127 protein-coding genes (2 of these 127 cut by a window edge) are annotated in these 107,172 nt (G+C 69.7%); 49 read left to right on the top strand and 78 right to left on the bottom strand.

Annotated features, from left to right (window positions below; genetic code table 11):
- A protein-coding gene (locus DAETH_RS02400) for an SDR family NAD(P)-dependent oxidoreductase (RefSeq protein ID WP_264776348.1) crosses the window boundary here: on the top strand, positions 1-78 show its final stretch. The gene continues 348 nt to the left of window position 1, outside the view; 78 of the gene's 426 nt are visible here — the last part of the coding sequence; its start codon lies beyond the left edge, outside the window; it ends in the stop codon at positions 76-78.
- A gap of 148 nt (positions 79-226) precedes the next feature.
- Here DAETH_RS02400 and DAETH_RS02395 read toward each other — a convergent pair whose 3' ends face one another.
- The 5 genes from DAETH_RS02395 to DAETH_RS02375 are packed head-to-tail and all read right to left on the bottom strand — an operon-like array spanning position 227 to position 4,780.
- Complete coding sequence (locus tag DAETH_RS02395) at positions 227-1,198, bottom strand: VWA domain-containing protein (RefSeq protein WP_264776347.1); 972 nt, start codon at positions 1,196-1,198, stop codon at positions 227-229.
- A 46-nt stretch (positions 1,199-1,244) separates the two neighbouring features.
- Positions 1,245-2,267: a VWA domain-containing protein gene (locus DAETH_RS02390; protein WP_264776346.1), complete on the bottom strand. Its 1,023-nt coding sequence runs from the start codon at positions 2,265-2,267 to the stop codon at positions 1,245-1,247.
- Positions 2,264-3,244, bottom strand: a complete 981-nt coding sequence (locus DAETH_RS02385) for a DUF58 domain-containing protein (protein ID WP_264776345.1) — start codon at positions 3,242-3,244, stop codon at positions 2,264-2,266. The genes DAETH_RS02390 and DAETH_RS02385 overlap by 4 nt, the downstream gene beginning before the upstream one ends.
- Complete coding sequence (locus tag DAETH_RS02380; RefSeq protein ID WP_264776344.1) at positions 3,231-4,289, bottom strand: AAA family ATPase; 1,059 nt, start codon at positions 4,287-4,289, stop codon at positions 3,231-3,233. The genes DAETH_RS02385 and DAETH_RS02380 overlap by 14 nt, the downstream gene beginning before the upstream one ends.
- Positions 4,289-4,780, bottom strand: coding sequence for a hypothetical protein (locus DAETH_RS02375; RefSeq protein WP_264776343.1), 492 nt, complete (start codon positions 4,778-4,780; stop codon positions 4,289-4,291). The genes DAETH_RS02380 and DAETH_RS02375 overlap by 1 nt, the downstream gene beginning before the upstream one ends.
- Positions 4,781-4,973: 193 nt before the next feature.
- Between DAETH_RS02375 and DAETH_RS02370 the strand changes: the two genes are divergently transcribed.
- Positions 4,974-5,933, top strand: a complete 960-nt coding sequence (locus tag DAETH_RS02370; protein WP_264776342.1) for a Kelch repeat-containing protein — start codon at positions 4,974-4,976, stop codon at positions 5,931-5,933.
- 6 nt (positions 5,934-5,939) lie between these two features.
- Here the strand turns inward: DAETH_RS02370 and DAETH_RS02365 are convergent, their stop codons facing one another.
- Positions 5,940-7,016 carry a Gfo/Idh/MocA family protein gene (locus tag DAETH_RS02365; protein ID WP_264776341.1) on the bottom strand — a complete coding sequence of 359 codons (1,077 nt, stop codon included), beginning with the start codon at positions 7,014-7,016 and terminating at the stop codon, positions 5,940-5,942.
- 14 nt (positions 7,017-7,030) lie between these two features.
- On the bottom strand, positions 7,031-8,047 hold the full coding sequence (locus DAETH_RS02360) for a zinc-dependent alcohol dehydrogenase (RefSeq protein WP_264776340.1): 1,017 nt from the start codon (positions 8,045-8,047) through the stop codon (positions 7,031-7,033).
- A 275-nt stretch (positions 8,048-8,322) separates the two neighbouring features.
- Here DAETH_RS02360 and DAETH_RS02355 point away from each other — a divergent pair, with 275 nt between their 5' ends.
- From DAETH_RS02355 to DAETH_RS02315, 9 genes are all read left to right on the top strand, one after another.
- Complete coding sequence (locus tag DAETH_RS02355) at positions 8,323-8,535, top strand: hypothetical protein (protein ID WP_264776339.1); 213 nt, start codon at positions 8,323-8,325, stop codon at positions 8,533-8,535.
- Between the two features lie 231 nt (positions 8,536-8,766).
- The gene (locus DAETH_RS02350) at positions 8,767-9,006 is read left to right on the top strand and encodes a hypothetical protein (protein ID WP_264776338.1); all 240 of its coding nucleotides are present in this window, start codon (positions 8,767-8,769) and stop codon (positions 9,004-9,006) included.
- Positions 9,003-9,455, top strand: a complete 453-nt coding sequence (locus tag DAETH_RS02345) for a hypothetical protein (protein WP_264776337.1) — start codon at positions 9,003-9,005, stop codon at positions 9,453-9,455. The genes DAETH_RS02350 and DAETH_RS02345 overlap by 4 nt, the downstream gene beginning before the upstream one ends.
- A gap of 250 nt (positions 9,456-9,705) precedes the next feature.
- A complete protein-coding gene (locus tag DAETH_RS02340; RefSeq protein ID WP_264776336.1) occupies positions 9,706-10,686 on the top strand; it encodes an ABC transporter substrate-binding protein in 981 nt (326 codons plus the stop codon).
- Between the two features lie 92 nt (positions 10,687-10,778).
- Complete coding sequence (locus tag DAETH_RS02335) at positions 10,779-12,332, top strand: sugar ABC transporter ATP-binding protein (protein WP_264776335.1); 1,554 nt, start codon at positions 10,779-10,781, stop codon at positions 12,330-12,332.
- Positions 12,329-13,324 carry an ABC transporter permease gene (locus DAETH_RS02330; RefSeq protein WP_264776334.1) on the top strand — a complete coding sequence of 332 codons (996 nt, stop codon included), beginning with the start codon at positions 12,329-12,331 and terminating at the stop codon, positions 13,322-13,324. The genes DAETH_RS02335 and DAETH_RS02330 overlap by 4 nt, the downstream gene beginning before the upstream one ends.
- 191 nt (positions 13,325-13,515) lie before the next feature.
- Positions 13,516-14,478 (top strand): ABC transporter permease, encoded by a 963-nt coding sequence (locus DAETH_RS02325; protein ID WP_264776333.1) that lies wholly within the window; start codon positions 13,516-13,518, stop codon positions 14,476-14,478.
- 118 nt (positions 14,479-14,596) lie between these two features.
- Positions 14,597-15,520, top strand: coding sequence for a phytanoyl-CoA dioxygenase family protein (locus DAETH_RS02320; RefSeq protein WP_264776332.1), 924 nt, complete (start codon positions 14,597-14,599; stop codon positions 15,518-15,520).
- 1 nt (position 15,521) lies between these two features.
- The gene (locus tag DAETH_RS02315; protein ID WP_264776331.1) at positions 15,522-15,767 is read left to right on the top strand and encodes a hypothetical protein; all 246 of its coding nucleotides are present in this window, start codon (positions 15,522-15,524) and stop codon (positions 15,765-15,767) included.
- Positions 15,768-15,844: 77 nt separating this feature from the next.
- Here the strand turns inward: DAETH_RS02315 and DAETH_RS02310 are convergent, their stop codons facing one another.
- On the bottom strand, positions 15,845-16,702 hold the full coding sequence (locus DAETH_RS02310) for a DUF721 domain-containing protein (protein ID WP_264776330.1): 858 nt from the start codon (positions 16,700-16,702) through the stop codon (positions 15,845-15,847).
- On the bottom strand, positions 16,699-17,799 hold the full coding sequence (gene recF, locus DAETH_RS02305; RefSeq protein WP_264776329.1) for a DNA replication/repair protein RecF: 1,101 nt from the start codon (positions 17,797-17,799) through the stop codon (positions 16,699-16,701). Before recF ends, DAETH_RS02310 begins: the two co-directional genes overlap by 4 nt.
- Before the next feature lie 81 nt (positions 17,800-17,880).
- Here recF and DAETH_RS02300 point away from each other — a divergent pair, with 81 nt between their 5' ends.
- Positions 17,881-18,675: an N-formylglutamate amidohydrolase gene (locus DAETH_RS02300; RefSeq protein ID WP_264776328.1), complete on the top strand. Its 795-nt coding sequence runs from the start codon at positions 17,881-17,883 to the stop codon at positions 18,673-18,675.
- A gap of 10 nt (positions 18,676-18,685) precedes the next feature.
- Here DAETH_RS02300 and DAETH_RS02295 read toward each other — a convergent pair whose 3' ends face one another.
- Together DAETH_RS02295 and DAETH_RS02290 are read right to left on the bottom strand one after the other, a co-directional pair.
- The gene (locus DAETH_RS02295; RefSeq protein WP_264776327.1) at positions 18,686-19,192 is read right to left on the bottom strand and encodes an endonuclease V; all 507 of its coding nucleotides are present in this window, start codon (positions 19,190-19,192) and stop codon (positions 18,686-18,688) included.
- A gap of 24 nt (positions 19,193-19,216) precedes the next feature.
- Complete coding sequence (locus DAETH_RS02290; RefSeq protein WP_264776326.1) at positions 19,217-20,206, bottom strand: polyprenyl synthetase family protein; 990 nt, start codon at positions 20,204-20,206, stop codon at positions 19,217-19,219.
- A gap of 86 nt (positions 20,207-20,292) precedes the next feature.
- On the opposite strand from DAETH_RS02290, the gene DAETH_RS02285 reads away from it, so the two are divergent.
- From DAETH_RS02285 to DAETH_RS02270, 4 genes are all read left to right on the top strand, one after another.
- Positions 20,293-21,027, top strand: coding sequence for a TVP38/TMEM64 family protein (locus DAETH_RS02285; RefSeq protein ID WP_264776325.1), 735 nt, complete (start codon positions 20,293-20,295; stop codon positions 21,025-21,027).
- Positions 21,028-21,115: 88 nt separating this feature from the next.
- The gene (locus tag DAETH_RS02280) at positions 21,116-22,393 is read left to right on the top strand and encodes a PQQ-dependent sugar dehydrogenase (RefSeq protein ID WP_264776324.1); all 1,278 of its coding nucleotides are present in this window, start codon (positions 21,116-21,118) and stop codon (positions 22,391-22,393) included.
- Positions 22,393-23,799, top strand: coding sequence for a superoxide dismutase family protein (locus DAETH_RS02275; RefSeq protein ID WP_264776323.1), 1,407 nt, complete (start codon positions 22,393-22,395; stop codon positions 23,797-23,799). The genes DAETH_RS02280 and DAETH_RS02275 overlap by 1 nt, the downstream gene beginning before the upstream one ends.
- Positions 23,800-23,897: 98 nt before the next feature.
- Complete coding sequence (locus tag DAETH_RS02270) at positions 23,898-24,740, top strand: YwqG family protein (RefSeq protein WP_264776322.1); 843 nt, start codon at positions 23,898-23,900, stop codon at positions 24,738-24,740.
- Between the two features lie 88 nt (positions 24,741-24,828).
- Here DAETH_RS02270 and mglA read toward each other — a convergent pair whose 3' ends face one another.
- Both mglA and mglB read right to left on the bottom strand, forming a co-directional pair.
- A complete protein-coding gene (gene mglA, locus DAETH_RS02265) occupies positions 24,829-25,419 on the bottom strand; it encodes a GTPase MglA (protein WP_264776321.1) in 591 nt (196 codons plus the stop codon).
- A gap of 27 nt (positions 25,420-25,446) precedes the next feature.
- Positions 25,447-25,932, bottom strand: a complete 486-nt coding sequence (gene mglB / locus DAETH_RS02260; RefSeq protein ID WP_264776320.1) for a GTPase-activating protein MglB — start codon at positions 25,930-25,932, stop codon at positions 25,447-25,449.
- 187 nt (positions 25,933-26,119) lie between these two features.
- On the opposite strand from mglB, the gene DAETH_RS02255 reads away from it, so the two are divergent.
- On the top strand, positions 26,120-28,213 hold the full coding sequence (locus tag DAETH_RS02255; RefSeq protein ID WP_406585093.1) for a phosphodiester glycosidase family protein: 2,094 nt from the start codon (positions 26,120-26,122) through the stop codon (positions 28,211-28,213).
- 57 nt (positions 28,214-28,270) lie between these two features.
- On the opposite strand, the gene DAETH_RS02250 is transcribed toward DAETH_RS02255, so the two are convergent.
- Genes DAETH_RS02250 through DAETH_RS02235 form a run of 4 tightly spaced genes read right to left on the bottom strand, consistent with a single transcriptional unit; the run spans position 28,271 to position 30,478 of the window.
- Positions 28,271-28,813 (bottom strand): 3'-5' exonuclease, encoded by a 543-nt coding sequence (locus DAETH_RS02250; protein ID WP_264776319.1) that lies wholly within the window; start codon positions 28,811-28,813, stop codon positions 28,271-28,273.
- A 36-nt stretch (positions 28,814-28,849) separates the two neighbouring features.
- Positions 28,850-29,818: a UV DNA damage repair endonuclease UvsE gene (gene uvsE, locus DAETH_RS02245; RefSeq protein ID WP_264776318.1), complete on the bottom strand. Its 969-nt coding sequence runs from the start codon at positions 29,816-29,818 to the stop codon at positions 28,850-28,852.
- Entirely contained in the window at positions 29,815-29,991 is a 177-nt protein-coding gene (locus DAETH_RS02240; RefSeq protein ID WP_264776317.1) for a DUF2256 domain-containing protein, read from the bottom strand. Before DAETH_RS02240 ends, uvsE begins: the two co-directional genes overlap by 4 nt.
- A complete protein-coding gene (locus DAETH_RS02235) occupies positions 29,984-30,478 on the bottom strand; it encodes a gluconokinase (RefSeq protein WP_264776316.1) in 495 nt (164 codons plus the stop codon). Before DAETH_RS02235 ends, DAETH_RS02240 begins: the two co-directional genes overlap by 8 nt.
- A gap of 331 nt (positions 30,479-30,809) precedes the next feature.
- Here DAETH_RS02235 and DAETH_RS02230 point away from each other — a divergent pair, with 331 nt between their 5' ends.
- Complete coding sequence (locus tag DAETH_RS02230) at positions 30,810-31,121, top strand: hypothetical protein (protein WP_264776315.1); 312 nt, start codon at positions 30,810-30,812, stop codon at positions 31,119-31,121.
- 11 nt (positions 31,122-31,132) lie between these two features.
- Positions 31,133-31,582 (top strand): helix-turn-helix domain-containing protein, encoded by a 450-nt coding sequence (locus tag DAETH_RS02225; RefSeq protein WP_264776314.1) that lies wholly within the window; start codon positions 31,133-31,135, stop codon positions 31,580-31,582.
- A gap of 27 nt (positions 31,583-31,609) precedes the next feature.
- On the opposite strand, the gene DAETH_RS02220 is transcribed toward DAETH_RS02225, so the two are convergent.
- Positions 31,610-32,698 carry a 3-deoxy-7-phosphoheptulonate synthase gene (locus tag DAETH_RS02220; protein ID WP_264776313.1) on the bottom strand — a complete coding sequence of 363 codons (1,089 nt, stop codon included), beginning with the start codon at positions 32,696-32,698 and terminating at the stop codon, positions 31,610-31,612.
- A 275-nt stretch (positions 32,699-32,973) separates the two neighbouring features.
- Here DAETH_RS02220 and DAETH_RS02215 point away from each other — a divergent pair, with 275 nt between their 5' ends.
- From DAETH_RS02215 to mnhG, 8 genes are all read left to right on the top strand, one after another.
- Positions 32,974-33,642 carry a hypothetical protein gene (locus tag DAETH_RS02215; RefSeq protein WP_264776312.1) on the top strand — a complete coding sequence of 223 codons (669 nt, stop codon included), beginning with the start codon at positions 32,974-32,976 and terminating at the stop codon, positions 33,640-33,642.
- Positions 33,643-33,942: 300 nt separating this feature from the next.
- Positions 33,943-36,264 (top strand): hydrogen gas-evolving membrane-bound hydrogenase subunit E, encoded by a 2,322-nt coding sequence (gene mbhE, locus DAETH_RS02210; protein WP_264776311.1) that lies wholly within the window; start codon positions 33,943-33,945, stop codon positions 36,262-36,264.
- Entirely contained in the window at positions 36,261-36,731 is a 471-nt protein-coding gene (locus tag DAETH_RS02205; RefSeq protein WP_264776310.1) for a Na(+)/H(+) antiporter subunit B, read from the top strand. The genes mbhE and DAETH_RS02205 overlap by 4 nt, the downstream gene beginning before the upstream one ends.
- Positions 36,732-36,846: 115 nt before the next feature.
- Positions 36,847-37,302 carry a sodium:proton antiporter gene (locus tag DAETH_RS02200; RefSeq protein ID WP_264776309.1) on the top strand — a complete coding sequence of 152 codons (456 nt, stop codon included), beginning with the start codon at positions 36,847-36,849 and terminating at the stop codon, positions 37,300-37,302.
- Positions 37,299-38,837 carry a proton-conducting transporter transmembrane domain-containing protein gene (locus DAETH_RS02195; protein WP_264776308.1) on the top strand — a complete coding sequence of 513 codons (1,539 nt, stop codon included), beginning with the start codon at positions 37,299-37,301 and terminating at the stop codon, positions 38,835-38,837. The genes DAETH_RS02200 and DAETH_RS02195 overlap by 4 nt, the downstream gene beginning before the upstream one ends.
- Positions 38,834-39,337 (top strand): Na+/H+ antiporter subunit E, encoded by a 504-nt coding sequence (locus DAETH_RS02190; RefSeq protein ID WP_264776307.1) that lies wholly within the window; start codon positions 38,834-38,836, stop codon positions 39,335-39,337. The genes DAETH_RS02195 and DAETH_RS02190 overlap by 4 nt, the downstream gene beginning before the upstream one ends.
- On the top strand, positions 39,334-39,594 hold the full coding sequence (locus DAETH_RS02185) for a monovalent cation/H+ antiporter complex subunit F (protein WP_264776306.1): 261 nt from the start codon (positions 39,334-39,336) through the stop codon (positions 39,592-39,594). The genes DAETH_RS02190 and DAETH_RS02185 overlap by 4 nt, the downstream gene beginning before the upstream one ends.
- 57 nt (positions 39,595-39,651) lie before the next feature.
- Entirely contained in the window at positions 39,652-40,044 is a 393-nt protein-coding gene (gene mnhG, locus DAETH_RS02180; RefSeq protein ID WP_264776305.1) for a monovalent cation/H(+) antiporter subunit G, read from the top strand.
- A 58-nt stretch (positions 40,045-40,102) separates the two neighbouring features.
- On the opposite strand, the gene DAETH_RS02175 is transcribed toward mnhG, so the two are convergent.
- The gene (locus tag DAETH_RS02175; RefSeq protein ID WP_264776304.1) at positions 40,103-41,092 is read right to left on the bottom strand and encodes a TerC/Alx family metal homeostasis membrane protein; all 990 of its coding nucleotides are present in this window, start codon (positions 41,090-41,092) and stop codon (positions 40,103-40,105) included.
- A 293-nt stretch (positions 41,093-41,385) separates the two neighbouring features.
- A complete protein-coding gene (locus DAETH_RS02170; protein ID WP_264776303.1) occupies positions 41,386-41,709 on the bottom strand; it encodes a hypothetical protein in 324 nt (107 codons plus the stop codon).
- Between the two features lie 121 nt (positions 41,710-41,830).
- On the opposite strand from DAETH_RS02170, the gene DAETH_RS02165 reads away from it, so the two are divergent.
- The 3 genes from DAETH_RS02165 (at position 41,831) to DAETH_RS02155 (ending at position 45,450) form a co-directional block, all read left to right on the top strand.
- Positions 41,831-43,570 carry a circularly permuted type 2 ATP-grasp protein gene (locus tag DAETH_RS02165; RefSeq protein ID WP_264776302.1) on the top strand — a complete coding sequence of 580 codons (1,740 nt, stop codon included), beginning with the start codon at positions 41,831-41,833 and terminating at the stop codon, positions 43,568-43,570.
- The gene (locus DAETH_RS02160; RefSeq protein ID WP_264776301.1) at positions 43,571-44,524 is read left to right on the top strand and encodes an alpha-E domain-containing protein; all 954 of its coding nucleotides are present in this window, start codon (positions 43,571-43,573) and stop codon (positions 44,522-44,524) included.
- A gap of 101 nt (positions 44,525-44,625) precedes the next feature.
- On the top strand, positions 44,626-45,450 hold the full coding sequence (locus DAETH_RS02155) for a transglutaminase family protein (protein WP_264776300.1): 825 nt from the start codon (positions 44,626-44,628) through the stop codon (positions 45,448-45,450).
- Between the two features lie 62 nt (positions 45,451-45,512).
- Here the strand turns inward: DAETH_RS02155 and DAETH_RS02150 are convergent, their stop codons facing one another.
- Positions 45,513-46,094: a YIP1 family protein gene (locus tag DAETH_RS02150; RefSeq protein WP_264776299.1), complete on the bottom strand. Its 582-nt coding sequence runs from the start codon at positions 46,092-46,094 to the stop codon at positions 45,513-45,515.
- A gap of 163 nt (positions 46,095-46,257) precedes the next feature.
- On the opposite strand from DAETH_RS02150, the gene era reads away from it, so the two are divergent.
- On the top strand, positions 46,258-47,199 hold the full coding sequence (gene era, locus DAETH_RS02145) for a GTPase Era (protein ID WP_264776298.1): 942 nt from the start codon (positions 46,258-46,260) through the stop codon (positions 47,197-47,199).
- Positions 47,200-47,250: 51 nt separating this feature from the next.
- On the opposite strand, the gene DAETH_RS02140 is transcribed toward era, so the two are convergent.
- The 6 genes from DAETH_RS02140 to DAETH_RS02115 all read right to left on the bottom strand — a co-directional run bounded on the left by DAETH_RS02140 (position 47,251) and on the right by DAETH_RS02115 (position 50,418).
- A complete protein-coding gene (locus tag DAETH_RS02140; protein WP_264776297.1) occupies positions 47,251-47,649 on the bottom strand; it encodes an NUDIX hydrolase in 399 nt (132 codons plus the stop codon).
- A gap of 91 nt (positions 47,650-47,740) precedes the next feature.
- The gene (locus DAETH_RS02135) at positions 47,741-48,220 is read right to left on the bottom strand and encodes a Nudix hydrolase (protein ID WP_264776296.1); all 480 of its coding nucleotides are present in this window, start codon (positions 48,218-48,220) and stop codon (positions 47,741-47,743) included.
- Positions 48,221-48,223: 3 nt separating this feature from the next.
- Positions 48,224-48,769 carry a YfiT family bacillithiol transferase gene (locus DAETH_RS02130; protein ID WP_264776295.1) on the bottom strand — a complete coding sequence of 182 codons (546 nt, stop codon included), beginning with the start codon at positions 48,767-48,769 and terminating at the stop codon, positions 48,224-48,226.
- Complete coding sequence (locus tag DAETH_RS02125) at positions 48,769-49,500, bottom strand: hypothetical protein (RefSeq protein WP_264776294.1); 732 nt, start codon at positions 49,498-49,500, stop codon at positions 48,769-48,771. Before DAETH_RS02125 ends, DAETH_RS02130 begins: the two co-directional genes overlap by 1 nt.
- Before the next feature lie 22 nt (positions 49,501-49,522).
- On the bottom strand, positions 49,523-49,852 hold the full coding sequence (locus DAETH_RS02120; RefSeq protein WP_264776293.1) for a nucleotide pyrophosphohydrolase: 330 nt from the start codon (positions 49,850-49,852) through the stop codon (positions 49,523-49,525).
- An 80-nt stretch (positions 49,853-49,932) separates the two neighbouring features.
- Entirely contained in the window at positions 49,933-50,418 is a 486-nt protein-coding gene (locus DAETH_RS02115) for a DUF4384 domain-containing protein (protein ID WP_264776292.1), read from the bottom strand.
- Positions 50,419-50,558: 140 nt separating this feature from the next.
- On the opposite strand from DAETH_RS02115, the gene ftsH reads away from it, so the two are divergent.
- The gene (ftsH, locus tag DAETH_RS02110; protein ID WP_264776291.1) at positions 50,559-52,418 is read left to right on the top strand and encodes an ATP-dependent zinc metalloprotease FtsH; all 1,860 of its coding nucleotides are present in this window, start codon (positions 50,559-50,561) and stop codon (positions 52,416-52,418) included.
- A gap of 61 nt (positions 52,419-52,479) precedes the next feature.
- Here the strand turns inward: ftsH and DAETH_RS02105 are convergent, their stop codons facing one another.
- The 4 genes from DAETH_RS02105 to DAETH_RS02090 all read right to left on the bottom strand — a co-directional run bounded on the left by DAETH_RS02105 (position 52,480) and on the right by DAETH_RS02090 (position 55,771).
- Positions 52,480-53,661: a mechanosensitive ion channel family protein gene (locus tag DAETH_RS02105; protein ID WP_264776290.1), complete on the bottom strand. Its 1,182-nt coding sequence runs from the start codon at positions 53,659-53,661 to the stop codon at positions 52,480-52,482.
- Between the two features lie 40 nt (positions 53,662-53,701).
- The gene (plsX, locus tag DAETH_RS02100) at positions 53,702-54,730 is read right to left on the bottom strand and encodes a phosphate acyltransferase PlsX (protein ID WP_264776289.1); all 1,029 of its coding nucleotides are present in this window, start codon (positions 54,728-54,730) and stop codon (positions 53,702-53,704) included.
- Between the two features lie 19 nt (positions 54,731-54,749).
- Positions 54,750-55,343: a LabA-like NYN domain-containing protein gene (locus DAETH_RS02095; RefSeq protein WP_264777369.1), complete on the bottom strand. Its 594-nt coding sequence runs from the start codon at positions 55,341-55,343 to the stop codon at positions 54,750-54,752.
- 77 nt (positions 55,344-55,420) lie between these two features.
- Positions 55,421-55,771: a DUF309 domain-containing protein gene (locus DAETH_RS02090; RefSeq protein WP_264776288.1), complete on the bottom strand. Its 351-nt coding sequence runs from the start codon at positions 55,769-55,771 to the stop codon at positions 55,421-55,423.
- Between the two features lie 95 nt (positions 55,772-55,866).
- Between DAETH_RS02090 and trxA the strand changes: the two genes are divergently transcribed.
- Positions 55,867-56,205 carry a thioredoxin gene (gene trxA / locus DAETH_RS02085; RefSeq protein WP_216327112.1) on the top strand — a complete coding sequence of 113 codons (339 nt, stop codon included), beginning with the start codon at positions 55,867-55,869 and terminating at the stop codon, positions 56,203-56,205.
- A 47-nt stretch (positions 56,206-56,252) separates the two neighbouring features.
- Here the strand turns inward: trxA and DAETH_RS02080 are convergent, their stop codons facing one another.
- Complete coding sequence (locus DAETH_RS02080) at positions 56,253-56,831, bottom strand: RBBP9/YdeN family alpha/beta hydrolase (protein ID WP_264776287.1); 579 nt, start codon at positions 56,829-56,831, stop codon at positions 56,253-56,255.
- A 72-nt stretch (positions 56,832-56,903) separates the two neighbouring features.
- On the opposite strand from DAETH_RS02080, the gene DAETH_RS02075 reads away from it, so the two are divergent.
- A complete protein-coding gene (locus tag DAETH_RS02075; protein WP_264776286.1) occupies positions 56,904-57,644 on the top strand; it encodes a class I SAM-dependent methyltransferase in 741 nt (246 codons plus the stop codon).
- 40 nt (positions 57,645-57,684) lie between these two features.
- On the opposite strand, the gene rplQ is transcribed toward DAETH_RS02075, so the two are convergent.
- The 38 genes from rplQ to pgm form a co-directional block, all read right to left on the bottom strand.
- A complete protein-coding gene (gene rplQ, locus DAETH_RS02070; RefSeq protein WP_102127896.1) occupies positions 57,685-58,035 on the bottom strand; it encodes a 50S ribosomal protein L17 in 351 nt (116 codons plus the stop codon).
- A 53-nt stretch (positions 58,036-58,088) separates the two neighbouring features.
- Positions 58,089-59,093, bottom strand: a complete 1,005-nt coding sequence (locus tag DAETH_RS02065; protein ID WP_264776285.1) for a DNA-directed RNA polymerase subunit alpha — start codon at positions 59,091-59,093, stop codon at positions 58,089-58,091.
- Between the two features lie 11 nt (positions 59,094-59,104).
- Positions 59,105-59,725 carry a 30S ribosomal protein S4 gene (rpsD, locus tag DAETH_RS02060; protein WP_102127894.1) on the bottom strand — a complete coding sequence of 207 codons (621 nt, stop codon included), beginning with the start codon at positions 59,723-59,725 and terminating at the stop codon, positions 59,105-59,107.
- A gap of 138 nt (positions 59,726-59,863) precedes the next feature.
- Positions 59,864-60,259 (bottom strand): 30S ribosomal protein S11, encoded by a 396-nt coding sequence (gene rpsK, locus DAETH_RS02055; protein ID WP_102127893.1) that lies wholly within the window; start codon positions 60,257-60,259, stop codon positions 59,864-59,866.
- A 3-nt stretch (positions 60,260-60,262) separates the two neighbouring features.
- Positions 60,263-60,643 carry a 30S ribosomal protein S13 gene (gene rpsM / locus DAETH_RS02050; RefSeq protein ID WP_264776284.1) on the bottom strand — a complete coding sequence of 127 codons (381 nt, stop codon included), beginning with the start codon at positions 60,641-60,643 and terminating at the stop codon, positions 60,263-60,265.
- Between the two features lies 1 nt (position 60,644).
- Entirely contained in the window at positions 60,645-60,758 is a 114-nt protein-coding gene (gene rpmJ, locus DAETH_RS02045; protein WP_102127891.1) for a 50S ribosomal protein L36, read from the bottom strand.
- A 123-nt stretch (positions 60,759-60,881) separates the two neighbouring features.
- Complete coding sequence (gene infA / locus DAETH_RS02040; RefSeq protein ID WP_019588656.1) at positions 60,882-61,124, bottom strand: translation initiation factor IF-1; 243 nt, start codon at positions 61,122-61,124, stop codon at positions 60,882-60,884.
- Positions 61,125-61,286: 162 nt separating this feature from the next.
- Complete coding sequence (locus tag DAETH_RS02035; RefSeq protein ID WP_264776283.1) at positions 61,287-61,880, bottom strand: adenylate kinase; 594 nt, start codon at positions 61,878-61,880, stop codon at positions 61,287-61,289.
- Between the two features lie 130 nt (positions 61,881-62,010).
- Positions 62,011-63,336: a preprotein translocase subunit SecY gene (gene secY / locus DAETH_RS02030; RefSeq protein WP_264776282.1), complete on the bottom strand. Its 1,326-nt coding sequence runs from the start codon at positions 63,334-63,336 to the stop codon at positions 62,011-62,013.
- A 1-nt stretch (position 63,337) separates the two neighbouring features.
- The gene (rplO, locus tag DAETH_RS02025; RefSeq protein WP_264776281.1) at positions 63,338-63,814 is read right to left on the bottom strand and encodes a 50S ribosomal protein L15; all 477 of its coding nucleotides are present in this window, start codon (positions 63,812-63,814) and stop codon (positions 63,338-63,340) included.
- Entirely contained in the window at positions 63,811-63,978 is a 168-nt protein-coding gene (gene rpmD, locus DAETH_RS02020; RefSeq protein WP_264777368.1) for a 50S ribosomal protein L30, read from the bottom strand. Before rpmD ends, rplO begins: the two co-directional genes overlap by 4 nt.
- An 11-nt stretch (positions 63,979-63,989) precedes the next feature.
- The gene (rpsE, locus tag DAETH_RS02015; protein ID WP_264776280.1) at positions 63,990-64,529 is read right to left on the bottom strand and encodes a 30S ribosomal protein S5; all 540 of its coding nucleotides are present in this window, start codon (positions 64,527-64,529) and stop codon (positions 63,990-63,992) included.
- The gene (gene rplR, locus DAETH_RS02010) at positions 64,519-64,857 is read right to left on the bottom strand and encodes a 50S ribosomal protein L18 (RefSeq protein ID WP_264776279.1); all 339 of its coding nucleotides are present in this window, start codon (positions 64,855-64,857) and stop codon (positions 64,519-64,521) included. Before rplR ends, rpsE begins: the two co-directional genes overlap by 11 nt.
- Positions 64,857-65,414 (bottom strand): 50S ribosomal protein L6, encoded by a 558-nt coding sequence (gene rplF, locus DAETH_RS02005; protein ID WP_264776278.1) that lies wholly within the window; start codon positions 65,412-65,414, stop codon positions 64,857-64,859. The genes rplR and rplF overlap by 1 nt, the downstream gene beginning before the upstream one ends.
- 53 nt (positions 65,415-65,467) lie before the next feature.
- Positions 65,468-65,869, bottom strand: a complete 402-nt coding sequence (gene rpsH / locus DAETH_RS02000; protein ID WP_264776277.1) for a 30S ribosomal protein S8 — start codon at positions 65,867-65,869, stop codon at positions 65,468-65,470.
- A 206-nt stretch (positions 65,870-66,075) separates the two neighbouring features.
- Positions 66,076-66,261: a type Z 30S ribosomal protein S14 gene (locus tag DAETH_RS01995; RefSeq protein ID WP_264776276.1), complete on the bottom strand. Its 186-nt coding sequence runs from the start codon at positions 66,259-66,261 to the stop codon at positions 66,076-66,078.
- Between the two features lie 9 nt (positions 66,262-66,270).
- Positions 66,271-66,810 carry a 50S ribosomal protein L5 gene (gene rplE / locus DAETH_RS01990; protein ID WP_264776275.1) on the bottom strand — a complete coding sequence of 180 codons (540 nt, stop codon included), beginning with the start codon at positions 66,808-66,810 and terminating at the stop codon, positions 66,271-66,273.
- Positions 66,811-66,874: 64 nt separating this feature from the next.
- Positions 66,875-67,222, bottom strand: a complete 348-nt coding sequence (gene rplX, locus DAETH_RS01985; RefSeq protein ID WP_264776274.1) for a 50S ribosomal protein L24 — start codon at positions 67,220-67,222, stop codon at positions 66,875-66,877.
- Positions 67,222-67,626 carry a 50S ribosomal protein L14 gene (gene rplN, locus DAETH_RS01980; RefSeq protein WP_102127880.1) on the bottom strand — a complete coding sequence of 135 codons (405 nt, stop codon included), beginning with the start codon at positions 67,624-67,626 and terminating at the stop codon, positions 67,222-67,224. The genes rplX and rplN overlap by 1 nt, the downstream gene beginning before the upstream one ends.
- On the bottom strand, positions 67,623-67,907 hold the full coding sequence (rpsQ, locus tag DAETH_RS01975; RefSeq protein WP_264776273.1) for a 30S ribosomal protein S17: 285 nt from the start codon (positions 67,905-67,907) through the stop codon (positions 67,623-67,625). The genes rplN and rpsQ overlap by 4 nt, the downstream gene beginning before the upstream one ends.
- On the bottom strand, positions 67,904-68,116 hold the full coding sequence (gene rpmC, locus DAETH_RS01970; protein WP_264776272.1) for a 50S ribosomal protein L29: 213 nt from the start codon (positions 68,114-68,116) through the stop codon (positions 67,904-67,906). The genes rpsQ and rpmC overlap by 4 nt, the downstream gene beginning before the upstream one ends.
- Positions 68,103-68,528 (bottom strand): 50S ribosomal protein L16, encoded by a 426-nt coding sequence (gene rplP / locus DAETH_RS01965; protein ID WP_216327075.1) that lies wholly within the window; start codon positions 68,526-68,528, stop codon positions 68,103-68,105. The genes rpmC and rplP overlap by 14 nt, the downstream gene beginning before the upstream one ends.
- Entirely contained in the window at positions 68,528-69,271 is a 744-nt protein-coding gene (rpsC, locus tag DAETH_RS01960; protein ID WP_264776271.1) for a 30S ribosomal protein S3, read from the bottom strand. Before rpsC ends, rplP begins: the two co-directional genes overlap by 1 nt.
- The gene (rplV, locus tag DAETH_RS01955; RefSeq protein WP_264776270.1) at positions 69,271-69,699 is read right to left on the bottom strand and encodes a 50S ribosomal protein L22; all 429 of its coding nucleotides are present in this window, start codon (positions 69,697-69,699) and stop codon (positions 69,271-69,273) included. Before rplV ends, rpsC begins: the two co-directional genes overlap by 1 nt.
- Positions 69,696-69,983 (bottom strand): 30S ribosomal protein S19, encoded by a 288-nt coding sequence (gene rpsS / locus DAETH_RS01950; RefSeq protein WP_264776269.1) that lies wholly within the window; start codon positions 69,981-69,983, stop codon positions 69,696-69,698. Before rpsS ends, rplV begins: the two co-directional genes overlap by 4 nt.
- A 12-nt stretch (positions 69,984-69,995) precedes the next feature.
- The gene (rplB, locus tag DAETH_RS01945) at positions 69,996-70,829 is read right to left on the bottom strand and encodes a 50S ribosomal protein L2 (protein ID WP_264776268.1); all 834 of its coding nucleotides are present in this window, start codon (positions 70,827-70,829) and stop codon (positions 69,996-69,998) included.
- A 13-nt stretch (positions 70,830-70,842) separates the two neighbouring features.
- On the bottom strand, positions 70,843-71,130 hold the full coding sequence (locus DAETH_RS01940) for a 50S ribosomal protein L23 (RefSeq protein WP_264776267.1): 288 nt from the start codon (positions 71,128-71,130) through the stop codon (positions 70,843-70,845).
- Complete coding sequence (gene rplD / locus DAETH_RS01935) at positions 71,127-71,759, bottom strand: 50S ribosomal protein L4 (RefSeq protein WP_264776266.1); 633 nt, start codon at positions 71,757-71,759, stop codon at positions 71,127-71,129. Before rplD ends, DAETH_RS01940 begins: the two co-directional genes overlap by 4 nt.
- Position 71,760: 1 nt before the next feature.
- A complete protein-coding gene (gene rplC, locus DAETH_RS01930) occupies positions 71,761-72,384 on the bottom strand; it encodes a 50S ribosomal protein L3 (protein ID WP_264776265.1) in 624 nt (207 codons plus the stop codon).
- Complete coding sequence (gene rpsJ / locus DAETH_RS01925; protein WP_102127870.1) at positions 72,381-72,704, bottom strand: 30S ribosomal protein S10; 324 nt, start codon at positions 72,702-72,704, stop codon at positions 72,381-72,383. The genes rplC and rpsJ overlap by 4 nt, the downstream gene beginning before the upstream one ends.
- A 4-nt stretch (positions 72,705-72,708) precedes the next feature.
- Entirely contained in the window at positions 72,709-73,926 is a 1,218-nt protein-coding gene (gene tuf / locus DAETH_RS01920) for an elongation factor Tu (RefSeq protein WP_264774903.1), read from the bottom strand.
- Positions 73,927-74,195: 269 nt separating this feature from the next.
- On the bottom strand, positions 74,196-75,950 hold the full coding sequence (gene ggt, locus DAETH_RS01915) for a gamma-glutamyltransferase (protein WP_264776264.1): 1,755 nt from the start codon (positions 75,948-75,950) through the stop codon (positions 74,196-74,198).
- 89 nt (positions 75,951-76,039) lie between these two features.
- Positions 76,040-76,444: a hypothetical protein gene (locus tag DAETH_RS01910; protein WP_264776263.1), complete on the bottom strand. Its 405-nt coding sequence runs from the start codon at positions 76,442-76,444 to the stop codon at positions 76,040-76,042.
- 83 nt (positions 76,445-76,527) lie between these two features.
- Positions 76,528-78,621 (bottom strand): elongation factor G, encoded by a 2,094-nt coding sequence (fusA, locus tag DAETH_RS01905; protein ID WP_264776262.1) that lies wholly within the window; start codon positions 78,619-78,621, stop codon positions 76,528-76,530.
- Between the two features lie 128 nt (positions 78,622-78,749).
- Complete coding sequence (gene rpsG, locus DAETH_RS01900) at positions 78,750-79,220, bottom strand: 30S ribosomal protein S7 (RefSeq protein WP_264776261.1); 471 nt, start codon at positions 79,218-79,220, stop codon at positions 78,750-78,752.
- A gap of 109 nt (positions 79,221-79,329) precedes the next feature.
- Entirely contained in the window at positions 79,330-79,734 is a 405-nt protein-coding gene (rpsL, locus tag DAETH_RS01895; RefSeq protein WP_264777367.1) for a 30S ribosomal protein S12, read from the bottom strand.
- 283 nt (positions 79,735-80,017) lie between these two features.
- Positions 80,018-80,467, bottom strand: coding sequence for a hypothetical protein (locus DAETH_RS01890; RefSeq protein WP_264776260.1), 450 nt, complete (start codon positions 80,465-80,467; stop codon positions 80,018-80,020).
- Positions 80,464-82,107 carry a phosphoglucomutase (alpha-D-glucose-1,6-bisphosphate-dependent) gene (pgm, locus tag DAETH_RS01885; RefSeq protein ID WP_264776259.1) on the bottom strand — a complete coding sequence of 548 codons (1,644 nt, stop codon included), beginning with the start codon at positions 82,105-82,107 and terminating at the stop codon, positions 80,464-80,466. Before pgm ends, DAETH_RS01890 begins: the two co-directional genes overlap by 4 nt.
- Positions 82,108-82,645: 538 nt before the next feature.
- On the opposite strand from pgm, the gene glpX reads away from it, so the two are divergent.
- Complete coding sequence (gene glpX / locus DAETH_RS01880; protein WP_264776258.1) at positions 82,646-83,656, top strand: class II fructose-bisphosphatase; 1,011 nt, start codon at positions 82,646-82,648, stop codon at positions 83,654-83,656.
- 85 nt (positions 83,657-83,741) lie between these two features.
- Complete coding sequence (gene wrbA, locus DAETH_RS01875; RefSeq protein WP_264776257.1) at positions 83,742-84,350, top strand: NAD(P)H:quinone oxidoreductase; 609 nt, start codon at positions 83,742-83,744, stop codon at positions 84,348-84,350.
- Between the two features lie 58 nt (positions 84,351-84,408).
- Here wrbA and DAETH_RS01870 read toward each other — a convergent pair whose 3' ends face one another.
- Together DAETH_RS01870 and DAETH_RS01865 are read right to left on the bottom strand one after the other, a co-directional pair.
- Positions 84,409-85,488 carry a hypothetical protein gene (locus tag DAETH_RS01870; protein WP_264776256.1) on the bottom strand — a complete coding sequence of 360 codons (1,080 nt, stop codon included), beginning with the start codon at positions 85,486-85,488 and terminating at the stop codon, positions 84,409-84,411.
- Positions 85,489-85,521: 33 nt separating this feature from the next.
- Positions 85,522-86,271 carry a metallophosphoesterase family protein gene (locus DAETH_RS01865; RefSeq protein WP_264776255.1) on the bottom strand — a complete coding sequence of 250 codons (750 nt, stop codon included), beginning with the start codon at positions 86,269-86,271 and terminating at the stop codon, positions 85,522-85,524.
- Positions 86,272-86,325: 54 nt separating this feature from the next.
- Between DAETH_RS01865 and dcd the strand changes: the two genes are divergently transcribed.
- The 3 genes from dcd (at position 86,326) to DAETH_RS01850 (ending at position 87,594) form a co-directional block, all read left to right on the top strand.
- Positions 86,326-86,889 carry a dCTP deaminase gene (gene dcd / locus DAETH_RS01860; RefSeq protein WP_264776254.1) on the top strand — a complete coding sequence of 188 codons (564 nt, stop codon included), beginning with the start codon at positions 86,326-86,328 and terminating at the stop codon, positions 86,887-86,889.
- Between the two features lie 89 nt (positions 86,890-86,978).
- Complete coding sequence (locus DAETH_RS01855) at positions 86,979-87,158, top strand: hypothetical protein (RefSeq protein WP_264776253.1); 180 nt, start codon at positions 86,979-86,981, stop codon at positions 87,156-87,158.
- Positions 87,159-87,204: 46 nt separating this feature from the next.
- Entirely contained in the window at positions 87,205-87,594 is a 390-nt protein-coding gene (locus DAETH_RS01850) for a DoxX family protein (protein WP_406585099.1), read from the top strand.
- Here DAETH_RS01850 and DAETH_RS01845 read toward each other — a convergent pair.
- Together DAETH_RS01845 and DAETH_RS01840 are read right to left on the bottom strand one after the other, a co-directional pair.
- A complete protein-coding gene (locus tag DAETH_RS01845; RefSeq protein ID WP_264776252.1) occupies positions 87,591-88,028 on the bottom strand; it encodes an acyl-CoA thioesterase in 438 nt (145 codons plus the stop codon). The genes DAETH_RS01850 and DAETH_RS01845 overlap by 4 nt on opposite strands.
- A 22-nt stretch (positions 88,029-88,050) precedes the next feature.
- Positions 88,051-88,632: a DoxX family membrane protein gene (locus tag DAETH_RS01840; RefSeq protein WP_264776251.1), complete on the bottom strand. Its 582-nt coding sequence runs from the start codon at positions 88,630-88,632 to the stop codon at positions 88,051-88,053.
- Between the two features lie 110 nt (positions 88,633-88,742).
- Here DAETH_RS01840 and DAETH_RS01835 point away from each other — a divergent pair, with 110 nt between their 5' ends.
- Both DAETH_RS01835 and DAETH_RS01830 read left to right on the top strand, forming a co-directional pair.
- The gene (locus DAETH_RS01835) at positions 88,743-89,912 is read left to right on the top strand and encodes an acetyl-CoA C-acetyltransferase (RefSeq protein WP_264776250.1); all 1,170 of its coding nucleotides are present in this window, start codon (positions 88,743-88,745) and stop codon (positions 89,910-89,912) included.
- 34 nt (positions 89,913-89,946) lie between these two features.
- Positions 89,947-91,239, top strand: a complete 1,293-nt coding sequence (locus tag DAETH_RS01830; protein WP_264776249.1) for an ankyrin repeat domain-containing protein — start codon at positions 89,947-89,949, stop codon at positions 91,237-91,239.
- An 83-nt stretch (positions 91,240-91,322) separates the two neighbouring features.
- On the opposite strand, the gene DAETH_RS01825 is transcribed toward DAETH_RS01830, so the two are convergent.
- Both DAETH_RS01825 and aceE read right to left on the bottom strand, forming a co-directional pair.
- The gene (locus DAETH_RS01825; protein ID WP_264776248.1) at positions 91,323-93,167 is read right to left on the bottom strand and encodes a 2-oxo acid dehydrogenase subunit E2; all 1,845 of its coding nucleotides are present in this window, start codon (positions 93,165-93,167) and stop codon (positions 91,323-91,325) included.
- Between the two features lie 121 nt (positions 93,168-93,288).
- Complete coding sequence (gene aceE / locus DAETH_RS01820) at positions 93,289-96,006, bottom strand: pyruvate dehydrogenase (acetyl-transferring), homodimeric type (protein WP_264776247.1); 2,718 nt, start codon at positions 96,004-96,006, stop codon at positions 93,289-93,291.
- A gap of 148 nt (positions 96,007-96,154) precedes the next feature.
- Here aceE and DAETH_RS01815 point away from each other — a divergent pair, with 148 nt between their 5' ends.
- The 6 genes from DAETH_RS01815 (at position 96,155) to DAETH_RS01790 (ending at position 101,752) form a co-directional block, all read left to right on the top strand.
- The gene (locus DAETH_RS01815) at positions 96,155-97,051 is read left to right on the top strand and encodes a LysR family transcriptional regulator (RefSeq protein ID WP_264776246.1); all 897 of its coding nucleotides are present in this window, start codon (positions 96,155-96,157) and stop codon (positions 97,049-97,051) included.
- Between the two features lie 514 nt (positions 97,052-97,565).
- Complete coding sequence (gene uvrB, locus DAETH_RS01810; RefSeq protein WP_264776245.1) at positions 97,566-99,581, top strand: excinuclease ABC subunit UvrB; 2,016 nt, start codon at positions 97,566-97,568, stop codon at positions 99,579-99,581.
- A gap of 24 nt (positions 99,582-99,605) precedes the next feature.
- Positions 99,606-100,295 carry a Uma2 family endonuclease gene (locus DAETH_RS01805; protein ID WP_264776244.1) on the top strand — a complete coding sequence of 230 codons (690 nt, stop codon included), beginning with the start codon at positions 99,606-99,608 and terminating at the stop codon, positions 100,293-100,295.
- Between the two features lie 40 nt (positions 100,296-100,335).
- Complete coding sequence (locus DAETH_RS01800; protein WP_264776243.1) at positions 100,336-100,746, top strand: putative dsRNA-binding protein; 411 nt, start codon at positions 100,336-100,338, stop codon at positions 100,744-100,746.
- Positions 100,743-101,411, top strand: coding sequence for an HAD family hydrolase (locus tag DAETH_RS01795; RefSeq protein WP_264776242.1), 669 nt, complete (start codon positions 100,743-100,745; stop codon positions 101,409-101,411). The genes DAETH_RS01800 and DAETH_RS01795 overlap by 4 nt, the downstream gene beginning before the upstream one ends.
- Positions 101,408-101,752, top strand: a complete 345-nt coding sequence (locus DAETH_RS01790) for a YraN family protein (RefSeq protein WP_264776241.1) — start codon at positions 101,408-101,410, stop codon at positions 101,750-101,752. The genes DAETH_RS01795 and DAETH_RS01790 overlap by 4 nt, the downstream gene beginning before the upstream one ends.
- 6 nt (positions 101,753-101,758) lie before the next feature.
- On the opposite strand, the gene DAETH_RS01785 is transcribed toward DAETH_RS01790, so the two are convergent.
- Entirely contained in the window at positions 101,759-103,030 is a 1,272-nt protein-coding gene (locus DAETH_RS01785; RefSeq protein WP_264776240.1) for a hydroxyacid-oxoacid transhydrogenase, read from the bottom strand.
- A gap of 193 nt (positions 103,031-103,223) precedes the next feature.
- Between DAETH_RS01785 and DAETH_RS01780 the strand changes: the two genes are divergently transcribed.
- On the top strand, positions 103,224-104,195 hold the full coding sequence (locus tag DAETH_RS01780) for a phosphotriesterase family protein (RefSeq protein WP_264776239.1): 972 nt from the start codon (positions 103,224-103,226) through the stop codon (positions 104,193-104,195).
- A 62-nt stretch (positions 104,196-104,257) separates the two neighbouring features.
- On the opposite strand, the gene DAETH_RS01775 is transcribed toward DAETH_RS01780, so the two are convergent.
- Positions 104,258-106,708: a transglycosylase domain-containing protein gene (locus DAETH_RS01775; protein WP_264776238.1), complete on the bottom strand. Its 2,451-nt coding sequence runs from the start codon at positions 106,706-106,708 to the stop codon at positions 104,258-104,260.
- Between the two features lie 221 nt (positions 106,709-106,929).
- Between DAETH_RS01775 and DAETH_RS01770 the strand changes: the two genes are divergently transcribed.
- A protein-coding gene (locus DAETH_RS01770; protein ID WP_264776237.1) for a hypothetical protein crosses the window boundary here: on the top strand, positions 106,930-107,172 show its 5' portion. 114 nt of this gene lie beyond the right edge of the window; 243 of the gene's 357 nt are visible here — the first part of the coding sequence; it begins with the start codon at positions 106,930-106,932; its stop codon lies beyond the right edge, outside the window.

Raw genomic sequence — 107,172 nt, 5'->3', positions numbered from 1 at the left:
CTCCACCCGCGCGACGAGGTGGCGGTCGGCTGGCCGTCCACCGCCGGGCGGCTGCGGGGCTCAAGGGGGGACGGGTAAAGGTTGCCCGGCGCGGCCTGTCTCTGAGCACAAGAGGTTCTGTCACCCCCACTTTCAAAGCCGCACGGCGAAACGAAGGGTCCCCGGAGTGAGGAAACCCTTCGCTGGGCGGGACCCGGCCGCTGTGGTGGACAGAACCGACGAACCCTCACAGGATACGGCGGGTGAACAGTTCCGACACCGCGAGGCTGCCCAGGAGCATCAGCCCGGCGAGGGCCGCGACGAAACCCGAGACCTCGCGCGGCTTGAGGGTCCAGCCCAGGGAGCGGCCCAGGTCGCGGTAGATCGAATTGAGCTCGCCCGCCGATCTTGCCTCGAAGTAACGCCCGCCGGTGGTGGAGGCGATCTGCTTGAGGGTCTCGGCGTCGAAGCCGCCCCAGAAGCCGCCCCAGCCGCCCATGCCGGGATCGCCGTTCTCGGTGCCCAGGCCCACGGTGTAGACCTTCACCCCGAGCCTCTTCGCCTCGGCCGCCGCCTCCAGGGGGTCGGAGCCGCTGTTGTTGCGCCCGTCGGAGAGGAGCACGATGGCCGCTGCGGGCAGGTTCTGGGTGGCCTGGTTCTGGGCGGACTGGGCCTGCGCGCCGCGTTCCGGCAGGGCGCGCAGCGACTCCAGCAGCCCGTCGCCGATGGCGGTGCGGCGGGCCAGACCCAGCCCGTCGATGGCGACGAGCACCTGCTCGTGGCGCGCGGTGGGCGGCGTATGCAGCACCGCGTACCCGGCGAACGAGGCCAGCCCCACCCGCGCCCCCTGGGGCAGCGACCGCACGAAGTTGCGCGCCGCCTCCTGCGCGGCGAAGAAGCGGCTGGGCTTGATGTCCTCGGCCTCCATCGAGCGCGAGACGTCGACCGTCAGCATGATCGCCGTGCGGTCGTCGGGCAGCGGCACCGGCGCGGTCGGGCGGGCCAGCGCGACCAGGGCCAGGGCGAGCGCCCCCAGGTACAGCCCCGCCGGGAGGTGGCGCCGCAGCGACCGGGGCCGCCCCCGCGCCTGGGCGAGCAGCCGCAGGTCGGGGTGCAGCGCCGCCGCCTGGGCGGGCCGGGCGAGCCCGCGCACATACAGCCACGCGAGCAGCGGAAGTAGCGCCAGCGCGGCCAGGGCCCAGGGCCAGATGAAGCTCATGGACAGACCTCCTCAGACTCGGACCGGACAGGGCGGGGAACGGCTCTCACGGCACCCTCCTCTGCCACGCCAGCGCCAGCCCGCCACCGACCACCAGGAGCAGGGCGGCCAGCCCCGCGAGCGGCCCTCCGAGCCCCAGTTCGCTCGGCTCCCAGCGGATCGCCGAGCCGAGGTCGCGGAAGAGCCCGCGCAGCCGCTCGGGGTCGGCTGGGTAGAGGAACTGCCCCCCCGTGAGCTGCGTTAGGCGGCTCAGCTCCTTGGTGTCGAACGGCACGAACACGAGCTGCCCCTCCACCCGGCTCACCGCCCCCCCCTCGGTGCCCAGCGCGACCGCGTACAGCTTGACCCGGTGGTCCGAGGCGAAGCGCGCGGCGACGAGGGGACTGGCCCCCCGGTTCGAGATGCCGTCCGAGAGGAGCAGGATCGCCCCGGGGGGCAGCGTCTGGGGGTCAATCGGGGTCGGCGCCGCGTTCGGGTTGGCCTGGGCCTGGCCCGGCACCTCCAGCAGCTCGCGTGGGGGGACCGCCTTCTCACGTCCGGGTAGAGCACGCACGCCACTCACCAGAGCCCCCGCGAAGGAGGTCGCCTGGGCGGGCTTGACCCGGTCCAGGGCGCCCAGCACCTCCTGGCGGTCGGTGGTGGGCGGCACGAGGACCGAGGCGTTGTCGGAGAAGGTCATCAGGCCGATCTGGGTGGAGGCGGGGGCGAGTTCGAGAAACTGCCGCGCGAGCGTTCGGCCCGCCTCCAGCCGCGAGGGCTGCACGTCATCGGCGAGCATCGAGCGCGAGGCGTCGAGCGCGATCATCACCGACGCCTTATTCACCGGCAGGGTGGGCTTGGCGACGGGCTGCGCGGCCCCGAAGAGCAGCAGGGTGAGCGCCCCGAGTTGCAGCCCCAGCGGGATCAGGGATCGGCGCCGGTTGCCCCCCCGCAGCACCGTGCCCAGCAGGTGCGGGTCGGCGTAGGCCTGGGCCCGGCCCTGACGCCGCCGCGCCGCCGCCGAGAGCAGCCAGACCGCCAGCGGCACGAGCAGCAGCAGCCACAGCAGAGCGGGAAAGCCGAAGGTCATCTGCGCCGCCCCCTTCTCACGGCCGCGAAGCGCAGCAGCGGCCCCACCGGGTCCCGCTCGGTGCCCAGGTCGAGGAGGTCCACCTGCGCGGATTGCAGCGCCCGCTTCAAGGCCATGTCACGCTCCCCCACCAGCCGGGCGTGGGCGGCGCGCACCCCCGGGTCCGAGGTGTCGAGCCACAGTTCCTCCCCCGTCTCCGGGTCGCGCATCCGCACTCCCCCCACGTCGGGCAACGCCCGCTCGGCGGGGTCCGAGACGCGCACCGCCACCACGTCGTGCCGCTGGGCGAGCCGCCCCAAGGCCCCAGTCCAGCCCCCCGCGCCGGGGGGCGCCGTCTCCAGGAAGTCCGACACCACGAACACGAGGGACCGCCGCCGCAGCGTCCGTTCGACCGCCGTGAGGGCCGAGGCGAGGTCGGTGGGCTGGGTGGAGGCATCCGGCCCGCCCCTCGCGCCCCTCGACAGCAGGTTCATCACCGCGAGCGCCTGGGCCCGCCCCCCGCGCGGCGGCGCCATCCCGGAACCGGGGCCGAAGGTGATCGCCCCGATCTTGTCCCCGTGGCGGGTGATCACGAGCGAGGCCACGCCCGCGAACTCGCGCGCCAGCTCGCGCTTGAGGACCCGGCGGGTGCCGAAGTTCATCGACGGCGAGGTGTCGATGACCAGCCACGCGGTCAGCTCGCGCTCCTCGCGGTACTGGCGGACGTGGAGCCTGCCACTGCGCGCGGTGACGTTCCAGTCGATGCGCCGCACCTCGTCCCCGGGCTGGTACTCGCGCACCTCGGCGAGGTCCAGGCTGGGGCCGTAGAACAGGCCCCGGTAGTCCCCGAAGAGGAAGCCGTCGAGCCGCCGCACCACCCGGAACTCCAGCCGCCGCAGCAATTGGGCGGGCGGTTCGAGGGGCGGGCGGGCCGGAACGTGGAGGGCAGGCGGCGGGCTCGCCACGACCCGGCGGCGCCGCAGGCTAAGCAGGGCCATTGCCCGTCACGACCGGCGGAGAGGCGCCCGTCGGGTCGCCGAGGTGGACGCGCGGCAGCGGCACGGCGGCGATGAGTCTGCCGACCATCTCTTCGATCCTGATCTCCTCCGCCAGCCCCTCGTACGAGAGCATGACGCGGTGCCGCAAGACCTCCGGCGCGAGGTCGCGCACGTCCTCGGGCAGGGCGTACTCGCGCCCGCGCACGACGGCGAGGGCCTTGGCGCCCAGGATCAGGTTGACGCTCGCGCGCGGACTCGCCCCGTAGGCCACCGCCCGCGCGAGGTCGGGAAGGCGCACCGCCGCCGGGTCACGGGTGGCGCGGGCGAGCGTCACCGCGTACTCGGTCACCGCCGGGTGGACGTACACGAGGTCGGCCATGCGCTGCAACTCGCGCAGCTCCTCGCCGGAGAGCTGCACCCCCACGGGCGGGAAGGAACTCGACACCCGCTCCACGACCGTCATCTCCTCGTGGAAGCCGGGGTAGCCCACGACCACCTTGAACATGAAGCGGTCCACCTGCGCTTCGGGCAGGAAGTAGGTGCCCTCCGACTCAATGGGGTTCTGGGTCGCCAGGACCAGGAAGGGGTCGGGCAGCGGAAAGGTCTGGCTGCCGATGGTGACCTGCCGCTCCTGCATGGCTTCCAGCAGGGCCGACTGGATCTTGGCGGGCGCGCGGTTGATCTCGTCGGCCAGAATCAGGTTGGCGACGACCGGGCCGAGTTCGACCTCGAACGCGCCCGTCTTCTGGTTGTAGATGCGGGTGCCGATCAGGTCGGCGGGCACGAGGTCGGGCGTGAACTGGATGCGCCGGAACGACGCCCCGATAGCGTCGGCGGTCGTCTTGATCGCCAGCGTCTTGGCGAGGCCGGGCACCCCCTCCACGAGGACGTGCCCGCGCGCGAGCAGCGCGACGAGCAGCCGTTCGAGCAGGAGGTCTTGCCCCACGATGACCTTTTTGACCTCGAAGAGCAGCGTCCTGAGGCGGGCGGCGGCGTTCGTCACCGCCTGGGGCGACAGGGGGGTGAGGGGGGAGGGTGCGGTCATCAGATCCTCCGGTTCAGGTCGGGCAGGGCGGGCTCGCCGGGTTGGGATGGACCCGGGAGCGAGGGGGGCGTGTCGAAGGGCTCCAGCGGGAAGAGTTCGTTGTCGCCGCCGGGCTGGCCGTTCCTGCCGTCACCGCCGGGTTGAGGCTGCCCGGGCTGCTGGCCCTGCCCCGGCTGGGGCTGGCCCGGTTGCAGGCGATACATCTGGCCGTCCTTGAAGAGGAGCACGCACTGCTCCTGGCCCTGGCCCTGCCCGGGCTGCTGAGGTCCCTGCCCCGGCCGAGGCTGCCCCTGCCCGGGTTCGTCGCCGGGGCCGGGCACGAGCGGGATGACCTCACGGGGGTCGTTCGGCAACTGCGCCTGCACGGGAAGGGGCCGCAGGGTCACGCCCGCCCCGGCGTGCACGTGAGAGGACGTGGGGGCCGTCAGCCGCCCGGCCACGAAGCCGCCCCCGAGCGCCCCCACGACGAGGCCCACCATCAGTCCCTTCATGTTCGTCCCGCCCTGGGACGACGAGGAGGAAAAAACGCCCGAACCCGGCCTTTTGAAACGGTCACGCCAGCCTCCTGGGGGAGTGGAACGAGAGAGCGTCTTTTTACTGTAGGCCCCGAGTCTGGGAAAAGACTGAAGTGGCGACACCCTTTACCCTGGGATATCCCCACCTTGCCCCACGAGGAGAACCGTGATGCCCGACCTCGCCCGCCGCCCGCCCCGAGTCCTGCTCGCCGCCGCCCTCTCCCTCGGCCTGTCGCTCGCGGCCCCCTCGCCCTCGTGGTCGTCCCTCGCCCCGCTTCCCCAGGCCCGCCAGGAGGTCGGCGCGGCGGCCGTGAACGGACGGGTGTACGTCGTCGGCGGCTTCCTCGCGGACGGCCGCACCACGGCCCGCGCCGAGGCCTACGACCCGGTCACGAATACCTGGGCGAGCCTCCCGCCCCTCCCGGTCCCCGTGAACCACCCGGCGGCGGTGTGGCTGGGCGGCAGGCTCTACGTCCTGGGCGGGCACGTCGGCCCCGGGCTGGAGGGGGCGACGGACGCCGTGCAGATTTACGAGCCCGGGAAGGGCTGGCGTTCCGGCACCCCCCTGCCGAGCAAACGCGGCGGGCTCGCGGCGGCCGTTATAGGGGGCCGGATCTACGCCGTCGGCGGCCAGCGCGGGCCGAGCGTAGGGGACCTCGCGGTGTACGACCCGGGGCGGGACAGGTGGACGGTCCTCCCCCCCATGCCCACCCGCCGCGATCACCTCGGCGTGGCGGTGCTGGAGGGGCGGCTGCACGCCGTCGGCGGAAGAACGGACGGGCGCGACTTCCGGCTCACGGCCCACGAGGTCTACGACCCGGCCTCCGGGCGCTGGTCGCGCGCCGCTCCCCTGCCCACCGGGCGCAGCGGACACGCGGTGGCGGCCACGGGAAGGTGCCTGTACGCCCTCGGCGGGGAGGGCAGCACCCGCCAGGGCGGCATGTTCGGTGAGGTCGAGCGGTACGACGCGCGGGCCGGAACCTGGACCACCCTCTCCCCGATGCCGCAGGCGAGGCACGGCATGGGAGCGGTCACGCTCGGGGCTCGCCTCCTCCTCTCGGGCGGGGGCGTGGTCGCGGGACTCGGCCCGACGGCGGCGAACGAGGCATTCACCCCGCCCCCCTGCTGAGGCACCTCAGCCCTCCAGCGGCAGCCTCACCACGCTTCGCGTCCGGCCCGCCCGGTAGATCGCCTCGATCAGCTCTACGGTCTTGCGGCCCTCCTCGCCGGGCACGAGCGGCTCGCGGCCCTCCCGCACGGCCCCCACGAAGTCCCCGATCTGAAGGCGGTGGTAGTGCGTCATCACGTCGAGGCGGGCGGCGCGTTCCCGGTCCTCGGCCTGCCAGAGAGGCAGCAGGCCCTCCTCGCCCGGCACGGTCCACACGTCGTTGACGGGGGGCTCGACCGCCGTCGTCACCCCCGCCACGAAGGACGAGCCGCCGTCCGTCTGCACGCCGACCGTCGCGCCGTTTTCCCCGTGGACGTGGACCCGGCCCCACAGCCCCGGATTCTGGCTGTTGCTCACCACGACGCTGCCGAGCGCCCCGCCCGCGAAGCGCAGGGTGGCGACCGCCGTGTCCTCCACCTCGATTTCCGGGTGGTTGAGGTTCGCCCAGGCACCCGACACTTCCTCCAGGGGACCCACGAACCACTGGAGGAGGTCGAGCTGATGCACGGCCTGATTGACGAGGACGCCGCCGCCCTCGCCCGCCCAGGTGCCGCGCCAGGCGTCCATCGCGTAATACTCGGGGCCTCGCCAGCCCAGCAGGCTGAGGGTGCCGAGGATGGGACGGCCTATCTTGCCGTCCAGAATCGCCCGCTTGACCCGCTGGACCGGCTCGTACAGGCGGCGCTGGCTGACCACGCCGAGTTTCACGCCCGCCTCCCGCGCCGCCGTGATCATCCGGTCGGCGTCCCGGACGGTCAGGGCGAGGGGCTTTTCCACGAACACATGTTTCCCCGCCCGGGCGGCCTCCACGGCGGCGTCCGCGTGCAGGGGGTGCGGGGTGCAGAGGATGACGGCGTGAACGCCCGGGTCACGCAACGCTTCTCCCAGGTCGGTGAAGGGCCGCGCCCCGTACTGTGCGGCGAAGGCGGCGGTGCGTTCCGCGTTCCGCCCGCAGACGGCGGCGAGCCGGGCACCGGGCAGGTCGGCGAGGGCCCCCGCGTGCGTGTGCGCGACCTTGCCCGGCCCGACGATCAGGAAGCCCACGGTCTCCGGCCCGCTCAGGGTTCGAGCACCACCTTCACCGCGTCGAGACTTCCCCGCGCGAGGTCGTGGATGAGTTCGGGGCCGTCCTCCAGCCCGGCCACCCGCTCGATCAAGGGCGTCACGTCCACCCGCTTTGAACGCAGCAACTCCACCGCCCGCGCGAACTCGTCCACGAAAGCGTAGGCGCCGCGCACCGTGATCTCGCGGGTGACGACCTCCTGCATGGGGACCTCGACGGTGGGGGCAGAGTTGCCGACCCAGGTGACGTGCCCGCCGTTACGGCACATCTGCACCGACTGCCTGACGGTCGCCGTGATCCCCACGACCTCCAGCACGGCGTCGGCGCCGTGCCCGACCGTGAGACGGCGTACCTCCTCGACGGGGTCCGTCCCGCCCGCGTGGATCACCTCGTCCGCCCCGAGCCGCCGCGCGAGATCGAGGCGATGCGGGCTGAGGTCGCTCACGATCACCCGGCCCGCGCCCCGCAACCGCAGGGCCAGAACGGTCAGCAGCCCGACCGGGCCCGCCCCCAGCACAGCCACCGTGTCCCCCACCTCCAGCGGGGTGAGGTTCGCCGCGTGGAGCGCCACGGCAAGCGGCTCGACGAGGGCGCCCTCGTGCCAGCTCACCTCGGCGGGGAGGGGGAGGGCGTTGCGCTCCGGCACGCTGACGAACTCGGCGTACCCCCCGTTCACCGACCAGCCGATCCCCCGGCGGTGCAGGCAGAGGTTGGGGCGCCCGGCGCGGCACTGGGGACACGTCCCGTCGGAGACGATGGGCTGGACGACGACCCTATCTCCAACTCGGTGCCTCTCCACCCTCTCTCCCAGCGCCTCGACCGTGCCGCAGAACTCGTGGCCCATGACGACGCCGGGGGAGCGCCGCCCGGTCGAGCCCGTGAAGCCGTGAACGTCCGAGCCGCACACACCCGCCGCACGCACCCGCACGAGCACCTCGCCCGGGGCGGGCCGGGGGGACGGCACCTCGCGCAGCGGCATCTGCCACGGCGCCTCGAACATCAGGGCGCGCACGGGGCCTCGTCGTGCGCGGAGTGAGCCGCGCGGCGGTGGGGAAAAGGAGTTCCGGGCATGACGCCTCCTGGGTGAGCCTGTGGAGTGGAAAACGGCCCTCACCCTAGAGCGGCCCGTGCGGCGGCGTCAACGCGGCCTCCCTGCCCCGGAGGTCACGCCGAAGTCACGCGCCGCGTGCTGTCGTGGGGGCGTCACGAAGGCGCAGCACGGACCGGTCCCCGGGAAGCCAGGTTCACGGGGAATGGGGCCGCTCCTCCTTCCGTGCAGGAGGCGTTATGAAGGTTGTCCACCCCCGGCTCGTCCCCGACGATCAACCCCGCCGCCCCGTTCCCAGCTTGAGCACGGGCGGGAAGGCCGGACACGAGGCCCTGGTCCCGCCCCTCCCCGCCGGGTGGCTCGCGGACGGTCGCCGGGGTGACTCCCACACGGACGAGAGGCACCCCTCCACCCCCGAGCAGTTCGACGCGGCGCTGGAGCGTTGGCGGTGACGGGCGTGCGCTTCAGCCTTCGGAACCTCCCCGGGCACGCCCATCTCCTGCCCGATCAAGACGGCAAGGGCCTGAACATCCGGGACGGCCCGGGAGGACGGAGTGGCCCGTCTCCCTGATCGTGAAGTCAGCCCCACATCCTCCCCCGCAGGCCAGGAGCGCGCGACCTCGCCGGACAGGTCGCGCCCCGCTCCTCCCTTCGCCCCGTCCGGCCCCTTCCGAAGGAGCGTCATGACTGCCCCCACCCTGCTCGCTTCCGTCGCCGTCGATCTCGCCCTGACCCTGCTCAAGGACAAGCTCGCACGCAGTGAGCTTCCGCCGGAAAAGGTCGGGACCGCTCTGAGCGTGGTCGGCCTCGTCGTGCAGGACCTGCTCGACGGCCGCGCCGAACTCACGGGCGACACCCGCCTGATCTTGCAGGCCCGGCTCGACCAGGGCCTGCGGGCGGTCGGCCTGGAAGGGGGGGTGTGACTTCCGTGCGCCGCCTCCTGCCCCTGCTGACCCTCGTCCCCCTGCTCACCGCCTGCCCGTCGACCCCCGGGCTCGTCACGGTGCGCGACGTGGTCTCGCCCGTCCTCGACCGGGAGGCCCGCCTGACGGCCGAGCGCCGGGGCACCGAGGTCGAGCTGGTCTTCTCCCCCGGCCCCTCGGCGGCGCGGGCGGTCGCCCTGTTCGTGGGATCGAGCGACCCCCGCGCGCTTGGCAGCGCCGACCCGGACTGCGGGCCGCTGTTCCCGGACGCCCGCGCGAGCGCCGCGAACGAACCGGCGGGCCTGCGCTGCATCCTGGGCGACGTGGCCGCCGGGGAGACGCGCCGCCTCACGGTCACGGGCGCGGGCGTCTCGGCCAACGCGACCTTCTACCGTTCCGGAAGCGGGGCCAAGCCGTCCCTGACCTACTACCAGCCTTTGACGCGGTGAGGGGGGCGTGCCGGGTCCACCCCGGAGCCTTCCTCACACCGAGCCTTTCCTCTTAACCCGACCAATCCGAGAAGTCAAGGCACCTGGGTGAAGGTGTCTTGACATCTTTGCTTGGTCGGGTGCTTAAATAAGGCCACATCAAATCAAGGTCCGGGCGGGGCGAGAGCTGCCTCGTCGATTTTTCTGGCGTTCCCTCGTCGGTCTCGTGTTCCACGGCCTGCCTCGCCGCAAAAGGCAGAAGGAAGCACCCATGAAATCACACCACCGCACCCTGGCCCTGGCGCTCGCCGCCACCGCCGCCACCGGCCTCACCGTCTTCGCCGTCGCGCAGGGGCTGCCCAAGCTGCCCCAGAAGGCGACCTACAAGGTGGGCTTCGCCCAGACCGAGAGCAACAACCCCTGGCGCATCGCCCAGACGAAGAGCATGCAGGACGAGGCGAAGAAGCTCGGCTACCAGCTCGTGTACACCGACGCGGCGGGCTCGGCGGCCAAGCAGGTCGCCGACGTGGACTCGATGATCGCGCAGCGGGTGGACGCGATCTTCCTGGCCCCGCGCGAGGAAAAGCCCCTCGCCGCCGCCGTGAAAAAGGCGCGGGCCGCCGGAATTCCGGTGATCTTGCTCGACCGTAACGTGGACCCGAGCCTCGCCAAGCCGGGGCAGGACTACGTGACCTTTATCGGCTCGGACTTCATCCAGGAGGGCCAGCGTGTCGGGCAGTGGCTCGCCAAGAACATGAAGGGCCAGGCGCGGGTGATCCAGCTCCTCGGCACGACGGGCTCCTCGCCCGCCAACGACCGCCGCAAGGGCTTCGAGGACGCGGTGAAGGGCAACGCCAACATCAAGATTCTGGCCTCGCAGACCGGCGACTTCGCCCGCGACAAGGGCCGTCAGGTCATGGAGACGCTGCTCCAGGCGCACCCCGACGTGAACGTGGTGTACGCCCACAACGACGAGATGGCGATTGGGGCCATCGCCGCGCTGGAGGCGGCGGGCAAGAAGCCCGGCAAGGACGTGATGGTGATGTCCATCGACGGCGGCAAGGAGATCGTGCAGCTCGTCGTGGACGGCAAGGTCAACTACGTCGTGGAGTGCAACCCGCGCTTCGGGCCCAAGGCTTTTGCCACCCTCAAGGACTACGCGGCGGGCAAGAAGATCCCCGCCAAGATCATCAACCCCGACCGCGACTACACGGCCCAGAACGCCAAGGCCGGTCTCGCCTCGGCGTACTGAGCCTCCGCTCGACCAAAGGGGTGCCCGGGATGCGGCACCCTTTTCGGCTTCCGGGTCCAGGGTCCGCACATCCCCCGCAGAGAAGGCCTAACGTGGAACAACAGCAATCCCTCCTCGCTATGAGGGGCATCGACAAGAGCTTTTCCGGCGTGCCCGCGCTGCGTGAAGCCCGCCTCGCGGTCGGGCGCGGCGAGGTCCACGCCCTGATCGGGCAGAACGGCGCCGGGAAGTCCACCCTCATCAAAATCCTCACGGGCGCCTACCGCAAGGACGGCGGCACGATCACCTTTGCCGGGCGCGAGGTCGAGTTCACCTCGCCCCAAGCCGCGCAGCGCGGCGGCATCAGCACGATCTACCAGGAGGTCAACCTCGTCGCCCTGCGCTCGGTGACGGAGAACATCTTCCTGGGACGCGAACATCGGCGCGGCCTCTTCCTCGACTGGCGGCGGATGAACGCCGAGGCGCGGGAACTCCTCGAACGCTTCGACGTTCACGTGGACGTGACCCGCCCACTGATGGACTTCAGCGTCGCCGTGCAGCAGATGGTCGCCATCGCCCGCGCGGTGTCGTTCGAAAGCCAGCTCGTCATCATGGATGAGCCCACCTCCTCGCTCGACGACCGCGAGGTGGAGACGCTGTTCGGCGTCATTCGCCAGCTCAGGGCGCAGGGCGTCTCGGTCATCTTCGTCTCCCACCGCCTCGACGAGCTGTACGCCGTGTGTGACCGGGTGACGGTCATGCGCGACGGGCGCACGGTGGACGAGCGCGCCATGAGCGAGATCGGCAAGCTCGACCTCGTCGCCCGGATGCTCGGCAAGGAGGTCGGCGAACTGCGCCGGGAGGGCGAGACGGCCTTCTCTCGCGGCGGCGGGGCGGAGGGCGGCCTGCTGCTCGAAGCGCGCGACCTGCGCACCGGCGCGATGCTGCGCGACGCCGACCTCGACGTGCGGGCGGGCGAGATTGTAGGCCTGGCGGGCCTGCTGGGCTCCGGGCGCACGGAAACGGCCCGGGCGGTCTTCGGGGCCGACGAGCTGGAGGGCGGCGAGGTGCGCGTCTCGGGCCGCAGGGCGAATTTCCACTCCCCGAGTGACGCCATCCGCGCCGGGCTGGGCTTCTGCTCGGAGGACCGCAAGACCGAGGGCATCATCCCCGACCTCTCGGTGCGCGAGAACCTGACGCTGGCGCTGCTGCCCCACCTGTCGCGCCACGGCGTCGTCGATCCGAAGCGGCAGGCGGAGGTCGTGGACCGCTTCATCGCGCGGCTGGGGATCAAGACGGCGGGGCCGGAGCAGAAGATCCGGGAACTCTCCGGCGGCAACCAGCAGAAGGTGCTCCTTGCCCGTTGGCTGTGCATGAACCCCAAACTCCTGATCCTCGACGAGCCCACGCGCGGCATCGACGTGGGGGCCAAGGGCGAGATTCAGGCCCTGCTGAGCGAACTCGCCCGCGAGGGACTGGGGGTGCTGATGATCTCCAGCGAACTCGAAGAACTCGCGGAGGGCGCCGACCGGGTAGTCGTGATGCGCGACGGGCGCAGCGTGGCCGAACTGCCGCGCCAGGACCTCAGCCAGGACGCGATCATGAACGCGATGGCGCACGGGGACTCGGCGCACGGTGAGACCGCCCCCACCGGAGGTGCCTCATGACCCGTCCCGGGAGAACGACCGCGCCGCCTCCCGTCCTGGGGCAGGCCCGCCGCAAACGGACCACCTCTCCCCTCCTCGGCCCCCTCGTCGCCCTGGTGCTGCTCTTCCTCTTCAACGCCCTCTTCACGCCGAACTTCCTGACCACCCAGACCCTCAACGTCAACCTGACCCAGGTGGCGACCGTCGTGATCGTCGCGGTGGGGATGACGCTGGTGATCGCCACGGGCGGGATCGACCTCTCGGTGGGGGCGCTGATGGCGATCAGCGGGGCGGTCGCGCCCATGCTGTTTCTCAATCCGCCCTTCGGGAACGCCGCGCTCGGCATCGGACTCGCCTTTACCGTGCCGGTGCTCGTGGCGGGGGTGTTCGGGCTGTTCAACGGCTCGCTCGTCACCCGCTTCGGCATCCAGCCCTTCATCGCCACCCTGATCCTCTTCATCGCGGGTCGGGGCATCGCGCAGGTCATGACGAACGGGCAGCTTCAGACCTTTTCCAACTCCACCTTCGGGTACATCGGGCTGGGGCGACCCTTCGGGATTCCCTTTCAGGTCATCCTGATGCTCGCGGTGGTCGCCCTCTTCGCCTGGGTCGTGAGCCGCACCGTGTTCGGTCGCTACGTCCTCGCGGTGGGCGGGAACGAGGCGGCGGCGCGGCTGGCGGGCATTCCCACGAACCGGGTCAAGCTCGCGGTGTACGGCATCAGCGGCCTGCTCTCGGGGCTCGCCGGGCTGATTGTGATCGCCATCAACTCCTCGTCGGACGCCAATCAGGTCGGGCTCAACATGGAACTCGACGCCATCGCCGCCGTCGCGGTGGGCGGCACGGCGCTGACGGGCGGGCGGGCGACCATCCTGGGGACGCTGCTCGGCGCCCTGATCATCCAGCTCATCCGTTACACCCTGCTCGCGCGCGGGGTGCCCGACGCCGTGGCCCTCGTGGTGAAGGCCGCGATCATCCTCGTCGCCGTGTATATCCAGCGGCAGCGGCGGTAGGCGGGCGGGAGTTGGAAGACGGTTTTTCTGGGACGCCTGGCGCGTTCACCCCCACCCGGCCTCCCCCCTGAAGGGGGAGGGGCAAAAAGACAAAGACTCAGAGCGTTCGTGTGGAAGACCGCGCGGAACGTCAGAAGGAGGCTCCCCTGTCCGCCATCACTCCACAACCGACCCGGCGTGAATCCTCGCGTGTGCGCGCGGGGCAACTGCTCCAGCGGTACGGCGTCCTCGTCGCGCTGGCCCTGCTCGTGCTGTTCGGCTCGCTGCGCTACGAGGGCTTCCTGTCCACGTACAACGTCTTCACCGTGCTGGGCTACAACTCGATGTTCGGGCTCGTCGCGCTGGGGATGGCCTTCGTGATCATGACGGGGGGCATCGACCTGAGCGTGGGGAGCGTGGCGGCCTTTGCCAGCGTGATTGCCGCGCTGCTCAGTCCCTTCGGCCTGTGGCCCGCCCTGCTCGGGGCGGTCGCCGCCGCGACCCTGCTCGGGCTGATCAACGGCGTGGTTGTCGCGTACCTCAAGATTCTGCCCTTCGTCGCCACGCTCGCCATGCTGCTCGCGGCGCGGGGGCTCGCGCTGCTGTTCGCCGGGAACCAGTCGGTGTCGGTCGATTCGGAGCACGGCTTCACCACGCTGGGGCAGGGCAACATCGGCGGCGTGCCCTTCACCGCGATCCTCCTCTTCGTCGCCTTCGCGGTCGGGGCCGTGGTGCTGCGCTCCACCCGCTTCGGGCGGCACGTCCTCGCGGTCGGGGGAAACGAGGAGGCCGCGCGGCTGATGGGGCTGCCCGTCGAGCGGACCCTGGTGTGGGTGTACGTGCTGTCGGGGGCGCTCGCCGGACTCGCGGGCGTGATCCTCGCGTCTCAGTTCGGGGCGGGGCAGCCGACCGAGGGGCTGGGGTGGGAACTCACCGCCATCGCCGCCGTCGTGGTGGGCGGAACGCTCCTGACGGGGGGCAGCGGGTCCATCGGCTCGACGCTCGTGGGCGTGCTGCTCCTCGGCATCATCTTCAACATCCTCAACTTCGAGAACGGGCGCGGCACGATCAGCCTCAGCGCCTACTGGCAGTCGGTCATCCGGGGCGCCTTCCTGCTCCTCGTGGTCGTGCTGCAAAACCAGCTCACGCGCCGCAGGGCCAGCGGCGGGGGGTGAGTCCCGCGCGTGAGGACAGGTTCATTTCTCCCCGGGCCCAAAGGCGCAAAATAGCTCCACGAGTCATCTCTCCGCTCCGGCTGCCGAGCCCTCATTTCCCCCTCGCCAGGAGGACCCCATGACCGCCACGAACGACACCAAGCCCGCCCCGTCCATGAGCATGAGCGCCGACGCCCCGGCGACGACCACCGACACGGGAGCCCCGATCAACGCCACGCCCTACGCCGACCCGCAGTACGACGTGCCCAGCATCATGGCCGCCCTGTACGGCGACGGCATCCTGGGCCTCAAGGGCGCTTTCCCGCGCGAGTGGGTCGCCAAGCTCGACGAGGAGCTCGCGGTGCTGTACAGGGCCGCCCTCGCCCGGCCCGGCGGCGCGGTGGGGCGCGGCACGAACCGCCACTACGTCGAGATTCACCCCGAGGACATCAGCGGCTTCCTCGACCTCGTGACCCATCCCTGGGTGCGGACGGTGTGCGAGTGCGTGCTGGGGCCGAACTACAAAGTCGTGGAGATCGGCTTCGACGTACCCAACCCCGGCGCCAAGGACCAGCCGTGGCACCGCGACTTCCGCGCGGGCGAGGAGACGCTGGTGGACCGCCGCCTGAACTCGCTCGCCTTCAACCTGACCGCGGTGGACACCGAGGAGGACATGGGCCCCTTCGAGATCGCGCCGGGCACCCAGTGGGACGACCCCAGCGAGTACGACCACGGCATGTTCCCGCCCCAGTCGCTCTACCCCCGCTACCAGGCGCGGGCGCAGCGCAAGTACCCCAAGATGGGGGACATCTCGGTCCGCTCGGCCCTGACCATCCACCGGGGCACTGCCAACGTCAGCCAGAAGCCCCGCCCGGTGCTCGTGCTCGGTGTGGACGCCCCCGGCGCGGGCCACGACGCCTGGCACGACCTCCAGCTCACGCGGGGCTATTACGACCGTCTGCCGCAGGAGGTGAGGGATCACCTGATCTGCCGCGTCGTGGACGAACTCGAACCCATTATGCAGGGCCACACCATCGAGGGCCTGATGATGGGCGACGCCTGACGTGACGCGGGACTTCAACACCGTGGTCGCGCACTTCGGCTCTGCCGCCGTCCCAGGCCATATCAAGGCGCTGGAGGGGGGGCGCGGCATGATGCGCGTCTCCCTCGACGAGGCGACCCCGGAGTTGGGTGAGGGCACCGAATGTGTGCTGGAGATGCACGACGGCGCCCGCTTCCGCTTCACCGTGACCGAGCGGCTGGGGGGCGAGGGAAACGAGCTGCGGATGAAGCTGCTGGGCAAGGCGTAGCGGCACCGTAAAGATCGAGACCGCGCCTCCCCGCCGAGGTGGGGTCTTCTCCTGGAGGGGAGCGCGTCGTCCTGGCCCTACCGCCCCGCCCCCAGCACCTGCCGCACCCGCTCGGGGAGCGCCGCCCGGTCGGCCTTCGTCAGGGCGCTGCGGGGCTTGCGGTGCGCCAGGGCTAGGTACACCTCCGCCTGCTGGGCCAGAAAGGCGCGGTAACCGTCTTCCCCCCCGCCTCGCACGCACTCCAGCGCGAGGAGGTCGAGCTGGTCTTCGAGCAGCCCCAGCGCGAGGAAACGGGCGGCGTTCATCCCGCTGTCCCCGAGCAGGGGAGACAGCAGGGGCAGGCGTTCGGGGGCGCGGGTGAGCGGCCGGGCGGCCCGCCTGACGTTGGGGTCTTCCAGGGTGAGGGCGCAGGCACGGCAGGGCTGCTCCCGGCTCGCCTCGCCGCACACCGGGCAGGGGCGCCAGCCCTGTTCCTCCCTCCACTTGCGGGCGCGGGTGATCGCCTCGGCGGCCCTCAGCGCCACGTCCCTCAGGTCCCCCTCCACGTTCCGTACCAGCGAGCGGGCCCGGGCGCGGTCGGGGGCGGGCAGGGGCGCGACGCGGGGGGCGGGCGCGGCGGCGCGGACCGTTCCCACCGTGAAGCGAATCTCGTTCACGCCGTCCTCGCCGAGCAGGGCGTTGAGGCTTTTCAGGAAGTGGTGGCGCTGGAGGGTGAGGTGGTGGGCGGTCGCGCTGTCCCGCACCTCCACGAAGAGGGTGCCGCCCTGCTGCGAGCGGGGCCGGGTCATCCGGGCGATCTCCGGGCCGACCGCCTGCGGCCAGGCGATGATCGACCGCGCCTTGCCGATTCCCCTCGTCAGTCGGGCGCTGCCCAGCGTCGGTCCCATCAGGTCGCCGAGGCTGCGGGAGGCCCCGGTGCGGCGCGGCCCCTTCACGCCCCCGCCTCCACCGGATCGGCCGTTACAGGGTCTGCCGGAGCCGCTTCCTCTTCCGGGGTGAAGCGGCCCCCGTGGGCCCGCAGGGTCTGGGCGGTGCCGGGCACCCGTTCCGTGCCGGTCACAATGGCCTGCGGCACGCTCGCGGCGAGGTCGAGGAGAAAAGCCCGCCGCCCGGGGTCGAGTTCCGCCGTGAAGTCGTCGATGAGGAGCACCGGCTTTTCCCCGAAGCGTTCGGACAGCAGTTCGAGTTCGGCCCGGCGCAGCGCGAGCGCGACCGTGCGGCCCTCGCCCCGGGAGGCGTACTCGCTGGCGGGAAACTCGCCCAGCGTCAGGGTCAGGTCGTCACGGTGGGGTCCGGTGACGGTGGCACCACGGGCGAACTCCTCGGAACGGCGGGCGGCGAGGTCTTCCGCGTAGGTCTCGGGCGTCGTCGATTCGCTCAGGGTCAGGATCAGCGTCTTGCGGCTTCCCAGCGCCGCGTTCGCCTCCCGGGCGAGTTCGTCCAGCCGGGTCAGGGCGCGGCGGCGGAACAGCATGATCTCGGTACCGAGCTTGACGAGCACGTCGTCCCAGACGTGGAGGGACCAGTCCTCCCCGGCCTTGAGCGCCGCGTTGCGCTGGGTCACCGTGCGCTCGTAGCGGGCGAGGTGTCCGGCGTGGCGGGCGCTGACCCGCGAGAGCAGCGCGTCGAGGTAAGCGCGGCGGTTAGCCGGGGGGCCGAAGACGAGTTCGCTGTCCTCCGGCCTGATCCACACGGCACTTCCGCGCGGCAGGTCGCCCGTCCGCACCCGCACCCCGTCCACCTTGAGGTGACGGCGCCCGCGCCCCAGCCCGACCTCCTGGATGCTCAGGCTGCCGCCCTGCTGCACATCGGCGCGCACGTACGCCTCGCGCTCGCCCGACTGCACGAGCTGTTCGAGCCGCGTCACGTCCGTGAGCCCGGTCAGGGCGAGGTAGGCCGCCTCCAGCAGGTTCGTCTTGCCCGCCCCGTTCTCGCCGAACACACCCGTCACGCCCGCCGGGAAACTCAGCGTGCCCGGCGCGAGGTTCCGGTAGTTGAGGGTGGAGAGGGAGGCGAGCTGCACTCTGGACATTCTAGGCGAGGGGGGAAGGGGGCGGGGTGCCGGGGACGCAGTTGGGAGGGCGGGGAAGGCCCGCGCTCTATCCTGGGCCGCATGACCGCCCCTGACCGCGACCGCCTCCTCGTCCTCACGCCGCACCCGTCCGGGGCGCTCCCCGCCGACGTGCTGCGGGACATGCTGGGGGAGGACGTGTTCGACGAGGAGAAACGGGCGGCCTTCCTGCGGCGGGTGTTTCTGGAGGGGGACCCGTACACCGACCTGATCTACGCGGTGCCGGGCACACGCTACCTGCAAGCCCCCTGGAGCCGCTTCGCGGTGGACCTCAACCGGGACCGCTTTGATACGGACGACAACGGGGTGGTCAAGCTGATGGACTTCGACCGCCGCCCCCTCTACCCGGAGGGCTTCACCCTGACGCAAGGGAAACGGGAGGCGCGGTTGCGGCGGGTCTGGGACGCCTTCGACGCGGGGGTGAGCGAGGAATTGCGCGGCGCGCGGCTGATGATCGTCGGGCACTCGATGGCCTCGCACGGGCCGAAGCTGGGGCCGGACACGGGGGCTCCCCGCCCCGCCCTGACGCTGATGCTGGGGACGGAAGGGGAGCCCACCTTTCCCAGAGGCGGCTGGGACGCCCTGCGAGCCGCCTGCGCCCAGGCGTTCGCCCCCGTGCTGACGGGCGAGTTCAACCGCGTGGCGGTGGGCGACCCCTGGACGACCGATACCCTGAGCAGGAATCACCACGCGCGTACGGGGATTCCCGCCTTCGGCATCGAGATCAACGTGGCGCTGTATTACGGGGAGTGGGGAGTGGTGCGGCCCGGGGCGCTGCGGGAGTTGAACGCTGCCTTCGGGCGGTTCGCGGACGCGGCGCTGGGGCTGGTGGAGTAAGTCGGCAAGTTCAACCCGAGCGGCTGAGCCTGTCCACGTACCTGAGCAACGTCGGGATGCGGTGCTCGCCCGCCATCCCCAGGACACAGCCCTTCGCCTCCTCCAGCGGGAGGCCGACGGAGGTGACGAAGAGAGGGCTCCTGCTCGTCCCGCGAAGAACCTCTGCTTCCTCGGGAGTGCCGTGGAACCTCGACTTGGCGACGCCGATGACCGCGACTCGCTCCTCCAGCACCTCCCACAGGTGCAGGCCGAGTCCGGGCCTTTGCTCGCTCCCCAGCCACACGTACCCGTCGATCACGATGACGCTCGTCTCCGGTAAGGCAGGCTCGATGATCTTCAGCAGGGCGGGCAGTTCGCGGCGGTAGAACTCTCCGGGAAGGTACTCCTCGGGAAGGCCGAGGTGGGCCGTCAGGACCCTCTCCGGGTGTTCGTCGGCCCAATCACCGAAGAGGATGCCCGCCGCCTTCGCCCCGCCCGGCGAGTAGCCCACGTCCACGGCGAGGATCAGAGCGCACACCCCTGGAGAAGCGGCCCCACGCCCTCACGCCTCCCGCGTCGCCAGTTCCCGCACGCCGCCTTGCAACTCCCGCGCGGCCTCCTGATCCGGGGCGCTCCTCAACGCCTCCTCCAGCAGTTCCAGCCCCTCCCGAGCCTGGGCGTCCGCGTAGTCCTGGGCGTAGCGGACGCTCCCGCTCTCCAGCAGCCAGCGGTGAATTTCGGCGATGGCGGCGGGGTCCTTGTCGGGGCGGTTGCGGCGCATCTGTTCGAGAAACACCCGCCTCTGCTCCTCCGGCGCCCGGGCGAGCCAGTGCAGCACGATCAATGTGCGCTTGCCCTCCAGCAGGTCGCCGCCGATCTCCTTGCCGTACTTGAGGGGGTCGCCCGCGAGGTTGAGCACGTCGTCCCGAATCTGGAAGGCGGCCCCCAGCGCGAGGCCCGCCGGGGTGAAGGCGTCCTGGGGCGCGATCCCCGCCGCGAGCGCCCCCAGCCGCAGCGGCACGACGACCGTGTAGTGGGCGGTCTTGAGACGCACCATCTCCAGGTAGTCGGCCTCCGTGAGGTTCCACTCGCGGTGCTCCACCCAGGCGAGGTCCAGGTGCTGCCCCTCGGCGGTGCGGTGGATCATGGCGAGGAATTCCTCCATGCCGCCGGGCACGCCCGCACGCCACACGGCGCCCCACATGTAGGCGTGCAGGGCGTCGCCCGCGTTGATGGCGAGCGGCACCCCGTACAGGCGGTGGAGGGCGGGTCTCCCCCGGCGCTCCTCCGAGTCGTCCTCGATGTCGTCGTGGATCAGGACCCAGTTCTGGAACATCTCCAGGGCCGCCGCGAGCCACAGCGCCCCCTCCCAGCGTTCGGAGCCCGGTGTGACCCCGTGTGCGCGGGCGCTGGCGAGGAGGAGTTCGGAGCGGATGCCCTTGCCGCCGCGCTGGGGGTAGTCGCGCAGCATGTCAAACAGCAGTTGCAACTCCGGGCGCTTACTCCGGGCGGGGAGCAGCGACAGCACGCGGTCGAGGAGGTCGGGGCGCATCGGGGGCAGTGTAGCGGGCCGGGGCGGGCTTACCGTGGGCGCGTCCCCGCAGGGCCGTTCTCACGCGCCTTTTCTAGACTGCGCCCGTGACCCCCGCCCCCCGCCGCAACCTCCGTCTCGTGCGCTGGCTGGTGCCCGGCGGAACGCTCGCGCTGCTGGTGGGGGTCGCCCTCACGCCGGACGTGCGGGCCTTTCTGGAACGCGGGTACGCCGCGCTCACGTCGAGCGACCCCGCCGTCACCCACGCCTTCGTGGCCGGGCTGGGCTGGGCCGGGCCCGTCGCGCTGATCCTCGGCTTCGTGTTCCAGGCGGTGCTGCCGGTCCTCCCCGCCCTGGTGATGACCGCCGTGACCGCCCGCGCGTACGGCCCGGTCGAGGGCTTCCTCATTGTCTACGTTGGCACGCTGCTGGGGGCTGCCGCCGGGTACGGGCTGGGGCGGGCGGTGGGGGACACGCTCGTGCGCACGCTCGCCGGGGAGCGGGCCCGCAACGCCGCCCACGCCTTTGCCGAGCGGTACGGGGTGCAGGGCGTGCTCCTCGTGCGGCTGATGCCGATTCTTTCGGCGGACGTGATGAACCTCGTGGCGGGGGCGGCGCGGATGGGGTTTCGCCCGTTCATGCTCGCCACCGCCGCCGGGGCGCTGCCCGTGACCCTGCTCGTGGTGTGGCTCAGCGGCTCGGCCCGCCGGATGGCGTGGGGGCTGGGGCTGCTCTCGGCGGTCGTCGCCCTCGCGGCCCTGGGGCGCTGGTGGCTCGGGCGGCGTACAGCGGCGAGGCAGGTCCCGGACGTTCCGCCCCAGGCGGGCGGCGGCGCCTCTTGAGGTCACCCTGAAGTTCGTCTCAGAAGGTGAGCCGGGCCGAGATTGTTCCCCGGGGCGGGATGGAATGTTGAGCTTCGGAGGAAAACCCATGAGAAAGCTCCTGCTCGCCGCGCTGACGGCGGCCCTCGGCGTTGTGCCCCCCGCCCTGGCCCAGGGTTCGGCCTCGCCGACTGGCCCCGGCCCGAGGCAGACGACCATTCCCACCCCCCGCCCGGTGCCCGCCCCCGAGCCGCCCGTGTCGGCCACCGTCACGCGCAACGAGCCCGCCGCGCTCGAATTCACCCCCGACAAGCTCGCCCGGCTGAGGGTCCCGGCGGGCTTCACGATCACCGTGATGGCGACCGGCCTGGGCAACGCGCGGATGATGCACGTCATGCCGGGCGGCGGCATCTACCTCACCCGCAGGCAGCAGGGCGACATCTATTACCTCAAGGACGTCAACAAAGACGGGCGCTTCGACGCGGGCGAGCGCCGGATGGTGGCACAGAACCTCAAGCTCGTGCACGGGCTGGACGTGAAGGACGGCAAGCTCTACGCGGTCGGCGAGAAGACGATCTGGGTGATGGACATGGCGAAGGACGGGACGCTGAGCGTGCCCCGCGTCTTCGCGGACGGCTTCCCCGACGCCGGGCAGCACCCCGCGCGCGGCCTGAAGTGGGGCCCGGACGGCTACCTCTACGCCTCCTTCGGCTCGACCAACAACGACGCCCCCACCCAGAACCCCGAGGAGGCGACCATCCTGCGCGTCCGCCCCGACGGGCAGTGGCGCGAGGTGTACGCCCGGGGACTGAGGCACACCATCGGCTTCGGGTGGCACCCGGTGACAAAGGTTCTGTACGGCATGGATCAGGGGATGGACTGGCACGGCGACAACCTCCCGCCCGAGGAGATGAACGTCATCGTGCGCGGGCGCAACTACGGCTGGCCCTTCTGCTACGGGAACCGCACACCCGATCCCTACACCAACACCTCGCAGATCCCGGGCCGGATCACCAAGCAGGAGTACTGCGACCTCACCCAGGGCTCGCTGCTGACGTACACCGCGCACGCGGCGGCCATCGGGCTGGAGTTCTACACGAGGACCCAATTCCCCGCCGAGTACCGCAACGACGCCTTCGTTGCCTACCGGGGCTCGTGGAACCGCTCCGAGCCCAGCGGCTACGAGATCGCGCGGGTGGACTTCGACGCGAACAACCGGCCCACCGCCATCACCCCCTTCGTGACGGGCTTCGTGTACCAGGAGGGCGGGGGGTGGAAGCAGTTCGGGCGCGTGGCGGGCGTCGCCACCTACACCGACGGCAGCCTGCTCTTCACCGACGACCAGAGCGGCGTCCTGTATCGGGTGCGGTACACGGGGGGCCAGTGATGAGGCACCTGACACTCCTGGGCGGGCTCGTGCTGGGCCTCGCCGTCGCGGGGGGCGCGCAGCCCATGACGGCGGCCCCGGCGACCACTCCCCTGTCCGCCATCGCCGCCCTGCGTGACCCGGCGGGGCAGGTCATCGGCACCGCGACCTTCCGGCAGATGGGCCAGGGCGTGCAGGTCAGCGTCGAGGCGCGCGGCCTGCCGCCCGGGGGGCACGGGATGCACGTTCACGAGTACGGGCGCTGCACCCCCGGCGTGGACCCAGCCACCAATACCGTCGTTCCCTTCGGCGGGGCGGGCGGGCACTTCGACCCGGGCATGAGCCGCAACCATGACGACCCGCAGGCGCCCAACAAGTACGGGCACGGCGGCGACCTGCCCATGCTCAACGTCGGCGCGGACGGCGTGGGTCGCGCCACCTTCACGAGCGACAAGGTCAGCCTGACGGGGATGAACGGGGTCCTGAACCGCTCCCTGGTCATCCACGCCAACCCCGACGACTACAAGAGCGACCCCTCGGGGATGAGCGGCGCCCGGCTGCGCTGCGGGATCATCTCGCGGAACGGGCTCACCACGCGCGACTATCCCCTCCCCGGCGCCCAGGACTTCCCCGAGGGGGTGGCCTACGACGCGAGGAAGGGCGTGATCTACACCGGCAGCGCCGTGAACGGCACGATCTACGCGGTCGACGCGGCGAGCGGCGCGGTGAGCAAGTTCCAGGAGGGGGGCGCACTCGGCCGCCGGGCCGCGCTGGGACTCAAGGTGGACCCCCAGGGCCGGTTGTGGATCGCGGGCGGGGCCCAGGGCACGGTCAGCATCCTCAGCCCGGACGGGGTGACCCTCAAGGTGCTCCAGACGCCCGACAGCCCCAACCCCTACATCAACGACCTGACCCTCGCCCCCGACGGGAACGTCTACGTCACCGACTCCACGCGGCCCGTCATCTTCCGGGTGGACCCCGACCTCACCCTGACCCGCTGGCTCGACCTCGGCGACACACCGGTCAAGTACGGCCCCGGCATCAACCTCAACGGCATCGCCGCCACGCCGGACGGGCGCTATCTGCTCGCCATCCAGCTCAACACCGGGGAGCTGTGGCGCATCGACCTGCGCAGCAAGGCCGTGCAGCGGGTGATGGGCGGCCTGGAGCGCGGTGACGGCCTGCTCCTCGACGGGCGCACCCTGTACGTGTCGCGCAACGCGATGCAGGTCGTCAGCAAGGTGAGCCTGAGCGCCGATTACGGGAGCGGCCAGGTCGTCGCGGAGGAGCCCCTGCGCGGCCTGCGCTTCCCGGCCACCCTGGCGGCGGTGGGCGGCGACCTCGTGGTGACCCAGAGCCAGCTCGACAAGTTGCAGGGGGGCACGCCGGAAACGCCCTTCCGCCTCACCCGCTTCAGGAAGTTCTAGGACGGCGGGGGAGGAAGGCTTGTTGGCTTTCCTCCCTCGTCTTTTGGCCGAGCCGGTCTGGAGCAGCCGCACCAGGGGCCGTGTCATGCTGGGCAGCCATGACCTCCCTGCAAGGGCTGATCCGTCACCACGGCCTGACCGAGATCGAGGGCGCCATCCTGGCCGCCGTGCGGTCGGCGGTGCGGTTGTCCCTGGGCGAGCCGAACCCGGGCCCGGGCGAGAGCCGGATCGGCGGCCTGCCCGACCTTCCCGCCGCGCTGAGCTGGCCGTTGAGTGAGGGAGGCGAGGCCCTGACCTTCCTCCTGCAACTCAACCTGCGGGACGTGCCCCACTTCGCGGGGAACCCCCTGCCGGGACGGGGAATGCTCTACGTCTTCCTGGGCCTGGACGAACCCGCCTCCGACGTGGAGCACCGCCTGCTGCTCTACACAGGCGACGAGGGGCTGAGCCCACGCCCTCTGCCGGACGCGCCGCCCGCCAACGAGAACTACGGCGACCTCCCCCCGCACGGCCTCGGCACTGTCCTCGTCCCCGACCTGCCACGCTGGACCTCGCGCGCCTACGAGGCGCTGACCGGCACGCTCTCCGAGGACGGGCAGGAGAGCTACGAGGCCCTGATCGACGACTTGCGGGCGGGCCAGGGGCAGGGACGGGGGCACGTCGGCCAACTCTTCGGCCACGTCACGGGCATCGGCCACCCGGCCGAGGAGGACGCCTTCATGGTGCGCGACGTGGACCGGGCGTGGCTCTACGACTACGGGAAACGGGCCACCGTGGACATGACGGGTGCCGACGCCTGGCGCAACCTCCTGCGGGTGAACTCCGTGCGCGAGCTTGACCTCACTTTCTGGGACGCGGGTTACCTCCACTTCCTGATCCGCCAAGGGGACCTGGAGGCACGGAATTTCGGGGAAACCTACGCGGCGATAGAGACGAGTTGAGGAAGGCGTGGCAGCCCTGAAAAAGGAGAACCCCCGTCACCTGCCCGGGGGTCCTTCTTTTCCTCCTCCCTGCTACACCCCATACCCCCTACTTGTTCTGCGCCAGCCTGTCCAGCACCAGGCGGCTCACGCTCTTCAACGTCTCGAACACGCCGCCGCCGTTGTGGGCGGTCGCCTCGAAGAGGGTGAGTTCTTTCTTGGGGTCGATGACCGCGCGGATCATATCGGTGGGCAGGGCGCCCTCGATGTCGCGCTTGTTGACCTGAAGCACGATGGGCACGTCGCGCACGTCGATCCCGTGTTCGGCGAGGTTCTCGCGCAGGTTCCTCATGCTCTCGGCGTTGGCGCGCAATCTGTTGGGGGCTGAGTCGGCGACGAAGACGATGCCGTCCACCCCGCGCAGGATCAGCTTGCGGCTGGCGTTGTAGAAGACCTGGCCGGGCACGGTGTAGAGGTGGAAGCGGGTCTTGAAGCCCTGCACGGAGCCGAGGTCGAGCGGCAGGAAGTCGAAGAAGAGGGTGCGCTCGTCCTCGGTGGCGAGGGAAACCATCTCGCCGCGCAACTGAGCGGGCACCTTGGAGAAGACGTGCTTGAGGTTGGTGGTCTTGCCGGACATGCCGGGGCCGTAATAGACGATCTTGCAGTTGATCTCGCGCGCCGCGAAGTTGATGGTGCTCATGGATTCCCCCTATGGTCCCGTGACGGCTCAGCCGAACAGGTCGTCGAGCAGGGCGGTCGCCCCGTGCGAGAAGTCCTCGCCGAGCTGGATGGGCGGGGCGTCCTGAAGTTCTTTCAGAATGGCCGCGAGTTGCCCGATGGTCTTCTTGGTGTGGACCTTCACCCGCCCCAGCGGGACGCTGCCGTCGAAGATCAGGGTCAGCAGGGCCGAATCGCCGACCGATTCCACGTACAGGGTGCCGTTCTCGCCCTGGTGAGTCTGCTCGCTGAAGGTGCGCTCGCCCAGCATGTTCGCCAGCGCGGCGGTGGCGGCGGCATTGGAGGCGACGAGGGTGGCGACGCTGTCGAGCGCGGGGGGCCGGGGGGCCCAGAGGGCTTCCTTGTGCGAGAGCACGAAGCCCTTGCGGTCCACCAGCAGGCAATAGCGCACGCCGGTCGCAGCGAGCAGCTCCTCCAGATGACGGTCCACGCGCTCGAACGCGTCGCCGTAGAGGGCAAGGGAAGGTTCAATCATGTCAGGGGGAGTGTAAGGGACGGATTCAAACGCGCTTCTGACAAAGAGGGGGCAGTGGGAAGTGGTCAGTGGTGAGTGGGAGAGAACGGGTGCCCGGTGTTCTTTTTCGAAGTGCCCCGTCCTGCCCCCGGCCACCTCCCCCACCGTCCGGCCCCCGACCCGCCCGCCGTGGGGTAAACTCCGCGCCGTGATCAGGGGAAGGCTCTTGGGTCTGGCGACGCTCGTGCTGCTGGCGGCGGCCACGGCGGGCGCGCGGCCCGTGGCGGTCGGCGGCGTGAGGCAGGCCGCCTCGGTGGGCACGCGCGTGGTGGCGGGGAACGAGGCTCTGGCGGTGTGGACGCTGCCCCGGCTGGGGGTGGCCGTCCGCAACGACCCGCGCGACCTGCGGCTGCTCCTCGGCGAGCGGGAGCTCCGCTTCTCGCCCGAACGCGGCTGGCGGGCGCTGGGTTTTGCGCTCCCGGCGGACGTGAGGCTCGGCGTGCCGCAACTCGTCGGGGGCAGCCTGTACGTGCCCGTGGCGGCAGTCCGGGCCCTCGGCGTGCAGGTCCTCGCCGACGCGCCCGATATTCTCGACTTCGCCGCGCCCCCCGTGGTGCCCGTCGCCACCCTGCCGCCCTCGCCGGACGCGCCTGCCCCGGCGGCCCCCGCCGCCCACCGTCCCGAGCCCGCCCCGCCGGTCAGGCCACCCGTGAGCCCGGTCCCGGCCGCGCCCCTCTCCCCCGCCGTCCCGGCCCGGCCCGCCACGCGGCCTCCCGAGCCGGTGGCCGCGCCGAAGCCGACGGTCAGCCCGGCGCCTGCCGTGCCCACCCCCCGGCCTTCCGAGCCGCCCGCCCCGGTTCCGGTGCCACCAGTGCCATCCGCTCCGGTGCCGCCGACCGTGGTCTCCCCTCCCCCAGCCCCCACGCCGCCCACGCCCACGCCCCCGGCCTCGGTGGCGAACCTGGACACGGTGAGGATCAGCCGCACCCTGCACCGGACGGTGGAGGTGCAGCGGGTGGTGCTGGAACTCAGCGGCGAGGCGCCGCACCAGATCACGCGGGACGGCGCCGGGCTGAGCGTGCTGCTGCCGGGGGTCACGTCGGGCGCGTCCACTCAGCGGCTCGAAAGCGGGGACACCCTCAGCGTGGAGCCGGGCGTGGTGGGCGGCCCGGCGGGGACGAGGACGGCCCAGACGACCGTGCGCCTGAGGACGGGCGGCGGCTCCTCGGAGGTCTTCACGCTGGAGGACCCGCCCCGCGTGGTGATCGACACGACGACCCACACCGACACCCGGGTGCCGCCCCCCATCGACCCCGAGGGGCTGCCCGAGGGGGTCACGTACCGGGTGCGGGGCGGCCTGCACCTGCTGAGCTTCGACCCCGCCCGCTTCCAGCCGCGCGTGGTGACTGCTCCCCCCGGCGCGGCGCGGGACGTGGCGAGTCTGGTGAAGGGGGTGGGCGGCGTGGCGGGCGTGAACGGCGGGTACTTCGACCCGGCGAGCCACCTGCCCGTCGATCTGGTGGCGGTGGGCGGGCTGATGACGGCCCCCAGCCTGGAACGCCGGGCGACGGTGGGCTTCACCGCGCAGGGGGGCGCCTTCTTCGGCTACCCGCGCCCGCGCTACGTCCTGAGCGGCGCCTTCGGGTCCGTCACGGTGAACAGCGTGGGGGCGAAGGTGAGGCCGGAACTGCTCACGGCCTTCGTGGGGGACGGGCGCACCGCCGTGGGCGCCGAGGGGCTGACCACCGTATCCCTCACGCCGGGGGACTCGGCGGTCTCCCGGGTGGTCACCGGGCGCACCGTGCCCCCCGCCGGAACGCTCGCCTTCACCTTCGACCCGGCGCGCTTTCCGGGGTTGCCGCGTGAGGCCGGGGAGCGGCTGACGCCTACCCTGAACTGGCAGGCGAACGACGCCCCGTGGACGACCGCGCAAGACGCCCTCAGCGCCGGGCCGCTCCTCGTGCGCGAGGGGCGGGTGGTCGTCAACCCCGCCCGCGAGCAGTTCGACACGGGGGCGGGGGTCTGGCGCCCCACCCGGCAGGTCGCCTTCGGGGTCATGGGGGGGCAGCCCACCATCGCCTACCTCGAACACGGGTCGCCCGAGGCCTTCGCCTCCGCGCTGGCCGCCGCCGGGGTGCGCGACGCCGTGCGGCTCGACAGCGGCAGCAGCGCGACCGCCTACCTGACGGGGGGGTACGGGGGCCTGGGCGGCTACCTCAACACGGTCTGGAGCAGGCCGGTCCCCAACGCCATCGTCTTCGTGCCCAGGGGGAACGCCTCGCCCGCCGCCGTCAGGCCGTGAGGGAGTCGCCCGTCGCCGGGGACCCGTCGCCAGGACACCCGGGGGAGCGGTTCGTCCTCAGCCCTGAACCCTCAGGCGCTCCATCAGGCGGACGAAGGCCTCGGCAGTCACCCGCGCGTCCCCGAGGGAGCGGTGCCTCCCACCGCGCGCGAATCCCAGGTCGAGGCGTTGGGCGAGCACGTCGAGGTTATGTGACCGCTCGCCCGGAAAGGCCCGCCTGGAAAGCTGCATCGTGCAGTGTTCGGCGGAGGGCGCCCAGGTCAGGCCGTGCCTTGTGGCGGCGGCCCGCATAAATCCCCGGTCGAAGCCGATGTTGTGCGCGACGACGGGTGAGTCGCCCACGAAGTCGAGGAAGTCCGGGAGCACGGCGGCGAGGTGCGGGGCGTTCCGCACCATCTCGTCGCTGATGCCGTGGATCTGCTGCACCCGCCAGGGAATCCGCAGCGGCTCACCCCCGGCCCCCACCGGCCTGACGAGCGTCTCGAAGCGTTCGGCCTCCTGCACCTGCCCGTCCCGGACCCGCAGCGCCCCGATCTCCACGATGGCGTCGCGCTCGGGCGAGAGGCCGGTGGTCTCCAGGTCGAAGACGACGACGTTCACGGGATGCAGGGTAGCGCAGAGGACAGGGGGCGGCCCCTACTCCTCGACCGCTTCCTCCGGGGGCACGCCGTCCACGGTCAACTCCTGTGCGGCGGGCAGCGGCACGCCGGGGATGCCCATCAGTGCCGCCACTGCCTCCTCCTTGCCCTTGGCCTCGACCTCGATCCAGGGCACGTCGAGGTACGCGCTCGGGAAGTCGGTGATCAGGTGGCTGTGGCGGCGATCCTGGGGGCCCTCCAGCCCGTTGGAGAGGTGGACGACCTGCCACTCGGAGGGGCGCCAGGTCGCGCGGGCTTTCAGGACCCACTCGCGCACGCTGGGGTCCTCCTGACCCGCGAGCTTCTCGTGGACGACGTGGTGGTGCGCGTCGAAGACGAGGGGCGCGCCAGTCGCCTCGCACACGGGCAGGAGGTTCTGGGGACCGTAGGCGCGCTCGTCGTTCTCGAAGCCCAGCCGCAGGCGCACCGTGTCGGGCAGGTCGGGCACGATGGCGGCGAGTTCGGCGGCGCGGCCCCCCTTGCCGCCGTGGAGCAGCAGCAGGTTCCAGGTCGAGCGCGGAAAGCCGAAGCGGTCGAGCGTGTCCGCGTGGGCGGCGAGCGTGCGGGCGCTGGAGGCGCGGACCTCGGGGCGCTCGGAATTCAGCACGATGAACTGCTCGGGATGCATCAGCACGCGGATTCCGGCGTCCAGAAAGGCCTGCCCCGCCTCCCGCATCCCCGGCGCGAGGTGGTCCAGGACCGCCCGCCCGGTGTCGTCCCCCTCCAGGTCGAACATCGGGAAGAGGCTCGAACTCAGGCGGTAGAGCCGGATGCCCCGCTCGGCGCAGAAGTCGGCGGCCCGCCGCACCCGCGAGATGTTGTCGGCGTACAGGTCGAGGAGCTTGGTTTCACGCTCCCCCGGCGAGAGCTTGAGGTAATTCGTCAGGGTGATCGTGCGGAAACGCACCTCCGGCCCAATCGTCATGCAGACCAGGCCGTAGGCGGGGATGGCGGCGGGAAGGGTCACGAGGTCCCCCGCTTCGCCGCCGCCCGGCAACGGTCGGAGCAGTACCTGACGTTCTCCCAGTCGCGCTCCCACTTCTTGCGCCAGGTGAAGGGCAGACCGCAGGCAGCGCACACCTTGGAGGGGCGCTCGCTGGGTTTGCGGCCCCCGCCGAAGGCCTTTCTCACCTCAGGCATGGGCCACCCCCAGGGCGCTCAGGGCCCGCTTGGCGAGGCGGGCCGGTGTGTCGTCGGCCATGACGTCGAGGATGACCACGTCGCGCTCCTCCGGGGCCGGGGCTTCGAGCGTGGCGAGTTGCGAGGGGAGCAGTCCCGGCCCGGCGTAGTGCCCGGTGCGGACGGCGAGGCGGGCCTGGAGAAGGTCGCGGGGCACGTTCAGGAACAGGAAGGTCACGCCCGGTCCCCGCAGGGCGTCGCGGTACGCCCGCCGCAGCGCCGAGCAGGCGAGCACCACGTCGGGCAGCGCCTCCAGCCGGGAGCGCAGCCGGGCCAGCCAGGGGGCCCGGTCCGCGTCGGTCAGCCCCTCGCCGCGCGCCATCCGCGCCCGCGCCTGCGGGGTGTGGAAATCGTCACCGTCGAGGAAGGGCCAGCCCGCCCGCGCCGCCACCTCCCGCCCCACCGTGGTCTTCCCGCTTCCCGAAACCCCCATCACGACGACCCGCATGGCGACAGTCTGCCGCACGCGTCCGTATCGGAAGGTGGGGAAAGGTGAAGGTCGGCCGGGGATTGGGGAGCGGTCAGGGATTTGTCTTCGGCGTGGGGAGCTGGGCAGGAGAGGGGAGGGTGGGGGAGGCCACCGCCTTATAGAAGGCGGCCTCGGCAGTGCGGTGCTAAATTTCGCCAGAATGTAGGGTTGCAGGGTGACGGGGGGAAGACTTGAGACGGGAGGTCGCCTCGGGAGGGGTTGAGAGTGGTGCTGGGGGTCACGGGGTTGCTCCAACACGTATTGGAACAAGCCTATCCCTCCTCATTAACTTTTGAGTTAACATAGCGGGGTGTCCGAGGGCTTCGACTTCTCCACTTCTGAGGTTCTGGACTGGGAAGTGCAGGCGGTATGGGAGGCCCTGGACAGCGGCGAGCTGCGCGTGAGCGTCCACGCCCAGAACGAGATCAACCTCGACGCCCTCACCCTGGACGACGTGTACGACGCCATCAGTTACTACGACGAGGTGACCAAGGACCTTCCCGGCGCGAGAAGCCGCGCGCCCGGACTGAACTTCGACCGCTTCATCGGCCGCCTCCGCCTGCGGGTGAAAGTGGGCTGGCGCGGGACGTACTACATCGTCGTGACGGCGATGGCGAACTGAGAGGAGGAGCTATGCCCGACACCCCCATGACCCACACCTTCCCCAGCCGTGAGGGCGTCACGGTGATCCTCCACGATGTGCCCACCACCCTCGATGCCGAGAGCGGTGAGGTGATCGGCTTCCGCCTCAGTGTGTCCCGGGCCATCGCGCACCTCGTTCAGGACGCGGCCCGCGACCAAGCGCCCGGCGCAACCGTCGAGCGGCGGTATGAGGCCCGCCCGGAACTGGCACTCCCAACACCCGACCCCGTGAGCCTGGAACTGCGCCGAGTGCTGCGCGAGCGTGGCCTAACGGGCGCCGAGATCGCCGAGCGGCTGGGGATTAAGCCCCCGCTGGTCTCGCGCTGGCTCAGCCCCGACTATCACCAGCACGGCATGGAAACGCTGCGGCGCATCGCCGACGCCCTGGACATGGACGTGGAAGTCAGGTTCAAACCCAGGGAACGCAAAGAGGCTTCGTAGCCTCCCAGGAGACGAAGCCCTCCGCCCCTACCCCCCCACCGTCTCCCGCCCCAGCGCCGCGTGCGCCTCCAGCAGCAGCGCCTCCGTCTCGTCCCAGCCCACGCAGGCGTCGGTGACGCTCACGCCGGGCAGGAGCCCCGAGAGGTCGGCGGGGATGGGCTGCTTGCCGGGACGGAGGTTGGACTCGACCATCAACCCCTTGATGGCCGCCCCTCCTCGCGTGCGCTGGTGCAAAACGTCGCGCCACACGAGCCCCTGGCGGTGGTGGTCGGAGCCGCTGTTCGCATGTGAGCAGTCCACCATCACCGCCGGGTCGAGCCCCGCCGCGCGCATCAGCGTCTCGGCCTCGGCGACGAACTGGGGGGCGTAATTCGGCCCATTCCGCCCGCCACGCAGGATGACGTGGCCGTCGGGGTTGCCGCGCGTGTGGACGATGCACGCCTGCCCGTCGTCGTCCACCGTGAAAAAGGCGTGGGGGTGGCTCGCCGCCACGATGGCGTCCACGGCGAGCTTGAGGCCGCCGCCCGTGCCGTTCTTGAAGCCCATCGGGGCGCTGACGGCGCTCGCCATGACCCGGTGCGTCTGCGATTCGGTGGTCCGCGCCCCCAGGCAGGCCCAGGCCACCGCGTCGAAGAGGAACTGGGGCGCGAAGGGGTCGAGGAGTTCGGTGGCGACGGGGAGGCCGAGTTCGGAGACGCGGATCATCAGGTCGCGGGTCAGGGCAAGGCCCTTGTTGATGTCGTTTTCCCCCGTCATGTCGGGGTCCATCAGGTAGCCGCGCCAGCCTACGGTCGTGCGGGGCTTATCCACGTAGACGCGCATGTGGACTTCGAGACGGTCTTTGACCCTTTTCCGCAGCCCGGCGAGGCGCCCGGCGTACTCGACGGCCGCATCGAAGTCGTGGACGGAGCACGGCCCCACCACCACGAGCAGTCGGTCGTCGCGCCCGTGCACGATGTCCTGGGCGGCCCGCCGTCCCGCGAGCACCGTGCGCTCGGCCCCCGGGGTGAGGGGTAGGCTCGCCTTGAGCGCGCGGGGCGTGATCAGGGGGGTGAAGCCCGTGACGTTGAGGTTCTCCGTGCGGCCAGCCTGGATGATGGGGTCGGGGTGGGTCATGGTGGGCAAGTCCTTTCGTGTGAAGCGAAGAAAAACCGCCGGGAGGTGGGGTTCCTCCGGGCGGCTCGTGGCTGGGGTGGCAGCGCAGGCGTCAGGCCCGGGGTGAACCGAACCAATAGAAAAACGCGGCGCCGAACGTCATGAATGAAGTGTACGCCGGACGTGGGGCCGGGGCGCTCGGGGCCGTCTAGCCGGGCCTTCGCCCACCCTTCATTCCGGCGAAAACCGTGTGCTTGGCGGGAACTTCGGTGTTCCCCGGCCCGTACTCTAGAGAGATGAAACGCTCCGTCACTCTCTTTCTGACCACCCTCGCGCTCGCGGCCGGAGTGGCCGACGCGCAGCGGCGCAGCGGCGGGGGCTTCGGGGGCAGCCGGGGTGGGTACAGCGCACCGCGCTACCGCGCTCCCACCCCGACCCCGCGTTACACCCCGCCCCGCAACAACTCGGCGGGGAGCACGTACACCGCCCCGCGCTCCACCCTCCCCTCCACCCGCACGCCGAGCGCCACCCAGCGGGGCACCACGAGCGGCACCGTGAGCGCCGCGAACCGGGCGGCGGCGGCCCGCGTCACCCCCACCCAGCTCAACGGGTGGAAGAACGTGCGCCTCCCGGCGGGCGTGCCGCGCAGCGCGATCACCTACAGCGCGACCCCCGGCGGGCAGTACCGCTACCAGCTTTCTCCAGGGCGCTACTTCCCCTACCCGCAGAGCTACTACAGGAGCCGGGGAGTCGGCTACGACATCCTCAAGTACGCCCTGATCTTCACGGCGGTGAGCAGCGTGGCAAACGCCATTGACGGGCCGGACGTGATCGTGAACAACGGCGTGCCGGTGAACGGTCAGGTCGTCGCGCCCCAGCACGGCCCGAACCTCTGGACGTACGCGGGCGTGGGCTTCCTGGCCGCCGCCGCCGGGTGGTTCGTGCTGGGGCGCCGTCGCCGCTGATCCCCTTTTCCCGGATACTGGTCCCGGATGCCGCTCGGTTTTCTGCCGGGCGGCGCTTTGCTTGACCTAAACCTTAAGAAAAGATTCCGGCTCCCCTTCCTGTCCAGCCTGTCGCTTCCCCAGGCCCCTTAGACTGGATTTCGGTCGGAGGTGCCCTCGCGCCGTCCGAGGATGCCATGACCGGAGGGGGACGGTCACCGCCCAGGAATTCGCATACACGCGCCGCCCTCACTGCTCGGGGCGCGGCGTCATGGGGTTTAAGGTGGCGAGACGGATGCACTCTTGTCGGTGGGGCGGGCCGTGACGCTCGCCGTTTTCCTTCCCTTCCTGTTCGCCGCGCTCTGCGCCTGGCTGGGGACGCGCCTGGAACGGCGCACCGGGTACGTGGCGGCGCTCGCCTTCGTGCCCGCGCTGCTCCTCGCCCTGCCGCTTTCCGGGATGCCGGGGGCCAGCCCCGCGCTGGAGGTCACCCGCTGGGTCCCCACCCTGGGGCTCGCGCTCGCCTTCCGGGGAGACGGCTTCTCGCTGCTCTTCGCCGTCCTGATCGGCGTGATCGGCACGCTGGCGAGCCTGTACGCGGTGGCGTACCTCTCCGAGCGGGAGCGGTTCGGGCGGTTTTACGCCTACCTCCTCCTTTTCGGCGGCTCGATGCTGGGGCTGGTCCTCAGCGACAACCTCGTGGTCCTGTTCGGCTTCTGGGAGATGACGAGCGTCACGAGCTTCCTCCTGATCGGGCTGTGGCACACCCGCTCGGCGGCGCGCGACGGGGCGGTCAAGGCCTTCCTGGTGAGCGCGCTGGGCGGCCTCGCCCTCCTCGCGGCGGTCGCCCTGCTGGGAATCGCGGGGGGCAGCACCACCCTCTCGGGGCTGGATGTGGAGGCCCTGCGCGCCTCGCCCCTCTTCACGCCCGCGTTGCTGCTGACCCTGCTCGCGGCGTTCACGAAGAGCGCCCAACTCCCCTTCCACCTCTGGCTTCCGACGGCGATGGAGGCGCCTACGCCCGTCTCCGCCTTCCTGCACTCCGCGACGATGGTGAAGGCGGGCGTGGTCCTCGTCGCCAAGTTCGGGCTGCTGTTCGGGTCGAGCCCGCTGTGGGGCGGGATCATCGTGCCGGTGGGGCTCGCCACGCTGGTCTGGGGGGCGTGGATCGCGCTGCGGCAGACCGACCTCAAGGCGCTGCTCGCCTACTCCACCGTCTCGCAGCTCGGGTTGCTGATGAGCCTGTACGGGCTGGCGGACGCGGAGGGGAGATTTACGGCGACGGCGCACCTCCTCAACCACGCGGCCTTCAAGGCGGCCCTCTTCTTCGTGGTGGGCATCATCGACCACGAGACGGGGACGCGCGAGGTGCCGCGCCTGGGCGGGCTGAGAAAGGCCATGCCCCTCACCTTCGCCGCCGCGCTCCTCGCTTCGCTCAGCATGGCGGGGGTGCCGCCGCTAGGGGGCTTCATCTCCAAGGAGCTGTTCTACGAGGCGATGCTCCACCGGGGGCCGGTCTTTATCGCGGTCGCCGTGCTGGGCAGCGCGCTGACCTTCGCGTACTCCTTCCGGCTGCTGCGGGTGTTCTGGGGCCCGCCGCGCCACCCGCCGGGCGCCGAGCCCCACGAGGCGCCGCCCGGGCTGCTCGTGCCCGCCGGGCTGCTCGCCCTGACCGCCCTTGCCTTCGGCCTGCTACCGGGAAGCGCAGAGGCCCTGACGCGGACGGCGCAGAACGCGCTGAATTTTGCCACCCACAGGGGGCACCTGAAGCTCTGGCACGGGGTCACGCCCGCGCTCCTCGCCACGCTCCTGACCTGGGGGCTGGGGGCGGTCCTGATCGGGCAGGCGGCGCAAGTGGGCGTCCTGGGGCGGCGGCTCACCCCGCGCGTCAACGCGAACACGGTCTACTACGCGCTGACGGAGGGGGTGAACGTCCTCTCCAGCCGCCTGATCGCGCGCACCCAGGGCCTCGCGCTGCCCGACCAACTGCGGATCATGCTAGGGGCCGCCGCCCTGATCGCCGGGTACGCGGTCTGGCGGGCGCCGCAGGTGTTTCACCCGGTCGGCACGCCGCCGCTCGCCCTGCTGCCGGTCGCGGCGCTCCTCGTGGCGGGGGCGGTGGGAGTGCTTCTCGCGCGCAGCCGCCTCACGGCCGTCGTCGTGACCGGGCTGACGGGCTTCGGGAGCGCCGCCGCCTTCCTGGCCCTGCGCGCCCCCGACCTCGCCCTCACGCAACTGCTCGTCGAGGCGGTGACGGTCATCCTCTTCCTGCTCGTCTTCCGCTCCCTGCCGCGCAGCCGCGACCTGCCCCGCACCCGCTGGCGGTACGCCCTCGACCTCCTCCTGGCCGCCTCGGCGGGGCTGGGGGCGACCCTGCTCGTGCTGGCGGGCGTGCGCTTCCTGGCCCCGCCCATCTCGCCGTACTACCTGGCGAACAGCTACCGGCTGGGCGGCGGCCGGAACGTCGTGAACGTCCTGCTGGTGGACTTCCGGGGCTTCGACACCCTGGGCGAGATCACGGTGGTCGGGATGGTCGCGCTCGCCGTGCTGGGCCTCGTGCGGCTGGGCAAGAAGGGGCGGGCGCCGGGCGGAGGCGCCCCCACCCCGGTCCCCGCCACGCCGGGGGAGAAGGAAGAAGCATGAGTCCCGAACGCCGGACCCCCACCCCCCCGCCGCTGAGCGGCGACCCCATCCTGCGCACGGTGAGCCGCGCCGTCTTCGCGCTCGTGATCCTCTTCGCGCTGCTGCTGCTCTGGCGCGGGCACAACGCGCCGGGGGGCGGCTTCATCGCAGGGCTGATGACCGCCTGCGCCCTGATCCTGCACCGCATTGCCTACGGCCACACCGCCCTGCGGGTCGACCCGGCCCGCCTCGTCCCGTGGGGGCTGGCGCTGTCCTTCGTGACCGGGCTGGTGCCTTACCTCCTGGGGCGGCCCTACCTCAAGAGCGACTACGGCTACATCACGACCGCGCTGACGGGCGAGTTCGAGTGGGCGACCGCGCTGCTCTTCGACCTGGGGGTGTACCTCGTGGTGGTGGGCGGGAGCCTCGCCATCGCCTATGGGCTGATCGAGGTGAACCCTCAGGAGCGGGTGGAGGGGGACGAATGAGGGGGGTCGCCAGCCCAGGCTCCGGGGCAGGAGAACCCGGGAGCAAAGTCCACCCCTTCCACCGGCCCCTCTGGCGACCGGTCCCCGGCGACTGGCGACTCCCGGAGGTCCGCTGATGGAGACCCTCTTCGCCCTCCTGATCGGCCTCCTGATCGGGACCGGCGTCTTCCTGCTGCTGTCGCGCGTCATCGTGCGGGTGGTGCTGGGGCTGAGCTTCATCACCTACGGGGGCAACCTGGCGATCCTGACCGTGGCGGGGCTGCGGGAGGACGCGCCGCCGCTCCTCACCCTGCGCGGGCCGTACGTGGACCCGCTGCCCCAGGCGCTCATCCTGACCGCCATCGTGATCGGCTTCGCCACGACCGCCCTGCTGCTGACCGTCGCCCTGCGCGCGTATCAGGTCGCCGGGCACGACGACGTGGAGGCCTTCGGCGACAACCTCGCCCGCGACCCGGAGGCGGAGGACGGCCTGATCGCCGACCCCGAGCACCAGGGCCCGGACCGCCCTGACCCGGAGGAGCCGCGCACCCTCGTCTACTCCGCCCGGAGTCCGGGGGGGGGCGAGCCGTGAGCGACCTCGCCTGGCTGACCCTGGCCCCGATCCTGACGCCGCTGGGCTTCGGGCTGGGGCTGCTGTGGCCGTCGCCCCGCCCGGTGCGGGTGGGCCTCGCGCTGGCGGGTGCGGCGCTCACCCTCGCCTTCTCGCTGGGGCTCCTCGTCGCCACGGCGGACGGGACGGTCCTCACCTCCGCGCTCGGCGGGTGGCGCGCCCCCTTCGGCATCGTGATGACCGCCGACCGCCTCGCCGCCTGGGTGAGCGTCCTCGCGGCGGTGAGTGCCCTCCTCGCCGTGTGGCAGGCCGCCGCCGACCCCGACCCGGCGCGGGAGCGCCACCACCTCCTCGCCCTGATGCAGTTCCTGTTCGCGGGGGTGCAGATGTCGTTCCTGACCGGGGACCTCTTCAACCTGTTCGTGGCCTTCGAGGTGATGCTCGTCGCCTCGTACGCCCTGGCGGTGCTGGGTTCCACCCGCGAGCAACTGCGTGAGGGCTTCCGCTACATCGTGATGAACCTCGCCGCCTCGGCGCTGCTCGTCGTCGCGTGCGGGCTCGCGTACGGGGTGCTGGGGACGCTGAACTTCGCCCACCTCGCCCAGCGGTCGGCGCAGCTCGGGCCGAACACGACGGTCACCGCCGTCGGGGTGCTTCTCCTGATCGTCTTCGCGGCGAAGGGGGCGCTCTTCCCGCTCGGCTTCTGGCTGCCGGGCACCTACCCCGCGCTGCCGCCCGCCGTGGGGACCTTCTTCGCGGCGGTGCTCACCAAGGTCGGCGTCTACGCGCTGTTGCGGGTGTTCACGACCGTCTTCACCGGGGAGGCGGGGGTGACGAACACGCTGCTGCTGCTCTTCGGCACGGTGACCATGCTGTACGGGGCGCTGGGGGCGGCCTCTCAGCGAGAGTGGCGGCGCATCCTGTCCTTCCTCGTGGTGAGTTCGGTGGGCTACCTCGCCTTCGGGCTGGGGGTGGGCACCGGGGAGGCGGTGCGGGCGAGCGTGGGGTACTTCGCGGTCAGCGTGCTCGTCACCACGGCCCTCTTCGCCGTCGCCGCCGTGGCGGAGCGGGCGAGCGGGTCGCGGCTGGTGCGGGTGCGGGGAATGCTCGACTTCCTGCCCCTGCTCGCCGGGTGTTTCCTGCTGTGCGCGCTGACGGTGGCGGGGCTGCCGCCGAGCGGGGGCTTCGTGGCGAAGTACGCGCTGGTGCGGGCGGGGCTCGCGCAGGGCTCGCTCCTCGCCGTCCTCGGGGTGGTCAGCGCCCTGCTGAGTAGCCTCATCACCCTGTACGCGATGCTCAAGGTGTGGCGCGGCTTCTTCTGGGGCCAGCACCCGGCCTGGCTCCCCGTGTACCGCGTTTCCCCCTCCCTGCACGTCGCCGCCTACACCGCTTCCGCGCTCGTGGCAGGGCTGACCGTCTTCGCCGGGCCGATCTTCGCCCGGGCGGACGCCACCGCCGCCGAGTTGCGGGACAACGCGCGCTACATCCGGGGCGTGCTGGGCGACGCGCCCGTGGTCATCCCCGCGCCCCCGACGGGAGAGGAGGCCGAGAAATGAGAGGCTTCGCCCTCAACCTCCTGCTCGCCGTGGTGTGGGCGCTGTTCGCCGGGGAGGTCAGCCTCCGGGAACTCGCGGTCGGTTTCGGGTTAGGCTTCGCCGTCCTGGCGGTGTTTCCCCGCGCGCTCGCCACCCACGAGTACGTGCGGCAGGTGCTCGCCGGGCTGGGCTTCGTGGGCTTCTTCCTGCGTGAGCTGACCGTGGCGAACGTGCAGATCGCCCTCTTCGCCCTGCGCCCGCATCCTCCCCTGAATCCCATGATCGTGGCCGTGCCGCTGCGGCTGGAGGGCGAGGGGGCGCTGACCTTCCTGGCCGCCACCATCGGCCTGATGCCCGGCACCGTCGCCCTGGGCTTCAGCCCGGACCGCCGCACCCTCTACGCGCACGCCATCGGCACGCCAGACGCGCGGGCCGCCCGCGAGGCCATCCTGAGGGTGGAAGACCGGCTGCTGCGCGTCTCCTCTCCCCTGCCCCCCGCCCCCCCGGAGGTCCGCCCGTGATCGTCAACCTCGCGCTCGGCATCGTCACCCTGTCCGTCCTGCTGGTCACCTTCCGGGTGCTGCGCGGGCCCTCGTGGGGCGACCGCATCATGGCCTTCGACTTCCTGAGCGTGAATCTGGTCGTGCTGTTCGCCCTGATCGCGGTCAAGACCCGGCTGATCGTCATGCTCGACGCCGCGCTCGTGCTCAGCCTGCTGGGCTTCCTGTCCACGGTGGCGCTGACGCGGTATCTGCTCGTGGGGCGGGTGATGAGGTGAGAGGCACCAGTCGCCAGTCGCCAGTCGCCAGCCTTCCGCGCTTGCCGGGGGCCTCTCGTGGATGACTTTCACCCCTGGCGGGACATTCCCATCCTGATCGGGGCGTTTTTCGTGCTCACCGCCGCCGTGGGGCTGGTGCGCTTTCCCGACCTGTACACGCGGCTGCACGCGAGCAGCAAGCTGGTGACGCTGGGGTCGGCGGGTATCTTCCTGGGGGTGGCCTTCGAGTTGAGCGACGCGGCGGCCTTCACCCGGCTCGCCGCCGTGCTGCTCTTTCAGTTCCTGACCACGCCGCTCACCGCGTACCTGATCGCCCAGGCCGCCTACCTGCGGGGACTCGCGCCCCAGCTCGACGGCGGCACCGACGAGTGGGGCGCCCTCGGGCAGGCGGAGAGTGTCGCGCTGGCCGACCGGGAGGCGCAGCGGGCGCTGGGGGCGGAGGGGCCGTGACGAGGCGAGGCGGGGACACGCGCACCCCACGCCGTCCCCACCTCGCCTCCCGAATGACCTACGCGGCGGGCCGCGCCCCCTCCCGCCGCGTCCTCCACAGGCTGACGAGGATGCCCCCCGCCAGAATGGCGAGCGTCACGCCCAGGCTGATCGCCGGGTCGAGCTTGCCGAAGAACTGGTTGTAGAAGATCTTGCCGCCGATGAAGACGAGCACCAGCGCGAGGGCGGGCTTGAGGCCCGAGAAGCGGTGGATCAGCGCGTCGAGGGCGAAGTACAGGGCGCGCAAACCCAGGATGGCGAAGATGTTGCTGGTGTACACGATGAAGGGGTCCTGGGTGATGGCGAAGATTGCCGGGATGGAGTCCACCGCGAACACGAGGTCGGCGGCCTCCACGAGCAGCAGGGCGAGCAGCAGCGGCGTGGCGTGCAGCCGCACCCGGCCCGAGGCGTCGGGCAGCCGGGTCACGAACTTCTGGCCGTCGAGCTTCGGGCTGATCGGCATGACGCGGCGCAGGGCCCGGACGACAGGGTGACGCGCTATGTCGGGCGCGTGGTCGTGGGCGCCCCGCACGAAGAGCAGCCGCAGCCCGGTCAGGAGCAGGAAGGCCCCGAACACCCACATGATCCAGTCGAAGTTGCTGACAAGCGCGGCGCCCAGGCCGATCATGATGCCGCGCAGCACGATCACGCCCAGGATGCCCCAGAAGAGAACCCGGTGCTGGAGGTGGCGGGGCACCGCGAGTGCGGCGAAGATCACGCTGATCACGAACACGTTGTCGAGCGCGAGCGCCTTTTCGACCGCGAAGCCCGTGAAGTACGCCAGGCCGCTCTCGGCCCCCAGGCTGAGCCACACCCACCCGCCGAAGAGCAGGGCGATGGCGATGTAAAAGACGCTCAGCCGCAGGCTCTCGGCCACGCCGATCTCCTGAGCGCCGCCCTGCGCCGCCCGCCGCCTGCCCAGCACGCCGAGGTCGAAGGCGAGCAGCGCGGTCACGAGCGTGAGGAACAGCACCCACATCCAGGCGGGCTTGCCGAGCCAGAGGGTCATCAACAGTTCCATAGGGGGAGTCGCCCTTCCGGACCCCGCCCAGGTTTCCGTCACGGCCTCCAATCAACGGGGAGGGCCAGACGCGAACAGGAGCCGGGCGGCGTCCTGTCCGGGTCTGGCCCTTGCCGCGCGGGACCGGGGTGGATTTCCCACCCGAACTGTCGGTCCCCGCGCACCCGGCCTAAGTTAGAAGGCCGGGCGGCGTACTCCCCCGGAGTGAGATTCAGCCTGCCAGAGCCCTCTCCCCCCTTTTGTGGAGGCGCACACAGAACTTCTCCACCGTGGGTTTTCCTTCAGGCTTCGTCAATGCCCCGCAGCCGCTCCACCCGCTCCGCCAGGTCCTCCAGCTCCAGGCTGCGCAGGGCCTTGGCCGCGCGGGTCACGCCCGCCTCGTCCACCCGGTTCTCGTTCCAGCCCGCGATCAACATGGCGCAGCCCTGCAGGGCGTCCGAGACGGTCTCCTTGTGGAACATGGCGGCGAGGTTGCCGGGCCGCTCGGGCTGGGTCTGCTGCACCTGCGCCTGCACGTCGAGCACGACCTGCATGAAGACCTGATCGAGCCGGGCGCGGTCGCCTTGGGAGATGAGCCTGTCCTGGGTTCCCTGATCCTGGGTCATGGGGGGCAGTGTAGGGCGTGGGGCGGGGCTCGCCTGTCTGATCGCCGCCTCTTCAAAGCTGAGCGGTTCGTTATCTTGGGGCATCGTCCGGGGCCACGCCCCAAGGGGAGGAGACGGGGGCATGAAGTACGAGCCGGGCAGCAGGTTCTTCGACGAGATGTTTATGCCGGACGGTACGGTGCGGCCCCACTACCAGGGCATCCAGGAGTACCTGGGCGCGCAGGGGGTCGAGGAGTTCGGGCGCCGCCACCGCCTCCTCGACCTCGCCTTCCGCAACCAGGGCATCACCTTCACCGTGTACGGCGACGCCCAGGGCACCGAGCGCACCTTCCCCTTCGACCCGGTGCCGCGCGTGATCCCGGCGAGCGAGTGGGCCCACCTGGAGGCCGGGCTCACCCAGCGGGTGCGGGCGCTCAATGCCTTTCTGGGCGACATCTACTCGGGCGCCCAGATTCTCGGGGACGGGGTGATGCCCGCCGAACTCGTGTACACCTCCGCCCACTTCCGCCGCGAGGTCCACGGGATTAGGGTGCCCCACGGCCTCTACACCCACATCGTCGGCACCGACCTGATCCGCAACGAGCGGGGCGAGTACCTCGTGCTGGAGGACAACCTGCGCTCTCCCAGCGGCGTGTCGTACCTCCTCGCCAACCGGCAGGCGATGACGCGCATCTACCCCGGCATGTTCCGGGGGCAGGGGGTCAGGCCGGTGGGACACTACACGAATGCGCTGCTGGGCCTCCTCCAGTCGCTCAGCCCGCGCGAGAACGGGACGGTCGTGGTGCTCACGCCGGGCATGTACAACTCCGCGTACTTCGAGCACGCCTACCTCGCGCAGCAGATGGGGGTCGAACTCGTCGAGGGCCGCGACCTCTTCGTGGACGCCGGGCGGGTGTGGATGCGAACGACCGGGGGCAGACGGCAGGTGGACGTGATCTACCGCCGGGTGGACGACGACTTCCTCGATCCGCTGACCTTCCGGCCCGACTCCGCGCTGGGGGTCGCCGGGCTCGTCGAGGTCTACCGACAGGGCCGCGTCGCCATCGCCAACGCCATCGGAACGGGGGTGGCGGACGACAAGGCCGTGTACGCCTACGTGCCGGAGATGATCCGCTACTACCTGAACGAGGAGCCCCTGCTGAACAACGTCCCGACCTACCTGGGCTGGAACCCGGACCACCTGGAGTCCATGCTCGCCCACGCGGACGAACTCGTCTTCAAGGGGGTCGGCGAGGCGGGCGGGTACGGGATGCTGCTCGGCCCCTACGCCACCCGCGAGGAGGTGGAGGCGTACCTCGTGAAGGTGCGGGCCGCGCCGCGCGAGTTCATCGCCCAGCCGGTCGTGGGCTTATCGCGCCACCCCACCTTCTACCCCGACTCGGGCGAGTTCGAGCCCGCGCATGTGGACCTGCGGCCCTACATCCTCTGCGGGGAGGAAGTGACCATCGTGCCGGGCGGCCTGACGCGGGTGGCGCTGCGGCGCGGTTCCCTCGTCGTGAATTCCAGCCAGGGGGGCGGGAGCAAGGACACCTGGGTCCTCGACCACGACGGGCGGGCGACCCCGCAGGGGATGAGCCAGCTCCTGTCGGGAGGTGCCCCGCTGAACATCCAGGCGCAGAGCCAGTACCAGGGGGGCTTCGAGCCGGGCACAGCCGCGCAGGGTCAGAGCCAGTCCCAGTCGGGGGGTGGCATCCAGTCCCAGAGCCAATCGCAGGGGGGCGAGGGCGCTCAAACCCAGAGTCAGACACAGGGAGCGCCACCCGTGGGCACCCCTCCACCCGCCGATGCCCCCGGCCAGCACTCCTTCCAGCAGGAACTGGAGAAAGACGAGCTGGACACCTTTGATGGGGAGGACCGCTGAATGCTGCTGCTTTCCCGCCTCGCGGAGAACCTGTTCTGGATCGGGCGGTATGTGGAGCGCGCGGAGAACACCGCCCGCCTGCTGAACGTCAACTACTACGCCACCCTGGAGATGACGGGGCGGGCGCGCGAACACTGGGCACCCCTGCTCGAACTCACCGGGGGCGAGAGGCGGCTGCGCGAGAAGTACGGGCGGGTGGACGCCCGCTCGGTCAGCGCGTGGCTGGCCTTCGACCGCGACAACCCGTCGAGCATCGCGTCGAGCGTGCTGCGGGCCCGGGAGAACGCCCGGGGCCTGCGCGACCGCATCCCCAGCGAGATGTGGGAGGCGATCAACCGCACCTACCTCAACGTGTGCTTCCAGAACGAGGGCGTGATCGACCGCGACGGCCTCTTCGAGTTCTGCGCCTCGGCGCGCGACGCCTCGCAGTTCTTCTTCGGGATCGCCTTCGCCACCCTCCCGCGCGACGAGGGGTGGTCCTTCCTGCGGGCGGGGCAGATGCTGGAGCGCGGCGACAACGTGGTCCGCGTGCTTCAGACCCACTATCAGGTGATGGACGGGCAGTCACCGAGCGACCCCACCCGGCGCGCGGTGCAGGACCAGCGCTGGGTGAGCGTCCTGAAGGGGGCCAGCGCCTACGAGGCCTACCGCAAGCGGGTGCAGAGCGGCATCGACCCCGTGCGGATCGGCGGGTTCCTGCTGCTCGACGAGTTCTTTCCGCGCAGCGTGCGCTACAGCGCCGAGAACCTGCACGACGCCCTGACCCAGATCGACCGCCACCACCCCGGCGCGCACCCCGACATCCTGCGCCTCTCGCGCTGGCTGGTGGCCCGGCTGCAATTCGCGGGGGTGGAGGACATTCTGGAGCGGGAGGACCCCGGCCTGGACGAGCTGCTGGGCGACTTCAACCGGGTGGGCGCGGCGATCAACGCGGCGTACTTTCAGCAGGAGTGAGGCCCCCCCGCCCGGCGTTTCCTTCAGCCCGGCTGAGCCCCGCGTCACGTTCTTCCCGCCCCCGCCTGTCAGACTGCCCGGGCTGAGGGTCCCTTTCCGCAATGCGCTGCGAAATCCGCCACACCACCGAGTACCGCTACCCCAAGCCCGCCTGGGACTCCTTCAACGAGGTGCGGCTGCACCCGTCCCGCGAGGCGCGGCAGAGCGTGCGGCTGTTCCACCTCCACGTCGAGCCGGAGGCGGTGATCACCTCGCACAAGGACTACTTCGGGGCCATCGTCCACCACGTCCACGTCCACGAGCCGCACACGCTGCTGAGGATCGAGGCGCAGGCCATCGTGGACACCCACCCGGTTCCCCTGCCCCCGCCCATCCCCTTCGCCGAGTTGCGCGGCGTGTGCGCTCCCCACACCGAGTTCCTCGTCGCCAGCCCGCGCGTGCCCGCCGGGGACTGGGCGGAGGTCTTCGGGGTCAGGAAGCCCGCGCCCGGCGACGACCTCCCCGGTTTCCTGACCGACCTCACGACCTCCCTCTACCGCCGCTTCCGGTACGACACGAGGGCGACGACCGTGAGCACGCCGCTCGCGGAATTCGCCACCCACGGGCGCGGGGTGTGCCAGGACTTCACGCACGCGATGCTGGGGATCGTCCGGGGGCTCGGCATCCCCGGGCGCTACGTCAGCGGCTACCTGTACTCGGGGGGCGAGATGGTGGGCGCGGAGGCCACCCACGCCTGGGTCGAGTGCTTCCTGCCGGGCTCCGGCTGGCTGGGCTACGACCCCACCAACAACTGCCTCGCCCGCGAGCGGCACGTCAAGATCGGCCACGGGCGCGAGTACAGCGACGTGTCCCCGGTGCGCGGCACCTACTACGGCGGCGGGCGCGGGGAACTGGGCGTGGAGGTGCGGGTCTACGGGGAGCAGTAGGGGCCAAAGGTGAAGGGCGGAGGCGGTGGGATAACCACTCCTCCGCCCCCGATCTTTGACGCTCAGCCGCGCGTGAACGGCGCGAGGATCAGCGCCACCAGGAAGGCGCCGACGATCCAGTACGCGATTCCCGCCAGGATCAGCGTGACGGCGGCCCCCACGCTGTCTCGCAGGTTCATGCTCGACCCCACGGCGAGGTAACCGAAGAAGATCATCGCGACCGAGATCAGGAAGCCCACGATCCAGCCCAGGATGGGGATGATGCCCAGCACGGTGCCGATGATGCTCAGGGGCACGAAGAAGAGGGCGAAGGAGTAGGCGACCTCGGGGTAGGTGCCCGTGCCCCGGAAGAGGTACTTGCCGACCAGATACACGGCCCCGGTGAAGATGACGAACTGGAGGGGAATCAGGATCAGGCGGGTGATCAGTTGCCCGAAGAAGGTGGTCTCTGGGTGGAAGGGCGCGAAGATCGCGGCGATCACGGCGGAGACAATCGCGGCGACGAGCACGTAGATCAGCGCCTGCGAGGTGCCCCCCCGCCGCTCGAACAGCTCGAAGGTCTGGGGGCTGGGGCGGGCGAGGACGGCGGTGCTCTGCGAGAACATGTCGGCCAGGCTGGCCTTCAGCGGGGAGGGAGCAGTCATGCCCCAGAGTACGGGGAGGGGGGAGGGGGCGTTCCAGCGAGGGCACAAGGGTGAAGTGCATCTAAAGGAACAAGGTGGGTGTGAACCTGCCGGGGCGGTTGGCGTCCGTTCCTTCCTCCCGGCCCGCACGGTTGCCTCCTCGCCCCCGTGAGACAATCTCCCCATGACTGACCTCTCCTCCTCTCCCGAGTCCGGCGAGGCGACCACCTCCAGCGAGACCCACAGCGGGTTCATCGCCATCGTCGGCAAGCCGAACGTGGGCAAGAGCACGCTGCTCAACACCTTCCTGGGCACCAAGGTCGCCCCCACCAGCCCGCGCCCCCAGACCACCCGCCGGGGTGTGCGCGGCATCTTCACGACCGAGACGCAGCAGATCGTCTTCGTGGACACGCCGGGCCTGCACAAGCCCAAAGACGCCCTGGGCAAGTACATGAACCAGGAGGTCCAGGGGGCACTGGCCGACGTGGACGCGATCATCTGGGTCGTGGACCTGCGCCGCCCGCCGGGCGACGAGGACGAACTCGTCGCCCGGCAGGTGCGCGACCTCCCCAAGCCCCTCTTCCTGGTGGGCAACAAGACCGACGCCGCCAAGTACCCCGACGAGGCGATGAAGCTTTACCGGGCGCTGCTGGAGGGCCGCGAGGGTGAGGTGAGCGAGACGATGCTGAGCGCCCAGAACAACCCGGCGGCAGTCGCCACTCTGCGCGAGCAACTGCTCGACGTGCTGCCCGAAAATCCCTTCTTCTTCCCGAACTCGGGCGCCTCGGACCAGACGCGTGAGCAGTGGGCCGCTGAGATCATCCGCGAGGAGGCGATGAAGAAGCTGCGCGAGGAGTTGCCGTACTCGGTCGCCACCCGCGTGAACGACTGGACCGAGCGGGAAGACGGCCTCGTGCGCATCGAGGGCGAGATCATCGTGGAGAAAAGCGCCCACAAGGGCATGGTGATCGGCGCGGGCGGCAAGCAACTGCGCGAGATCGGGCAGGCGGCGAGAAAGCAGCTCGAAATCCTGCTCAACCGCAAGGTCTTTCTGGGCTTGGAAGTCATCGTGATCCCCGGCTGGCGCGAGGACGAGGAGGCGCTGCGGGAACTGGGGTACGAGTAAAGCGGTCAGCCCTCAGCGATCAGCTTTCACAAAAAAGGAGGGGCGGGCGGCTCAGGCTCCCGCCTTCTCCCATCTGGCCCGCTCGCGCAAGGCGTCCTCGTAAAAGAGCCTGGTCTGATACATCCGAATCTGCCCCGCGTCGTAAAGTTGGGCAAACTCTTCCTTGCCGACATACCGGACCTCGGCCACCTCGTCGGTCAGGGTGGGACTGGCGGTCTGATCAGGAAGCGGTTCGGCGAGCCAGATGGTCCACAGGATCAGAACGCCGTCGGGGAAGCGGCCCAGGTAAGCGTTGAGGAACCGCACCAGGAGCACACGCAGCCCGGCCTTCTCCTTCTGACCGGGCGTTCCGAGTTCCCGCACCAGCAGAATGTCACCGCGTTCATTCAGAATGACCACGCCGCTCCCCTGGAGAGTGACGGGCACGTGCGTTTTTTCGTCATGTTGCATGGGGAGAGCGCCTCGGCATCGAGCATAGGCGAAGGCGCCCTGTCTTCGGCGCTGACTGGCGGGCAAGGGGTGGGCAAAGAAGCCGGGCAGCTCACGCTCCCGCCTTTTCCCTCACCTCCCGCATCGCGTACGCCGTATCCACGAAAACTTTCGTGTGGTACATGCGGACTTCCCCCCGCTCATACAGTTCGTCGAACTCGGCGCGGGTGAAGAAGCGAGCTTTCCTGACCTCTCCGGCGAAGGCAGGAAGAGGGGCGGGGTTGTCCCCGTCGCCAATGACTTCCGCCAGCCACGCGAAGCGCAGAATGAGGGGACCGTCGGGCATCCGGCCCAGGAGGGTGTTGAGGAACTTGACGGGCCGCACCGTGAGCCCCGTTTCCTCGTACGCCTCCCGCACCGCCGTGTCCTGCGGGTTCTCGCCCTCTTCCACCCCCCCGGCGGGAATGTGCCACAGGCCCCGGCTCCCCGGCTTGTGCTCGCAGACGAGCAGCACCTCGTCCCGCTCGTTGAGAACGACCACGCCCGCCGAACGCAGCGTCACGGGCACGTCGAGGCTCTGGTCGTACTGCACGGGCTACCAGCCCCGCCGCTGCCGCAGCCCGGTGATGTGCGAGGCGTGGTGACGCCCGTGCCAGGCGTACATCGCCCCCAGGGTGTCCACCGTGAAGGTGTGCCTGGGCGCGGGGTGCGTCCACTCGCGCGCCCAGTCCCCGGGGGCGAGGCTCTCCAGCACTGCCGACCAGCGTGTGTGCAGGCCGCCAAGCAGGTCGAGAGTCGGTTCGAGGGGCAACCTCACGTCGGCGAGTTCGGCCCACCGCCCCTCCTCGTACGGCTTGATCGTGGGGCGGTCCTCGGTGAGGGCGAGTTTGAGGCGCACCACGGCGTTGAGGTGGCTGTCGGCGACGTGGTGAACGACCTGCCGCACCGTCCAGCCTCCCTCACGGTAGGGGGTGTCGGGCTGGTCGTCGGAGAGGCCAGCGACGGCGGCGCGCAGTTCGCCGGGCAGGGCGCGGATTGCGACAAGGGCGTCCGCCCGCTCCTCCGGTGTCAGGGTGAGGGGCTGGGGCATCGGGCCGAGGGGGTAACGCAGGTCGGCTTGGGAGGAATCGGGGGCAGTCATCAGGGGATGTCCTTGGGAGGCGCGAGCAGGTCGAGGGTGAGGGACAGGGTGCGTCTGGCCCGCGTGGGATCGTAGGGCCGCTCCGGGTTGGGGCAGTCCGGGCACGAGGGGCTGGTGTACTCGATGAGGGAGAGCCGGTTGGGCCTGACGGGGTCGAACCAGAGGGTGCGGACGCTGACGGTCGGGGCTCCCTGGGCGGGCTCGACCTCCCGGTACATCGGCCCCAGGTTCACGACCCGTCGCAGCCGCCCGGCCCCGAAGCGGTAGAGCGTCTCGTAACGGGAGAACTCGCCCATCTGCGGCCCAGACCAGTACGCCGCAAGAATCTCGTTCAGCGGCCCGCCGTCCAGGGAGGGCAACACCGTCACGCCGTCCGCGAAGTTCTTCTCGTAGACCACGACCCGCCCGGCCCGCACCACGATCAGGTCGCCGGGGGGCTCGCGCATGGACAGCATGGCGGGTTCGACCGGCGTGCAGTTCAGGACGAGATAGAGGGTCTCGGGCGTGTTGCCCGTGAACCGGCCCTCCTCCCGCCGCACGATCCGCACGGTTCCGCAGGTACGGATGCCCGCCGCGCGCAGCCCCGCCGTGAGCCTGGCCGCCTCGGCGGGGCGGGGCGGGGTCAGCCTGTACACGTCCGGCCCCTTCCAGACGCTCCCGTCGTAGATCAGGCGGGGCGCAGCCCGGGCACCCGCGAGGCTCAGGACGAGGAGGGCGGCGAGGGCGCGCATGGCTCAGCCTACGCTCCCGGGGTCACTCGCCGGGCCGCTTTTTCGTCCAGCGGGTGGCGTCGCGCGTCTCGACCTTCTCCATCATGCGGGTGAAACCACGCTCCAGGCTCAGGCCGCGCTCGTTGGCGAGGCACATCATCACGAACAGCAGGTCGGCGAGCTCCATCTCCAGGTCGCCGCTTTCCTCGCCGGGCTTGGGCGTCTTGCCGTTCTGGTGGGCCAGGACCCGGGCGACCTCCCCGGTCTCCTCCGTCAGGCGCGCGAGCATCAGCAGGGGCGGGAAGTACCCCTCCTCGAACTGCGAGATGTAGGCGTCCACCCGCTCACTCGCCTCGGCAAAAGTCAGACTCATGCGCCCCAGGGTAGGCGCCCACCACATAGAAAACCAGCCGCACGTGGACGGCTGGTGGCTGATCGCTGAAAGCTGGCGGCTTACCGAATGTAGAAGTACGTCTCCTGCACGTCGCGGTCGGCGGGCGCATAGGGCGTCAGGTACCCGTTGGTGGCGACGTTCCAACTGTCGCCCGAGTACACGCCGCTGAGCACGATGTCCGAGGTCGGGCGCACGCGGGTGAAGAGCACCCGGACGCGCTGGAGGCCGCGCGGCGGGGCCACGTTATAGGTCACGCCGTCCTGCGGGCGGGGGAAGACGGTGGTGCCGGGGTTCACGTACACGTTGCGGACCAGGGTGCTCGCGTATCCGTTGGGCTGGAGGGCCACCAGGGTCACGTACCCGGCGGCGCGCGTGGTGACGCTGATCCGCACGGGATCACCCACGAAGTAACTGCCGCCCTCGCCCCGGTCGGGGCGCACGTCCGCGATCAGGTTGCCCCCGACCAGACCGACGTTCGACCGGACGGAGACGGTGCAGGCGCTGAGCCCCAGGGCCAGCGAGCCGAGCAGAAGAGCTGTGCGCATGAGGCCAGCATAAGGGCTCAGGCTGACGGAACGCTGAGGGAAGGGAGCGGGAACGTCCACCCAAATCCCAGGACAAGGGCCACAGTCCAAAGGTCACGAAGCGCAGGGTCCGGGGCGCCGGACGCGGCGTAGCATGGGTCATGCCCTGTTCCCGCCCCCCGCGCCGCGTGCTGGTGGCGCTGCTGGCCCTCCTGCTTGCCGCCCCCGCCGGGGCCGGACAGGCGACGAACACCCCCGCGCCGATCCCCCTGGCCCAGACGGGCGGGTACACGACCAGCCGCTTCTTCGAGGATCTGCGGCAGGGTGAGGTCAAGTCCGTCTCGCTCGACGGCGCGGGCAACGCCAGCATCCTGTTGCAGAACGCGACGCGCCCGCGTTCGGTCGTCCTGCCGCCCGACGCCGCGACCCTCACCCGCCTGCGCGAGGCGGGCGTCCCCGTGCGCGTCACGGCGGGCGGCACCCCCTTCGGCTGGATGGCCCAGGTTCTCCCCCTGATCCTGACCGGCCTGATCCTGCTCGTGCTGTGGCGCAGCCTGCGCGGCCCGTCGGGAGGAGGAGCGGCGAGCACCTTTGGGAAGTCGAAGGCGGCGGTGATCAGCGAGGGGCAGATCAAGCTGACCTTCGCCGACGTCGCCGGGTGTGACGAGGCCAAGCAAGACCTCCAGGAAGTCGTCGACTTCCTCCGTCAACCCGAGCGCTACCACCAACTCGGCGCCCGTATCCCCCACGGCGTCCTCCTCGTCGGCCCCCCCGGTTCCGGCAAGACCCTGCTCGCCAAAGCTGTGGCAGGGGAGGCCAAGGTGCCGTACTTCTCGATTTCGGGCTCGGACTTCGTCGAGATGTTCGTGGGTGTGGGGGCGGCCCGAGTGCGGGACCTGTTCGAGCAGGCGCGCAAGAGTTCTCCCTGTATCGTCTTCATCGATGAGATCGACGCTGTGGGGCGCAAACGCGGGGTCAACCTCCAGGGGGGCAACGACGAACGGGAACAGACCCTGAACCAACTGCTGGTGGAGATGGACGGGTTCGGGAGCGGGCAGGAGGTGATCATCCTGGCGGCGACCAACCGGCCGGATGTGTTGGACGCAGCCTTGCTGCGTCCAGGGAGATTTGACCGTCAAGTCGTGGTGGATGCACCCGACGTGCGAGGCAGAGAACAGATTCTGCGAATTCACGCTCGCACCAAGCCGCTCGATCCCAGTGTGGACCTGGGGATCGTGGCGCGGAGGACGGCGGGGATGGTGGGGGCGGACCTGGAGAACCTGCTGAACGAGGCGGCGTTGCAGGCGGCACGGGCGGGAAGAAATAGGATCACCGGGCGAGATGTGGACGAGGCCAGGGACCGGGTGCTGATGGGCCCGGAACGCCGCTCTCTCGTCGTCAGGGAAGCGGACCGCAAGGTCACCGCCTACCACGAGGTCGGCCACGCCCTCGCCGCTCAACTGTTGCCCAACGCGAACCGGGTCGCCAAGCTGACCGTCGTGCCGCGTGGGCGGGCGGCGGGGTTCATGATGCCGGATGCGGACGACCGCCTTCATGTGACGCGCCCGGCGCTGGAGGACATGATCGCGGTGGCGCTGGCGGGGCGCGCGGCGGAGGAAGTCGTGTACGGCGAGGTGACGACGGGCGCCCAGAACGACTTCCAGCAGGCCACGAATATCGCCCGCCGGATGGTGACCGAGTGGGGCATGAGTGGGCGCCTGGGCAAGGTGGCCCTCGCCACCGACGACGGCAACTTTCTGGGAGGCGGGCCCCACGCCCTCCCCATGAGCGAGGCGACCGCCTCCCTGGTGGACGAGGAGGTGCGCTCCCTGATCGACGCCGCCTACGCCCGCACCCTGGCCCTGATGCGCGAGCACCTGCACCGGATGCACGAGATCGTCACCGTGCTGATGCGCCGCGAGACGCTGAGCGGCGAGGAGTTCGCCACCCTGCTCGCCGGGGGCACGCTGGAGGAGTTGCCTCCTCCGAGCAGCGGGGGACTGACGCCGCTTCCCGCCTGAAGTGAGTGGGAAGTGGTGAGTGGTCAGTGGAACAGGCCGCTCTCCACTCACCACGAACCACTTACCGTTCCTCCTCCGGGTCCCGCGTCTCCCCCACCCTCACCGGGGCCCGCGTCCGGTCCTGGCGCTCGCGCGGATCGTGGCCGCCTTGCCCATCGCGGGTAAGTTTAAGTTCGATGGGGGCGCTGCCCAGCGTCACCTTGCGCTGCGGCGAGGGAATCTCGATTCCGGCCTCGTCCATGGCGATCTTGATGCGGCGGTTGAACTCGCGCCCCAGGGCGTACTGGCTCTTGGGCTGCACCTTGAAGAGGGCCTGGAGCCGCACGCCGTCCGAGGTGAGTTGCGTGACGCCCTGCATCTCGGGCTCCTCCAGGAAAAAGGCGCCCCACTCGGGGTCGGCGTGCAGCTCGCGGCTCACGGCCTCCAGCACGCGCAGGGCGTCGTCGATGTTCGCCGCGTAGGTCACGTCCACGGTGGCGACCACCCGCGACCAGTCCTTGCTGCTCACGCTGACCGTCTGAATCTGCCCGTTGGGAATGATGTGGAGGGTGCCGTCCAGGGCGCGCAGGGCGGTCAGGCGCAGGTTCAGCCGCTCGACGCCGCCGCTGAGTTGCCCGGTGTTCACGGTAATCACGTCGCCCACCCCGTACTGGTCTTCGAGCAGGATGAAAAAACCCGTGAACACGTCCTTGATCAGGCTCTGCGCCCCGAAGCCCACCGCGAGGCCGAGGACGGACACGCCCGCCAGGAGACTGCTCGCATCCACACCGAGCGCCTGGAGCCCCGCGATCAGACCGATGACCACCACGACCACCTTGAGGGTGCTCTCGACCACCCCCTTGAGGGTCTGCACGCGCACGGTGCGGCGGTTGAACTCCTCCTCGGCGACGATGCGGGCGCTGAGGGTGCCGATCAGGTTCCAGGCGATCAGGGCGAGCGCCAGGATGACGACGACCTGCCCCGCGCTGTTGCGAAAGCCCCCCACGATGTCGCCGCCGAGGTCGAAGAGGAAGGGCACGCTCGGCAGGTACGCGACGTGTGTGGCGACGCCCAGCCAGCCCACCGCCACCACGATCAGCCACAGCCACCCGAGGGCCGTCAGGAGCGGGCGGCGGACATGCGGCTCCAGGGCCCGCAGCAGCGTGTGCCCGAAGCGGTAGAGCGCGTAGGCGACGAGCAGAGTGAGGCCGAGGCCCAGCCATACCTGAGGCTTTTGCAGTTGAAAGGTGAGTTCGTCCAGCACCGGCCCAGCCTCTCACGGGGAGGTGAGGAAGCGGCGAAGGTCAGCCCACCCCTGGCGCCAGCGCCGCCTCCAGCCGCGCGATCAGGTTCGCCTCGTGCGCCCGCGAGGCCCGCAGCAGGGCGTTCTTGACCGCCCTCGCGTCCGCGCTCCCGTGCCCGATGAAGGCGAGCCCGCGCACCCCCAGCAGGATGCTCGCCCCGTAGGTGCTGGGGTCCATCCGCTCGGCGAGGCCGCGCAGAGCCCCGCGCACGAGCAGGCCACCCACCTTCGTCTTGAGGTCACTCCCCAGCGCCTCGCGCACCCAGCCGAAGAGCACTCTGGCCTCTCCCTCTGCCAGCTTGAGGACCACGTTCCCGGTGAAGCCGTCCGTCACCACGATATCCGTCGTGCCCTGGAAGATGTCGCGGCCCTCGACGTTGCCGTGGAAGTTGATCCCCTTCCCGTGCAATTCCCGCAACAGACCGTGCGCCTCAATGACAGTCTGACTCCCCTTGTGGTCCTCCTCGCCGATGGAGAGCAAGCCGACCGTGGGGTCCGCCCGGTCCTCGATGACCCGCAGGTACACGGTGGCGAGCCGCGCCCACTGGGCGAGGTACCCCGGCTTCACGTCGGCGTTCGCGCCCACGTCGAGCAGGGTGACGAACCCGGCCCTGGCCGGGAGGTGGGTCAGGATCGCCGGGCGGTCCACCCCCTTCACGCGCCCCAGGGTGAGGAGCGCCGAGGCCATCGTCGCGCCGCTGTGCCCCATGCTGACGACGGCGGCGGCGCGGCCCTCCTTCACGAGGCGGGTGCAGACGTTGATGCTCGCGCCCGTGCGGCTCCTCACGTCCGAGGCGTGCTCGTCCATGCCGATCACGTCGGGGGCGTCCACCACGTCGATGGGCAGGCTCACACTTCCCGGGTGCTTGCCGAGTTCGCCGTGGAGCCTCACCCGGTCCCCGACGAGGAGGACGGGCACCCCGGCGCGGGCGGCGAGCACCGCCCCCTCCACGTTGGGCGGCGCCCCGTGGTCTCCCCCGACCGCGTCGAGCGCGATGGGCAGGGTGGTGTTGGACTTCCCGGCAGTCATCGGTTCAATGGGCATCGGCTCAGCGGTCATCGGCGTCGCTGAGGGGGGCCGTCACGTAGTACGGACGGGTGCTCTCGCCGCGCGTCTCGCCCCGTTGCTCGCTGGGGAGGCGGTAGCCGGGCCGCTCGACGTACTCGCGGATGTCCTTGAAGTCGATGTACTGGTCGGCGGCGTTACGCAGCTCGTAGCTCGTCATCTCGGGGATGCTCGCCACGATCACCCGCTTGCCACGCGCCCGCAACACCTCGACCGGGCGTTCGAAGTCGCCGTCCCCGGTCAGCAGCACCGCCGTGTCGTAGCGCGCGTCGGTAGTCAGCAGGTCGGTCACGATCTCGATGTCGAGGCTCGCCCGGCGCTGGGTGTCGCCGTGCTCGTCGGTGGACTCGCGCAGGGGGCGGGTGCGGACGGTGTAGCCCATGTACGTCAGGGCGTCGATGAACCGCTTCTGCTTGTCGTCCATCGGCAGCGGGACCGCCGTGTAGTAAAAGGCGTTGTGGAGGGTCCCGTACCCCCCGAAGTGCTCCAGAATCTTGCGGTGGTCGAAGTTCCACCCGAGGCGCTTGGCCGCCGCGTACACGTTTGCGCCGTCAATAAAGAGTGCGATGCGTTCCATCATCAGTTTGCCTTTCATGTCTGCCGCCGAACAGCGGACGGACCTCCGCACAGGATAAGGGAGGTCCGCCCGTTCCCTCAATGCCCGTTCGGAGAGGTCGAGGAGCCCCCGACCCCCGGGCGCAGGGCCGGGTCGTGCAGCGCCGCCCATACCTCCGCGCGCAACCGGGCGAGGTTCACCCCGCCGTACTCGGGGGGCAGGCGGTCCAGGTAGCTCTCGGCCTTGTGGAAGTTGCGGTGCGCGAGGCTCCCGTGGTGCCAGCGTTTGTGCAGCGCGGCGGCCAGCAGGATCAGCGCCTGGATGAAGTGCCGCTCGTCGCCGCTCGCCCGCATCCAGGGGCCCTCCCAAGCCTCGTGGGCCTCCCACCACTCGCCAGAGTCGAAGAGCCGGGCGCCCGCCCGCAGGTCCTCCCTCAGCGTCTCCCTCATCCCCCCACGCTAGCGTCCCCGGGGCATGAACGGCAGGTTAGCCACTGTCCATCTCGTCCCTATCCGCCCCCGGCCCCCGGGGGTAGACTGGCCTCATGAAGCCTGTGGAACTCACGGACAGCAACTTTAAGACCGAGACGGGCGAGGGCCTGACCCTGGTCGATTTCTGGGCGCCGTGGTGTGGTCCCTGCCGCATCATCGCCCCCGTGGTCGAGGAACTCGCCGGGCAGTACGAGGGCCGGGTCAAGATCGGCAAGCTCAACGTGGACGACAACCCCGTCACCCAGGGCCAGTTCCGCGTCATGAGCATCCCCACCCTGATCCTTTTCAAGGACGGCCAGCCCGTCGAGGGCATGGTGGGCGCTCAGCCCAAGCGCGCCTTCGAGGCCCTCCTCGACAAGTACGCCCAGCCCGCCGCCGCGACAGCCAACTGAAGCTCCTTGAAGAAGGGCCGCATCCGTGCGTGGATGCGGCCCTTTTCCTATGCCCGGAAGCGCGTGATCTCCGGCGGCGTCCAGGCGTGCAGGGCCTCGCTGAGCAGGATTTCGCCGTCCTCCCACTCGCCGTGCCCGCTCGCCACGTTGATGTGCCCGACCTCGCCCGCCGTGATGAAGGCGGCCTCCCAGGCGTCGGCGAAGGTCTCGGCCCGCTCGAAGCTCACGTAGGGGTCGTTCTCGCTGGCGACGACCAGGGCCGGGAAGGGCAGCGGCGCGAGCGGCACCGGGGCGAGCGGGAGGACGGCGGGAGCCAGTTCGCCCATGTTCGCCTGCTCGGCGTCGGTGGGGCTGACGAGCATCGCACCCCGCACCCGCTCGTTCCCCCCGTACAACCGCGCCCAGTGGACGATGGTCAGCACGCCACACGAGTGCCCGACGAGCACAAGTTCGCCCGGCGTCGCCTCGACCACCTCCTGAAGCCGCGTCGCCCACGCCTCGGCAGTAGGCGCCTCCGGGTCATCCTGCCGCACGCGCGCCGCGCCGAACTTCTCGGTCCAGAGGGTCTGCCAATGTTCCGGGCCGCTGTCCCCGAGGCCGGGGACGATGACGAGGGTGGGGGTCATGGGGGCAGGATACGGAAGGGCTAAGCCAGAAAGGTGATGTGGAGGGGCGAGCCACCCCCTTACGGTTGTGCCGTGGAGAATGCTGAATTCACTGACCCCCGACTCGTGCCCGTCTACGACGCTCTGTACCCGTGGGGTCCCCCAGAAGCCCTTTTCCTCGCGCTGGCGAACGAGACGCCCGCCGTCCGGGTGGCGGACGTGGGCTGCGGGACGGGCCGCATCACCCTGGCACTGGCGGAGGCGGGCCACACGGTCACAGGCGTTGATCCCGCTCGCGCCTCCCTCGACGCCGCAAGGGCCAAGCCGGGCGCGGAACGGGTGGTCTGGCTGGAGGGCAAGGCCGACGTGCTGCCCTCCGTCCCCTTCGACCTCGCCCTGATGACCAGCCACGTCGCGCAATTCATCGTGGACGACGCGGAATGGGACGTGACCCTGGCCCACCTGCGCCGCGCCCTGGTTCCCGGCGGGCGGCTCATTTTCGACTCGCGTGACCCCAGGGCGCGTGGTTGGGAAGCCTGGAATCCCACCGACTCCCGCGAGGAGGCCACCTTGCCGGATGGGCGTGAAGTCGTGAGCTGGACGGAGGTCACCGAGGTCGCGGGCGAGTTGGTCACCTTCCTCACCCACTACATCTTTTCCGGTGGCAAGGAGGAGCTGTTTTCCCTGGGGACTCTCCGCTTCCGCCCCGAGGAAACCCTGCGTTCCTCCCTGGAGCGGGCCGGGTTCGAGATCGAACACATTTTCGGTGGGTGGCAGCGTGAGCCTGTCGGGCAAGGGGACGGCGAATTCATTGTGATAGCCCGGGCCAAATAGAAAAACCCCGCCGAAGCGGGGCCACTGAACATGTCGAAACTCAGACGAGTTCGATCAGCGCCATCGTCACGCCGTCGCCGCGGCGGGTGCCCACGCGCAGGATGCGGGTGTAGCCGCCGGGACGGTCAGCGTACTTGGGGGCCACCTCGTCCATCACCTTGCGCACCACGTCGTTGTCGTGGATGTCGCGGGCGACGAGGCGGCGGGCGTGGAGGTCGCCGCCCTTGGCGGTGGTGATCAGCTTCTCAACGTAGGGGCGCAGCTCCTTGGCCTTCGTGAGGGTCGTCTGGATACGGCCCTCGCGCAGCAGCGCCGTCGCCTGGGCACGGGCCAGGGCGACGCGGGCGCTGCTGTTGCGGTTGAGCTTGCGACCGGCTTTGCCGTGACGCATGGGAATTCTCCTTGGGAAAATCGGGCGAGAGGGTCAGTCCCGCCCGGAAGGGCTCAGTCTCGCAGGGCCAGGCCGAACTGCGCGAGCTGCTGCTTGATCTCGTCGAGGCTGCGCTCACCGATGCCGGGGACCTTCTTCAGGTCACGGTCGGACAGCGCACACAGGGCGTCCACCGAGTCGATGCCCTCCTCCTTGAGGGAGTGCAGCACCCGGGTGGTCAGCCCCAGCCCCTCCAGTGTCACGCGCGGCGTGTCGAGGTCGGCGGGGTACGGCTGGGGGTTGATGCTGAGTTCCGGCTGGCGGGGCAGGTCGTACACGCTCGACGGCACGGGCGCGGCAGGCGTGTAGATGGGCTGCACGTCGGGCACGGTGGCGGCGATGGGCAGCGTCTCCACGTTGCCGAACACCGTCAGCTCGTCGCGCAGGATCTCCACGGCCTTGTCGAGCGCGTCCTGCGGCCCGGTCGAGCCGTCCGTCCACACCCGCAGGATCAGGCGGTCGAGGTCCGTCTGCTGGCCCACGCGGGTGTTCTCCACGTGGTAGGCCACGCGGCGCACCGGCGAGAACACGGCATCCACGGGGATCGAGTTGATGCGGTCCTTGGTGGCGTGCTTGTCGGCGGGGACGTAGCCCTCACCCTCCTCGACGCGCACCTCCATGACCAGCTTGCCGTCCTCGGCGAGGTTGGCGATCACCAGGTTGGGGTTGACGATCTCGGCGTCCGAGGGCACCTCGAAGGCACTCGCCCGCACCACGCCCTCACCCTGGGCGCGCAGCGTCAGGGTCTTGGGGCCGGGCGAGTGGAACCGCACGACGAGTTCCTTGAGGTTGAGGATGATGCGGATCACATCCTCGCGGACGCCGGGAATGGTCGAGAATTCGTGTAGCACGTCCTCGATGTACACGCTCGTCACGGCGGTGCCGGGAATCGAGGACATCAGGATGCGCCGGACGGGGTTCCCGATGGTGACCCCGTAGCCGCGCGCGAGCGGTTCGAGCACGAACTCACCGTAGTCGCCGTCCACACGGGCCTTGAGTTGGGGGCGCTTTTGGTCCACTGGGGCCTCCCTTAGCGCGAGTAATACTCGATGATGAAGTTCTCGTTAATAGGCAGCGCCAGGTCCTCGCGCGCGGGCAGGCGCGAGAAGGTGCCGCTAAAGGTGTCGGGGTTCAGCTCGATCCAGGGGCTGGTCCGGCGGCGCTTCTGCGCCTCCATGTTCTCCTGGATAAAGCCCATCTGGCGACTCTTCTCGGAAACGCTGATCTCGTCGCCGATCTTCACGCGGTAGCTGGGGATGTCCACGCGCTTGCCGTTCACGAGCACGTGCCCGTGGCCGACGAACTGCCGGGCCTGCCTGCGGGTCGAGGCGAAGCCCATGCGGAAGACCACGTTGTCGAGGCGGCGCTCCAGCAGTTGCAGGAACACCGTGCCCGTCACGCCGGGAACGTTCGCCGCCTCCTCGAAGAGGTTGCGGAACTGCTTCTCGCTCATGCCGTACAGGCGGGAGAGTTTCTGCTTTTCGCGCAGACGCACGGAGTAGTCGCTGGGACGACCCCGGCCCCGGCGCTGACCGTGCTGGCCGGGCGCGTAGGGGCGGCGGTCAAGGTACTTCTGAACTTTCTCGGTCTCCGCAAGGTTGATGCCCTCGCGGCGGCTGAGCTTGGTGATGGAACCACGGAAACGACCCATGTACTCACTCCTCTTTGGCCCACGCACGTGCATGAGCCGGGTCTGCGGCCCTCTGGTGCCCGCCTCCTCGCCGGTGGTGCGGCTTCAGCGTCTCGGACGCAACGGGGGCGGGGCAGGTGGGCCGCGCAGGCCGCGCCGTTAGGCGCGGAACTTCTTCTTGGGACGGCAGCCGTTGTGGGGAACGGGGCTGTCGTCCATGATCGACTTGACCTCGATGCCGGAGGCCTGAATGGCGCGGATCGCCTGCTCGCGGCCCGAGCCGGTGCCGCGCACGATCACGTCCACGACGTTCATTCCGAAGGTCTGCTGGGCCTTTTTCACCGCGTCGGCGGCGGCGAGCTGAGCGGCGTAGGGCGTCCCCTTCTTGCTGCCCTTGTAGCCGATGGTGCCGCCGCTCGACCACGCCACACTGTTGCCGTCGAGGTCGGTGATCGTCACGATGGTGTTGTTGTAGCTCGCGCTGACGTACGCGCGACCCGCGCTGATGTTGCGCCGGGCGCGGCGGGGGGTCTTACCCTTAGTAGGTCTCGCCATGGCTTACTTCCTCGTCGCTTTCTTCTTCCCGGCGACGGTCTTGCGCGGTCCCTTACGGGTGCGGGCGTTCGTCTTGGTACGCTGGCCGCGCACGGGCAGGCCACGGCGGTGACGCAGGCCCCGGTAGGCGCCGATGTCCATCAGGCGCTTGATGTTCTGACCGATCTCGCTGCGCAGGTCGCCCTCGACCTTGTAGGTCCGCTCGACGGCGTCACGCAGGGCGCTCTGCTCGGTCTCGCTGAGGTTCTTCACGCGGGTGTCGGGGCTGATCCCGGTCTGCGCGAGGACTTCCTTGGAGCGGGTCAGGCCGATCCCGTAGATATAGGTCAGGGCGATCTCGATGCGCTTCTCGCGCGGAAGGTCCACTCCGGCAACTCGCGCCATCTCAGCCCTGCCTCTGCTTGTGCTTGACGTTGGTGCAGATGACCACCACGCGCCCGTGACGGCGGATCACCTTGCAGTTGTCGCACATCCTCTTGACACTGCTGCGAACTTTCATGCTTCCTCCTCGCAGCCGCCTCACGTCACCACCCATCATGGTGGCGCGCCCGGCAGCGCTCGACCCCCCGCCCCGGCACACTGGCCCTCGCGCGGAATCTGTTGGGTACCCGTGCCCGTCGGCCTACTTGCGGTAGACGATGCGCCCGCGCGACGTGTCGTACGGGCTGATCTCCAGAACCACACGGTCCCCCGGCAGGATGCGGATGTAGTGAATGCGCATCTTACCGCTGATGTACGCCAGAATGTCGTGCCCGGTGTCGAGCTTCACCCGGAACGTGGTGTTCGGCAGCGCCTCTTCGACCACGCCCTCCGCCCGCACGGTATCGGACTCTTCCTTCTTGCGCTTCTCCCGCTGTTCCGGCATCTTTCGTCTCGCCACGCAACCTCCAGGCTTGGTACAAGCCAAAGGAAAAGTTAGCACGGCTTCCCGGGAAGAGGCAAGCGCGGGTCACACTTCGGCCCTCGAAGACGGCAAGAACAGGGACGCGGGAGCCTCGGCGCTCTGCCGCGTCCCCAACATCGCCCCTTACGGCATCGTCCCCATGATCCGGGCGTACACCTCGTCCATCGTGCCCACCCCGTCCACATGCCGCAGGTGGCTGCGCCCCCCGTAGTAGTCGATCAGGGGCTGAGTCTGCTCGCGGTAGACCTGCTGACGCTTACGCGCGACCTCCTCGGTGTCGTCCGCACGGGGCGTCTGCCCGGAGGCGACCGCTTGCCGCCCGCGCTCGACGATGCGCTCGATCAGCACCTCGTCGGGGACTTCGAGGAGGGGCACGGCGCTGACCGGGGCGCCCAGTTCCTCGAGCAGCATGTCGAGCGCCTCCGCCTGCGCGGTCGTGCGGGGGAAGCCGTCGAAGATGACCCTGACGGGCTCCATTCCCGCGAGGCGGTCACGGATCAGGGCGATCAGAATGTCGTCGGGGACGAGCTGTCCGGCGTCGAGGATGGGTTTGACCCGCCGCCCGAGTTCGGTGCCCCGCGCCACATGGTCACGCAGGATGTCCCCGGTGCTGATCTTGGTCAGACCCCCCTCGCGGGCGAGGCGCTCGGCCTGGGTCCCCTTGCCCGCGCCGGGCGGGCCGAGGAAGATCACGACCTTGTTCTTGCGTTGCGTCACTGCTGCCTCCTGTGGGTGTACAGCATAGGGCGCGAGGGTGAAGTGCTGCACGTTCCTGCCCAGCCCTGTTCGTGCCCGGGTAACGCAAAAAACCGCCCACCACGCGGGTGAGCGGTCCAAGGGAGGGATCTCAGTTGTTCAGGCGTCCGCGAATCCGGCCCTTGCTGATGAAGCCGTCGTAGCGCCGCACCGTGAGCTGCGCTTCGAGCTGCTTGAGGGTTTCGAGCGCCACGCCCACGATGATCAGCAGGCCCGTGCCGCTGAACTGGAAGGTCGTGATGCCCGTCAGCCGTTGGACGACTTGCGGCACGACCGTCAGGATGACCAGGAAGATCGCGCCCCAGAGGCTCAATCGGCCGCTGATCCCGCCCAGGTACTCGGCGGTGGGCACACCCGGACGCACGCCGGGGATGAAGCCGCCCGCCTCACGCAGTTGCTCGCTGATGCGCCGGGGGTCGAACTGCACGCTGTTGTACAGGTACGTGAACCCGAAGATCAGCAGGCCTTCCAGCACGAGGTACCACGGGCTGCCCACCGTCAGGTACGTCTGGATAAAGGCGTTCACCCCGGGCGCCCGGGTCGCCGTGGCGCTGCCGATCAGGTTGGGGATGATCAGCATGGCCGAGGCGAAGATCACCGGAATTACGCCCGCCTGGTTCACCTTGATGGGGAGCCAGGTCGCCTGCCCGCCCAGGTTGCGCGCCGCGCCGCCCGGAGCCCCGCCCCGCGCCCGCGCGTAGGTGACGGGCACCCGCCGCTCGCCCTGGTACACGTACACGATGCCCGCGATGGTCACCAGGATGACGGCGACGAAGGCGAGAATCTGGAGCAGGGAGACCTGCTCGGTGCGGAAGAGTTCCCCGGTCGCCGCGATCTCGCGCGGGTAATTGGCGATGATGCCCGCCGTGATGATCAGGCTGATGCCGTTGCCAACTCCCACCTCGGTCATGCGCTCGCCGATCCAGAGGGTGAAGGCGATGCCCGCCACCTGGGTCAGCACCATGACAAGGACGGTAAAGAGGCCGGGGGCCCAGCCTACCGCGATGAAGGCCGGATTGCTGGTGATGTACAGCGAAAAGAACAGGGCCTGCAACGTCCCCAGCCCCACGGCGGCGTAGCGGGTGTACTGGTTGATCCGCTTGCGACCCTCCTCGCCCTCCTTGCTGAGTTTCTCCAGCGTGGGGACGGTGGTGGTCAGAAGCTGGATCACGATGCTCGCTGTGATGTACGGCAGCACGCCGAGGGCGAAGATCGAGAACTGCGAAAGATTGCCGCCCGAGATCAGGCTGATCAACCCGAAAAGGCCACCCGAGGTGGCCTGTTGGAGTGCCGCCGTGTTCACGCCCGGCGTCGGGATGGTGCTCCCGAGGCGGTACACGGCGAGCAGCAGCAGGGTGAAGACAATCTTCCGCCGCAGGTCCGGAATTCGGAACGCGTCACGGAAGGCGCGCAGCATGTTAGCCCGCCTGCTCGGCGTTCTCGCTGCCCGCGTCCGCCCCGGCGTCCGGCAGGACGACCCGTCCGCCCGCCGCCTGCACCGCCTGGACGGCAGCCTCGCTGGCGGCATCGACGTGGATCGTCACGGCGCGGGTCACCTCACCCCGGGCGAGGAGCTTGAGGGGACGGTTCTTGCGGCGCACCAGCCCCGCCCGCTCCAGCGCGGCGCGGTCGAGGGTGTCGCCCTCCACGGCCGCGAGCTGCGAGAGGTTGATGACCTCGTACGTCGTGCCGATGTTGTTGAAGCCGCGCTTGGGCAGGCGGCTGATCAGCGTCGAGCGGCCGCCCTCGAAGAACTGGCCCTTGCCCGCGCCGCTGCGTGCCTTCTGGCCCTTGTGCCCGCGCCCGGCGGTCTTGTCGGTGCCGCCGGGACCACGGCCCACGCGTTTGCGGTTCTTGCGGCTGCCGGGCGCGGGGGTAAGTTCGTGCAGTTTCACGCTTCCACCTCCAGGAGGTGCTCCACGGTCTTGATCATGCCGCGCACCGAGGGTGTATCCGCCAGTTCACGGGTGTCGCCGATCTTGCGCAGGCCCAGCGCCTTCACGGTCTCGACCTGATTACTCGGACGACCGATGACGCTGCGCCTCAGGGTGACTTTCACGGTGGAGGTGGTCACTGGGCACCTCCAGCCTGGGTGACGGGCGCGGCGGGAGCGAAGTCCACGCCACGAATCGCGCGCACCTGCTTGGCGGTGCGGAGATTTCTAAGGCCGTCGAACACCGCGTAGGCCACGTTGACCTTGTTGCGGCTGCCAAGTTCCTTCGAGAGCATGTTGGTGATGCCCGCGAGTTCGGCGATGGAGCGGGGCACGGTGCCCGCGATCACGCCCGTGCCGGGGGCGGCGGGCTTGAGCAGCACGCGGCTCGTCGAGTTCGCGCCCACGATGTCGTGGGGAATGGTGCCGTTCTCCACGGGCACCTGGATCATGTTCTTGCGCGCGATGGCCTTGGCCTTCTCGATGGCGACGGGCACCTCCTTCGCCTTGCCGATGCCCATGCCCACGCGACCATTGCGGTCCCCGAGGATCACGAGCGCGGCGAAGCGGAAGCGGCGGCCACCCTGGTAGGTCTTGGACGTGCGGTTGACGAAGAGCATCCGCTCCTCGAACTCGCTCGTCTCGCGCTCACGGTCATTTCGACGGTTAGAAGTCAAGGCCACCCTCCCGCGCCGCGTCCGCGAGCGCCTTCACACGTCCGTGGTACTTGTACCCCCCACGGTCGAAGACAACCTGCCTCACGCCCTTGGCGGCGGCGGCCTCGGCCAGCGCCCGGCCGACGGCGGCGGCGGTGTCGGTCTTGGTCCCCGTCTTGACGGCGTTGCTTGAGGCGGCGGCCAGCGTGACGCCGCTCTGGTCGTCAATGATCTGGGCGTAGATATGCTTGCTGGAGCGGAACACGCTCAGCCGGAGACGGTCCCCGGCGGCCACGCGCACCTTGCGGCGGGCGCGCAGCTTGCGGCGCTCTGCGGTCAGGTTCGCCATTACTTCTTCCCTTTCCCGCCCGTGGCACCGGCCTTACCGGCCTTGAGGGCGATCTGCTCGCCGACGAAGCGCACACCCTTGCCGTGGTAGGCGTCGGGCTTGCGCACCTTGCGGACGTTCGCCGCCACCTGCCCGACAAGCTGCTTGTCGATCCCGCTCACATCGATGCGCGTGGGCTCGGGCACCGCGAAGGTGACCCCGGCGGGCGGCTCGATGACGACGGGGTGGCTAAAGCCGATGGTCAGCTCCAGGTTCCGGCCCACCAGGCGGGCGCGGTAACCGACGCCGCGCAATTCGAGGTTGATGGTGAAGCCGTCGGAAACGCCCTTGACGGCGTTGGCGACCAGCGTGCGGGTCAGACCGTGCAGGGCGCGGTGCTCCTGGCGGTCACTGGGCCGCTCGACGAGAAGCTGGCCGTCCTGCTGGCGGATGCTCAACTCGGAGTTGAAGGGGACGGTGAGTTCGCCCCTCGGTCCCTTGACGCGGAACAGGCCGGGGTCGGCGTTCACGGTCACGCCGCTGGGCACGGCGATGGGTTGTCTGCCAATACGTGACATAGGTCTCCTTAAGTATCAGGGTCGCAAAGACCCCGTGTTCAGGGATGGGGCGATTACCAGAGAACGCAGACGACTTCGCCGCCGACGCCCTGACGACGGGCCTCACGGTCGGCAAGCAGGCCCTTGCTGGTCGAGACGACCGCCAGGCCCAGGCCGCGCTGGATGCGGGGGAGGTTGTCGGCGCTCACGTACGCGCGGCGGCCGGGACGGCTGATGCGCTCGATGTGCTTGATGACCTGCTCACGCTTCTGGCCGTACTTGAGGGTCACGCGCAGCACGTCGAACTTCTGGCCCTCGGGGCGGACGCGCTCGACGCCCGCCACATAGCCTTCGCGCACGAGGAGCCGGGCGAGTTCCTCCTTGAACTTGGAGGCCGGGATGTCGACGCTCTCCTTGTAGGTGCGCGTCGCGTTGCGGATGCGCGTGAGCATGTCGGCGATGGGGTCACTCAGCATGATTCCTCCAGGGGCGCGGTGGCCCCGGGCGGGGGGGAGGCCACCCCAAAGGGGACCTCCCGAGTCTTCCCAAAGAACCTGGTCCCGCCTCTTTTTAGCCGAGGCAAGCCCTTTCTTCTGTTGGGTCCTTCCCGTTTCCCGGACGATGACCACCTAAAAAGGGGGCGGTTCGTATCCGGGTGGGGCTGGGCGGGGTGCAGCCGGGGTTACCAGCTGCTCTTCTTCACACCGGGCAGTTCGCCCTTGTGCGCCAGCTCGCGGATGCAGATGCGGCACAGGCCGAAGAAGCGGTAGTAGCTACGGGCACGGCCACAGCGGGAGCAGCGGTTGTAGTTCTGCACAGCGAACTTGCTGCCGCGCTCCGCCTTCACAACTTTCGAGGTCTTCGCCATAAGCTTTCCTTACTTGCGGAACGGGAGACCCATCGCCTGGAGCAGCGCGCGAGCTTCCTCGTCGGTCTTGGCGGTCGTGACGATGGTAATGTCCATACCGCGCACCTTGTCGACCATATCATAGGTGATCTCGGGGAAGATCAGCTGCTCCTTGATGCCCAGGTTGTAGTTCCCGCGCCCGTCGAAGGCGTTGGGGTTGATCCCCCGGAAGTCACGGATGCGCGGCAGCCCGATGTTGATCAGCTTCTCCAGGAACACGTACATACGTTCATTGCGCAGCGTGACCTTGATGCCGACCGGCATCCCCTGGCGCAGCTTGAAGTTGGAGATGCTCTTCTTCGCCTTGGTGACGATGGGCTTTTGCAGGGTGATGAGCGAGAGCTCGCGCGCCGCCCGGTCGATGGCCTTGCTGTCCTCCTTGGAGGAGCCCAGGCCCTCGTTCACCACGATCTTCTCGATGCGCGGCACGGCCATAATCGACGAGTAGCCGAACTGCCCCATCAGCGCGGGGCGCACCTGCTCGTTGTACTTCGTTTTGAGCGTCTGCATGTCTCTTGCCTCTCTTCGGGCGGCCTTTGTCGCCCGGGATCACGCGCTGGGGCGTGGCCCTGAATTAGTCGATGACCTTGCCGCTCTTCACGGCGACGCGGACCTTCTTGCCGTCCACGAGGGTCTTGCGCACGCGGGTGGCCTTGCCGGTCTCGGGGTCCACCAGCGCAACCTTGCTCGCGTGCATGGCGCCCTCGCGCTGCTCGATGCCGCCCTGGGGGTTGCTCGCCGAGGGCTTGACGTGCTTGGTCACGAGGTTCACGCCCTCAACGACGACCTTGGCGTCCTCGGGGAGAGCGAGCAGCACCTTGCCGGTCTGGCCCTTGTGCTTGCCGCGCAGGACGACCACGGTGTCGCCCTTCTTGACGTGGAGCTTGTTGTTGTGGTGGGACCCGGCACTGGGAAGAGGCATTACAGCACCTCCGGCGCGAGCGACACGATCTTCATGAAACGGCGGTCGCGCAGTTCGCGGGCGACCGGCCCGAAGACGCGGGTGCCGCGCGGTTCGCCCTGGTTGTTGATGATGACGGCGGCGTTCTTGTCGAAGCGGATGGTCGAGCCGTCGGCACGCTTGATCGCGTGGCTGGTCCGTACGACGACGGCCTTCACCACGTCACCGGCCTTCACACCGCCGCGCGGGGCCGCGTCCTTGACCGAGGCGACGATGATGTCCCCCACGTGGGCGTACCGCTTGTTGCCGCCGCCGCCGGTGGTCAGGCCCTTGCCGCCGATGCCGCTGTTGAGCACGCGAATGCACATGATCTCGCGTGCGCCGCTGTTGTCCGCCACGTCGAGGCGGGACTGGGGCATGATCATGCCTGGCCCCCTTCGGTCTCGACCGCCGTGGTCTCGATGCCGCGCGGGCGCTCGATCAGTTTGGTGACCTTCCAGGTCTTCGTCTTGCTGATCGGGCGCACGGCGATGATCTCCACGCGGTCACCGATTCGGTACTCATTGGTCTCGTCGTGCGCGGCGTACTTCTTGCTGCGCGTCACGACCTTGCCGTACAGGGGGTGCGTGAAGCGGCGCTCGACCTTGACGCTCACCGTCTTGTCGGCCTTGTCGCTCACCACGACGCCCGTGAAGGTCTTTTTCATCGGCTCTCTCCCGTGGTCTGGGCGCGCGTCAGCTCACCCTTGATGGTGTTGAGCTGGGCGACCTCGCGGCGAAGCTGCTGAACGCGGTGCGGCTGGGCGAGGTTGCCCATCGCGCCCTGGAAGCGCAGCTCCATCAGTTCCTTCTTGCGGGCGGCGATCTCGCGGTCGAAGTCGGCCGGCCCGAAGCTCCTCATCTCACTGGGCTTCATCGTAGACCTCGCGCTTGACCATCTTGGTCTGGATCGGGAGCTTGTGCCCGGCGAGGCGGAAGGCCTCCTTGGCCTGCTCCTCGGTCACGCCGGAGACCTCGAACATCACGCGGCCCGGCTTCACGACGCTGACCCAGAACTCGACCGCACCCTTGCCTTTGCCCATTCGGGTCTCGGCGGGCTTCTTGGTCACGGGCTTGTCGGGGAAGATGCGGATGTAGATCTTGCCGCCGCGCCGGAAGTGGCGGCTCATCACGATGCGGCACGCCTCGATCTGGTTGGAGCGAATCCAGGCGGGCTCCAGCGCAACGAGGCCGTAGTCGCCGAAGGCCACGTAGTCGCCGCCCTTGGCGTCGCCGGTCATCCGGCCACGGTGCTGTTTACGGAACTTGGTGCGCTTGGGAAGAAGCATCACTCACCTCCGGGACGGCGCCGCGCGGTGGGACGGCGGCGGTTCGGGCGGTCGCCCTCAGGGCGGCGCTCGTCGTTGCGGCGGGGCGGGCGGGCGAGCGTCTCGGTCTTGCCGCCGATCACCTCGCCGTTGAACACCATCACCTTGATGCCCAGCGAGCCGTAGGTCGTCTCGGCGCGGGCGGTGCCGTAGTCGATGTCGGCACGCAGGGTGTGCAGCGGCACGCGGCCTTCGAGCACCTTCTCGGTGCGGGCCTGCTCGGCGCCACCGAGGCGGCCGGAGAGGATCACGCGGACGCCACGGGCGCCGGATTCCATCACCCGCTGGGCGGCCTGCTTCATGGCGCGGCGGAAGGCGAAGCGGCGCTCGATCTGCTCGGCGATCCGCAGGGCCACCAGCGGCGCGCTGATGTTGGGGTTGGGAATCTCGGCGACGTTGACGGCCACCGTGCCGGCGCTGACGACCCGCTCGATGTCACCGCGAAGCTGCTTGATGCTCTCGCCGCCCTTGCCGATCACGATGCCGGGCTTGGCCGCGCTGATAATCACGTTGACCTGCTGGCCCGCGCGCTCGATCTCGATGCGGGCGATGCCGGCGGCAGCAAGCTTCCGGGTCACCAGGGTGCGAATCTTCTCGTCTTCCTTGACGAGCTTGGAGTACTGCTTCTTCCCGGCGTACCAGCGGCTGTTCCAGCCCCGGGTGATCCCCAGGCGGAAGCCGTTCGGGTTGATCTTGTTGCCCATTATCTGTTCCCCCTGACGCTGCGGGCCTCGCGCTCACCCACGATGATCGTGATGTGGCTGGTGCGCTTCTTGATGATGTTGGCGCTGCCACGGGCGCGGGGAATCAGGCGCTTGAGAGTCGGTCCGGCGTCCACATACGCTGCCTTGATCACGAGGCGGTCTTCGAGCATCTCGTCGTTGTTCACGGCGTTGCTCTTGGCGCTCTTCAGGACCTTGGCGACGGGCTCGGAGGCCGCGCGCGGGATGAAGCGCAGCAGGTCCTCGGCCTCGGCGACGCTCTTACCGCGAATCACGTCGACGACGAGGCGCACCTTGCGTGGGCTCATGCGCACGTACTTCGCCACGGCGTACCCGGGCTTACGCAGCTTGACCTGCTGCTTGCGCTGCTTCTTGTTGCGGAAGGTCTGTTCGGTGCCGGGAGCGGTCATTTCTTCTTGCTCCCCTTGGCACTCTTCTCGCTGCCGTGCCCACGGTACGTGCGAGTCGGCGAAAACTCACCGAGCTTGTGGCCGATCATCTGCTCGTTCACGAAGACCGGGATGTGCTGCTTGCCGTTGTGAACCGCGATGGTGTGGCCGATCATTTCGGGCACGATGGTCGAGCGGCGGCTCCACGTCTTGATGACGCGCTTGTCGCGGCGCTCGTTCTGGGCGTCCACCTTCTTCAGGAGGTGGTCATCCACGAACGGCCCTTTCTTCAGGCTGCGGGGCATCTTCTACCCTCCTTACTTCCCGGCGCGCCGGGAGATGATGAAGCGGTCGCTGATCTTGCGCTTCTTGCGGGTCTTCAGGCCCTTGGCAAGCTGGCCGGTCGGACTGACGGGCTGGCGACCCGCGCCGGTGCGGCCCTCACCACCGCCGTGCGGGTGGTCGACCGGGTTCATCGCGCTGCCGCGCACGTGGGGCTTCTGGCCGAGCCAGCGGCTGCGCCCCGCCTTGCCGATCACGATGTTCTTGTGCTCGGCGTTGCCCACCGCACCGATGGTCGCGTAGCACTCGCTGTGGATGCGGCGCAACTCGCCGCTGGGCAGGCGCAGGATCACGTAGTCGCGCTCCTTGCCCTGCACCTGGATCGAGGTCCCGGCGCTTCGAGCGATCTGCGCGCCCTTGCCGGGCACCATCTCGACCGAGTGCACCACCGCGCCGACCGGCACGAAGCGCAGCGGCAGGGCGTTGCCGAGCTTGGGCTCCGCCTCAGGGCCTGCGTTCACAATCTGGCCGACGGTCAGCCCCTCGGGAGCGAGGATGTAGCGCTTCTCGCCGTCCACGTAATGCAGCAGGGCAATGCGGGCGCTGCGGTTGGGGTCGTACTCGATGGCAGCCACTTTCGCGGTCACGCCCGCCTTGTCGCGGCGCTTGAAGTCGATGATGCGGTAGAGGCGCTTGTGTCCGCCGCCGATGAAGCGGCTGGTCACGCGACCGTGATTGTTGCGCCCGCCCGTCTTGGGGAGGGGCGTGGTGAGCGCCTTTTCGGGGCGCTTCTTGGTCAGGCCCGAGAAGTCCGCCGTCGTCATCTGGCGACGCGACGGGGTGTACGGGCGGTATTTCTTGACGGCCATGTTCAGTCTCTCCTTAGGCCAGGGCCTCAAGGGCCTCAATCTTCTGGCCTTCGGCGAGGCGCACGATGGCCTTCTTGCGGTCCGCGCGGTGGCCGATGAACTTGCCCACGCGCTTGCGCTTGCCTGCGACGTTCATGGTGCTGATGCCGATCACGGTTACCCCGAACGCCTGCTGCACGGCGGCCTTGATCTCGGTCTTCGTCGCCTTGGGATCGACCCAGAACGAGTACGCCCCACGCTCCATACCCGCGTACGCCTTCTCGCTGATGACGGGCTGCTTGATGATGTCGTAGAAACTCATTGCGCGGCCCCTTCCCCATCAGCACCGGCCTGCACTTCGGTCTGAGCAGGCTCCAGCGCCACCGCGTCGATCACCAGGCGCTCGTGGCGCAGGATGTCGTACACGTTCAGGCCCGCGACGGGCAGCACGGTCGCCCAAGCGACGTTGCGCGCCGCCAGACGGGTCTGCGCGTCGTCGGTGACGATCAGCACACGCTCGCCGCCGTCCATGCCGTTCTCTTTAGCCCAGGTGACGAAGCCCTTGGTCTTGCCGTCGAGGCCGAAGCCGTCCACCGCGAGGAGCTTGCCACTTCTCTGGCGGTCGGCGAGGGCCATCGCCAGGCCGAGCTGCCGGACCTTGCGGGGCAGGGTGTAGGCGTAGGAGCGGGGCTTGGGGCCGAACGCAACGCCGCCGCCCACGAAGGTGGGCACAGAGCGGTCGCCGTGACGGGCGTTACCCGTGCCCTTCTGGCTGTACATCTTCTTGCCGGTGCGGTTGACCTCGGCGCGCGTCTTGGTGCTGGCCGTGCCACGACGGCGGCCCGCGAGCTGCCAGGTCACGACCTCGTGTAGCACGTGGGGGTTCACTTCCGGCAGGTCGAGCTCGATGGAGCGACCGCCGTTTTGACCGATGACGTTGATCTGCGCCATCTTACCTGCCTCCCTTGACGGCCTGGCGCAGGATCACGAGCCCGCCGTTCGCGCCGGGGACGGCCCCCTTCACGAGGATCAGGTTCTCACCCGCGCGAACCTCGACGACTTCGAGGTTTTGCACGGTGACGCGCTCCATGCCCATGTGCCCGGCCATCTTCTTGCCCTTGTACACGCGGCCCGGCGTCTTGCGCTGGCCGATGGATCCGGGGCGGCGGTGCCACTTCTTCGAGCCGTGGCTCGCGGGACCACCCTGGAAATTCCAGCGCTTCATGACGCCCTGAAAGCCCTTGCCCTTGCTGGTGCCGGTCGCGTCGATCTTCTCGCCCGCCGCGAAGATGTCCACGTTGACGGTGTCACCCTCGGGGGCGAAGTCGCGGAACTCGCGCAGGAAGCGCACCGGGGACACGCCCGCCTTGCGGAAGTGCCCGAGCAGGGGCCTCGTCACACGCTTCTCGTGCTTGGGCGCGAAGCCGATCTGCACGGCCTCGTAGCCGTCGGTCTGCCGCGTCTTGCGCTGCACGACGGGGCAGGGACCGGCCAGCACGACCGTCACGGGCACCGCGCGGTCGCCGCGCCAGATCTGGGTCATGCCGATCTTGGTGCCGAGGATACCCTTGGTCATGCCCGGCCCCCGACGGTCTTGATCTCGATGTCCACGCCCGTGGGGAGGTCGAGGGTCATGAGACTGTCAATCGTCTTCTTGGTGGGGTTCATGATGTCCACCAGACGGTTGTGGGTGCGAATCTCGAAGTGCTCGCGAGCGTCCTTGTACTTGAAGGGCGAGCGCAGCACCGTGAAGCGGCGGATGCGGGTGGGGAGCGGCACGGGACCGCTCACGTCCGCCCCGGTGCGCCGGACCGTGTCCACGATCTTGCTTGCGGACTGGTCCAGCGCCTTGTGGTCGAAACCACGCAGTTTGATGCGAATCTTCGGGGCGACCATATTGTTACTCCAGGACCTTGGTGACGACGCCGGCGCCGACGGTGCGGCCACCCTCGCGGATGGCAAACCTCAGGCCCTCTTCCATGGCGATGGGCTTGATCAGTTCCACCGAGAAGGTCACGTTGTCCCCCGGCATCACCATCTCCACACCCTCCGCCAACTGCACCACACCGGTCACGTCCGTCGTGCGGAAGTAGAACTGAGGACGGTACCCCCCAAAGAACGCCGAGTGACGCCCCCCCTCGTCCTTGGACAGCACGTAGACGCTGGCCTCGAACTTGGTGTGCGGCTTGATGCTGCCCGGCTTGGCCAGCACCTGACCGCGCTCCACGTCGTCGCGAGCGACGCCGCGCAAGAGAACCCCCACGTTGTCCCCGGCCATGCCCTGGTCGAGCAGCTTGCGGTGCATCTCGATGCCGGTCACGGTGGTCTTCTTGGTGTCACGCAGCCCGATGATCTCGACCTCGTCCTGGACCTTGACCACACCACGCTCCACACGCCCGGTGGCGACGGTGCCGCGTCCGGTGATGGTGAAGACGTCCTCGACCGGCATCAGGAAGGTCTTGTCAGTGGCGCGCTCGGGGGTAGGGATGTAGCTGTCCACCGCGTCGAGCAGTTCCCAGATCTTGTCGACCCACGGGTTCTCGCCGCGCGCGGTCTTGGGGTTCTGCTGCAGCTGTTCCAGCGCCTGCAAGGCGCTGCCACGCACCACCGGCAGATCATCCCCGGGGAACTCGTACTTGCTGAGCAGCTCGCGCACTTCCATCTCGACCAGTTCGAGCAGTTCCTCGTCGTCGACCATGTCGACCTTGTTCATGAACACGACGATGTAGGGCACGCCCACCTGACGGGCCAGCAGGATGTGCTCGCGGGTCTGGGGCATCGGGCCGTCAGCGGAGCTGACGACCAGAATGGCGCCGTCCATCTGGGCCGCGCCGGTGATCATGTTCTTGACGTAGTCGGCGTGGCCGGGGCAGTCGACGTGCGAGTAGTGGCGGCTCGGCGTGTTGTACTCGACGTGGGCGGTGTTGATGGTGATGCCACGGGCCTTTTCTTCGGGGGCCTTGTCGATCTGGTCGTAGGCCAGTTTCTCCACCGTCGGGTCTGCCGCTGCGGCGGTGAAGGTGATGGCGGCCGTCAGCGTGGTCTTGCCGTGGTCGACATGCCCGATTGTCCCCACGTTCACGTGGGGCTTCGTCCGCTCAAACGTTCCCTTTGCCATGTTCTTTGCTCCTCCAAGCGGTGGGCCCATACCTTTCCGTCCCTTTGGTCGGGTGCAGGGTCCACATTGGGTTGATTCCCGCCGGGGCCCGTCCCCTCTTCAGGGCTGGCCTCACGGCACGTTGCGCCGACGCTTTTCAGCGCACCGAAGGCATAGATTAGCGGAAAGGGCGGGAGATGGCAAGTCGGGCCCGGCGAGTGCCGCTCGTGCTGCACAGCAAAAGGAACGGGGCCGTCCGGGATGCTGGACGGCCCCCTCCCCCGATCTGCTTACCGGCCGCTTTGGACCAGGGCGCTCCCACCCCCGGCCCGTCTGGGTTCGGCCGCCGCCGTTACCGTGCCGTCGGGGTTGAATTGGATGGCGGTCAGCCTGCCGATCTCGGGCGTGGGCGCCCACCTGTAGCCCAGCCCCGCCAAGCCCTGAGCGAGCGGCGTATTCTCGCCCCCCAGGTCCACGCCGGTCGTCGCCGCGTTGCGCTGCGAGAAGCGGGGGACGGTGAAGGCCTCGGCGAGCGTCCTCTTGCGGTCGATCACATCGAACAGGGTTTGCAACACCGTGGTGATGATGGTCGAGCCGCCCGGGCTGCCGAGCGCCATCACCGGTTTGCCCTCCCGGAAGACGATGGTGGGGCTCATGCTGGAGCGTGGCCGCTTGCCCGCCTCGGGGACGTTGGGGTGGGGCGCGACCGGGTCGAAGTCGGTCAGCTCGTTGTTGAGGAGGAAGCCGTGGCCCGGCACCACCATCCCGTTCCCGCCGATGGACTCGATGGTGAAGGTGTAGGCGACGATGTTGCCGTCCCTGTCGCTGACGGTCAGGTGGGTCGTGTCGTTGCCCTCGAACCCGGCGGGGGCGGGGCGCAGGGGATAGCTGGGGTCGGTCTGGAACTTGAAGGGATCGCCGGGTGGAACGGAGCCGGGCGCGGCCTGGGAGCCGATCAGGGCGCGGCGTTCGGCGGCGAACTCCCGGCTGAGCAGCCCGTTCCTGGGCACGTCCGTGTACTCGGGGTCGGCCATGTAGGCGCCCCGGTCGGCGAAGGCGAGGCGCGAGGCTTCGAGGTACTTCTGGTACGCCTCCGGCTCGCTCATGGCGGAGAGGTCGTAGCCCTCCATGATGTTCAGCGCCTCGGCGATTGTCAGGCCGCCGCTGGAGGGGGGCTGCATCCCGTAGATCGTGTAACCCCGGTAGGTGCTCACCACGGGCGGACGGAGGCGGGCCTCGTAGTTGGCGAGGTCGGCGAGGGTCATGTTGCCCCTGCGGACGTTGAGGGTCGTGCCCTCGGCCACGGGCGGGTTGTTGACGGTCGCCGCGATGGCCTGCGCGATCTCGCCCGTGTAGAAGCCCGCCGCCCCCTGCCGCGCAATCGTCTCGTAGGTGCGGGCGAGGTCGGGGTTGTTGATCCGCCTGCCCACGGCGGGGGGTTGCCCGTTGGGCAGGTAGAGTGAGGCGGTGCTCGTGAAGGCGCGGAAGCGGGCCTCGTTCTCCTGCACCTGGTTGCGGAAGTTCTGGTCCACGACGAAGCCGTACCGCGCCGTCACGATGGCCGGGGTGAGCACCCGGCGCAGGCTGAGCGTGCCGTAGCGCGACAGCGCCTCCTGCCAGCCCCGCACCGTGCCGGGCACCCCCGCCGAGAGGCCGCTCGTCACCCGCTGGTCGAAGGGGATCGGCTGCCCGTTCTCGATGAAGACGGTGGGGGTAAACGACGCCGGGGCCGTCTCGCGGTGGTCGATGGTGACGACCCGGTTCTCCTTCGCCAGGTAGATCACCATGAAACCGCCGCCCCCGATCCCGCAGGAGAAGGGCTCGGTGACGCCGAGCGTGGCCGCCGCCGCCACCGCCGCGTCCACGGCATTCCCCCCGGCTTCCAGAATCCGCATGGCCGCCCGGCTCGCGTCGAGGTCCACCGTCGCCACGGCCCCACCCGTCCCGGTCGCCAGCGGCACCTTGCTCCCGGCCGACCCGGTCTGTGCCTGCCCCATGCCCCCCAGGAGCAGAGCCGCCCCCAGCAACACCACGCCTCGTTTCATGTGTGCCCCCTCGCCCCTCTTTCTGTGAGGTGACCACCATAACAAAGGCGCCGCCCGGGGAAGGCGGCGTATGAAGGTCAGGCACCCGCTTACCGGCTGGTGTACCGCTGCACGTCCCGGTCGAAGGCGCCGATGAGCATGAAGATGCCGAGGACCGTGCCGAGGGGGAAACTCAGCAGCGAGAGCACCCCGAGCACGATGCTGACGATCCGGCCCCACGACCGCCCCTCCAGCACCGCCCGGCGCGTGAAGTACAGCAGCAGCACGAAGGCCGCCGTGAGCGCGAAGGCCACCCACAGCACCGACGTGACCGCCTCCGGGGGGAGAGTGGTGGCGGGCGTCCCGGTCTGCCGGGCGTAGTCGTCGAGCAGGGTGTTGACGAAGCCGCCCGCGAAGGGAAGGAGGAGCAGGGACAGGCCGTTGAGCACGAGCTGGATCAGGAGGGGAACGGTGATGAAGGGGAGGCGCTGGGGGCGGGGGCCGGGTGCAGTCATACCAGCAGCCTAACGTTCCCGGAGAAGGCGACCAAAAGAAGGAGCCGTCCCCACTGGAGACGGCCCCGAACCCCCGGGAGGGTTTACTTCTTCATGAGTTGCTGGGCGAGGTTGTTGGGCACCTGGCTGTAGTGATCGAAGAACATGGAGTAGCTCGCGCGGCCCTGCGTCATCGAACGCATGTCGGTCGCGTAGCCGAACATCTCGGAGAGGGGGACGAACGCCCGGACGATCTGGGCATTGCCGCGCGCCTCCATGCCCTGAATCTGGCCACGGCGGCTGTTCAGGTCCCCGATGATGTCGCCCATGTAATCCTCGGGCACCGTCACCTCGACGCGCATGACGGGCTCCAGCAGCGCCGGGGCACCCTTCTGCACGGCCTCCTTGAGGGCCATCGAACCGGCGATCTTGAACGCCATTTCGCTGGAATCGACCTCGTGGTACGAGCCGTCGTAGATGGTGACCTTCATGTCCACGACCGGGAAGCCCAGCATCGGCCCCGACTGCATGGCCTCCTCGATGCCCTTCTGGGCGGGAGCGATGAACTCCCGGGGCACGGTGCCGCCCACCACGGCGTTCTCGAAGACGAAGCCCGCACCCGGCTCCAGCGGCTCGGCCTTGATCTTCACGTGGCCGAACTGCCCGCGTCCACCCGATTGCCGGACGAACTTGCCCTCCACGTCCGCCGGACGGGTGATCGTCTCGCGGTACGCCACCTGGGGAGCGCCCACATTCGCGTCCACCTTGTACTCGCGCTTCAGGCGGTCTACCAGGATTTCGAGGTGCAGCTCGCCCATGCCCGAGATGGTGGTCTGGCCGCTCTCCTGGTCGGACTCCACGCGGAAGGTCGGGTCCTCCTCGGCGAGCTTCTGGAGCCCGACACCCATCTTCTCCTGGTCGGCCTTCGTCTTGGGCTCGATGGCGAGCTTGATGACGGGCTCGGGCACGTCGATGCTCTCCAGCAGCACGCGGTCCTCGCCGTCGGCGATCAGGGTGTTGCCGGTGCCCGCGTCCTTGAGACCGATCACGGCGCCGAGTTCACCGGCCTTGAGTTCGGTGACCTCCTCGCGGGAGTTGGCATGCATCTTCAAGAGGCGGCCCACGCGGTCACGCTTGTCCTTGGAGGCGTTGTACACGTAGGAGCCCGACTGCATGGTGCCCGAGTAGACGCGCACGAAGGTCAGGCGGCCCACGTAGGGGTCGGCCATGATCTTGAACGCGAGCGCGGCCAGCTTGCCCTCGGGGTCGGCCGGGAACTCGACCGTATCCTCGCTGTCCTCGAGCTTGCCACGGATGGCGGGCACCTCAAGGGGGCTGGGCAGGTAGTCGATCACGGCGTCGAGCAGAAGCTGCACGCCCTTGTTCTTCAGCGCGCTGCCGCACAGCACCGGGAAGATACGCTGCGCGATGGTGCCCTGACGCAGAGCGGTGACGATCTCCTCGACGGTGGGTTCTTCCCCCTCGAGGTACTTCATCATCACGTCCTCGTTCACCTCGGCGGCGGCCTCGATCAGCGCGGCGCGCATCTCGGTGACCTTGTCCGCGTACTCGGCGGGAACGTCATGCTCCTGGATCTCGGTGCCCAGGTCATTGGTGTACGTGTACGCCCGCTGGCGCACCACGTCGATGATGCCCTTGAACTCGCTCTCCTGCCCCATCGGGTACTGCACGGGGGCGGGAATCGCGCCCAGGCGCTCGCGGATGTCACCCAGCACGAGTTCGAACGAGGCGCCCGTCTTGTCCATCTTGTTGGCGAAGGCGATGCGGGGCACCCCGTAACGGTCGGCCTGACGCCACACCGTCTCGGACTGGGGCTCCACGCCCTGCGAGGAGTCGAACACCGCGACCGCGCCGTCGAGCACACGCATGGACCGCTCCACCTCGATGGTGAAGTCCACGTGGCCGGGCGTGTCGATGATGTTGACGGTGTATTCCTGGTCGGTGCCGGAACGCTTCCACTTGGCGGTCGTAGCGGCGGCGGTGATGGTGATGCCGCGCTCGCGCTCCTGCTCCATCCAGTCCATCGTCGCCGCGCCGTCGTGGACCTCGCCGATGTTGTGGGTGCGCCCGGTGTAGTACAGGATGCGCTCGGTGGTCGTGGTCTTGCCCGCGTCGATGTGCGCGGCAATCCCGATGTTGCGGAAGTGGGTGAGGTAGCTCTGGGCTTTGGTGGTCATGAGTGACTCCCTTGGGCTGGTTGGGGTTGGCTTTCAGCTTTCAGCCATCAGCCGTCAGCAGGAGCTGAGTTGGCTGACGGCTGACCGCTGAAGGCTGACGGCTCGAACTCGCCGCCCTGCCCGCTCGTTTACCAGCGGTAGTGCGCGTAGGCGCGGTTAGCTTCCGCCATGCGCTCCACGTCGTCTTTCTTCTTGATAGACCCGCCCCGGCCCTGCGCGGCGTCCATGATCTCGCCCGCCAGCCGCTCGATGGCGGTGCGTTCGGCACGGCCCTCGGTCGCGGACAGCATCCAGCGCAGCGTCAGGCTCTGCTGACGGCGGACGCTCACCTCGACGGGCACCTGGTAGGTCGAGCCACCGACGCGGCGGCTGCGGACCTCGACCCGGGGCTTGACGTTGTCGTAGGCCTGCTTGAAGACCTTGAGGGGCTCCTGACCGGTGCGCTCCTGCACGAGGCGGCAGGCCCCGTAGAAGATGCGGCTGGCGAGGTTCTTCTTGCCATCCCGCATGATGCGGTTGATCATCGCGCTGACCAGCACGTCCTGGTACACCAGGTCCGGCTGGATGGGGCGCACTTCTGCTCTGCGGCGACGTGCCATATTCGCTCCTTAACCCTTGACTCGGTACATGGGCCTCACCCCCGTGGGGACGGCCTGATCCCGCCTGGCGGCGGGGGCTCATTCCTCCCCCGCTCACCTAGTAACGGGGTTACTTCTTCTTGCCAGCGGCGGCAGCGGCGCCCGCCTTGGGCTTCTTGGTGCCGTACTTGCTGCGGCTCTTGTTGCGGTCCTTCACGCCCTGGGTGTCGAGCGAGCCGCGCACGATGTGGTAACGCACGCCGGGCAGGTCCTTCACACGGCCGCCACGGATCAGCACGACGCTGTGCTCCTGGAGGTTGTGGCCTTCGCCGGGGATGTACGCCGTGACCTCGAAGCCGCTGGAGAGCCGGACGCGGGCGATCTTGCGCAGCGCCGAGTTGGGCTTCTTGGGGGTGGTGGTCTTCACGACGGTGCAGACCCCACGGCGGAAGGGGCTTCCCTTGAGGGCCGGAACCTTGCTCTTCTTGGGCAGGACGGCGCGCCCCTTGCGGAGCAGTTGTTGAACGGTAGGCAGGGCAATCACTCCTAGTCTTGACAGAGAAGTCTTGTGCGGAGGCCCGCCCACTCCTGGGGGCAGGCACGGGTTGGAGGGCCTGAGGCTTGAAGAACCTGGGACCCGAGGTGATCGACGCGCCGTGCCTGGACCGTCAGCATCGGTTATGGACGAGAAAGAAGAGCGGCGCGCGTGCCGAGAAACTTTCCGGTGCAACCCTGTCCCGGTCAGTTTTCAACCTGAGGAGTATACCCCGCCGGGGGAAGGCGGCGCAAGGACAGCAACTGTGTGGTCGGGCCGCCGGTCAGCCCTCCTCCACCCCCCCGTCCTCGTGGACGCGCAATCGGGGCGTGCCGAGGGGCAGGGAGAGGGTGAGCGTCCGCAGGTACGCCTGCATGGGCCCGGGCATCTCGGAGAGCCCGATGGGGGTGCGCGGCGCCGCGACCAGGCGGTAGACGCCCGGCTCGCCCGGCACGTGGTCGTACACGTAGGCGCCCCGGCGCTGCGGCGGCGTGAGATGGTCGTCGAACCCTCCCGCCGGGGCGTTGGGCTCCTCGCGCTCGGGGCGGGTGTCGATCCAGACGTGGACCGCTTCCAGAAGTTCCTCGGACGCCAGCGCCGCCTCCGGGACGTGGGGGTCGCCCGCCGCCAGGAATTGCGCGACGTGCCCGCGCTCGTCGGTGGCGAACCAGTCGAACTCGACGCCCGTGATCTCCTCGCGGGTGATGACGGTGTGCTCTCCCGGCACGCTCACGCCGCCCCTCCTGCCTGAAAAGCCGCCGCGACGACCTCACGCGCCTCCTCCATGACCTGTCTGAGGTGGCCCTCGCCCTTGAAGCTCTCCGCGTAAATCTTGTACACGTCCTCGGTGCCGCTGGGGCGGGCGGCGAACCAGGCGTGTTCGGTCGTCACCTTCAGCCCGCCGATGGGCTCGTTGTTGCCGGGCGCGCGGGTGAGCTTGGCGGTGATGGGGTCGCCCGCCAGGGTGGAGGCGGTGACCTGCTCCGGGGAGAGGTTGGCGAGCACCTTCTTCTGCTCGGAGTTGGCGGGGGCGTCCTGGCGGTCGTAGGCGGTGGAACCGTACTTCTGGGTGAGAGCGGCGAAGCGCTGGCTGGGCGTCTGCCCCGTCTTCGCCGTGATCTCGGCGGCGAGAAGGCCGGGGATGAGGCCGTCCTTGTCGGTGCTCCACGCACCCCCGTTCATGCGCAGGAAGCTCGCGCCAGCCGACTCCTCGCCGCCGAAGCCCAGGGAGCCGGTGAGCAGGCCCTCCACGAAGTATTTGAAGCCGACGGGCACCTCCACCAGCCGTCGCCCGATGCCTGCCGCCACCCGGTCGATCAGGGCGCTGGAAACGAGTGTCTTGCCGACTCCCGCGTCCGCGCTCCAGTCAGGGCGGTTCTGGAAGAGGTAGTCGATCATGACGGCGAGGTAGTGGTTGGGGTTCATCAACCCGTCGGCGGTGACGATGCCGTGGCGGTCGGCGTCGGGGTCGTTGCCCACGGCCACGTCGTAGTCGCCCTTGAGCGCCAGGAGGCTCGCCATCGCCCAGGGGCTGGAGCAGTCCATGCGAATCTTGCCGTCGCGGTCCACGGTCATGAAGGCGAAGCGGGGGTCGACCTGCTCGTTCACGATGGTCAGGTTGAGGTCGTACTGCGCCTGAATCGCCTCCCACACGGGCAGGCTGCTCCCGCCGAGGGGATCGACGCCGAGGTGCACGCCGCTTCCCCGGATCGCGTCGAGGTCCACGACCTCCCCGAGTTCGGAGACGTACGGCGCGATGAAGTCGAAGGGGTCAAGGCCCGCCAGCGCGTCGTCGAGGTTGACCCTTCTCACCTCGCTCAGCCCGCCCTCCAGGATCGCGTTCGCCCGGTTCTGCACTGCCCTCGTCACGTCGGTGTCGGCGGGGCCGCCGCTGGGGGGGTTGTACTTGAAGCCGCCGTCCTGCGGGGGATTGTGGCTGGGGGTGATGACGATGCCGTCCGCCGTGCCCCCCTGCCCCGCCCGGTTGTGGTTCAGGATCGCGTGGCTGACGAGGGGAGTGGGCGTGAAGAAGCCCGGCTGAGCGCACACCCGCACCCCGTTGGCGACCAGCACCTCCAGCGCCGACATCCAGGCGGGCTCGCTGAGGGCGTGAGTGTCGAGCCCCATGTAGAGCGGCCCGGTGATGCCCGCCGAGGCGCGGTGCTCGGCGACGGCCTGGGCGACCGCGAGGATGTGCGCCTCGTTGAAGGTACCGTTCAGGGACGTCCCCCGGTGCCCGCTCGTGCCGAAGGCGACCCGCTGCGCCGCGTTCCCCACGTCAGGCCGCGTCTCGTAGTAGCGGGCGACCAGCCGGGGGATGTTCGTCAGGAGGCTCTGCGGGGCTCTCTTACCGGCGAGGTCGCTGAGGGTCATGGGGGCAGTGTAAGCAGTGCCCCGCAGGCGGGCCCCGTTCGGGCAAGACAGCGTGAACACGGACGCGGAAAGCCCTGCCTCTCCCCTGTTACCCTCGTGCCATGCGCGAGTTTCTGAACGATTGGTGGCGCCTGATCAAGCTGATCGCCCTGTCGCTGGCGGTCCCGGTGATCCTGTGGCTGCTGCTGGTGTGGGCGGGCGTGCTGCGGTAGACGTACGCGGGCGACCCTCGCAGAGAGCCTGCGCCGGGCGCCCCGGTTCTGTGAGGGTGCCCATCCATGCCTCTGAGCGGTTTGGACAGGTGCCGTGGTCCGGCCCCGGGCCGGGAAGACGCCGGGCCCGCCGAACAGTGGAAGACGCGGGTGTGGGCTCCCGCCCCGCACCTTCACGCCAGGGGCCGCTTTGCCCGGTTGGTCGCCTGACGGCGCGGGGAGAGGCTGAGAGGCTGTCGGTGCAAGACGGCCCCTGACCCCGGTGTGAGGACAGGGTGGAACCGCTCCCGGCGCCGGTTTTTACCTCTCCGTGGTACGGTCCGGGCATGACGGGCAACACCAAGAAGGCGGGCGCGACTCCCAGGACGGACAGCTTCGAGCACGCGCTCGTGCTGGAGACGGCGCGCGTAACGGAGGGGGCGGCCCTCGCCGCGAGCCGCTGGGTCGGCATGGGCGACAAGAACGCGGTGGACGGCGCAGGCACCGAGGCGATGCGCGAACTGCTCAACTCACTCGACATCCGGGGCACGGTGGTCATCGGCGAGGGCGAGATGGACGAGGCGCCCATGCTCTACATCGGGGAACAGCTCGGAACGGGGCAGTACGAGGTGGACATCGCCGTTGACCCGGTGGAGGGCACCGTCGTCACCGCCAAGGGGCTGCCCAACGGCTTGGCGGTGATCGCCCTCTCCGAGCGGGGCGGGCTGATGCACGCGCCCGACTGCTACATGGACAAGCTCGTGGTGCCGCCCCCCGCCGCCGGGCGCGTGAACCTCGACTGGCCGGTGGAGGCGAACCTCAGCGTCCTCGCCCAGAGCCTCGACCGGGACGTGGAGGACCTGCTGGTGACCATCCTTGACCGCGAGCGGCACGCGGACCTGATTCAGAAGGTGCGGGGGGCGGGGGCGCGGGTGAAGCTCATCGGTGACGGCGACGTGGTGGCGAGCCTGGCGGTCGGGGTGCGCGGCACGGGCGTCCACGCGCTGATGGGCTCGGGCGGGGCGCCGGAGGGCGTGCTCAGCGCGGCGGCGATGAAGTGCTTGGGCGCGGAAATCCAGGGCCGCTTCCTCGCCGAGGACGACGCGATGCGGGGGCGCTTCAGAGCAATGGGTGTGGACGAGGAGCGCGTCTACAAGACGAACGACCTCGCCCCCGGCTCGCAGATCGTCTTCAGCGCGACCGGCATCACCTACGGCGAACTCCTGAGCGGGGTGCGCCGCTTCGGCGGGGGCGCCCGCACCCACACCGTCGTGATGGGCTACGCGAGCCGGGTGGTGCGCTTCATCGACAGCGTTCACCTTGAAGACGACAAGGCGCGGGTGACGATCCGGGTCTGAGCGGAGCCCCGCTCAAGCTCTGCCTTGAGAACTTCACAGATTGTTTAACGTTGAATCAAGAGGGCCTCCGAGTTAGGGTGGGGCTATGACAAGCCCTGCTCCTGTCCGCATGACCATCGTCTACTACTCCACCTACGGGACGAACCACCAGATGGCGGAGGTGGCTGCCGAGGCCGCGCGCGAGGCCGGGGCGGAGGTGCGGCTGGTCAAGGCGCGCGAGACGGCCCCGCAGGAGGTGGTGAACGGCCAGGACGCCTGGAAGGCCCAGCAGGAGCGCGCGGCGCACGTCCCGGAGGCCACCCTGGCCGACCTGGAGAACGTGGACGCCATCATGTTCAGCTCCCCCACCCGCTTCGGCGGCGCGGCGAGCCAGCTTCGCGCCTACATCGACACGCTGGGTCCGCTGTGGGGCTCGGGCGCGCTGGCGGACAAGACCTTCAGTGCCATGACGAGCGCGCAAAACCCCAACGGCGGGCAGGAGACGACCCTCCAGACCCTCTACGTGATGGCGATGCACTGGGGCGCGATCATCGTGCCGCCCGGCTACACCGACCCCGCCATCTTCGCCTCGGGCGGCAACCCCTACGGCGCGAGCGTCACGGCGAACGGGCAGCCCCTGAGCGAGGAGGACAAGGCGTCCATCCGCCACCAGGCCCGCCGCCAGGTCGAGATCACCCGCAAGCTCAAGGGCTGAAGCTGAAGTCACGGGCGCTTCGGGGACCCCGGGGCGCTCCTTATTTTTGATGTTTGCCTCAGCGGGGGTAGAGGTCACGGAAGTACGTTCCCTGCGGGTTCGCCCGGTCGCCCAGGGAGGCGAAGGGAAGCGTGACCGTGTCGGCGCACGCGGTGACGACGTGCGGCAGGCTCGTCGGCGTGAGGGCCAGCCCCCCGGGGGTGAGGTGGGCGGTAAGTTTCAGATCGGGGTCCGCCAGCACCTCCCGGCACTCGCCATCCGCGCCGCTGCGAGTGAGGTACAGGGTCCGCAGGCGCATGGGCGTCAACCCCGGCCAGATCGCCGTGACGGGCACCTCGCGGCCGGTGGCGCGGTCAAGAATCAGGCCCACGTCGAAGCCGTCGGGATGGGCGCCGCCGCAGAAGTAGCCCGCGCTCTCGAACACGCTCAGGAGCCGGGGGCTGCGGAAGGTCACCTCTGCACTCAGCACGTAGGCTTCCTCTCCCGCCCCGGCCAGCCGGGCGCGGCAGTCAAGGGCGTTCGCGGCGTGGACGAGTTGCCGGTCTTGCAGGGCGGCGTCGAGGGCCGCGCTCCCTCCCGGCAGACGTGGGTATCGTATCCCGCTGAGCGACTCACGGACGCTGGCACCCCCCGCCTCCTTCACCCAGGCGCGGTTGAGTTTGAGAAAGGCGAGCGGGTCGGAGGCCCGCAACTTCCTCAACCCCGGGGAATCGGGGAGGTTGAGCGGCAGGCGCGTCACGTCCAGCGGGGCGAGCGTGACGGGCAGGGTTCTTTTCCCGTCCGGACTGGTCCAGCTTCCCCGCAGCCCCGTTCCGGCCCGCTCCAGACGCAGGCAGCCGGTGACCTCCGTGCCCGAGAGCGTCCAGACCTCTTCCCGCAGGAGCAGGGTCTCCCGCTGGTGGGTGGGCACCAGGGTGATGTTCACGCCCCGCCGCTCGTAGAAGTAGCGGGCGCGCTCGCCGTCGTCCCCGGGTCCCAGCCGCAGGGCGACGGGCCCGCCGCCGAGCGTTCCCCAGAAGACGCCCGGCCCCGCCCAGGCCGGAACTCCCGGCTGCCCCCGGCACGCGACCGGGGCGCCCTGTGCCAGGGCCGACGAACCCAGCGCCAGCCCCACGACCGCTCCCACCACTCTGCGCATGGGAACAGCGTACCGGTTGCCCCCGGCTCCGGGTCACCCACCGCGCACGTCGAAGGTCCCAGAGCGCAGGATCGCCGCCTGGTCCGTTCCGAAGGGCGTGTGGGCGAAGGACCACCGGACGGCGGCCTCGACGTCGTACGCCACCGCCCGGAACTCGGCGGCCCACCCGTCCCGGCGGCGTTCGAGGAGCGTCCAGCGGGCGCGCGGGTCGCCGTCCACCTGATCGCTCACGGCCCCCGCGTTCACGACGAGGGTATCCCCCACGCGGGTGGCGCCGGGGCGGTGGGTGTGGCCGCACAGCACGACCTCGGCGGCCAGCGGCTCCACCAGGGCGCGCAACTCGCGGGGATCACGGGCGCGATAGAAGCCTCCGCCCGCCGGATCGGGCTGCCACACCCACAGCAGGCTGTCCCAGGTGCTCCCCGGTGTGCCGTGGCAGGCGAAGAGGGCGCCGCCGGGGGCGCGGGCCGTGAGGGGCAGGGCCGCCACCCGGGCGAGCAACGCGGCGTCCACATGCGCCTCCAGCCACGCCCCGTACAGGCGGCTCAGCGGTGAGCGGCGCCCGCCCGGCCACAGCTTCTCCTCGTTGTTGCCGCGCACCTCCAGCGCCCCCGCCGCCGCCAGTTCCGCCTGCATCCGCGCGGCGCGCTCGGGGTCCGCCGAGCCCTCGACCTGATCGCCGAGGTTGACGGTGAGGTCGGGGGTCGAGGCCCGCACCTCCCGCAGCACGGCCTCCAGCGCGAAGGCGTTGCCGTGTACGTCGCCGATCACCGCCACCCTCACCCGCCGCGCCTCACGCGTGCAGGCTAGCGTCTCCCGCCCGCTAGGATGCGGCCCATGAGCATCCTCCCGGACTGGCGCATCCGCGAACTCGCCCGAGCGGGCATGATCGAGCCCTTCGAGGACCGCCTCGTGCGGACCACCGAGAACGCCAGCGTGATCAGCTACGGCCTGAGTTCCTTCGGTTACGACCTGCGCTGCGCCGACGAGTGGAAGGTTTTCACCAACGCGCACGGCAACACCATCGTGGACCCCAAGGCGTTCGACCAGCGGGCTTTTATCGACATCCGGTCAAAAGAAATTATTATTCCGCCGAATTCATTTGTTCTGGCCCGCAGCCTGGAGTATATGCGGATTCCCAACAATATTATGGTTGTAGCATTAGGAAAATCCACGTATGCACGTTGCGGTATCGTCGCCAACGTAACACCTCTGGAACCGGGCTGGGAGGGCCATGTCACACTCGAATTCAGCAACACGACGCCTCTTCCGGCGAAGATGTACGCCAACGAGGGGTGCGTACAACTCCTCTTCTTCGAGGGCGAGCGACCGGAAATGACGTACGGAGACCGCAACGGAAAGTACCAGGGCCAGACCGGAGTCACCCTGCCTCGCCTGTGATCCGCCCGCACCCCGAGACCGGCCCGTCCCTTAACGTCCGCTGGGGCTTCTCTCTTCCGGCCGTGTCGGTCGCGTGACACGCTGCCCTCATGCCGGACAAAGACGACAAGAACAGCGGCCACACCAGCCAGCCCGGGGAGTACGAGCGAAACAAGCAGGAGGTCCACGAGCGCGAGGCGGGGGGCGCACGCAATACCGAGCACGACGGGCGCAAGGAGTCGAAGGACGTGGAGGAGGCCCGCAACGTCCCCGCGAGCAAGCAGGGCTGAGGTGAATGGAGGGCCGGGGGCCGGGCCTGGTGTCCGGCCCCTTCCGCTGGCCCGGAGACCAGAGACGGGTGGTCTTCCCGCCCCCGGGGTCCTCCTCCTCGCCGCCCTGTTCGTGGGGGCTGGGGTGCTGCACTTCCTGAGGCCGGAACCCTTCGACCGGATCGTCCCGCTCTGGGTGCCGATGCCCCCGCGCACGGCCACCCTCGTCAGCGGCGCGGCGGAGATCGCGGGCGGGCTGGGCCTGCTGCACCCGACCACGCGCCCCGCCGCCCGGTGGTGGCTGCTCGCGCTGCTCGTCGCCGTGTTCCCGGCGAACGTTCAGATGGCGTGGCACGCCGAGCGTTTCCGCCCCCTGCCCGAGTGGTCGCTGTGGGCCCGCCTGCCGCTTCAACCGCTGCTCATGATCTGGGTGTGGCGGGCGGGGAGGAGAGGCTAGCCGACCCGCAGATCCTCCAGGGCGGCACGGAAGGCGGCAGGCAACTCGGTCGGTCGGCGCGTCTCCCGGTCCACGTAGACGTGGACGAAGTGCCCCTGCGCGCAGGCGGCGTCCTCCCCTTCCCGGAAGACGGCGAGTTCGTACCGGACGCTGCTGCGGCCCAGGTGCGCCACCCGCACGCCGACGCCGAGGGTCTCCGGGAAGGTGGCGGGGGCGAAGAAGGCGCAGCCCGTCTCGACCACGAGGCCGATCACCGCTCCCCCCTGGACGTCCAGCGCCCCCCGGGCGGCAAGGTAGGCGTTCACGGCGGTATCGAAGTAGGCGTAGTAGATGACGTTGTTGACGTGGCCGTACACGTCGTTGTCCGCCCAGCGGGTCGGGGTGGGGTGGTGGTAGGGGTAGGCGGTGCGCGCTTCGGGGGTGGGGCGGGCCATGCGCCGAGCCTAGCGCCGCCCGTCAGGAGGGGCCCGCCGTCCTCCCCCCGGCGGGCCGGGGAGCCGCGAGCGACGAGCTGAAGACGCCCAGGCGCGGCAGCACCCAGCGGTCGAGGCCCCACCACCCCGCCACACGCCACGCGAGCACGAGCCACGTCGCCAGGATGAACAGCAGGGGGTTGCTTGAGAGGGTGCCCGCCAGCGGGAAGTTCGCGTTCATCAGCCCGCCGAAGAAGGCCGCGACGCCCGTGAGCAGACCCAGGATCAGCGCGAGGCCGACCGCGAGTTCCCCGAAGGCCACGAGGGACGAGAACAGGGTCGCGTTGGGTAGCGCGACGTTCCCGATGAACCACCCGTACCATCCGGCCACGGAGGGGTGCTCGCCGCCCGTCTTCTCCAACGCGCCGTGCAGGAAACCGGTGATGGCTGTTCCCGCCCGGGCTCCCACCCAGGCCGGGTCGGTGACCTTGTGCCAGCCCGCCTCCAGCCACTGCCAGCCCACGTACACGCGGATGAGCGCCCAGAGGGGAGCGAGGCGAATGTCGGCGAAGAGCAGGCGGGAGAGCCAGGGTTCATGCACGGTGCGAACCGAAGTGGTGGTCATGGCGTGCTCCTTGTCGGGCGAGTCTTCCCGGGCAAGATCGTCCCGCCGCCCCATTACCGGGCCGTTACGGGGTCACCTGGCCGTGTAACGCCCCCCGCTAGACTGCCCTCATGGATAAAGTGGTGATCACGGCGGCGAAGCGCACGCCGATTGGAAGTTTTCTGGGCAGCCTCGCCGAGGTCAGCGCCGCCGACCTCGGCGTGACGGTGACGAAGGCTGTCCTGGATGGAGTCAAGGGCGACGACGTGGCGGATGTCATCGTCGGCAACGTCTTGCAGGCCGGGCAGGGCATGAACGTCGCCCGCCAGGTCGCCGTGGGGTCGGGCCTTCCCCAGCACGTCCCCGGGCTGACGGTGAACCGGGTCTGCGGCTCCGGTCTCCAGGCCGTCATCTCCGCCGTCCAGGGCTTGAGGTCCGGGGACGGCAAGCTCTACCTCGCGGGCGGCACCGAGAGCATGAGCCGTTCTCCCTACCTCCTCCCGCGCGCCCGGCAGGGCTACCGCCTGGGGCACGGGCAGCTCGTGGACTCCATGCTCTCCGAGGGCCTGACCGACGCCTTCCACGACGTGCACATGGGTGTCACCGCCGAGAACATCGCCGCGCAGTGGAACCTGGGCCGTGAGGAGCAGGACGCCTTCGCCCTGGACACCCAACACCGTGCCGCTCGTGCCATCGAACAGGGGCACTTCAAGGAAGAGATCGTGCCCGTGGAGGTGCCGGGCAGGAAGGGGCCCACCCTCTTCGACACCGACGAGTACCCGCGCGCCACGACTCTGGAGGCCCTCGCCAAGCTGAGGCCCGCCTTCAAGAAGGACGGGACGGTGACGGCCGGAAACGCGAGCGGCCTGAACGACGGGGCGGCGATGCTGATCGTGACGACCGAGGCGTACGCGGGGGCGAACGGGCTGCCGGTGCTGGCGGAGATCGTCAGCTACGCGGCCATCGGGGTCGCTCCGGCGATCATGGGAATCGGCCCGGCCAGGGCGGTTCCCATCGCGCTGGAGAAGGCGGGAATGACGCTGGGGGACGTGGACCTGCTGGAACTCAACGAGGCGTTCGCGTCGCAGAGCCTGGCGGTGATCCGGGACCTGGGGGTGGACCCCTCCAGGGTGAACCTGACGGGCGGGGCGATTGCGCTGGGGCACCCCATCGGGGCGTCGGGGGCGCGGGTGCTCACTACCCTGATCCACACCCTGCGGCGCGAGGGCAAGGAGACGGGGGTGGCGAGCCTGTGCATTGGCGGCGGCATGGGCATTGCGATGGTGGTGCGGGTGAGGTGAGGAGGGCTCCGGACCGGGCGCCTACCATGACCCCATGACCCACCCCGCCCACGACCAGGCCCTCTTCGCCGCCCTCCAGACGAACGACGAGGCAACTGTCCACGCGCTGCTGGAACACGACCCCGCCCTCCTGCGCGCCGTCAGCCCAATGGGCGTTTCTCCCGTCCTCTTCGCCACGTACTACGGAAAGCACGATTTGGCCCGCGTGCTGGTCGAGAGGATGCGGGAGGCGGGCCTGCTCCTGACCGTGTTCGAGGCCGCCGCGACCGGGGAACTGGCCTCCCTGCGGCGGAATCTCGACGAGCGGCCCGACATCATGGACGCCACCAGCCCCGACGGCTTCACGCCGCTCGGCCTCGCCGCCTTCTTCGGGCGGGAGGAGGTGGCCGCCGAACTGCTGGCGCGGGGGGCGGACGTGAACCGGGCGAGCACGAACGCTATGGGTGCCCGGCCCCTCCACTCCGCCGTCGCGGGTGACCACACCGCCCTTGCCCTGCGGCTCCTCGCGGCGGGGGCGGAGGTGAACGCCCCGCAGCACGGCGGCTTCACGCCCCTGCTCGGCGCGGCGCAGAACGGGAACCTGATGCTGGTGGAGGCGCTGCTCACAGCGGGCGCGGACCCGGGGGCGCGGACGGAGGACGGACGGGACGCGGCGCACCTCGCCCGCGAGGAGGGGCACCGGGACGTGCTGGAGATTCTGAGCGGGGGGCGGCACGACGCTGAAGAAAGCCGGAAGGTGCCCCTCACGGCTGCGCGGGACACTGGGGGCATGACGAACAACGGCGACGGACGCGGAATCGACGCCCCCCCCGGGCCTCCCACCGGGGAGCCGGTCAACGAGCTGACGGGGCGGCCCGACCACCACACGGGGTACCAGGCCCCCGACCCGAAGGACACTTCCCAGCCCTTCTACACGACCACACCCGCCGAGGACCGGGTCAGCAGCTCCAACGAGCACAAGTACGAGTCCGTGGAGATTCCGGACCCCGAGGAGGTCACCGGGCAGTTCGACCGGCTCGCCACCCGTGATCCGGGCGCGATGGAGCACCAGCTTCAGGCCCCCGAATTCGCGGGCGCCCAGACGGTCGGCCCCGGGCTCGACAGCGCCACCCTGGACGCTGCGGTCCCCATGGGCCTGGGGGTGAGCGCCAGCCTCGCCACCGTGGACGAGCGCCAGCGCACGGCCGTCGACCCCAACCCCGGCTACACCCCACCCAGCCAGGAAGTGCCCCCCCACCTCGGCTCCACCCCCGGCGACCTCCCCCCCGGCGTCCGCCCCGAGGTGCAGGACGCGGTGCGCGGCGACGGCGATCCCAAAGACTCGTAACGTTCCAGCCCAAAACCAAACCCCCGCCACTCGGACGGGGGCTTTCTGCTGACGGCTGACCGTTGAGAGCTGACCGCTCCCCGCTACAGGCTGATCAGAAACGGGTCCTCCAACGTCTCGCAGATCGCCCGCACGAAGCGCGCGGCGTCGGCCCCGTCGATCAGGCGGTGGTCGTACGTCAGCGAGAGGGGCAGCATGTTGCGGGGCTCGAAGCTACCCGTCTCCTTGTTCCACACCGGCTTGAAACCGCCGCGCGACACGCCGAGGATGGCGACCTCCGGCGCGTTCACGATGGGCGTGAAGGCGTGGCCGCCGATGCCGCCGAGGTTGGAGATGGTGAAGGTCGCCCCCTGCATCTCGTCGGGCCTCAGCTTGCGCTCGCGGGCCTTCCCGGCGAGTTCGCTGATCTCCAGCACGATCTCGGTGATGCTCTTGCGGTCGGCGTCCTTGAGGACAGGGACGAGCAGGCCCTGGGGAGTGTCCACCGCCACGCCGAGGTTCACGTAGTCCTTGTAGACGACCTGCTGGGCGGCGAGGTCGAGCGAGGCGTTGAACTTGGGGAACTTGCGCAGCACGTTCGCCACGACCTTCATCAGGATGTGGGTCATCGTGAGCTTGCCGCCCGCCTTCTCGACCCGCGCCCCGAACTGCCGCCGCGTCTCCTCCATCCGGGTCACGTCCGCCTTGTCGAAGTGCGTGACCATCGGGATGGTCGTCCACGAGGTCGTCATGGAGCGGATCGTCGCCTTGCGGATGCCGCTCATGTCCTCGCGGCGCACCGTGCCCCACCGCTCGAAGTTGGGGAGGGGAGCGGCGGGAGCGGGAGCGGGAGGTGCTGCCGGGGCAGGAGTGGGCTGGGCAGGGGCGGGAGTCGGAGCCGGGGCGGGCTGGGAAGCGGGGGCAGGCGTAGGTGCGGGAGCCTTCGCCGCCGCCGCGCTCCGCCGCACGTCCTCCTCGCTGATGCGCCCGGCGGTCCCGGTGCCCTGGACGCTCCGCAGGCCCACCCCGAGTTCACGGGCCAGGCGGCGCACGCTGGGCGAGGCGGGAAGCACCGGGCGACCGTCGAAGGTGGGCGGGGTCGGCGAGGTAGTGGCGACGGTCGGTCCCGGCGTGGCGGCCTGTTCCTTCTGCGCCTCTACCTGAGCCTGCGCGACCCGGTTCGCCGTGTTCGGGTCCTCGGCCACGGTGGAGCTGTCGGGCTCGGCGGCGGGGCCGACCACACCGGGCGAGTCGCTCATCTGCGCCGTGCTGTCCTGGCCGGGGGCGGGCTGGGAGGGGGCCGAGGGCGCTCCTCCTCCCGTCAGCGTCAGGATGACCCCGCCGACGCTCAGCGAGTCGCCCACCTTCACCCGCACGTCCTCCACCGTCCCGGCGGCGCTCGCGGGAACCTCGACTACGGCCTTGTCCGTCTCGATCTCGATGACGGGTTGACCCTCGGTGATCGTGTCGCCAGGTCTGACGAGCACCGTGACGACCGTGCCCTGCTCGATGTTGTCGCCCACGTCGGGGAGGGTGACCTGGGGGCCGCCGCCACCTCCGCCCGTTCCAGCCGTGCCCCCGGTCGGCTGCCCGGCCTGCTCCTTCTGCGCGTCCACCTGGGCCTGCGCGACACGGTTCGCGGTGCCGGGGTCGGCGGCGGTCGTGGGGGCATCGGGTTCGGCAGCGGGGACATTCGCGGCGGGGGCGGCGTCACCTCCGGCCAGGGTCAGGATCGTGCCACCCACGGGCACGGTGTCGCCGACCTTCACCCCCACGTTCTCGACCGTGCCGCCCTGGCTCGCCGGAACCTCCACCACGGCCTTGTCGGTCTCGATCTCGATGATGGGCTGGCCTTCTTGAATCGTGTCGCCGGGCTTCACAAGGACCGTGACGACGGTGCCCTGCTCGATGTTGTCCCCCACATCGGGGAGTTTGATTTCGGTCGCCATGCTGGACGCTCCTTGAGAATTGAGAAGGCGAACGGGGAAAGAGCCCCGGGCCGGGAGCCTGTGGAGGCCGCTCGGCCCCCATCTTGTCCACAGCTCCGGGGCCCGGGTTGTTTCCCAACCCTTAACGCACCGCCGGGTTCATCCGCTCGGGGTCGATGCCCAGCTCGGTGATCGCCTTCTGAACCACGTCTCCCTTCACCTGCCCGCCTTGCTGGAGGGCGTACAGGGTGGCGAGGACGACGTGCCGCGCGTCCACCTCGAAGAAGTCGCGCAGTTCTTCGCGGGCCTCGCTCCTCCCGAAGCCGTCGGTCCCCAGCGTCCACACCTTGCGGTCGAGGTGCCCGTTCAGGCCGTCCGCGCCGAGCTTCACGTAGTCGCTCACCGAGATCAGCACGCCGGGGGCGTTCTCTTTGCTCAGTTGCGAGGCGACGTAGCTCACCCCCGGCTTCTCGGTCGGGTGCAGCATGTTGTGGCGCTGGACCGCCAGGGCCTCCTGGTGGAGTTCCTTGTAACTCGTCACGCTCCACACGTCGGCGGCGACGCCATACGCTTCGAGCTTCTGCACCGCCTCCAATGCCGCGCCCATCGCCGGGCCGCTGGCGAGAATCTGGGCGCGGAGCTTAACCTTCTTGTTTCCGCTCGCCTGAAAGCGGTACATGCCCCGGATGATGCCGTCACGAATTTCCTCGTGGCTGCGCCCGTCCTCGGGCATAGCGGGCTGGACCTCGTTCTCGTTGTCGATGGTGACGTAGTAGAACTCGTCGATCCCGTCCACGTACATCCGCTGGATGCCGCGCTCCACGATCACCGCGAGTTCGTAGGCGAAGGCGGGGTCGTACACCTTGAGGTTGGGCACCACGTACGCCTGAAGCAGACTGTTGCCGTCCTGGTGCTGCAACCCCTCGCCCGCCAGGGTGGTGCGGCCCGCCGTCGCCCCGAAGAGGAAGCCCCGCGCCCGCTGATCGGCGGCGGCCCACACGAGATCGCCGATGCGCTGCATCCCGAACATCGAGTAGAAGACGTAGAAGGGGATGGTGGGCACGCCGTGGTTCGCGTAGCTCGTCGCGGCGGCGATCCAGGAGGCCATCGCGCCGTCTTCCGTGATGCCTTCCTCCAGCATCTGCCCGTCCACGCTCTCCTTGTAGGCCATCAGCGACCCGGCATCGACCGGCTGGTACGTCTGCCCGCGCGGTGAGTAGATGCCGATGCGCGGCACCAGCGCGTCCATGCCGAAGGTACGCGCCTCGTCCGGTACGATGGGTACGATGTATTTGCCGATGCCCTTGTCGCGCAGCAGCTTGCTGATGACCTGCACGGCGGCCATCGTGGTGCTCACCGCGCGGCCCTTGCTCCCGGCGGCGAACTCCTCGTAGAACTCACCGGTCGGCACGGTGGGGTGCGGGTAGTCTACCCGGCGCTCGGGCACGAAGCCGCCCAGCGCGGCGCGGCGTTCCAGCGCGTACTTCACCTCCGGCGAGTCGGGGCCGGGGTTGTAGAAGTCAAGGTGTTCGACCTGCTCGTCGGTCAGGGGCAGCTCCAGCAGGTCGCGCAGGTTCTTCAGCGCGTCGAACTCCAGCTTCTTGACCTGGTGGGCGACGTTACGCGCCTGCGCCGTCTCGCCCAGGCCGTAGCCCTTCACCGTGCGGGCGATGATGACGGTCGGGCTGCCCCGGTGCTCGGTGGCCTGCCTGTACGCCGCGTAAATCTTCTTCACGTCGTGGCCGCCCCGGTTGAGCAGCTCCAGGTCGGCATCCGTCCAGCCCTCGATGAGAGATTGGAGTTCGGGCGTGTTGAAGAACTTCTCGCGCAGCTCCTTGCCGCCGAAGGCCGCGTAACGCTGCGACTCGCCGTCCACCAGCGCCTCGAAGCGCTTGACGATGGCGCCGTTGTAGTCCTTGGCGAGCAGCTCGTCCCACTTCGAGTCCCACACGACCTTGATGACGTTCCAGCCCGCCCCCCGGAAGAGGGCCTCGAACTCCTGAATTACCTTGGAGTTGGCGCGCACCGGCCCGTCGAGGCGCTGGAGGTTGGCGTTCAGGACGAAGACGATGTTGTCGAGGTTCTCGTACGCGGCGAATCGGAGGGCGCCGGTGCTCTGAGGCTCGTCCATCTCGCCGTCGCCCAGGAAGGCCCAGACCTTCGCGTCGCCCTTCTCGCGCAGGCCCCGGTTTTCGAGGTACTTGATGAACCGCGCCTGATAGATCGCCTGGATAGGACCCAACCCCATGCTGACGGTCGGGAACTCCCAGTAGTGCGGCATCAGCCAGGGGTGGGGGTAGCTCGATAAGCCGGGGCCGTCCGGGCTGAGTTCCCGGCGGAAGTTATTGAGCTGCGCCTCGCTGAAGCGGCCCTCTAGGAAGGAGCGGGCGTAGATGCCCGGGCTGCCGTGCCCCTGGAAGAAGATCAGGTCGCGGCTGGCGCCCGCCCCGTGCCCCCGGAAGAAGTGGTTGAAGCCGACCTCGTACAGCTCGGCGCTGCTCGCGTAGGTGGCGAGGTGGCCGCCGATGCCGTCACTCTTCTTGTTCGCCTTGACGACCATCGCCACGGCGTTCCAGCGGATGATGTTGCGGATGCGGCGTTCGAGTTCTAGGTCGCCGGGATACTCGGGCTGCTGGTCGGCGTCGATGGTGTTGATGTAGGGCGTGTTCTGCTTGAACTGGATGGGCGCCCCGTGGAAGTAGGCGTAATGGTCGAGGTCTTCGAGGAGCTGCGCCGCCCGGTCGTCGCCCGCGTTGGCGAAGACGTACGCGAGCGAGTCGAGCCACTCCTGCGTCTCCACATTGTTGAGCTGTTCGCGTTCCTGCGGGGACAAGCCTGCACGCGGTGGCACTTTCGTCATGCGGCTAGTGTAGGGCCCGGAATTCACCCCTTCCAACAGGGGGAAACCCAATCATTCACCAGACTGAATGGTAAGTATGACAAGCTGGGAAGGTAGGAGAGGGAAGCACACTTGCCCCCGTGTCACTCCTCCCCGGAAAGGCCTGCACATGGAACTGCGCCACCTCCGTCATTTCGTCGCCCTCGCCGAGGAGGAACATTTCGGGCGGGCCGCCGAGCGCGTCTTCGTGGTGCAGCAGGCGCTGTCGAACTCCATCCGCAACCTGGAGGACGAGGTGGGCGTGCCCCTCGTGCTGCGGACCACGCGGCGGGTGCAACTCACCCCGGCGGGGCGCGAGTTCCTGATCGGCGCGCGGGAGACGCTGGCACAGGCGGCGCAGACGGTGGAGCGGGCGCGGCGGGCGGCGCGGGGCGAGGTGGGGCACCTGACGGTGGGCTTCGTGAGCGGCTTGGCCTTCGGCGGCCTGCCGGAGATCGTGCGCTCCTTCCGCGAGTTGTACCCGAACGTCAGCGTGGACCTGCGCGAACTCACCGCCCAGGAGCAGGAGGCAGCCCTGCGCGGCGGGCAGATCGAACTCGGCCTGATGCTGCTGCCCGTGCGCGACCCCGGCTTCGACTCACGTCCCCTCTGGCGGCAGCCCCTCGTCGCCGCGCTGCCCGCCGGGCATCCCCTGGCCCGCAAGCGGCGCCTGAAGGTCGGGGACCTCGCCGGGGAACGCTTCGTCTTCTTCCCCCGCCACCTGCGCGCCACCTACTTCGATCAGGTCATGCGCTGGTGTGCCGCCTCGGGCTTCACCCCCAACGTCGTGCAGGAGGCCATCGAGATTCCTACCCTGCTCTCGCTCGTGGCGGCGGGCATCGGCGTCTTCCTGCCCATCGAGTTCTTCAGCCGCCTCGCCCTGCCCGGCGTGGTCTACCGCCCGCTGGAGGACGCGCCCGTGGTCGAAATCGTCGCGGTGTGGCGGCGGGAGGCAGGAAGGGACCCCACGCTGCGGGCGTTCCTGACGGTGGCGCGGGAGGCGTTGGAGAAGGGGGAGGATAAGTAGCAAAAAGATGGGGTGTTGAGGTAGTGAGGGGCGCTGGGGGACGCTCGGTTCACCCCCTCCCAGCCTCCCCCCTCAAGGGGGAGGGGCAAAAAGAGCGAGGGCTTGTGCGCTGTTTAAACCGTCAATAGGGACGCCCTATGAGTGCTTGTCGAGATTCTGGAGGCGTACATCAAGTACCGCCCCAGTTTAAACCGTCAATAGGGACGCCCTATGAGTGCTTGTGACTGGACGGTCCTGGCCCACGGCCACGTCGGCTCGCGCAGCGAGACGGTGGGCTAGCCGATGGGAGGCGACAAGATCAGACCTTGCGTTCAGAAAGACACGTCCACCTTAGCCTTCCGTGTGCCCTTGCCGAGCGCAGCGACCAGCTCCCCCTGCCCCCTCGGGGGGTAGGGGGCTGGGGGGTGGGGGCAAGCCGTCGCAAGATGCTCTGCCCCTCCCGCCCCTTCACCCAGCCGAAAGGCCTACTCCCCCACCCTTCCCACTGACTACGTTGTAGGCGTAAAATAAAAGGATGCTACGGGTAAAGTCCGACTTCACCCCCTCCGGAGACCAGCCGACCGCCATTCGCAGTCTGGTGGACGGCCTGGAGTCGGGCCTGCGCTTCCAGACCCTGCTCGGCGCGACGGGCACGGGCAAGACCTACTCGATGGCAAAGGTCATCGAGGAGACGGGCCGCCCCGCCCTCGTCATGGCGCCCAACAAGATTCTGACCGCCCAGCTCGCCGCCGAGTTCCGCGAGTTCTTCCCCGAGGCGGCGGTCGAGTTCTTCATCTCCTACTACGACTACTACCAGCCAGAAGCTTACGTGCCTGGTAAGGACCTCTTCATCGAGAAGGACGCCTCCATCAACCAGGAGATCGAGCGGCTGCGGCACTCGACGACCCGCAGCCTCCTGACCCGCCGGGACACCATCGTCGTCGCGTCGGTGTCGTGCATCTATGGCCTGGGCGACCCCGCCGAGTACCGGGCGCTGAACCTGATTCTGAAGGTGGGCGAGAAGGTGAGCCGCGACGAGATTCTGGGGCGCCTCGTCACCATGCAGTACGAGCGCAACGACCTGGAGATGAGCCCGGGCCGCTTCCGCGCCAAGGGCGACACGGTGGAGGTCTGGCCGAGCTACGACGAGCAGCCCCTGCGGATCGAGCTGTGGGGCGACGACGTGGACCGCATTCAGGTCGTCCACCCGGTCACGGGCGACAGGCTGGGCGACCTCGACGCCACCATCGTCTACCCCGCTAAGCACTACGTCTCCAGCGCGGGGAACATCGAGCGGGCCATCGTGACGATCCAGCAGGAACTCGACGAGCGGCTCGAATACTTCAAGTCGGTGGGCAAGCTGCTCGAAGCGCAGCGCATCAAGGAACGGACCCTCTACGACCTGGAGATGCTCAAGGTGTTGGGCTACTGCTCGGGCATCGAGAACTACTCGCGGCACATCGACGGTCGGGTGCCGGGCGCAACACCCTACACCATGCTCGACTACTTCCCGGACGACTTCGTGACCTTCATCGACGAGTCGCACGTCACCGTGCCGCAGATCGGCGGGATGGCGAACGGCGACCGGGCGCGCAAGCAGACGCTGGTGGACTACGGCTTCCGCCTGCCATCGGCAATGGACAACCGCCCGCTGAATTTCCAGGAGTTCCTGACGAAGACCGGGCAGACCGTGTTCGTCTCCGCCACCCCCGGCCCCTTCGAGCGAGAAGTAAGCGACGGCGTAGCCGACCAGATCATCCGCCCGACCGGGCTGGTGGACCCGCCCGTCACCGTCAGCCCGATCAAGGGCCAGATCGAGGACCTGCTGGGCCGGGTGCGCGAGCGGGCGGCGAAGGGAGAACGCACCCTCGTCACCACCCTGACGAAGCGGATGGCCGAGGACCTGACCGAGTACATGCTCGAAAAGGGGGTCCGCACCCGCTACATGCACTCCGACATCGACTCGGTGGAGCGGCAGGTCATCATCCGTGACCTCAGACTCGGGCACTACGACGTGCTGGTGGGCATCAACCTGCTGCGCGAGGGACTGGACCTGCCGGAAGTCTCGCTCGTCGCCATCCTCGACGCGGACAAGCCGGGCTTCCTCCGCAGTGAACGTGCGCTGATCCAGACCATCGGACGCGCCGCGCGCAACCTGAACGGCGAGGTCGTGCTGTACGCCGACGAGATCACGCCCGCGATGAGAAGCGCGATGGACGAGACGGCCCGGCGCCGCGAGAAGCAGGTGGCCTACAACCTGGAGCACGGCATCACCCCCACCACCGTCATCAAGGGGGTGCGGAACGTGATTCGCGGTGAGGAAACGCCCGACGAGATCACCTCCGAGAATGTTGGCGGCGACCGCGACGCCCTGACCTCGCAGCTCACCGACCTCGAACTCGACATGTGGCAGGCGTCGGAGGACCTCGACTTCGAGCGGGCCGCGAGCTTACGTGACCAGATTCGGGCCATCGAGGCGAGGCTTCAGGGCAAGGAGTTCAAGCAGGCGACGGTGCCGGGGCAGAAGGTCAGGCGGAAGGGGCGGCGGTAGGACCCCGCCCTGTACCCTTAACCCTTGAGTGATCCCGCCTTCAGACGGATGAGCGTGGAGGAGTATCTCCGTACCGAGGAGAAAAACCCCTACAAGCGCGAATACGTCGGCGGGTTCGTGTATCCGCTCCACGCGCATGCGGGGGCAAGCCGGGCTCATGTCCGTATCAGCGTGAATGTCACCGCCGCACTCAACGCCGACGCGCTGAGAGAGGGCTGCCACCTTTACCAGTCTGATATGAAACTCGCTGTAGAGGGCAACTCCACCTTCTTCTATCCAGACGTGATGCTGGTCTGTGACCGGCTCAGTGGAAGCGAGGATGCCGAGACGGCTCCCTGTCTTCTCGTCGAAGTGCTGTCCTCCAGCACCGCCGCTCACGACCGCGTGGGCAAATACACCGCGCATACCGCCCTTCCCAGCCTCCAGACCTGCCTGATCGTCGAGCAGGACGAGCGGCGCGTGTACGCCTACACGCGGGAGGGTGGCAAGTGGGAGCTTCAGGAACTCGTGGGGCAGGGCAGCATTCCCCTCCCCTGCCTGGGCCGTGCGCTCACCCTGAATGAAATTTATGCCGGGGTGCTTTGGGTCGTAACCCAGCACCAGGCGGCGCTCGGGGCGGATCGGGGCGGAGGGCAGGGCGTCCGGGGCGGGCCGGGTCATGGGGCCTCCGGTGGGCGAGCATACTTGGGGCAGGGACGGGCGGGCTGGACGTGAGGCCGGGCGCACCCCTCCCGGGCACGCTACGCTGGCGGGCATGACGGGCATCAATCCCAAGGGGGACCTGATCGCGCGCCTCACGGCGCTGGGGCTGGGCACGCCGACCTTCGACGCGACCTCGGAGGGTCCGCCGCACGAGCTGACCTTCCACGCGACGGTCACGGTGGCGGGCCGCGTGCTGGGCGAGGGCGAGGGCCGCAACAAGCGCGAGGCCGAACGGGCGGCGGCGGAGGCGGCCCTCGCGGCGCTGGACGCCGGGAGGGGAACGCCCCAGTCGGGCGAGCCGAGCGGCGCGTGGCCCATCTACGCCCCCGTCCTCGCCGAGGCGCTGGAGGTCGCCCTCGAACTCGCGGACGAGGGCGCGGGCGTGGACGACGTGCGCCGGGAGGCCGCCCGCCTGTACCGCGACCTCCTCGCCGACCTCGGGCACGGGCCGGGAGAAGGGTGAGCCTCAAGCTCCCCACCCGACCCGCAGGTGTCCTCTTCGACATGGACGGGGTGCTGATGTCCAACAACGCCTGGCACCGTCAGGCGTGGCAGGAGATCGCCTCCGAACTGCTGGGCCTGACGCTGACCGTCCACGACCTCGACACGAAGGTGGACGGCGGGCGCAACCCCGAGATCATCGAGCGGCTGACCGGGGAGGCGCCGGACGCGGACCTGGCCCTGCGCTTTCACGTCGCCAAGGAGACCCGCTACCGGGACCTGGCGCGCGGGCACCTCCGCGAGGTCCCGGGCCTGGGCGAGTACCTGGACGCGCTGGAGGAGCGCGCCGTCCCCTTCGCCCTCGTCACGAGCGCGGACGCCGTGAACGTCGAGTTCGGGATGGAGGCGCTCTCGCTCGGGCACCGCTTCGGGCCGCGCGTGCTGGGCGAGCACGTCACGCGCGGCAAGCCCCACCCCGAGCCCTTCGAGCGGGGGGCGGCGCTCCTGGGCCTCGATCCCCGGGACTGCCTCGCCCACGAGGACGCCGTCAATGGGGTAAGAAGCGCGGCGGGTGCGGGCTGCACGGTCGTGGCACTGACGACCACGGCTCCCCCCGCCCCCCTGCTCGCGGCGGGCGCGGTGAGGACCGTCCCCGACTTCACCCGCTGGCGAGAGTGGCTGACTTGAAGGGAGCCGACGCCGAGGACCGGGCCGCTGCCCACCTGCAAGCCCTGGGGCGCGAGGTCGTGGCGCGCAACTACCGCATCCCGGGAGGCGAGATCGACCTGATCACCCGCGAGGGCGGAACGCTCGTCTTCACCGAGGTGCGGCAGCGGAAGAACGCCCGCTTCGGGGGCGCCGCCGAGAGTGTCACCGCACGCAAGCTCGCCCTGATGCACCGCGCCGCTGTTACGTACCTGAGCCGTGAGCATGGCCGCGACGACCTCCCCTGCCGCCTGGAGGTGCTGACCATCGACGGCGCGGCGGAGACGGGGAGGGTTACCCTGATCCCCCTGGACGGCGCGTAGCCGGGTCTACCAGTTACTCATCGAGTCGCGGAAAATCTGCGCCAGATCATCGGCAGTCGGAGCCTTCGGCGCGACGGCGAGGAGGCGCTGCTGCTTGAGGGCTCCGTCCACGAGTGCGGGGATGTCAGCCTCGTCGTAGCCGAGTTCGCGCACCCCGCTCGGCGCCCCCACGTCGCGCATCAGGGCGATCAGGGCGTTCGGCAACGCCTCGCGGTCGTTCGGGCTGTACGTCTCGCCCGTCAGGAGGCTCGCGGCCCGCACATGCTTTTCGGGGTCCGCGTCGAAGGTGAAGCGGAAGGCGGCGGGGGCGGTGACGATCACCGAGAAGCCGTGCGGCACGAAGACCTTCTCGCCGGGGTAGCCGGGGTGGCGGTAGACGTGTTTGAGGCCAGCAAGCGGGTACGCGCACGCGTGCGGGATGTGGACGCCCGCCGAGCCGAAGCCCACCCCCGCCATCGTCGCGCTGAGCATCATCAGGCCCCGCGCCTCCACGTCGCCTCCGTCAAGGACGGCGCGGCGGAGGTACTCGCCCCCGTAGCGGATCGCCTGGGCGGACCAGAGGTCGGCGACCGGGTTGCTCCCCTGGTAGGGCGGGCGGTCGTCGGGGCTCGCGGGCCGGGGGCGGCTGGTGTACGGGCGGCCGAGGAAACTCTCAGCGGCGTGGCACACCACGTCGAGCCCCGCCGAGGCGATCACCGCCCCCGGCGCCGAGCGGGTGAGTTCGGGGTCCACGATGGCCTGGGTGGGCCGCATCGCGCGGTGGCTGATCCCCGTCTTGATACCCAACTCGGGCAGGTCAAGAATCGCCACGGTCGTCGCCTCGGACCCCGAGCCCGAGGTCGTCGGGATGGCGAGGAGAGGCCGCAGGGAGGAGGGCGGTTTCCTGCCGCCGCCGATGGGCGGGTTCACGTAATCCATGATCTCCCCGCCGTGCGTGGTGAGGAGGTTGGCGACCTTCGCCGTATCGATGGCGCTGCCCCCCCCGATGGCGACGAAACCGTCCGGGCTCGCCTCGCGCGCCGCCGCCACTGCCCGGTTCAGCGCGCCCAGGCTCGGCTCGGTCTCCACGTCGCCCCACTCGATGAGGTCGGCCCCCGCCGCGCGCAGGCTCTCCAGAATCGGCCCGGCCACCCCCCGCACCCCCGGGTCCACGACCACGAAGGCGCGGCGCACGCCCAGGCGGGCGAGTTCCCACCCCGCGTCCTGCGCGGCGCCCGCCCCGAACTTCACGGGGGTGGCCTCGATGGTGAAGATCGTCTCGTGTTCGCCAGCCGTCATGCGTCACCTCCAGGCAGAGCCAAACTCCAGCCAGATCGTTCTTTTGAAGCCCGGGCAGGCTAGCACCCGTCCCGATACGGCTCAACCGCGCGGCTTGACGCCCCCAGACGAGCCGTTAAGATGAGCCCCACTCAACAAGTCAGACCCAGGACGGCCGACCGTTCAGCCCTCCCCTCTTTCCCCAGGAGCCCCCATGAGCGCACAGACCGTCACCGGACCTGTCGAGGCCGCCCAACTCGGCCTGACCCTGCCCCACGAACATGTGATCTTCGGCTACCCCGGCTATCAGGGAGATGTGACCCTCGGCGGCTTCGACCGCGAAGCTGTCCTCGCCGAGTGTCTGCGAGTTGCCGAGGCGGTCAAGGCTCGCGGAGTGAAGACCATCGTGGACGCCACGCCGAACGAGTGCGGGCGCGATCCCCTGTTCCTGCGCGACGTGAGCGAGCGATCCGGCCTGAACATCCTCTGCTCCAGCGGTTACTACTACGAGGGGGAGGGCGGCACCACCTACTTCAAGTTCCGCTTCTCGCTGGGCGCGGGGGTCGAGGAGGTCTACGAGATGATGCTCCGGGAGGTCACCGAGGGCATCGGGGGAACGGGCATCCGGGCGGGCGTCCTCAAGCTGGCGAGCAGCCGGGACGAGATCACCCCCTACGAGCGGGTGTTCTTCCAGGCGGCGGCCCGCGTGCAGCGCGAGACGGGCGTGCCCATCATCACCCACACGCAGGAGGGCACCCAGGGCCCGCAGCAGGCCGAACTCCTCGTGGGCGAGGGCGCCGACCCCGGCCGAATCATGATCGGCCACATGGACGGCAACACCGACCCCGACTACCACCGGGAGACGTTGCGGCACGGGGTCAACATCGCCCTCGACCGCATCGGCCTCCAGGGCATCGTGGGGATGCCGCTCGACAGCGACCGGTTGAGGGTGCTGGAGGCGCTGCTCGGCGACGGCTACGCGAACCGCATCCTCCTCTCGCACGACAGCATCTGGCACTGGCTGGGCCGCCCGCTCCCCATGCCGGAGGCGATGCTGCCCGCAGTCAAGGACTGGCACCCGACGCACCTTTTCGACGACATCCTCCCCGAGTTGGAACGCCGGGGGATCACCCGGGCGCAGATCGAGCAGATGACGGTGGGAAACCCGGCGCGCGTGTTCGGCTGAGGAAAACGGAACACCCCTCGGCAGGCTTTCCCGAGGGGTGTTCGGAGTGGCGGGCGGCGTCCTCAGTACGTGGGAGGCGCCGTCTGTGTGCCGTCCGCGCCGCCGTCGTCCTGCGGGAAGCCGTCGAACTGGCTGGACGGCTCGGAGAATTCGCTCCCGTCGCCCGGAGTGCCGCTGTCGGGAACAACCTCGGGGAGCGGCTCAGGCTCGGTGGGAGGGGTGGCGGTGAGGCCCAGGTCGATGGGCGCGGACTCCTCGGCGGGCGGGGTCTCGGGCAGGGGCTCGGGGGGCGGGGCGACCTCCGCCGTGCCGCCACCGAAGCCACCCTGGTCTCCCGTGACTGTTCCGTCGTTGGGGGCCTCGCCGACCGGCGGCTCCGTCTGGGGGAAGGCGTCGGCGGGAACCTCCGGCGCGGGCTCCTCAGGGGTCACCACCTCGGGCTGGGGCTCGGGAGCCGGGGCGGGGACCGTGTAACGGTTGCGCCTGCCGAAAAAGCCGCCTCCCCCGTTCTCGCGGCGGCTGCCGTCGTGGGCCACCTGCTCGGTGCCTTGCTCCTCCTCGCGGAAGGCCATCTCGACCTGCCGCACCACCTGGTAGGCGACGCCGCCCGGCTCGCGGAAGGGCTGCGGTGAGCGTCCGGCGAGCGTGCCCGCCACCGCCTGCTGCCAGACGGGGGTGGGAATCTCGCCGCTGTAGGCCCAGCCGGGCAGCGCGCCGCCCGCCTGCTTGCCGACCCAGACGGCGCCGGAGACCAGCGGGGTCACGCCCGCGAACCACAGGTCCTTCACGTCGTTCGTGGTGCCCGTCTTGCCGCCCACGTCCCAGCTGGGAATCTGCGCGCGGGTGGCAAGGCCGCCCTGATACTCGGTGAGGTCGTTCACCACGCCCCGGATCATGTCCAGCCCCAGCCACGCCGTCCGCGCGTCCCACACCCGCTTGCCCTGCGGCACGGGGCGGGTGTACAGGACCTGACCCCGCTCGTCCTCGGCCCGGCGCACCAGGCTGGGCCGGTAGTAGAGCCCGCCGTTAGCGAAGGGTGCATAGGCGGCGGCCATCTGGAGGGGGCTCGCCTCCAGCGTGCCGATGCTCAGGGGCAGGCCCGCATTCGCGGGCGGATCGAGGCCCAGGTCGCGCAGCTTGGCCTCGAAGGTGTTCAGCCCGATCTCCTGCGCGATGCGAACGGTAGGGAGGTTCAGGCTGTGGTCGAGGGCGTAGCGCATGGTCACGTAACGGCCCGTCCAGCGCCCGTCGTAGTTCTGCGGCTGGTAGTCGCCCTCGATGGGAGAATCGAGCACCACGTCGCTCTGCTTCCAGCCCTTCTCCAGCGCCAGGGTGTAAAGGAGCGGCTTGATCGAGCTGCCGACCTGCCGCCGCGCCTGGGTCGCGTTGTTCCAGTCGCCCGGCCGCCCGCCCGTGAGCTTCTGCCCGACGAGCGCCAGCGCCTCCCCGTTCTGCGGGTTCACGAGCGCGATGCCGAGGGTGGCGCCCTCCGGGAGCCGCGCGTTCAGGCTGGCCTGCTCGGCGCTCTGCTGGGCCTGAAGGTCCATCCCGGTGAAGACCTTGCCGCCCCCGTACAGCGCCTTGCGCCCGATCACGGGGATGAGTTCGCGCTCGACCGCCTGTAGGTAGTGGAAGCCCGTCTGCACGGGGGGCCGGGGCATGTTCTCCTGAAGCCTCCCCGGCCGCTCCAACACGGCGGAGCGCACCGTGCCGTCGTCGTTCCAGCCAATGCGCCAGCCCGCCGGGTAGATCGGCGTGCGCCACGCGAGGTTCGCCTGCCCCCGGGTGATCCGCCCGTCCTCCACCATCCGGTCGAGGAGGTTGCGCATCAGGGGCCGGTACGCCTTGAAGTCCCGGTACCGCTTGTTGGGTGCGGGCACCAGGGTCGTGAGGTACACGCTCTCGGCGAGGTTGAGGTCCGAGGCACTCTTCCTGAAGTACGCCCGCGCGGCGGTCTCGGCCCCCACGATGTCGCTGCGGCCCCCGTCGCCCCAGTAGATGACGTTGAGGTAGGCGCCCAGAATCTGCTGTTTGTTGAAGCTGCGCTCCAGTTGATAGGCGAGGACCCCCTCCTTGAACTTGCGCTCGGGCGTGCGGGCACTCCTCAGGTCGGCGAGCAGGGTGTTCTTGATGACCTGCTGGGTGATAGAGGAGCCGCCCTCCAGGTCGTTCTCGAAGATACCCTTGAACAGCCCCCGCGCGATGCCGATGTAGTCGACCCCGTGGTGCTCGTAGAAACGGCGGTCCTCGCTCGTCACGATGGCCTTCTGGAGCGTGGGGCTGATCTCGCCGAGCTGGAGCAGGTGGCGGTTCACGCTCTCGCCGCTGCCGAGCGTGGGCGTCAGCGTGCCGACGAGCTTGCCCGCGCGGTCGTACACGCGGGTCTGGCCGCTGAACTCCAGCACGTCGAGGTCGCCCACGCTCGGCAGGTCGCGCCCCCACATCCACCACAGGCCGCCCGCGCCCGCCGTTCCCAGCAGGAGCAACACGCCGAGGCCAGTGAAAAACCGCATGGCTCCCACTCTACCGGCCTTTCATGTGACCGCCCGGGGCATGGGTCACGGTGAGGGGGCAGGCAGCAGGGTCGATCATCTCGCCGCCCAGGGTAGGGGGAGGGGAAGTGCGCGTCATCCACCGGAAGCATGAGGGACGAGGGGCAAGCGGAGGTTAAAGGCCGTAGATATATCCTCTCCCCCCGCTGTCAATCCCACCGCGACAGGTCTACCCTTGGACCATGAAGTCGGCACCTGGACCTCAGACACGTTGGGAAGCGTTGCAAGACCTCCTGCGACGGGGGGGGCTGTACGGAGCCAGTCTCAGCGCGGCCTCGGCCCTCCTCGGGCTCCTGCTGATGAGGAACGGGCTGGCGAGCGTGCTCGCCGGGCTCAATTTCGCGGGCACCGCCCTGTGCTGTTTGGCTGGGGCAATGGTTCTCGGCACGTCGCGGACCACGGGGGCCGAGGCCGCCGCCCAGAAC

Origin of the sequence: Deinococcus aetherius, assembly GCF_025997855.1 — a bacterium.
GTDB lineage: Bacteria > Deinococcota > Deinococci > Deinococcales > Deinococcaceae > Deinococcus > Deinococcus aetherius.
The sequence above is the reverse complement of the archived record's forward strand: the minus strand, read 5'-3'. Positions and strand labels throughout refer to the sequence as shown.

What these genes read in the sequence shown, in the direction of transcription:
- rpsS (WP_264776269.1), bottom strand. Translation starts at nt 69,983, where the DNA reads ATGCCCCGCAGCCTGAAGAAAGGGCCGTTCGTGGATGACCACCTCCTG.
- DAETH_RS02370 (WP_264776342.1), top strand. Translation starts at nt 4,974, where the DNA reads ATGCCCGACCTCGCCCGCCGCCCGCCCCGAGTCCTGCTCGCCGCCGCC.
- DAETH_RS01840 (WP_264776251.1), bottom strand. Translation starts at nt 88,632, where the DNA reads ATGACCACCACTTCGGTTCGCACCGTGCATGAACCCTGGCTCTCCCGC.
- DAETH_RS01780 (WP_264776239.1), top strand. Translation starts at nt 103,224, where the DNA reads ATGAGCGCACAGACCGTCACCGGACCTGTCGAGGCCGCCCAACTCGGC.
- DAETH_RS01830 (WP_264776249.1), top strand. Translation starts at nt 89,947, where the DNA reads ATGACCCACCCCGCCCACGACCAGGCCCTCTTCGCCGCCCTCCAGACG.
- rpsJ (WP_102127870.1), bottom strand. Translation starts at nt 72,704, where the DNA reads ATGGTCGCCCCGAAGATTCGCATCAAACTGCGTGGTTTCGACCACAAG.
- DAETH_RS01775 (WP_264776238.1), bottom strand. Translation starts at nt 106,708, where the DNA reads ATGCGGTTTTTCACTGGCCTCGGCGTGTTGCTCCTGCTGGGAACGGCG.
- uvrB (WP_264776245.1), top strand. Translation starts at nt 97,566, where the DNA reads ATGCTACGGGTAAAGTCCGACTTCACCCCCTCCGGAGACCAGCCGACC.
- DAETH_RS01845 (WP_264776252.1), bottom strand. Translation starts at nt 88,028, where the DNA reads ATGGCCCGCCCCACCCCCGAAGCGCGCACCGCCTACCCCTACCACCAC.
- DAETH_RS01940 (WP_264776267.1), bottom strand. Translation starts at nt 71,130, where the DNA reads ATGAGTTTCTACGACATCATCAAGCAGCCCGTCATCAGCGAGAAGGCG.
- rplF (WP_264776278.1), bottom strand. Translation starts at nt 65,414, where the DNA reads ATGTCACGTATTGGCAGACAACCCATCGCCGTGCCCAGCGGCGTGACC.
- DAETH_RS02115 (WP_264776292.1), bottom strand. Translation starts at nt 50,418, where the DNA reads ATGCGCACAGCTCTTCTGCTCGGCTCGCTGGCCCTGGGGCTCAGCGCC.
- DAETH_RS02290 (WP_264776326.1), bottom strand. Translation starts at nt 20,206, where the DNA reads ATGCGCCCCGACCTCCTCGACCGCGTGCTGTCGCTGCTCCCCGCCCGG.
- rplC (WP_264776265.1), bottom strand. Translation starts at nt 72,384, where the DNA reads ATGACCAAGGGTATCCTCGGCACCAAGATCGGCATGACCCAGATCTGG.
- DAETH_RS02355 (WP_264776339.1), top strand. Translation starts at nt 8,323, where the DNA reads ATGAAGGTTGTCCACCCCCGGCTCGTCCCCGACGATCAACCCCGCCGC.
- DAETH_RS02175 (WP_264776304.1), bottom strand. Translation starts at nt 41,092, where the DNA reads ATGACCCTCTGGCTCGGCAAGCCCGCCTGGATGTGGGTGCTGTTCCTC.
- DAETH_RS02350 (WP_264776338.1), top strand. Translation starts at nt 8,767, where the DNA reads ATGACTGCCCCCACCCTGCTCGCTTCCGTCGCCGTCGATCTCGCCCTG.
- DAETH_RS02300 (WP_264776328.1), top strand. Translation starts at nt 17,881, where the DNA reads ATGACCGCCCCTGACCGCGACCGCCTCCTCGTCCTCACGCCGCACCCG.
- rpsH (WP_264776277.1), bottom strand. Translation starts at nt 65,869, where the DNA reads ATGCTGAGTGACCCCATCGCCGACATGCTCACGCGCATCCGCAACGCG.
- DAETH_RS02120 (WP_264776293.1), bottom strand. Translation starts at nt 49,852, where the DNA reads ATGAGTCTGACTTTTGCCGAGGCGAGTGAGCGGGTGGACGCCTACATC.
- glpX (WP_264776258.1), top strand. Translation starts at nt 82,646, where the DNA reads ATGACGGGCAACACCAAGAAGGCGGGCGCGACTCCCAGGACGGACAGC.
- DAETH_RS02330 (WP_264776334.1), top strand. Translation starts at nt 12,329, where the DNA reads ATGACCCGTCCCGGGAGAACGACCGCGCCGCCTCCCGTCCTGGGGCAG.
- rpmJ (WP_102127891.1), bottom strand. Translation starts at nt 60,758, where the DNA reads ATGAAAGTTCGCAGCAGTGTCAAGAGGATGTGCGACAACTGCAAGGTG.
- tuf (WP_264774903.1), bottom strand. Translation starts at nt 73,926, where the DNA reads ATGGCAAAGGGAACGTTTGAGCGGACGAAGCCCCACGTGAACGTGGGG.
- infA (WP_019588656.1), bottom strand. Translation starts at nt 61,124, where the DNA reads ATGCCGGAACAGCGGGAGAAGCGCAAGAAGGAAGAGTCCGATACCGTG.
- mglA (WP_264776321.1), bottom strand. Translation starts at nt 25,419, where the DNA reads ATGAGCACCATCAACTTCGCGGCGCGCGAGATCAACTGCAAGATCGTC.
- DAETH_RS01855 (WP_264776253.1), top strand. Translation starts at nt 86,979, where the DNA reads ATGCCGGACAAAGACGACAAGAACAGCGGCCACACCAGCCAGCCCGGG.
- DAETH_RS02385 (WP_264776345.1), bottom strand. Translation starts at nt 3,244, where the DNA reads ATGGCCCTGCTTAGCCTGCGGCGCCGCCGGGTCGTGGCGAGCCCGCCG.
- aceE (WP_264776247.1), bottom strand. Translation starts at nt 96,006, where the DNA reads ATGACGAAAGTGCCACCGCGTGCAGGCTTGTCCCCGCAGGAACGCGAA.
- DAETH_RS02125 (WP_264776294.1), bottom strand. Translation starts at nt 49,500, where the DNA reads ATGCGCGCCCTCGCCGCCCTCCTCGTCCTGAGCCTCGCGGGTGCCCGG.
- plsX (WP_264776289.1), bottom strand. Translation starts at nt 54,730, where the DNA reads ATGACTGCCGGGAAGTCCAACACCACCCTGCCCATCGCGCTCGACGCG.
- wrbA (WP_264776257.1), top strand. Translation starts at nt 83,742, where the DNA reads ATGACAAGCCCTGCTCCTGTCCGCATGACCATCGTCTACTACTCCACC.
- DAETH_RS02390 (WP_264776346.1), bottom strand. Translation starts at nt 2,267, where the DNA reads ATGACCTTCGGCTTTCCCGCTCTGCTGTGGCTGCTGCTGCTCGTGCCG.
- rpsC (WP_264776271.1), bottom strand. Translation starts at nt 69,271, where the DNA reads ATGGGCAACAAGATCAACCCGAACGGCTTCCGCCTGGGGATCACCCGG.
- fusA (WP_264776262.1), bottom strand. Translation starts at nt 78,621, where the DNA reads ATGACCACCAAAGCCCAGAGCTACCTCACCCACTTCCGCAACATCGGG.
- DAETH_RS01870 (WP_264776256.1), bottom strand. Translation starts at nt 85,488, where the DNA reads ATGCGCAGAGTGGTGGGAGCGGTCGTGGGGCTGGCGCTGGGTTCGTCG.
- DAETH_RS01910 (WP_264776263.1), bottom strand. Translation starts at nt 76,444, where the DNA reads ATGACTGCACCCGGCCCCCGCCCCCAGCGCCTCCCCTTCATCACCGTT.
- rplP (WP_216327075.1), bottom strand. Translation starts at nt 68,528, where the DNA reads ATGCTTCTTCCCAAGCGCACCAAGTTCCGTAAACAGCACCGTGGCCGG.
- DAETH_RS02150 (WP_264776299.1), bottom strand. Translation starts at nt 46,094, where the DNA reads ATGACTGCTCCCTCCCCGCTGAAGGCCAGCCTGGCCGACATGTTCTCG.
- rpmC (WP_264776272.1), bottom strand. Translation starts at nt 68,116, where the DNA reads ATGAAGCCCAGTGAGATGAGGAGCTTCGGGCCGGCCGACTTCGACCGC.
- rplB (WP_264776268.1), bottom strand. Translation starts at nt 70,829, where the DNA reads ATGGCCGTCAAGAAATACCGCCCGTACACCCCGTCGCGTCGCCAGATG.
- DAETH_RS02375 (WP_264776343.1), bottom strand. Translation starts at nt 4,780, where the DNA reads ATGAAGGGACTGATGGTGGGCCTCGTCGTGGGGGCGCTCGGGGGCGGC.
- rpsG (WP_264776261.1), bottom strand. Translation starts at nt 79,220, where the DNA reads ATGGCACGTCGCCGCAGAGCAGAAGTGCGCCCCATCCAGCCGGACCTG.
- rplD (WP_264776266.1), bottom strand. Translation starts at nt 71,759, where the DNA reads ATGGCGCAGATCAACGTCATCGGTCAAAACGGCGGTCGCTCCATCGAG.
- DAETH_RS02380 (WP_264776344.1), bottom strand. Translation starts at nt 4,289, where the DNA reads ATGACCGCACCCTCCCCCCTCACCCCCCTGTCGCCCCAGGCGGTGACG.
- DAETH_RS02270 (WP_264776322.1), top strand. Translation starts at nt 23,898, where the DNA reads ATGACCTCCCTGCAAGGGCTGATCCGTCACCACGGCCTGACCGAGATC.
- trxA (WP_216327112.1), top strand. Translation starts at nt 55,867, where the DNA reads ATGAAGCCTGTGGAACTCACGGACAGCAACTTTAAGACCGAGACGGGC.
- DAETH_RS02320 (WP_264776332.1), top strand. Translation starts at nt 14,597, where the DNA reads ATGACCGCCACGAACGACACCAAGCCCGCCCCGTCCATGAGCATGAGC.
- DAETH_RS01835 (WP_264776250.1), top strand. Translation starts at nt 88,743, where the DNA reads ATGGATAAAGTGGTGATCACGGCGGCGAAGCGCACGCCGATTGGAAGT.
- ggt (WP_264776264.1), bottom strand. Translation starts at nt 75,950, where the DNA reads ATGAAACGAGGCGTGGTGTTGCTGGGGGCGGCTCTGCTCCTGGGGGGC.
- DAETH_RS01825 (WP_264776248.1), bottom strand. Translation starts at nt 93,167, where the DNA reads ATGGCGACCGAAATCAAACTCCCCGATGTGGGGGACAACATCGAGCAG.
- DAETH_RS02090 (WP_264776288.1), bottom strand. Translation starts at nt 55,771, where the DNA reads ATGAGGGAGACGCTGAGGGAGGACCTGCGGGCGGGCGCCCGGCTCTTC.
- DAETH_RS02170 (WP_264776303.1), bottom strand. Translation starts at nt 41,709, where the DNA reads ATGACCCAGGATCAGGGAACCCAGGACAGGCTCATCTCCCAAGGCGAC.
- ftsH (WP_264776291.1), top strand. Translation starts at nt 50,559, where the DNA reads ATGCCCTGTTCCCGCCCCCCGCGCCGCGTGCTGGTGGCGCTGCTGGCC.
- rplQ (WP_102127896.1), bottom strand. Translation starts at nt 58,035, where the DNA reads ATGCGTCACGGCAAAGCCGGTCGCAAGCTCAACCGCAACAGCAGCGCC.
- DAETH_RS01785 (WP_264776240.1), bottom strand. Translation starts at nt 103,030, where the DNA reads ATGACGGCTGGCGAACACGAGACGATCTTCACCATCGAGGCCACCCCC.
- pgm (WP_264776259.1), bottom strand. Translation starts at nt 82,107, where the DNA reads ATGACCCTCAGCGACCTCGCCGGTAAGAGAGCCCCGCAGAGCCTCCTG.
- DAETH_RS02155 (WP_264776300.1), top strand. Translation starts at nt 44,626, where the DNA reads ATGCGCTGCGAAATCCGCCACACCACCGAGTACCGCTACCCCAAGCCC.
- rplV (WP_264776270.1), bottom strand. Translation starts at nt 69,699, where the DNA reads ATGACCGCTCCCGGCACCGAACAGACCTTCCGCAACAAGAAGCAGCGC.
- DAETH_RS02160 (WP_264776301.1), top strand. Translation starts at nt 43,571, where the DNA reads ATGCTGCTGCTTTCCCGCCTCGCGGAGAACCTGTTCTGGATCGGGCGG.
- DAETH_RS02095 (WP_264777369.1), bottom strand. Translation starts at nt 55,343, where the DNA reads ATGGAACGCATCGCACTCTTTATTGACGGCGCAAACGTGTACGCGGCG.
- DAETH_RS02280 (WP_264776324.1), top strand. Translation starts at nt 21,116, where the DNA reads ATGAGAAAGCTCCTGCTCGCCGCGCTGACGGCGGCCCTCGGCGTTGTG.
- rplX (WP_264776274.1), bottom strand. Translation starts at nt 67,222, where the DNA reads ATGCCTCTTCCCAGTGCCGGGTCCCACCACAACAACAAGCTCCACGTC.
- DAETH_RS02215 (WP_264776312.1), top strand. Translation starts at nt 32,974, where the DNA reads ATGAAACGCTCCGTCACTCTCTTTCTGACCACCCTCGCGCTCGCGGCC.
- rplE (WP_264776275.1), bottom strand. Translation starts at nt 66,810, where the DNA reads ATGCAGACGCTCAAAACGAAGTACAACGAGCAGGTGCGCCCCGCGCTG.
- DAETH_RS01800 (WP_264776243.1), top strand. Translation starts at nt 100,336, where the DNA reads ATGACGGGCATCAATCCCAAGGGGGACCTGATCGCGCGCCTCACGGCG.
- DAETH_RS02205 (WP_264776310.1), top strand. Translation starts at nt 36,261, where the DNA reads ATGAGTCCCGAACGCCGGACCCCCACCCCCCCGCCGCTGAGCGGCGAC.
- rpsM (WP_264776284.1), bottom strand. Translation starts at nt 60,643, where the DNA reads ATGGCGCGAGTTGCCGGAGTGGACCTTCCGCGCGAGAAGCGCATCGAG.
- DAETH_RS02220 (WP_264776313.1), bottom strand. Translation starts at nt 32,698, where the DNA reads ATGACCCACCCCGACCCCATCATCCAGGCTGGCCGCACGGAGAACCTC.
- DAETH_RS02275 (WP_264776323.1), top strand. Translation starts at nt 22,393, where the DNA reads ATGAGGCACCTGACACTCCTGGGCGGGCTCGTGCTGGGCCTCGCCGTC.
- DAETH_RS02240 (WP_264776317.1), bottom strand. Translation starts at nt 29,991, where the DNA reads ATGCCTGAGGTGAGAAAGGCCTTCGGCGGGGGCCGCAAACCCAGCGAG.
- secY (WP_264776282.1), bottom strand. Translation starts at nt 63,336, where the DNA reads ATGCTGCGCGCCTTCCGTGACGCGTTCCGAATTCCGGACCTGCGGCGG.
- DAETH_RS02225 (WP_264776314.1), top strand. Translation starts at nt 31,133, where the DNA reads ATGCCCGACACCCCCATGACCCACACCTTCCCCAGCCGTGAGGGCGTC.
- DAETH_RS02395 (WP_264776347.1), bottom strand. Translation starts at nt 1,198, where the DNA reads ATGAGCTTCATCTGGCCCTGGGCCCTGGCCGCGCTGGCGCTACTTCCG.
- rplN (WP_102127880.1), bottom strand. Translation starts at nt 67,626, where the DNA reads ATGATCATGCCCCAGTCCCGCCTCGACGTGGCGGACAACAGCGGCGCA.
- DAETH_RS02235 (WP_264776316.1), bottom strand. Translation starts at nt 30,478, where the DNA reads ATGCGGGTCGTCGTGATGGGGGTTTCGGGAAGCGGGAAGACCACGGTG.
- mglB (WP_264776320.1), bottom strand. Translation starts at nt 25,932, where the DNA reads ATGATTGAACCTTCCCTTGCCCTCTACGGCGACGCGTTCGAGCGCGTG.
- recF (WP_264776329.1), bottom strand. Translation starts at nt 17,799, where the DNA reads ATGTCCAGAGTGCAGCTCGCCTCCCTCTCCACCCTCAACTACCGGAAC.
- DAETH_RS02140 (WP_264776297.1), bottom strand. Translation starts at nt 47,649, where the DNA reads ATGCAACATGACGAAAAAACGCACGTGCCCGTCACTCTCCAGGGGAGC.
- DAETH_RS01815 (WP_264776246.1), top strand. Translation starts at nt 96,155, where the DNA reads ATGGAACTGCGCCACCTCCGTCATTTCGTCGCCCTCGCCGAGGAGGAA.
- DAETH_RS02080 (WP_264776287.1), bottom strand. Translation starts at nt 56,831, where the DNA reads ATGACCCCCACCCTCGTCATCGTCCCCGGCCTCGGGGACAGCGGCCCG.
- era (WP_264776298.1), top strand. Translation starts at nt 46,258, where the DNA reads ATGACTGACCTCTCCTCCTCTCCCGAGTCCGGCGAGGCGACCACCTCC.
- DAETH_RS02340 (WP_264776336.1), top strand. Translation starts at nt 9,706, where the DNA reads ATGAAATCACACCACCGCACCCTGGCCCTGGCGCTCGCCGCCACCGCC.
- DAETH_RS02190 (WP_264776307.1), top strand. Translation starts at nt 38,834, where the DNA reads ATGAGAGGCTTCGCCCTCAACCTCCTGCTCGCCGTGGTGTGGGCGCTG.
- DAETH_RS02165 (WP_264776302.1), top strand. Translation starts at nt 41,831, where the DNA reads ATGAAGTACGAGCCGGGCAGCAGGTTCTTCGACGAGATGTTTATGCCG.
- rplR (WP_264776279.1), bottom strand. Translation starts at nt 64,857, where the DNA reads ATGGCGAACCTGACCGCAGAGCGCCGCAAGCTGCGCGCCCGCCGCAAG.
- DAETH_RS02130 (WP_264776295.1), bottom strand. Translation starts at nt 48,769, where the DNA reads ATGACTGCCCCCGATTCCTCCCAAGCCGACCTGCGTTACCCCCTCGGC.
- rpsD (WP_102127894.1), bottom strand. Translation starts at nt 59,725, where the DNA reads ATGGGTCGTTTCCGTGGTTCCATCACCAAGCTCAGCCGCCGCGAGGGC.
- rpsQ (WP_264776273.1), bottom strand. Translation starts at nt 67,907, where the DNA reads ATGAAAAAGACCTTCACGGGCGTCGTGGTGAGCGACAAGGCCGACAAG.
- rpsK (WP_102127893.1), bottom strand. Translation starts at nt 60,259, where the DNA reads ATGGCGAGACCTACTAAGGGTAAGACCCCCCGCCGCGCCCGGCGCAAC.
- DAETH_RS02200 (WP_264776309.1), top strand. Translation starts at nt 36,847, where the DNA reads ATGGAGACCCTCTTCGCCCTCCTGATCGGCCTCCTGATCGGGACCGGC.
- DAETH_RS01995 (WP_264776276.1), bottom strand. Translation starts at nt 66,261, where the DNA reads ATGGCGAAGACCTCGAAAGTTGTGAAGGCGGAGCGCGGCAGCAAGTTC.
- dcd (WP_264776254.1), top strand. Translation starts at nt 86,326, where the DNA reads ATGAGCATCCTCCCGGACTGGCGCATCCGCGAACTCGCCCGAGCGGGC.